Annotated in this window: 76 protein-coding genes and 1 tRNA gene; 45 read left to right on the forward strand and 32 right to left on the reverse strand. The window is 57.0% G+C overall.

Translation table 11 applies throughout. The features are described 5' to 3' along the window. Positions 1 to 310 precede the first annotated feature (310 nt). The 5 genes from HY298_20245 (at position 311) to aspS (ending at position 12,046) form a co-directional block, all read left to right on the forward strand. Positions 311 to 4,048, forward strand: coding sequence for an immunoglobulin domain-containing protein (locus tag HY298_20245; GenBank protein MBI3852594.1), 3,738 nt, complete (start codon positions 311 to 313; stop codon positions 4,046 to 4,048). A gap of 115 nt (positions 4,049 to 4,163) precedes the next feature. Continuing rightward, complete coding sequence (locus HY298_20250) at positions 4,164 to 5,360, forward strand: FG-GAP repeat protein (protein ID MBI3852595.1); 1,197 nt, start codon at positions 4,164 to 4,166, stop codon at positions 5,358 to 5,360. 29 nt (positions 5,361 to 5,389) lie between these two features. Beyond that, positions 5,390 to 8,158 carry a right-handed parallel beta-helix repeat-containing protein gene (locus HY298_20255; GenBank protein MBI3852596.1) on the forward strand — a complete coding sequence of 923 codons (2,769 nt, stop codon included), beginning with the start codon at positions 5,390 to 5,392 and terminating at the stop codon, positions 8,156 to 8,158. 110 nt (positions 8,159 to 8,268) lie between these two features. Next, complete coding sequence (locus HY298_20260) at positions 8,269 to 10,107, forward strand: aminotransferase class I/II-fold pyridoxal phosphate-dependent enzyme (GenBank protein MBI3852597.1); 1,839 nt, start codon at positions 8,269 to 8,271, stop codon at positions 10,105 to 10,107. A 139-nt stretch (positions 10,108 to 10,246) separates the two neighbouring features. Further along, the gene (gene aspS / locus HY298_20265; protein MBI3852598.1) at positions 10,247 to 12,046 is read left to right on the forward strand and encodes an aspartate--tRNA ligase; all 1,800 of its coding nucleotides are present in this window, start codon (positions 10,247 to 10,249) and stop codon (positions 12,044 to 12,046) included. A gap of 34 nt (positions 12,047 to 12,080) precedes the next feature. On the opposite strand, the gene HY298_20270 is transcribed toward aspS, so the two are convergent. After that, on the reverse strand, positions 12,081 to 12,713 hold the full coding sequence (locus HY298_20270) for a redox-sensing transcriptional repressor Rex (protein MBI3852599.1): 633 nt from the start codon (positions 12,711 to 12,713) through the stop codon (positions 12,081 to 12,083). A 270-nt stretch (positions 12,714 to 12,983) separates the two neighbouring features. Between HY298_20270 and HY298_20275 the strand changes: the two genes are divergently transcribed. From HY298_20275 to HY298_20295, 5 genes are all read left to right on the forward strand, one after another. Then, positions 12,984 to 15,440, forward strand: coding sequence for a phenylalanine--tRNA ligase subunit beta (locus HY298_20275; protein ID MBI3852600.1), 2,457 nt, complete (start codon positions 12,984 to 12,986; stop codon positions 15,438 to 15,440). A gap of 278 nt (positions 15,441 to 15,718) precedes the next feature. Next, entirely contained in the window at positions 15,719 to 15,967 is a 249-nt protein-coding gene (locus HY298_20280; protein ID MBI3852601.1) for a hypothetical protein, read from the forward strand. After that, positions 15,961 to 16,122: a DUF1328 domain-containing protein gene (locus tag HY298_20285; protein MBI3852602.1), complete on the forward strand. Its 162-nt coding sequence runs from the start codon at positions 15,961 to 15,963 to the stop codon at positions 16,120 to 16,122. The genes HY298_20280 and HY298_20285 overlap by 7 nt, the downstream gene beginning before the upstream one ends. Positions 16,123 to 16,461: 339 nt before the next feature. Further along, entirely contained in the window at positions 16,462 to 17,805 is a 1,344-nt protein-coding gene (locus HY298_20290) for a sigma-54-dependent Fis family transcriptional regulator (protein ID MBI3852603.1), read from the forward strand. Between the two features lie 112 nt (positions 17,806 to 17,917). Further along, positions 17,918 to 19,735 (forward strand): HAMP domain-containing protein, encoded by a 1,818-nt coding sequence (locus tag HY298_20295; protein MBI3852604.1) that lies wholly within the window; start codon positions 17,918 to 17,920, stop codon positions 19,733 to 19,735. Between the two features lie 85 nt (positions 19,736 to 19,820). Here HY298_20295 and HY298_20300 read toward each other — a convergent pair whose 3' ends face one another. Together HY298_20300 and HY298_20305 are read right to left on the reverse strand one after the other, a co-directional pair. Beyond that, on the reverse strand, positions 19,821 to 20,957 hold the full coding sequence (locus tag HY298_20300) for a mannose-1-phosphate guanylyltransferase (GenBank protein MBI3852605.1): 1,137 nt from the start codon (positions 20,955 to 20,957) through the stop codon (positions 19,821 to 19,823). A gap of 99 nt (positions 20,958 to 21,056) precedes the next feature. Then, positions 21,057 to 21,857: a tryptophan synthase subunit alpha gene (locus HY298_20305; GenBank protein ID MBI3852606.1), complete on the reverse strand. Its 801-nt coding sequence runs from the start codon at positions 21,855 to 21,857 to the stop codon at positions 21,057 to 21,059. Positions 21,858 to 22,297: 440 nt separating this feature from the next. Here HY298_20305 and HY298_20310 point away from each other — a divergent pair, with 440 nt between their 5' ends. After that, complete coding sequence (locus HY298_20310) at positions 22,298 to 22,705, forward strand: hypothetical protein (protein ID MBI3852607.1); 408 nt, start codon at positions 22,298 to 22,300, stop codon at positions 22,703 to 22,705. A gap of 31 nt (positions 22,706 to 22,736) precedes the next feature. Here HY298_20310 and HY298_20315 read toward each other — a convergent pair whose 3' ends face one another. The 3 genes from HY298_20315 to nadC form a co-directional block, all read right to left on the reverse strand. Further along, positions 22,737 to 23,573, reverse strand: a complete 837-nt coding sequence (locus HY298_20315; protein MBI3852608.1) for a type III pantothenate kinase — start codon at positions 23,571 to 23,573, stop codon at positions 22,737 to 22,739. Positions 23,574 to 23,658: 85 nt separating this feature from the next. Beyond that, on the reverse strand, positions 23,659 to 24,639 hold the full coding sequence (locus tag HY298_20320) for a biotin--[acetyl-CoA-carboxylase] ligase (GenBank protein ID MBI3852609.1): 981 nt from the start codon (positions 24,637 to 24,639) through the stop codon (positions 23,659 to 23,661). A gap of 81 nt (positions 24,640 to 24,720) precedes the next feature. Beyond that, a complete protein-coding gene (nadC, locus tag HY298_20325; GenBank protein ID MBI3852610.1) occupies positions 24,721 to 25,575 on the reverse strand; it encodes a carboxylating nicotinate-nucleotide diphosphorylase in 855 nt (284 codons plus the stop codon). A gap of 105 nt (positions 25,576 to 25,680) precedes the next feature. On the opposite strand from nadC, the gene HY298_20330 reads away from it, so the two are divergent. Then, complete coding sequence (locus HY298_20330) at positions 25,681 to 26,433, forward strand: hypothetical protein (protein ID MBI3852611.1); 753 nt, start codon at positions 25,681 to 25,683, stop codon at positions 26,431 to 26,433. Between the two features lie 12 nt (positions 26,434 to 26,445). Next, the gene (locus tag HY298_20335; GenBank protein ID MBI3852612.1) at positions 26,446 to 26,949 is read left to right on the forward strand and encodes a hypothetical protein; all 504 of its coding nucleotides are present in this window, start codon (positions 26,446 to 26,448) and stop codon (positions 26,947 to 26,949) included. A gap of 13 nt (positions 26,950 to 26,962) precedes the next feature. On the opposite strand, the gene mutM is transcribed toward HY298_20335, so the two are convergent. The 5 genes from mutM to HY298_20360 all read right to left on the reverse strand — a co-directional run bounded on the left by mutM (position 26,963) and on the right by HY298_20360 (position 32,475). After that, complete coding sequence (gene mutM / locus HY298_20340) at positions 26,963 to 27,817, reverse strand: bifunctional DNA-formamidopyrimidine glycosylase/DNA-(apurinic or apyrimidinic site) lyase (protein MBI3852613.1); 855 nt, start codon at positions 27,815 to 27,817, stop codon at positions 26,963 to 26,965. A gap of 6 nt (positions 27,818 to 27,823) precedes the next feature. Beyond that, on the reverse strand, positions 27,824 to 28,453 hold the full coding sequence (locus HY298_20345; GenBank protein MBI3852614.1) for a phosphoribosyltransferase: 630 nt from the start codon (positions 28,451 to 28,453) through the stop codon (positions 27,824 to 27,826). A 171-nt stretch (positions 28,454 to 28,624) separates the two neighbouring features. Then, positions 28,625 to 29,350, reverse strand: a complete 726-nt coding sequence (locus HY298_20350; protein ID MBI3852615.1) for a UMP kinase — start codon at positions 29,348 to 29,350, stop codon at positions 28,625 to 28,627. Positions 29,351 to 29,635: 285 nt separating this feature from the next. Further along, positions 29,636 to 31,117 carry a hypothetical protein gene (locus HY298_20355; GenBank protein MBI3852616.1) on the reverse strand — a complete coding sequence of 494 codons (1,482 nt, stop codon included), beginning with the start codon at positions 31,115 to 31,117 and terminating at the stop codon, positions 29,636 to 29,638. Beyond that, positions 31,114 to 32,475 carry a trypsin-like peptidase domain-containing protein gene (locus HY298_20360; protein MBI3852617.1) on the reverse strand — a complete coding sequence of 454 codons (1,362 nt, stop codon included), beginning with the start codon at positions 32,473 to 32,475 and terminating at the stop codon, positions 31,114 to 31,116. Before HY298_20360 ends, HY298_20355 begins: the two co-directional genes overlap by 4 nt. Before the next feature lie 351 nt (positions 32,476 to 32,826). Here HY298_20360 and HY298_20365 point away from each other — a divergent pair, with 351 nt between their 5' ends. After that, a complete protein-coding gene (locus HY298_20365) occupies positions 32,827 to 34,629 on the forward strand; it encodes a DUF262 domain-containing protein (GenBank protein ID MBI3852618.1) in 1,803 nt (600 codons plus the stop codon). A gap of 70 nt (positions 34,630 to 34,699) precedes the next feature. Further along, positions 34,700 to 34,969 (forward strand): DUF3892 domain-containing protein, encoded by a 270-nt coding sequence (locus HY298_20370; protein ID MBI3852619.1) that lies wholly within the window; start codon positions 34,700 to 34,702, stop codon positions 34,967 to 34,969. Between the two features lie 81 nt (positions 34,970 to 35,050). Here HY298_20370 and HY298_20375 read toward each other — a convergent pair whose 3' ends face one another. The 3 genes from HY298_20375 to HY298_20385 are packed head-to-tail and all read right to left on the reverse strand — an operon-like array spanning position 35,051 to position 37,055. Then, positions 35,051 to 36,100, reverse strand: coding sequence for a hypothetical protein (locus HY298_20375; protein MBI3852620.1), 1,050 nt, complete (start codon positions 36,098 to 36,100; stop codon positions 35,051 to 35,053). Positions 36,101 to 36,126: 26 nt separating this feature from the next. Beyond that, a complete protein-coding gene (locus HY298_20380; GenBank protein MBI3852621.1) occupies positions 36,127 to 36,393 on the reverse strand; it encodes a DUF1883 domain-containing protein in 267 nt (88 codons plus the stop codon). 26 nt (positions 36,394 to 36,419) lie between these two features. Then, a complete protein-coding gene (locus HY298_20385; protein ID MBI3852622.1) occupies positions 36,420 to 37,055 on the reverse strand; it encodes a hypothetical protein in 636 nt (211 codons plus the stop codon). Positions 37,056 to 37,341: 286 nt separating this feature from the next. Between HY298_20385 and HY298_20390 the strand changes: the two genes are divergently transcribed. Genes HY298_20390 through HY298_20405 form a run of 4 tightly spaced genes read left to right on the forward strand, consistent with a single transcriptional unit; the run spans position 37,342 to position 39,840 of the window. Further along, positions 37,342 to 37,494, forward strand: a complete 153-nt coding sequence (locus HY298_20390) for a hypothetical protein (protein ID MBI3852623.1) — start codon at positions 37,342 to 37,344, stop codon at positions 37,492 to 37,494. After that, positions 37,494 to 38,570 carry a site-specific DNA-methyltransferase gene (locus HY298_20395; protein ID MBI3852624.1) on the forward strand — a complete coding sequence of 359 codons (1,077 nt, stop codon included), beginning with the start codon at positions 37,494 to 37,496 and terminating at the stop codon, positions 38,568 to 38,570. The genes HY298_20390 and HY298_20395 overlap by 1 nt, the downstream gene beginning before the upstream one ends. A 2-nt stretch (positions 38,571 to 38,572) precedes the next feature. Next, positions 38,573 to 39,289 carry a hypothetical protein gene (locus tag HY298_20400; GenBank protein MBI3852625.1) on the forward strand — a complete coding sequence of 239 codons (717 nt, stop codon included), beginning with the start codon at positions 38,573 to 38,575 and terminating at the stop codon, positions 39,287 to 39,289. Positions 39,290 to 39,324: 35 nt separating this feature from the next. After that, the gene (locus HY298_20405) at positions 39,325 to 39,840 is read left to right on the forward strand and encodes a restriction endonuclease (protein MBI3852626.1); all 516 of its coding nucleotides are present in this window, start codon (positions 39,325 to 39,327) and stop codon (positions 39,838 to 39,840) included. On the opposite strand, the gene HY298_20410 is transcribed toward HY298_20405, so the two are convergent. Further along, entirely contained in the window at positions 39,756 to 40,106 is a 351-nt protein-coding gene (locus HY298_20410) for a DUF1501 domain-containing protein (protein MBI3852627.1), read from the reverse strand. The genes HY298_20405 and HY298_20410 overlap by 85 nt on opposite strands. Next, positions 40,087 to 40,458, reverse strand: a complete 372-nt coding sequence (locus HY298_20415; protein ID MBI3852628.1) for a hypothetical protein — start codon at positions 40,456 to 40,458, stop codon at positions 40,087 to 40,089. The genes HY298_20410 and HY298_20415 overlap by 20 nt, the downstream gene beginning before the upstream one ends. 55 nt (positions 40,459 to 40,513) lie before the next feature. Here HY298_20415 and HY298_20420 point away from each other — a divergent pair, with 55 nt between their 5' ends. Continuing rightward, entirely contained in the window at positions 40,514 to 42,262 is a 1,749-nt protein-coding gene (locus HY298_20420; protein MBI3852629.1) for a hypothetical protein, read from the forward strand. A 279-nt stretch (positions 42,263 to 42,541) separates the two neighbouring features. Here HY298_20420 and HY298_20425 read toward each other — a convergent pair whose 3' ends face one another. After that, entirely contained in the window at positions 42,542 to 43,795 is a 1,254-nt protein-coding gene (locus HY298_20425) for a PQQ-like beta-propeller repeat protein (protein ID MBI3852630.1), read from the reverse strand. Between the two features lie 337 nt (positions 43,796 to 44,132). Here HY298_20425 and HY298_20430 point away from each other — a divergent pair, with 337 nt between their 5' ends. The 3 genes from HY298_20430 to HY298_20440 all read left to right on the forward strand — a co-directional run bounded on the left by HY298_20430 (position 44,133) and on the right by HY298_20440 (position 46,257). Beyond that, on the forward strand, positions 44,133 to 44,984 hold the full coding sequence (locus tag HY298_20430; GenBank protein ID MBI3852631.1) for a hypothetical protein: 852 nt from the start codon (positions 44,133 to 44,135) through the stop codon (positions 44,982 to 44,984). Positions 44,985 to 45,138: 154 nt separating this feature from the next. Beyond that, positions 45,139 to 45,903 carry a hypothetical protein gene (locus HY298_20435; GenBank protein MBI3852632.1) on the forward strand — a complete coding sequence of 255 codons (765 nt, stop codon included), beginning with the start codon at positions 45,139 to 45,141 and terminating at the stop codon, positions 45,901 to 45,903. A gap of 12 nt (positions 45,904 to 45,915) precedes the next feature. After that, positions 45,916 to 46,257 (forward strand): cupin domain-containing protein, encoded by a 342-nt coding sequence (locus tag HY298_20440; GenBank protein MBI3852633.1) that lies wholly within the window; start codon positions 45,916 to 45,918, stop codon positions 46,255 to 46,257. A gap of 132 nt (positions 46,258 to 46,389) precedes the next feature. Here HY298_20440 and queD read toward each other — a convergent pair whose 3' ends face one another. The 4 genes from queD to HY298_20460 form a co-directional block, all read right to left on the reverse strand. Further along, positions 46,390 to 46,749, reverse strand: a complete 360-nt coding sequence (queD, locus tag HY298_20445) for a 6-carboxytetrahydropterin synthase QueD (protein MBI3852634.1) — start codon at positions 46,747 to 46,749, stop codon at positions 46,390 to 46,392. A gap of 105 nt (positions 46,750 to 46,854) precedes the next feature. Then, positions 46,855 to 48,216 (reverse strand): hypothetical protein, encoded by a 1,362-nt coding sequence (locus HY298_20450; GenBank protein MBI3852635.1) that lies wholly within the window; start codon positions 48,214 to 48,216, stop codon positions 46,855 to 46,857. Next, positions 48,213 to 49,478, reverse strand: coding sequence for an MFS transporter (locus HY298_20455; GenBank protein MBI3852636.1), 1,266 nt, complete (start codon positions 49,476 to 49,478; stop codon positions 48,213 to 48,215). Before HY298_20455 ends, HY298_20450 begins: the two co-directional genes overlap by 4 nt. Before the next feature lies 1 nt (position 49,479). Continuing rightward, positions 49,480 to 50,592 (reverse strand): hypothetical protein, encoded by a 1,113-nt coding sequence (locus HY298_20460; GenBank protein ID MBI3852637.1) that lies wholly within the window; start codon positions 50,590 to 50,592, stop codon positions 49,480 to 49,482. Positions 50,593 to 50,950: 358 nt separating this feature from the next. Here HY298_20460 and HY298_20465 point away from each other — a divergent pair, with 358 nt between their 5' ends. The 8 genes from HY298_20465 (at position 50,951) to gap (ending at position 58,919) form a co-directional block, all read left to right on the forward strand. Beyond that, the gene (locus tag HY298_20465) at positions 50,951 to 51,463 is read left to right on the forward strand and encodes a DUF456 domain-containing protein (GenBank protein MBI3852638.1); all 513 of its coding nucleotides are present in this window, start codon (positions 50,951 to 50,953) and stop codon (positions 51,461 to 51,463) included. A 107-nt stretch (positions 51,464 to 51,570) separates the two neighbouring features. After that, a complete protein-coding gene (locus tag HY298_20470) occupies positions 51,571 to 52,827 on the forward strand; it encodes a phosphoglycerate kinase (protein MBI3852639.1) in 1,257 nt (418 codons plus the stop codon). Positions 52,828 to 52,906: 79 nt separating this feature from the next. Next, positions 52,907 to 53,671, forward strand: coding sequence for a triose-phosphate isomerase (locus HY298_20475; protein ID MBI3852640.1), 765 nt, complete (start codon positions 52,907 to 52,909; stop codon positions 53,669 to 53,671). An 8-nt stretch (positions 53,672 to 53,679) separates the two neighbouring features. Continuing rightward, positions 53,680 to 54,126, forward strand: coding sequence for a preprotein translocase subunit SecG (gene secG, locus HY298_20480; GenBank protein ID MBI3852641.1), 447 nt, complete (start codon positions 53,680 to 53,682; stop codon positions 54,124 to 54,126). A 79-nt stretch (positions 54,127 to 54,205) separates the two neighbouring features. After that, the gene (locus HY298_20485) at positions 54,206 to 55,906 is read left to right on the forward strand and encodes a peptide ABC transporter substrate-binding protein (GenBank protein MBI3852642.1); all 1,701 of its coding nucleotides are present in this window, start codon (positions 54,206 to 54,208) and stop codon (positions 55,904 to 55,906) included. 2 nt (positions 55,907 to 55,908) lie between these two features. After that, on the forward strand, positions 55,909 to 56,823 hold the full coding sequence (locus tag HY298_20490) for an ABC transporter permease (GenBank protein ID MBI3852643.1): 915 nt from the start codon (positions 55,909 to 55,911) through the stop codon (positions 56,821 to 56,823). Then, entirely contained in the window at positions 56,816 to 57,751 is a 936-nt protein-coding gene (locus HY298_20495; GenBank protein MBI3852644.1) for an ABC transporter permease, read from the forward strand. Before HY298_20490 ends, HY298_20495 begins: the two co-directional genes overlap by 8 nt. A 118-nt stretch (positions 57,752 to 57,869) precedes the next feature. Further along, positions 57,870 to 58,919: a type I glyceraldehyde-3-phosphate dehydrogenase gene (gene gap, locus HY298_20500; protein MBI3852645.1), complete on the forward strand. Its 1,050-nt coding sequence runs from the start codon at positions 57,870 to 57,872 to the stop codon at positions 58,917 to 58,919. A gap of 48 nt (positions 58,920 to 58,967) precedes the next feature. Here gap and HY298_20505 read toward each other — a convergent pair whose 3' ends face one another. The 6 genes from HY298_20505 to HY298_20530 all read right to left on the reverse strand — a co-directional run bounded on the left by HY298_20505 (position 58,968) and on the right by HY298_20530 (position 69,451). Next, entirely contained in the window at positions 58,968 to 61,349 is a 2,382-nt protein-coding gene (locus HY298_20505) for a carboxy terminal-processing peptidase (protein ID MBI3852646.1), read from the reverse strand. Positions 61,350 to 61,568: 219 nt separating this feature from the next. Beyond that, positions 61,569 to 64,208: a glycoside hydrolase family 9 protein gene (locus HY298_20510; protein ID MBI3852647.1), complete on the reverse strand. Its 2,640-nt coding sequence runs from the start codon at positions 64,206 to 64,208 to the stop codon at positions 61,569 to 61,571. 40 nt (positions 64,209 to 64,248) lie between these two features. Continuing rightward, positions 64,249 to 65,304, reverse strand: a complete 1,056-nt coding sequence (locus tag HY298_20515) for an Ldh family oxidoreductase (protein MBI3852648.1) — start codon at positions 65,302 to 65,304, stop codon at positions 64,249 to 64,251. Beyond that, positions 65,301 to 66,266, reverse strand: coding sequence for a C-terminal binding protein (locus HY298_20520; GenBank protein ID MBI3852649.1), 966 nt, complete (start codon positions 66,264 to 66,266; stop codon positions 65,301 to 65,303). Before HY298_20520 ends, HY298_20515 begins: the two co-directional genes overlap by 4 nt. A 57-nt stretch (positions 66,267 to 66,323) precedes the next feature. Further along, complete coding sequence (locus HY298_20525; protein MBI3852650.1) at positions 66,324 to 67,871, reverse strand: insulinase family protein; 1,548 nt, start codon at positions 67,869 to 67,871, stop codon at positions 66,324 to 66,326. After that, positions 67,868 to 69,451: an insulinase family protein gene (locus HY298_20530; GenBank protein ID MBI3852651.1), complete on the reverse strand. Its 1,584-nt coding sequence runs from the start codon at positions 69,449 to 69,451 to the stop codon at positions 67,868 to 67,870. The genes HY298_20525 and HY298_20530 overlap by 4 nt, the downstream gene beginning before the upstream one ends. Positions 69,452 to 69,713: 262 nt before the next feature. Between HY298_20530 and HY298_20535 the strand changes: the two genes are divergently transcribed. The 7 genes from HY298_20535 to HY298_20565 all read left to right on the forward strand — a co-directional run bounded on the left by HY298_20535 (position 69,714) and on the right by HY298_20565 (position 76,592). Next, positions 69,714 to 72,305, forward strand: a complete 2,592-nt coding sequence (locus HY298_20535) for a PAS domain S-box protein (protein MBI3852652.1) — start codon at positions 69,714 to 69,716, stop codon at positions 72,303 to 72,305. Next, the gene (locus HY298_20540; GenBank protein ID MBI3852653.1) at positions 72,302 to 72,760 is read left to right on the forward strand and encodes a response regulator; all 459 of its coding nucleotides are present in this window, start codon (positions 72,302 to 72,304) and stop codon (positions 72,758 to 72,760) included. The genes HY298_20535 and HY298_20540 overlap by 4 nt, the downstream gene beginning before the upstream one ends. A 10-nt stretch (positions 72,761 to 72,770) precedes the next feature. Next, complete coding sequence (locus HY298_20545) at positions 72,771 to 73,196, forward strand: response regulator (protein ID MBI3852654.1); 426 nt, start codon at positions 72,771 to 72,773, stop codon at positions 73,194 to 73,196. 90 nt (positions 73,197 to 73,286) lie between these two features. Beyond that, positions 73,287 to 74,057, forward strand: coding sequence for a DUF4412 domain-containing protein (locus HY298_20550; GenBank protein MBI3852655.1), 771 nt, complete (start codon positions 73,287 to 73,289; stop codon positions 74,055 to 74,057). Positions 74,058 to 74,256: 199 nt separating this feature from the next. After that, a complete protein-coding gene (locus HY298_20555; GenBank protein MBI3852656.1) occupies positions 74,257 to 75,633 on the forward strand; it encodes an MBL fold metallo-hydrolase in 1,377 nt (458 codons plus the stop codon). A gap of 117 nt (positions 75,634 to 75,750) precedes the next feature. Next, entirely contained in the window at positions 75,751 to 76,179 is a 429-nt protein-coding gene (locus HY298_20560; GenBank protein MBI3852657.1) for a hypothetical protein, read from the forward strand. Continuing rightward, positions 76,176 to 76,592, forward strand: a complete 417-nt coding sequence (locus HY298_20565; protein ID MBI3852658.1) for a type II toxin-antitoxin system VapC family toxin — start codon at positions 76,176 to 76,178, stop codon at positions 76,590 to 76,592. Before HY298_20560 ends, HY298_20565 begins: the two co-directional genes overlap by 4 nt. A gap of 225 nt (positions 76,593 to 76,817) precedes the next feature. Here HY298_20565 and HY298_20570 read toward each other — a convergent pair whose 3' ends face one another. After that, positions 76,818 to 77,537: a DUF4410 domain-containing protein gene (locus HY298_20570; protein MBI3852659.1), complete on the reverse strand. Its 720-nt coding sequence runs from the start codon at positions 77,535 to 77,537 to the stop codon at positions 76,818 to 76,820. A gap of 101 nt (positions 77,538 to 77,638) precedes the next feature. Beyond that, positions 77,639 to 79,114 carry a hypothetical protein gene (locus tag HY298_20575; protein ID MBI3852660.1) on the reverse strand — a complete coding sequence of 492 codons (1,476 nt, stop codon included), beginning with the start codon at positions 79,112 to 79,114 and terminating at the stop codon, positions 77,639 to 77,641. A 204-nt stretch (positions 79,115 to 79,318) separates the two neighbouring features. Here HY298_20575 and HY298_20580 point away from each other — a divergent pair, with 204 nt between their 5' ends. Further along, positions 79,319 to 82,726: a DUF5060 domain-containing protein gene (locus HY298_20580; protein MBI3852661.1), complete on the forward strand. Its 3,408-nt coding sequence runs from the start codon at positions 79,319 to 79,321 to the stop codon at positions 82,724 to 82,726. Between the two features lie 90 nt (positions 82,727 to 82,816). Then, positions 82,817 to 83,659, forward strand: coding sequence for a prepilin-type N-terminal cleavage/methylation domain-containing protein (locus HY298_20585; GenBank protein MBI3852662.1), 843 nt, complete (start codon positions 82,817 to 82,819; stop codon positions 83,657 to 83,659). A gap of 22 nt (positions 83,660 to 83,681) precedes the next feature. Here HY298_20585 and HY298_20590 read toward each other — a convergent pair whose 3' ends face one another. Further along, a complete protein-coding gene (locus tag HY298_20590) occupies positions 83,682 to 85,190 on the reverse strand; it encodes a hypothetical protein (GenBank protein MBI3852663.1) in 1,509 nt (502 codons plus the stop codon). A 128-nt stretch (positions 85,191 to 85,318) separates the two neighbouring features. Next, positions 85,319 to 86,002: a PEP-CTERM sorting domain-containing protein gene (locus HY298_20595; protein ID MBI3852664.1), complete on the reverse strand. Its 684-nt coding sequence runs from the start codon at positions 86,000 to 86,002 to the stop codon at positions 85,319 to 85,321. 319 nt (positions 86,003 to 86,321) lie between these two features. Here HY298_20595 and HY298_20600 point away from each other — a divergent pair, with 319 nt between their 5' ends. The 5 genes from HY298_20600 (at position 86,322) to HY298_20620 (ending at position 92,991) form a co-directional block, all read left to right on the forward strand. Beyond that, a complete protein-coding gene (locus tag HY298_20600; GenBank protein ID MBI3852665.1) occupies positions 86,322 to 88,892 on the forward strand; it encodes a spermidine synthase in 2,571 nt (856 codons plus the stop codon). Positions 88,893 to 89,170: 278 nt separating this feature from the next. After that, positions 89,171 to 90,337: a hypothetical protein gene (locus tag HY298_20605; protein MBI3852666.1), complete on the forward strand. Its 1,167-nt coding sequence runs from the start codon at positions 89,171 to 89,173 to the stop codon at positions 90,335 to 90,337. A 14-nt stretch (positions 90,338 to 90,351) separates the two neighbouring features. Continuing rightward, entirely contained in the window at positions 90,352 to 91,449 is a 1,098-nt protein-coding gene (locus HY298_20610) for a sugar kinase (protein ID MBI3852667.1), read from the forward strand. A gap of 469 nt (positions 91,450 to 91,918) precedes the next feature. Next, positions 91,919 to 92,005: transfer RNA gene (locus HY298_20615), tRNA-Leu, on the forward strand. 200 nt (positions 92,006 to 92,205) lie between these two features. Further along, entirely contained in the window at positions 92,206 to 92,991 is a 786-nt protein-coding gene (locus tag HY298_20620) for a prepilin-type N-terminal cleavage/methylation domain-containing protein (GenBank protein ID MBI3852668.1), read from the forward strand. 135 nt (positions 92,992 to 93,126) lie between these two features. Here HY298_20620 and HY298_20625 read toward each other — a convergent pair. Beyond that, on the reverse strand, positions 93,127 to 95,247 hold a 2,121-nt coding region (locus tag HY298_20625; protein MBI3852669.1), incomplete at its 5' end, for a hypothetical protein.

The following is a 95,247-nucleotide window of genomic DNA, read 5'->3' on the forward strand; positions in this document are numbered from 1 at the left end:
AGTTACTGGATCGCGTGATCGCGGGAGTGAAGTTCGTCGATGGTGTCGAACTCAACCCCAAGGCAATAGCAGCGTAAACACATTTACCCTTGGGATGCCCTCCACCCCCCGCCATCCACAACTTTTGGAAATTTCTCGTCATCGAAATGCAACGCCTTCAGTTAAAGTCCGCATAATCTGCTGGGTAGAATGGGGCATTGTCAATCGCTGTTTCCGGCGGTGCGACTGCCTTGCCTTCAATTGCATTGACTAGCAAAACCATCTGTGATTAATGAACTAGTTAAGACTTAAAACAGCCACGAAGGACTATATGTCTATCCGACCAAACACATCTTCATTGACCGAAATCAAACTTAGAATCGCTCGTTGTTTTCTTGTGTGCTTTTTGTTTTTGCCGTTTTGCGCCCAAGGCCAACTGTGCAATCCCGCGCCATCGGGCCTGGTCGGTTGGTGGCGGGCAGAAAGTAATGCGAATGACAGTGCGGATGGCAATCAAGGAACGCTGCAGGGTGGAGTGAACTTTGTGTTAGGTGAGGTGGGCCAGGCCTTCAACTTCAATGGAACCAATGCGTATGTTGAAATTCCCAGCAGTGCCAGCCTCAAGATGACCGGCCCGTTTAGCGTGGAGGCGTGGGTGAACTACGAGAAGGTGACTGCACCGTACGGCGACATGATTGTCACCAAAGGTCAAGACGTCGAGGCGCCGGTCGATTGGGCCCTCAGTGTCAGCGACCTGCAGAAGCTCAGACCGCACGTGAAAGTGGGGACGAGTTGGGTTGTCTTTGATTGTGCTACCACTCTGAGCACCGGCGTTTGGTATCACGTGGCGATGGTGTATGACGGCTCGACCTTACGGGGCTTTGTGAATGGTGTCTCTGACGGGGCAGTGCCGGTTTCGGGCCAGTTACAGGCGACGGACTTTCCTTTGAAGATTGGCGCCTACGCGCCCGTCAACGGAACAGCAAGCAAGAACTGGTTTGCAGGGCGCATCGATGAGGTTTCGATTTACAACCGCGCGCTTGCGACCAATGAAATTCAAGGCATCTACAACGCCGGCAGTGCAGGGAAGTGTCCGCCGCCAACCTGTGTTGCCCCTCCGTCGGGTTTGGTCAGTTGGTGGCAGGCGGAGAGCAACGCGTTGGACAATGCCGACGGTAATGACGGCATGCTGCAAAACGGGGCCACGTTTGCTGCCGGTAAAGTGGGCCAGGCGTTCAGTTTTGATGGAGTGGATGATGTAGTCATTGTGCCCGACGCGCCCAACTTGAGATTTGGTCCTACCTCCCCAATGACAGTGGACATGTGGGCTTTTCGCACTTCAACCAATGCGGCCCAGCACCTGATCGGCAAACGCTCGGGCTGCACGAGCAGTTCGACCGAAGGAACTTTCCAGTTGGTTTTTGACGGCGCGGGTGCAGGGCTGGCCTTCGGCCCGCCGGGCGGCTCGTGCGCCTGTTCGGGCCAGAGCTTGCCCCTCAACACTTGGACGCATCTGGCCGGCACGTTTGACGGCACCACCTTGCGCCTGTTTATCAACGGACAGTTGGCGGCGACGACTCCCGGCTCGCTGGGACCGGCGAACACGGCGCCTTTGAAGATCGCCGACTCGGGCACTTGTGGTGCGGACTACGGTGCGGCCTTTGGCGGGCTGATTGACGAGGTTTCTATTTACAACCGGGCACTTTCGACCAATGAGGTTCAAGCGATCTACAATGCCGGCGTGGCGGGCAAGTGCAGCGTCCCTCCTTCCATCAACTCGCAACCCGCAAGCCAAACGGCGCCCGTTGGTGCCAACGTTACGTTTGCCGTTGTCGCGGCGGGCTCGAGTCCGTTGAGCTACGTATGGCGCTTTAACCAGACAAACATACTTGTTACTGCAACCAACAGTTCCTTCACACTGACCAATGTACAGCTTGCTGATGCTGGCAATTACAGCGTCGTCGTCAGCAATGCGCTGGATACGGTGACCAGCAGCAATGCTATCCTGACCGTGATTCTGCCGATTTGTATTAACGCACAATCGAACTTGGTCAGTTGGTGGCAGGGTGATGGCAACGCGCTCGATTCAAGTAGTACTAATCACGGAACCTTGGTTGGAAACGCAGGCTACGCGACGGGGAGAGTTGGGCAGGGATTTGTCTTTGACGGAAGTACAGACGGGGTGAATATCGGTAATCCCACCAACCTGAGGTTGCAGAACTTCACCATTGAGGCTTGGATAAAGCGGGCAAATGCGAGCCGCGCAACGATAGATCCTGCCAATATCAATGGCTGCATCCTCTCTTACGGCCAGAATGGCTACGGGTTTACCCTGCTTGATGATGGCAGATTGGACATCACGCAGGTCGGCGTGGGGGGAGTTTTCTCGTCGGCGCTCAGAATCACCGACACAAATTTTCACCACGTGGCTTTGACCAAGTCGAACAGTGCAATCATGTTTTACGTTGACGGTGTAGGGGAGACAGCAAGTCCGTACAATCCTAACTTCACTTTCACTTCCTCGCTTGCGATTGGAGCGCGCGGGGATAATCTGACGGCTGGTTTCTTTGGCTTGATAGACGATTTGGCAATTTACAACCGCGCTCTTTCGACTAATGAAATCCAGTCGATCTATTACGCGGGAAGTGCGGGCAAGTGCGGGTTGCCACCCACGATCCTGACCCCGCCGCAAAGCCGCACGGTTCGCGCTGGGACCAATGTTACTTTCAATGTTGTCGCGACTGGTACACCGCTCTTGAGTTATCAGTGGTGGTTTAACACGACGAATTCCATCAGCGGCGCCACCATCTCCTCGCTCGTGGTAAGCAATGTTCAGACGGCTCAAGCGGGAAACTACACCGTAGTTGTCAGCAACAACATCAACTCAGTGACGAGCGCTCCGGCCAATCTCAAGGTTCAATACATATTCGCGTTCGGCAACGGCCAAAGCCTGACCAACGCTCAATATAGCTTCGTTGGTTCCGTCACCATCCAGTTACAAACCATTTTCACCAACGGAGCGATTCTCTACACCCTGGATGGCTCGGCGCCGGACTTTGATTCGGCAGAATATTTTGGCACTTTCCTTGTTACGGATTCGTCTGTTCTTCGCGTCCTCACTTACAGCGCGGACTTTTCGCAGTCATCGGAGGCGGATCCGATCACCTTGACCATCATTCCTACCTATTCGCTGACGGCGACGACGGCGGGCGGAGGAACGGTTTCCGTAAATCCAACCAACGGCCCCTACGCGAGCAATTCGGTGGTCAATGTCACCGCCACGCCGACCAATGGCTGGACGTTCCTCGGTTGGACGGGGGACGCGAGCGGCACCAACACGACGATTGGCGTGACGATGAATCGAAATAGATTTGTGCAGGCGCTTTTCGGCACGCGGCTGAGCACCACGGTGGCCGGTAACGGCGCCATTACTTTCCTTGCCTCTGTATTTCCTCTTGGGGCGTTGTACCCCTTTGGCACCGTGGTACACCTTGACGCCGTGGCGCAATCAGGAAGCTATTTTGCCCTGTGGGGCAATGCTGCCAGTGGCAATACCAATCCTTTGAGCTTTGCCATGACCAAGGCCAACCCGACCATCTCTGCGCTGTTCACCACGTTAAACGCCGGCGAATTCGCGCTGACGGTCATCCCTAATGGTTTTGGCCAGGTCACGGTCAACCCGCGGGCCAATCGATACACCAACGGACAGAACGTCACGTTGACAGCCGTGCCGGATGCGGGACGACAGTTCATTGATTGGAGCGGTGATGCCACAGGCACGAACAATCCGTTGATCGTCGTGATGGACCAGAGCAAGACCATCATGGCGGATTTCACCGGGCGGCCCGGCTTGATCATTGAGAACGGCCCCGACGCATTAAATGAAGAGGGCTTCCACCTGACGCTGACGGGAGATGTTGGCGGCCATTACCGGATCGACGTCTCCACGAACTTGCTGAACTGGTCCGCACTACTGACACTGACGAACAATACCGGCACCGTGCCCTTCATCGACCCCTCGGCCACGAATTCGTCTCTGCACCTCTACCGCGCGGTAACGGTCCCCTAGCGCCTTGATTTGGGAGCTTGTCGATGGCTGTCTTCTGCGATTCAAGGCTGGCGGAAAAGCAGGATTTACTTTTCCTCCAATTGCCGGCTCAATCGACAACATCACTATGAAAACGATGGCCGGCTTTCTTTTCGTCATTTCACTTTTGGGGAGCAAATTAGTTTTGTTGGGAGCAGACCCACCCGTCCCCACGTTTCGTGCGGTGGATGTCGATACAAAGATCGAAATTGGTTACGGGGTCGCGGTGGCCGACGTGGATGGCGACGGCAAGCCGGACATTCTACTCGCGGACAAAAAGCAGTTCGTCTGGTACAAAAATCCAACATGGCAAAAGTTTGTGCTCGCCGAGAATTTGACCAAGGAAGACAACGTGTGCATTGCGGCGGCGGACATTGACGGCGACGGCAAATGCGAAATCGCCGTTGGCGCGGGTTGGAATCCGGGCGACACAGTGAACAGTGGCGCGGTGTTCTATCTGGTTCCCCCGAAAGACCGGACGCAAAAATGGGAGCCGGTCGATTTGGCGCACGAGCCGACAGTGCATCGGATGAGGTGGGTGAAAAACTGGCAAGGAGAATATGAATTGGTGGTCGTACCGCTTCATGGTCGCGGCAACAAAAATGGCCAGGGCGAAGGAGTCAAAATCCTGGGCTACAAGAAATCAGTTGATCCAAAGGGCACGTGGACAACCCGGCTGATGAATGATGGGCTGCACATGACTCACAATTTCGAACCGATACAGTGGGATGACGACGACGCGCAGGAGATGTTGCTCGCTTCGAAGGAGGGAGTCTTCGTGCTGAATTGGGACGCGGAAGCACGCGCCCTAAAACTCACGCAACTTTCCGGCACTGAGAGTGCAGGCGCAGGGGAAGTTCGCTTGGGCAAGCTCACTGGGGACAGACGCTTCTTCGCCACGGTAGAACCGATGCACGGAACGAATCTGGTTGTCTATACTCCGCCGGCTGAGAACAGCGGAAAGAGTCTTTGGCAACGGAACGTTCTCGATTCCTCACTGGTTGACGGGCACGCGCTGGCTTGCGGTGATCTGTTGGGGATGAGTTCGGATCAAATCGTCGTTGGCTGGCGGGCGATGAACAAACCGGGCGTCAAGGTCGGCATCAAACTTTTTACGCCGCTCGATAACGAGGGCAAGAACTGGCGGCAAACGTTGATCGACGACAACACGATGGCGTGCGAAGATCTGACACTTGCCGATCTCAACGGCGACGGGAAACTGGATATCGTGGCCGCCGGTCGCGCCACGAAGAACGTGAAGGTTTATTTCAATGAAAGCGCGAAGGGTCAGTGAGAACGCTCCCGCTTATACGCGCTACAATCATGAAACAATTTCTTAAGAAAAGCACCTTCATCGGACAATGTGGGCTGAGCCTTTCATTGGTCATTGCGGCAGGTTTGCTTTACCTGGCTCCGGCCGCATGGTCCGCGCAAGTCCGCGAGGAAATTACGTTGCACGTATCGCCCAACGGCAACGATGCCTGGTCGGGTCAGCCGAAAAATCCCGATCGCCCGCGCACCGACGGTCCGCTGGCAACATTGCGAGGAGCGCGCGATGCAGTACGCCGATTGAAGCAACACGCATCGTCGCCCACAACAATTCGCGTGTTGGTGGCGGGTGGAACTTATTCGATGACCGAACCGGTGGTGTTCGCGCCGGGAGACAGCGGTCTGCCGGAGACGCCGGTAATTTACCAGGCCGCCCCGGGCGCCAAACCAGTCTTCAGCGGCGGAAGGAGAATTCTTGGTTGGAAAGCGGGCGCGAATGGAATCTGGTCCGCGCATCTGCCCGATGTGGCTGCGGGCAAATGGTACTTCGAACAGTTGTTCGTCAATGGCCATCGCGCCGTACGCGCCCGAACACCCAATCAGTTTTATTTTTACATGCAGCACAAGGTGGAGGAGGGAATCGATCCATTAACCGGTCAAAAGGCGAATCTGGCCAGTCGCGCGTTTCGCGCGCGAGCGGAAGACATGGAACCGCTGTCCACGATTTCCACCAACCAACTCCGCGACGCAACGGTGGTAGTCTATCATGCGTGGGAAATTTCCCGGCATCGCGTGGCAGCAGTTGATTCCGCGATGGCCACGATTGTAACCACAGGCGGCGCGCCGTGGGCGTTTATGCAGTGGGCACCAAACCAGCGGTATCATCTGGAAAATTTCAAGGCCGCCCTCGACGTGCCCGGCGAATGGTTTCTCGACCGCGACGGGACGCTTTACTACAAGCCACAACCTGGCGAGAACCTGAACAAGGCTGAAGTGTTTGCGCCGGTCGCGGAACAGTTCGTCCGCTTCGAAGGCGAGCCGGAGAAGGGCCGGTTCGTGGAAAACATCACGCTCAAAGGGCTAGCGTTTCGTTACGGACAATACGTTCTGCCGCCGGAGGGTCACGCTGATGGACAGGCGGAGGCCAGCATTTCCGCTGTCATTATGGCGGACGGCGCGAAGCACATTGCCATCGACGATTGCGAGATTGGCCACGTGGGGATTTACGGCGTTTGGTTTCGGCGCGGCTGTCAGGATTGCAGTCTGGTTCATTGCTGGTTGCACGATCTCGGTGCGGGCGGCGTGCGGATTGGCGAGGGTCGCATCGCGCCAAATCTGTCCGAGCGCACCGGCAACGTCACGGTGGACAACAACATCCTTCAATCCGGCGGGCGGATTCATCTCGGCGCGATTGGAGTATGGATCGGCCAAAGCGGCGACAATCGTGTGACGCATAATGACATTGGCGATTTTTATTATACGGGCGTCTCGGTCGGCTGGACGTGGGGCTACGGCGAAAGTCTGGCGCAGCGGAATCACATTGATTTCAATCACATTCACCATCTGGGCTGGGGCGTGTTAAGCGACATGGGCGGCGTTTACACCTTGGGCATTTCGGACGGGACAACCGTCAACCACAACGTCGTGCACGATGTTTATTCTTACGATCTCTATGGTCGCGGCGGCTGGGGACTTTACAACGACGAAGGCAGCACGCACATCAACCTCGAAAGCAACTTGGTCTATAACGTCAAGACCGGTGGCTATCATCAGCACTATGGAAAGGAAAACTTGATCCGCAACAACATCTTCGCTTTCAGCATGGACGGTCAACTGCAACGCTCACGCGTCGAGGACCACCTCTCCTTCACGTTTGAGTACAACATTGTCTATTGGAACGGTGGCAGGCTGTTCGGCGGTTCGTGGAAGGATGCCAACGTAAAGCTGGAAGACAATCTTTACTGGGACGCTTCCGGCAAACCGATTGATCTTCAGGGCATGAATTTTTCCCAGTGGCAGAAGGCGGGCAAGGATGCCGGCTCGATTGTGGCGAATCCGGAATTCATCGGGCCGGAGCGGTTTGATTTCCATTTGAAGAAGAATTCGCCAGCATTGCGCCTTGGCTTCAAACCGTTTGATTTCTCACAGGCCGGCGTTTACGGCGACGCTTCGTGGTTGAAACTCGCGCGGCGACTTCAGTATCCGCCCGTGACATTCGCACCCGAACCGCCGCCACTGAGTCTGCGCGAGGATTTTGAAACGACGCCCGTAGGCAAGCCGCCGAAGGAAGCGCAGATTTCGGTTGAAGGTAAAGGCGATTCGCTGTCGGTGACGGAAGAAGCCGCAGCTTCTGGAAAGCGCAGCTTGAAGGTTACCGATGCTCCGGGTCTGAAACACCGCTTCAATCCGCATTTTTATTACGTACCGCATCATCGTGAGGGAGTGACGCGTTGCGCATTCGACATCCGCATTGAAGAAGCCACCGAGATGTTTTACGAATGGCGTGACGAGGCGAGCCCGTACCACGTCGGCCCGAGCTTCTCGATCAAGAACGGCAAATTGACCAGCGGCGGACAGGAGTGGATGACCATCCCCTTCAAAGAGTGGGTGCATGTGGAAGTCACCGCCGCTCTGGGGGCAAGTCGCCGCGGCAGTTGGAATCTCAGCGTGACCCTGCCGGGCCGTCCGGTGAAACAATTCACCGGCCTCAAAACGGGCAGTGCGGACTGGAAATCGCTCGACTGGCTGGGCTTCGTCAGCCAAGCCGACACCAAAACCATTTTTTACCTGGACAACCTGCAACTCGATAATGAAAAGCAGTGAAGTTTGGTGGTATTGAAATTCTTCTCTCCTCTGTTCGCATTGCTTTAATCAATCCCCGACAAAGTTTTATCAATTAACGCCGGCAGCGTCGGAACGCTAGTTTCGAGCGCATGAAAACCAATACGCTCGCTCCCTTCGAAAAACGTCCACAAATGTTCCCGACTCCACCCCTTGACGGCATCGCAACCGAAGTTGGTTGCGGCGAAACTGTTTTCGCCTTCGAGAGAATAGCGACGCGCAACGGCCTTGGAAGCACCGCGCGGTTGAAACTTGCACTGGCTACCGGGGAAGATCGCGAAACCATTTATCGTCTCCGGCACGACGTGTACGGAAAGGAACTAGTTCAGCATCCGACCAATGGCGACGGTCGGTTGCGGGATTCGCTCGACGAGGGAAACATTTACCTTGTTGCTTCCGTCGGCGAAGAACTGGTCGGCTTCATCAGCGTGACGCCTCCAACTTCACAGACGTATTCCATCGACAAATATCTTTCGCGGGAAGAACCACCGTTTCCCTTCGACGACGGCCTTTATGAAGTCCGCTTGTTGACGGTCATCAAACCCAGTCGTGGTCGGCAAATTGCCGCGCTGCTCATGTATGCGGCGTTTCGTTGGGTGGAGGCACACGGGGGCGCGCGCATCATGGCGATTGGCCGGGAGGAGATTCTCGACCTTTACCTTAAAGCAGGTTTGCAACCCATCGGCATCGCTGTTCGATCCGGCGCCGTCACTTACCAGGTTTTGCAGTCCCCCGTTGCCTCACTTCGACAACGAGCGGGATTGTTCGCGGGATTGTTCGACAGGATCGAGCGCGAAACGGATTGGCGACTCGCCATTCCGTTTCAAAAGCCGGCCTCCTGCTTTCACGGTGGAGCATTTTTCTCGGCGATTGGCGAGGAGTTTGAAACTCTGGAAAAGAGGCAAACCATCATCAACGCCGATGTGCTCGATGCCTGGTTTCCGCCGTCGCCCAAGGTAATCTCGGCGTTACAGGATAATCTTCCGTGGCTATTGCAGACATCGCCGCCGACCGGATGCGAGGGATTGATAAAAACCATCGCGCGCGTCCGAGGCGTGAATGCCGACTGTGTTCTGGCCGGGGCCGGGTCTTCGGATCTGATCTTTCTAGCGTTTCGTCAGTGGCTCTCGCGGGATTCCCGCGTGCTGCTGCTCGATCCGACTTACGGCGAGTACGCGCATGTGTTGGGAAAAGTCGTTCGTTGTCAGGTTGACCGGCTGACGCTGTCGCGGCGCGACGGGTATCGTTTCGATCCAAGGCGGCTGGAGGAATATTTCGAGTATGACTACGACTTGATCGTGCTGGTCAATCCCAACAGCCCCACGGGTCGCCATGTGGCGCGCGAGGAACTCGAAGGCGTTTTGCGGCGTGTGCCGGCCAACCTCCGCGTTTGGTTGGATGAAACCTACGTCGAATATGCCGGCGCGGATCAATCGCTGGAACGTTTCTCCGCCCAAAGCGAAAACGTCATCGTTTGCAAGTCGATGTCGAAGGTCTATGCCTTGAGCGGTGTCCGTGCGGCGTATCTTTGTGCCGGACCCCAGCAACTTGAACAACTGCGCGCCATCACACCGCCGTGGGCGGTCAGTTTGCCCGCGCAATTGGCGGCAGTGCGGGCCTTGGAAGATTCGCCGTATTATAGCGGGCGATATGAGGAAACTCATCGTCTGCGGTCTCAGTTGGTTGAACAACTGTGCGGGCTGAATCTGGAAATCGTGCCGGGCGTCGCGAATTTCGTCCTCTGCCATCTTCCTGCCGACGGCCCGCACGCTTCAACGGTGGTGGCGCACTGTCGCGATCAGAATCTTTTTTTGCGGGACGCATCGAACATGGGCTTGCAACTGGGCAAACACGCCCTCCGCCTCGCGGTCAAAGACGCTGAAAAAAACACGCAGATGGTCGAGATATTGAAACGAGTCTTGCGTGATTGAAATTTGTCTTTGAATTCTGCCGGATTCCCCGCCAACATCCGCGCTCGATTTTGAAGTAGTTGGAGTTCAAGCTTCAGCTTGTTCGGTAGCTTGAACACAACCCGACAAGCTAAAGCTTGAACTCCAGCAGAATAATTTCATGAAGCGCACGCATCACTGCAACGAACTTCGCCCGGCCCACATCGGGCAGACCGCGACCTTGTCCGGCTGGGTCCATTCCCGTCGCGACCTGGGCGGCCTCATCTTCATCGACATCCGCGACCGCGAGGGGCGCACCCAGACGGTGTTCGATCCGTCGGATTTGCCAAAAGAACTTTTTGAGCGCGCCGCCGCGCTGCGCAGCGAATGTGTCATCAGCGTCACCGGCAAAGTCCGCCAACGACCCGAAGGCACGAACAATCCCAAGATAGCCACGGGCGAAATTGAAGTCATGGCGAAGGAAATGGAAGTGCTGAACATGGCCGATGTGCTGCCGTTTCCGGTGGACGATCCCGAAGTGGCGAGCAAGGTGAATGAAGAGTTGCGCCTCAAATATCGCTACCTTGATTTGCGTCGCCCGGAGATGGCGCGCAATCTCCGCCTCCGCAGCAAAGTCGCCACCGCCACGCGGGTCTTCATGGACGAGCAGGGCTTTCTCGAGGTCGAAACGCCCTTGTTATTCAAGTCCACACCCGAAGGCGCGCGCGAATTTCTCGTGCCGAGCCGCGTCACTCCCGGAAGTTTTTATGCGCTGCCGCAGTCGCCTCAGCAATTCAAACAAATCCTGATGGTCGGCGGTGTGGAAAAATATTTTCAACTGGCCCGTTGCTTTCGCGACGAAGACCAGCGCGCCGACCGCCAACTGGAATTCACGCAGATTGACATCGAGATGAGCTTCATCGAGCGCGAGGACATTTACGCGCTGATTGAAGGTCTGCTGAAGCGCGTCTGGAAGGTCGCGCTCAACCTGGACGTGCCGACGCCTTTCAAACGCCTGACGTTTCAGGAAGCCATGAACCGTTACGGTATCGACAAGCCGGACACTCGTTTCGGCATGGAACTGGTGGACTTCACCGAGGAATTTCGCGCGAGCACGTTCAAAGTGTTCAGCGGCGCGGTCGCAAATGGCGGCGTGGTGAAGGCGCTCAACGCCAAGGGTCTCGCCGGCGCGACGCAAGGCCAGATTGAAACGATGACCGAATACGCCAAGAGCTTCGGCGCGAAAGGGCTGGCGTTCATCAAGGTCGAAGGTGGCGAATGGAAATCGCCCATCGTGAAATTCTTCAATGATGCCGAGAAAGCCGCGCTCACGAAAAAGCTGGCCATCGAGGAAGGCGATTTGGTTTTGTTCGCCGCCGATCAATGGCTCAACGCCTGCGAAATCCTCGGCAAGATTCGCCTCTACTGCGCCGACGTTTTGAAGGCGCAAGGCAAGCTGACCATTCCCGCCGACCGCTACGATTTCCTATGGGTGATCGAGTTCCCGCTGCTCGGTTTTGACCGCGAGCAGAACCGCTGGTATTCGAGCCATCATCCGTTCACTGCGCCGGTGGCCGAGGACATTCCTTTTCTAAAGACCGACCCGAAGAAAGTTCGCGGCCAGCACTACGACATCGTGGTGAACGGCACGGAACTCGGCGGCGGTTCGATTCGTATCCATCGCCCCGACGTGCAAAAGACCGTGTTCGAGGAAGTGCTGCAAATCCCGCCGGAGATGGTGAAGGCGCGTTTTGGTTACATGCTGGAGGCGTTTCGTTATGGTGCGCCGCCACATGGCGGCATCGCGCTCGGCTTTGATCGGCTCATCGCAATTCTCTGCGGCACACCAAGTATTCGCGATGTGATTGCGTTTCCGAAAACGGCGAAAGGCGCTGACCTGATGACCGATTCACCAGCGGCGGTTGAGCCAAAACAACTGCGCGATCTGCATATTGAATTGAAAGTGGCGAAAAAGGAGTAGGGTTGTCCGCCCACGTGTCGAAATTGCCGTCGAATCAATCCTGAATAAAATAACTCAGGTTCTCCAGTTCGCTGGCGAGATTGACGTTGTTGACCATGACTTCCTCTGGCACGTGAAGGACGATCGGGGCGAAATTCAAAATGCCCGTGATGCCGCATTGCACGAGTGTGTTGGTCACTTCCTGCGCGACGGAAGCGGGCACGGTCAGAATGGCCATGCGCACGCGACGTTTGCTCACGAGTTCCGGCAGGTCGTCCATCTCCAGCACCGGCTGGGTGATTTTTTTATCGCGCCTCGGTTTCGCATCAATGTCGAACGCCGCCACAATTTCAAATCCTTCCTGTTCGAACCCGCGATAGGAAAGCAGGGCGAGACCGAGATTGCCGACGCCGACGAGGATGACCGGCTGGAGGCTTTTGGTGCCCAGCACATCGGAAATCATTTGCGAAAGTTGCTCGACGTCGTATCCAAGCCCGCGCGTGCCGAATTGACCGAAGTAGGTGAGGTCCTTTCGGAGTTGGGTTGATTTCACACCGGCGACGGTGGCCAACGCTTCGCTGGACACCGTGCGAATGGCATTGTCCTTGAGTCGTGCGAGGCAACGCAGATAAACCGACAGCCGATAAATCGTCTTGCGCGGAATTTCAGGGCGATCGTTTCTTTTCAAAGCGGCAAAGGGATAATGGAAAAAAAGTGGGCAAGCAAGCCTGACCAGCAGACAGTGCGCGGCTGAGTTCTCTTTTCACTCGCGCGAGGTTACTGTTGGCAAGTTTGGATAAACCTGTTACCCATAAGCCTTGCATGAATCGAACAGATTTCACAACGACGCGGCAAACCATTTCGGCCTCGGCTGCAACGGCGGGCACCGTTCAGGTCGTGACGTGTTTGGGACTGAAGCCGTGATCGTGGGAATCGGCAGCCCTCTTGGATTTTAGTCATGAAAGTCACCCTGAACTGGCTCAGACAATACGTTGATTTCAACTGGTCGCCCGAGGAATTGACCGCGCGTCTCACCATGCTCGGGCTCGAAGTCGAAGGCGTGCAAAAGCTCGGCGGCGAATTTGAAGGCGTGGTCGTCGCGCAGATACTATCGAGCGACAAACATCCCAACGCCGACAAACTTTCTGTTTGCAAGGTGGCCGATGGACAGGGTGAACGCCAGATCGTCTGCGGCGCGAAGAACTACCACGTCGGCGATAAAGTGCCGCTGGCCCTGCCCGGCTGCACGCTGCCCACGCCCGCCGGATCACCCCCGTTCACCATCAAAATCGGCAAGCTGCGCGGCGTGGAATCGCAAGGAATGATGTGTTCCGCCAAGGAACTCGGTCTCGCCGAGGACGCGGAAGGTTTGTTGATTCTTCCGACCGGCGCAAAAGTCGGCCAACCCTTCGCTGAACATCTCGGTCGTTTCGCCGGCGATGTCGTTTACGACCTCGAAATCACCCCAAACCGACCCGACCTCAACAGCGTCATCGGCATCGCGCGGGAAATTGCAGCCGTAACGGGAAATCCGCTGCGGATGCCGGAATTCAAAATTCAAAATTCAAAATTCAAAATTGATGAACTGGTCGCAGTCCGCATCGACGACGCTGAGCTTTGCCCTCGTTACACGGCGCGCGTCGTTAAGGGTGTAAATATTGGCCCAAGCCCGGATTGGTTGCGTTCCACGCTGGAAAAAGTCGGCATCCGCAGTATCAGCAATGTCGTGGACGTGACGAATTATGTGATGCTTGAAAGCGGCCAGCCATTGCATGCCTTCGATTATCATCTCATCGCCAAGGGCAAGGACGACAAACCAACCATCGTCGTCCGCCGCGCGGTTGCGGGAGAAAGATTCAAGACGCTGGATGGGCAAGAGCGCACGCTTACGAATGAAATGCTTTTGATCGCCGACGAACAGCAAGGCATCGCGCTCGCCGGCATCATGGGCGGACAAAACACGGAGATCAACGACTCCACCAAGGACGTGTTGATCGAGAGCGCTTATTTTTCGCCAACCCAGATCCGCCGCACGAGCAAGGCCTTGGGCTTGCGCAGCGAATCGAGCTACCGCTTCGAGCGCGGCGCGGACGTCGGCATCTGTGATTGGGCCAGCCAACGCGCGGCCCAATTGATTCTGGAAACCGCCGGCGGCCAGTTGGCCGGGGACGTGGTCGATGCTTATCCCCATCCGGTCGAAACTAAAACCGTTTCGCTGCGTGCTGAAAAGATCGCGCAGTTGCTCGGCGTTGCGATTTCGCGAGAGCAGGCGGAAGCCATGCTGAACAGCCTCGGCTTGAAAACCGCGGTCCGCGTGCCGCAGCCGTTGGACGGTTCGACAGACGCACCGTTGCCGCCGCTGAAATTCCGCATTCCGACTTTCCGCGTCGATCTCAAGCGGGAGGTCGATTTAATCGAGGAAATCACCCGGCTTTACGGTGTGGATAAGATTCCTGCCACAGCGCCGCGCGACGTGATTGGCTCAAACGCCTATGACGCGGTGCATGATCAACTGGCGGACGCCCGTCGCATTCTCACCGGCCTTGGGCTTTGCGAAGCGCAAGGACAGACGCTGATTTCCAGCACGGAGTGCGGGGTGCGGAGTGCGGAAGCGGTCCGCCTTGCCAATCCGTTGAGTTCGGATATGGACGTGCTGCGCCCCAGCCTGCTGCCCGGATTGCTCGCTGCGCTGCGCCACAGTCTCACGCACAAGACTGAGGACGTGGCGCTCTTTGAGATTGGGCGGGTCTTTGCGCATCTGGACGGTCCGCCGCAGGAAGAGCGCCGCGTGGCGCTGGCGTTGACGGGCAGGCGACACCCCAGCTTCTGGAGCGGCGAGAATCGGGAGGCCACGTTCGACATCTTTGATTTGAAGGGGTTGCTCGAAGAATTCTGCGAGCAGTTCGGTGTGCGCGGATTGACTCATTCCCGTCGTGACGATGACCGCGCCCTTTATCTCGAATCCGCCGCGATCCTGTTGGGCAAACAAGTCATCGGTGAGTTTGTGCAACTTCAGCCGGTGCTCGCCCGGCGCTTTGACTTGCGGGCTGCCGTGTTGCTGGCGGAACTGAATTTCGATTTGCTGCTCGCCCGCCGCAACCCGTCCAAGTCGTTCAAGCCGCTCCCACTGTTCCCTTCCATCCGCCGGGATGTCGCCATGCTCGTGCCGGACGCGACCACTCACGCAGCCGTGCTTCAGACGGTGAAACAGGCGAGGCCACAAAATCTGGAATGTGTGGAGTTGTTCGATATCTTCCGCGGCAAGAATGTGCCCGCTGGACAAAAGAGCATGGCTTATGCCTTCACGTATCGCCATTCCGAACGCACCTTGACCGATGCCGAAGTGAACAGTGCCCACGAAAAGCTGGTGGAAAAGTTCGGGACGGTTTTGCAAGCGGTGATCAGGGACAAATAGCGCCCCAGCCCAAGGCTGGTAAAGCGCTCGGGAAAATTGCCAAACCGTCGCGGTTGTTCACTCCCAGAGACCCGGCGCAGGTAGTAAACAGTGTTGCAAGTTGCAAGTCTGGCGGTCGGATGTGTTGCAAATTGCATGGTAGCGCCCCCCCGCCATTCCTGTCCCTTCACAAGGGCAAAACTCTAACTTGCTGAAATTCAAGGAGCTATCGGGTGGCTGCATTTTCTGGCACACGTAACGCTCTACAAATTCCCCGAAGACTTGTGAACGAGGTCCGCATGAAACGAATGCAATTTCAGTTTGACGGAGCGAAGGCCTTGCGCGAAGTCCGACGCAACAACGTCGAATGGCGCGTGGACTTGGGCGTTTGCAGGGCAATCCAACAAGCAGAATTGACCGACCTGTTCAGAGTGGTTTGCGCACTGCCAAAGGCTGATGCGCGCGCATTTTGCAAGATGGTGGCCCGCAAACCGGTTGCTCGAAGCGGCCTGACGCTGACGAACCTTGCCAGGAAATTTCCATGTTGAGCTGGACTTTGACATTTCTGACGATCGCATTGCTGGCGGCGCTGCTGGGGTTTTTCGGCGTCGCTGGCACCGCGGCTGCCATCGCCAAGGCGTTCTTTTTTCTCTTCATGATCATATTTGTGGTTTCCGTGATCCTGGGTCGGAGAGATGCGTAAGGACAGACGTTGGGCAAAAGCGTTTTGAATTCGAAAATTCGGTCATAAATTTCACTGAAGCGCCAAGGAACTGGGTGGGTGGATCGGATGGGTGAGTCGTCAGGCAACCGCATCGTGGCGGCCTGACTGACTCACCCATGTCCTTTCTCAAATCTTCGGCCGGCTTCACGATTTCCAGACGGAACACTTGGCCGGCTCGCTTTCCCCCTCGCCGCCCCGCCCCATCGGTCCCGGTGGAAGGGCTGAAACGGCATCGCCAATTCTCAATATTCTTTCTCGCCTGCGCGTTCGCCGCCCGCTATGCTTACCGTAAGCCAATGTGGAAGATGGGCTGAACGTATGCGCCTGCTGATTATTGACGACGAAGAAAACATTCGCAAAACCACCGCTGTGGTGCTGGAAGGAATGGGCCACGAAACGGTCGGGGTCGAAACTGGCACCGCCGCCCTGAGGCAGCTTGAAAAAGCCAGTTTTGATGTCGCCTTCCTTGATTTGAAATTGAATGGGGAAAGCGGGCTTGAGCTTCTGCCCGAATTGCTCAAGAGCAGCCCGCAGTTGGATGTGGTCGTGTTCACGGCCTATGCCTCGATCGAAACCGCCGTGCAAGCCATGCGGCTGGGCGCAATCGATTATATCCCCAAGCCATTTACGCCGGAACAAATCCGGCAGGTGATCAGCCGGATCAACAAAACCCGCAAACTCGAAGGTCGCCTGGCCGATCTCGAATCCCGGCTTTCGGCAGATTCTCCCACTACAGACCTGTCCACTACCGATCCGGTCGTGCAGAAACTTCTGGATCTGGCGTTCAAAGCCGCCGCCACGCCGGCCACCATCCTGATCACCGGCGAAAGCGGCACCGGCAAAACCGTTCTGGCGCGCGGCATTCACGAACGCAGCCAGCAAAAGGACAATGCGTTCGTCATCGTGAGTTGCCCCAGCCTCTCGCGGGAATTGCTGGAGAGCGAACTCTTCGGCCATGTCAAAGGCGCGTTCACCGGGGCGGTCGGCGAAACTTGGGGGAAAGTCGCGCGCGCCGACGGCGGCACCCTGTTTCTGGATGAGATCGGCGACCTGCCACTGGAAATCCAATCCAAATTGCTCCGCCTGGTTCAGGACAAGGAATATGAGCGGGTCGGCGAAGCCAAGCCACGGCGCGCCAACGTCCGGTTGATCGCGGCCACCAACCAGAACCTCGAACAAGCCGTCCGCGAAGGCCGTTTTCGCGAGGATTTGTTTTATCGGCTGAACGTCATCTCCATCCCGTTGCCGCCGATGCGCGAGCGCATGGGTGATTTGCGCAAGATCGGTTCGGGGTATCTCCATTTCTTTGCGGCGCAATGCGGCAAGCGCATCAAGGGTTTTTCGCCCGAAGCCGAGCGGGCCATCCTGCATTATTCCTGGCCGGGCAACCTGCGCGAATTGCGCAACGTCGTGGAACGCGCCGTCATTCTCGCCGGCACAGATCACATTGAACTGGATGATTTGCCGGAAAAAATAAGCCAATCCACCACTCAATTCGAGATCAAGGGCGTCGAAGTGGGCGCAAAAATCTCACTGGAAGACCTGGAAAAAGAGCATCTGCGGCGGGTGATCAGCCGGACCGCGACGATGGAGGAAGCGGCGCAGATTTTGGGGGTTGATCCGGCCACTCTTTACCGCAAACGAAAGAAATTGGCGTTATGAGTTCGCTCTCCCGTGTGATCCTCGAAGCGTTTAGTAGCAGAAATCTGGCAAGTGACTTGCCTCCCGCTCGTCGCGCCTGGCTTGGACTCGGCTCAATCCGTCCACAACGATTATGTTGCGCACGCGCTTGTTCCTGAACCTGGTGCCGTTCGTGGTGATTCTTCTGGCGGTCGGAGTTTATGCCATCGCGCTTTTCTCGCGCCTCACCGGCAGCGTGGACCTGATCGTCAGCGAAAACTACCGGAGCGTGGTGGCGGCCCAGCAGATGAGTGTGGCGCTGGCGGGAATGGACAAAGGCATGTTGCTTTGGCGGGAGATGGATCGCGACAACGGCAAAGCCAAGTTCACCGAAAGCCAAAAGCACTTTGAAGAGAACCTCCATCAGCAACTCAAGCGCATGGCATCGCCCGCCGTCAAGGAATTGAGCGGACAGCTCGCGACCAATTACTACGCTTTCCAACGCACCGGCAACTGGATTCTGTCCCTGCGCCAGCTTAAATTCCCGGAGGAGGAGTACGACCGCGAAATGGCGCCCCGGCTTCTGGAGATGAAGCAATTGTTGGAAAGAATCACCGACTTGAACAACCAGTCGATTCTTGCCACCAGACAAAGCCTTAAAGAAAACACGCGCGACGTCACCCGCCTGATGATCATCGGGATCGTGGTCGCGCTCACTATTTCTGGAATCGCCTGTTACTATCTGGTCCGTTCCATCATGCAGCCGATTCAATCTTTGACCAAGGCCACCCGCGAAGTGGGGGAAGGCAATCTCGATCAACTTGTTGCCGTCTCCTCCAAGGATGAACTGGCGCAACTAGCCGAATCGTTCAACAAAATGGCCGTTCAACTCCAGGCCTACCGCCAGGGCACTACGGAAAAAATTGGCCGGTTGCACCGCACCATGGAATCGACGCTTGCCACCTTTCCCGACCCCATCTTCGTGCTCGATAAGGAAGGCCGTATTGAATTAAAAAATCCGGCCGCCGAGGCCCTCGAGGCCAGCCTCAAGCTCAAAGGTGAATTGCCCGCTCGTTTGCGCGTGCTCATTCAGAAGGTGCTGGGAACCGGCGAAAACTTTTTGCCCAACAGCTTCAAGGAAGTCGTTTCCTTCCGGTTCAGCGGTCATGAGATCTTTTTTCTGCCGCGCATTCTCGCCATGCGAGACAAGGAGAACGTCCTGATTGGCGTCGCCGTCGTCTTGTATGACGTCACCCGCTTCCGGCTGCTCGACGATGTCAAAACCAACCTCGTGGCCACCGTCAGCCACGAACTTAAAACGCCCCTGACCAGCGTGCGGCTGGTATTGCATATTTTGCTCGAAAAAACCGCCGGCGCCCTCACGCCGATGCAACAGGACCTCCTCACCGCTGCGCGCGACGACGCCGAACGCCTGTTGCGAATTCTCAACAGCCTGCTCGACCTGACCTGGCTGGATGAAGGCAACCCCGGTTTGCACAAGGAGGTAATTGCTTCGGCCGACCTGGTCAGCAAGGTGATGGAGGGGCTGCGCGAATCAGTGATGACAAAATTTCTGAAGATCAAAAGTGTCGTGGATCCGGATTTACCCGCCGTCATGGTGGATCGCCAGCGGATCAACCATGTGTTCACCAACTTTATCAACAATGCCATAAAACATTCCCCTCCCCATGGGGAAATCACCTTGCGCGTGGCGCAGGTCGAGAACAACGGGGTGAAATTCAGTGTGATTGACCAGGGCCCGGGTGTTCCGGAGGAATTTCAGGACCGTATCTTCGATCGATTCTTTCGCGTGCCCGGGCAGACCAAACGCGGCGTCGGGCTGGGTTTGTCCATCGCGCGGGAAATCGTCGAAGCCCATGGCGGACAGATCGGCGTGCGCAGCCAGGCCGGCCAAGGTAGTGAGTTTTACCTCGTGCTGCCGGCGGTGGAGCGTGAGGCGCTGGTGTCGTAGCCAATCCCGCGCACAGGACGGCACCCCGCCCATCGCTGTCAAGGCCCTGGATCGGGAGGTCTTCAAACCCCCGGCGGTTGATTGCTCAAACCAGTTTCTTGTATTCCTTGGACGCCGCCAGCTTGGCCACCAGTTCCTTCACTTTTTGCACCTGGCTTTTGTGCGCCAGCAACACGGCATCGTCCGTTTGCACAAGGATGGCATCGCGCAATCCCACCACCGCAATCGGCGTGCGGGTTTTCGTGCGCGCATCAAAGATGAGGTTGCGCGCGCCATCCACGTGGATGAAATCCGCCACCGCGCAGTTGCCTTCGGCGTCGGCCTTGAGATGGCGCGCGAGCGCATTCCACGCCCCGAGGTCGTCCCACGCGAAAGCGCCATCCGCCACCACCACATTTTGCGCGTGCTCCATCAGCGCATAATCGATCGAGACTTTCCTGATGTCGGGATATTCTTTCGCGAGCGTCTTGGCGAGCTTCGCCGGGTTGTTTGCGACCTTAAACCAGCGCTGGCAGGCCTCATACATTTCCGGCTGATGTTTCTGCAATCCTTCGGTGATCGTCACAAAACTCCAGATGAACATGCCCGCGTTCCAGCGGTACTGGCCGCTCTGCAGATACTCCAGGGCCTTGTCGAAATGCGGCTTCTCCGTGAATTGCTCGGCGCGGTGGAAAACCGTCTTATAGCTTTTCACTCCGGGCGGTGCCGGCAGCGCTTCACCGACGCGAATGTATCCGTAGCCCGTGTTTGGCTCGGTCGGCTTGATGCCGATCGTGATGATGGCCTGCCCGCGCGAAGCCAGATCAAACGCATCAACCAACACCTGCTGAAACTTTTTCTCTTCCGGAATGACGTGATCGGCGGGCAACACCGACATGACACCGGTTGTCGAACGCGCTCCAACGAGCGCCGCGCCCAACGTGACGGCGGCACAGGTGTCACGGCCAACGGGCTCGGCGACGAGATTTTGCTTCGGAATGTTCGGCAGTTGCTTACGAACTTCCGGCAACTGAACCTCGTTGGTGATGACGAAAATGTTCTTTGCCGGCACGAGCGGCAACACTCGATCCACGGCCTCTTGCAAAAAGGAGCGTTTGCCGAGCAATGCAAGGAGTTGCTTGGGCGTCTTCTCCCGGCTCACCGGCCAGAAACGCTCGCCCTTGCCGCCAGCCATGATAATGACGAAACGGTTTTTGATGTCGGTCTTAGGTCTTGCGCTCATAGGATTTTGACCGCAGATGAACTCAGATGGACGCAGATGGGCTTTGGCTTGCGGTGTAGCTCATAAATCTGCGTTTATCTGCGTTCATCTGCGGTAGATTCAAATGGATTTCACTGCGTCAGCCAACAACTTCACAAACCCGCTTACTTTGCTTACCAACTCCGATGATTTGGCATGCTCGGCGATCTGGTTCACCACGGCACTGCCCACCACCACTCCGTCCGCCACTGACGCGACGAGCTTCGCCTGTTCGGGATTCGAGATGCCAAAGCCCACCGCGATGGGCAACGCCGTGTGCGCGCGAATCTTCGCGACCTGTTCCGCGAGGTTCGAGGCGACCTTGCTCTGCATTCCCGTCACGCCTTCGCGCGAGATGTAGTAGATGAAACCCGCACCGCGCTTCACGATGAATTCCATGCGATCCTCCGGTGTTGTCGGCGCGATGAGGTAGATGTGGCACAGAGCCGCTTTGCGCATGAGCGTTTCGTAGTTGTCGCTCTCCTCGGGTGGCAGGTCCAGCACAAGCAAACCATCCACGCCGGCCCTGGCCGCGTCCGCGATGAACCGCTCCATGCCGACTTTATGAATCAGGTTGAAGTAGATGTAGAGCACGATGGGAATCTGGGACTGCTGGCGCACGGCCACCACAGTTTCGAGAACTTTGGGTGGAGTTGTTCCCGACTCAAGACCGCGCTGCGCCGCAAGCTGATTCACCAGACCGTCCGCCAGCGGATCGCTGAACGGAACGCCGAGTTCCAAAATATCCACGCCCGCCTTGTCGAAAGCCAGACCGAGTTGGCGCGTGGCCTCCAGATTCGGATCACCCGCGCCGATATAGACGATGAAAGCTTTTTTGCCCTCGCGCTTCAGTTTGGCGAAGCATTCCTCAATGCGATTCATGTGGCTGGATTGTTCCGTTGCCGGTTGCAGGTTGCAAGTTTGGAGTTCCGTATTTGCTCGGACACTGCTGGAGACAACAAACCACGCCCAAACTTCGGCCAGCCCCGTAGGGGCGCAATATTTATAGAAAGCTAATCCGATAAGGCCGTAAGCCCCGTAGGGGCGGCATCGGTCTCTCGGGTGCAATATTTCATTATGGTTGCGGTCTTGGTGAATGGAATTCTCGCGAGACGCCGGCCGTGATCATATGTCGCCCCTACGGGGCTTGCGTCATGTTTGGAAACGGTTTCTATAGAGATGCCGCTCCTGACGGAGCTAGGACTCATAACCGCTGAAAAACCAGCCTCGACAACCTCTTATATCCAGAATAGGGTCGCCTCATGAATAAGGATAGTCGGGACGAACCCGCTGTCCATTATCGGTTGACCGCATCAAACGCCATGAAACCAAACTTCGCATTCCTATTGATTGTGGTTCTATTTGTCGTGGGCTGTGACACAATGAACTGGCAGCAGTATCGGATTGCAGGAGTGGCTGCTGGTTCACCAGATGCCGCAAAGCTGAGATCTGCGTTGCAGACTGTAGCTGATAAGGCCGGTCTGAAGGACCGCACAGCAGAATCGCGTGTGCCGGAGACTTTGTTTTTTTATACGCAGCCAGAAGTTAGAAATTTTCGTGTTGATCTTGGCGCGCGATTCTACCGCGACGATGTTTTGATAGACCTCGTGGGTGGTTTCGGACCGACGCCGCCAGCATACAAGCAGGCCAAGCGTTTGTTGATGCCAACTCTCTCCGCGGAGTTTGGCTCACGCCTTTCTAACCCGCAGCCGTTCGTCCAGATACCATGAACATGATGCCTAACTTGAGCATAGCTGGAGGTCATTTCGCAGCAGTATTCGCCATCCAAACCAGCCGCAATCCTTCGAGCGTTAGGTTTGGCTCGACGGCGGAAATCTCCGGCAGCTTCGACGCAATCAACTTCGCGTAACCGCCCGTGGCCACAACGGGCAGTCGGCGTGTTTTCAATTCGCGCTTCAACTCCATTATCAACTCCCGGATCAACCCGCGATAACCGTGCACCGCCCCGATCAACATGGCTTGTTCGGTGTTCTTGCCAATGACCGCCTGCACTTCGCGAATTTTGATTTTCGGCAGCAAGGCGCTCTTCTCGTGCAGATAGTCGGTCATGGCCGTCAAACCCGGCGCGATGATGCCACCGACGTAATTCCCCGCGCGGTCCACCACGTCGAACGTCACCGCCGTGCCAAAATCAACGACCACTGCCGGCGCGCCGTAGTGATGTTTGATCGCGACGGCATTAGCCAAGCGGTCCGGGCCGATGGTTTCCGGCTGCGGATAATCAATGCCCACACCGCGCAACGTTTTCGGGGTCAGTTCGAGAGGGGACAAATTCCAAACCCGCTTTGCTGCCTTGTGAACAAGCGGCGTGGCGCGCGGCACGACGCTGCAAAGGGCGGCACCAGTCAGCGTAGCCGCCGACGTGAGGAGGCGGGCTTTCAACAATGCCCGTGGTTTCCGCCTCGTTATCTCGGCGGCTACGAGGCTCAATCCCGCCTCGACAAAGCGCCGCACTAATTTCGGTGCAGAACCATCGAACCACGCCGACGTGGCGATGTCCGTTTGTCTCACCACACGCTGGTGATTGGCCAACCCGACGTGCGTGTTTGTGTTCCCAATATCGAAAAGCAAAATCATTGGGCAATTCAAAATGACAAATTAAAAATGCAAAATGCCGAAGCTCCGCCGTAGGGCGGCTTTTTAATTTTTAATTTTGCATTTTTCATTTCTCCAACGACACATCGCCGCCGATGATTGTTTCCAGATGGCCGTGCTGTGTGCGCAACAGCAAAGCGCCATCCACATCCAGCGATTCGGCCCGTCCCTGGATTTGCCGGTCGCCCAACCGGATGACCACATTATGACCGAGGGTTGCGCACTGCGACTCCCACTCGTCGGCCACGGTGGTAAACTGACCGGCACAAATGCGCGCGTAATCACGATCCAACTCCCGCAATATGTCCACTGCCAACTCCGCCCGGTCCAGACCTTGGCCCGTTTCGATCTTCAACGAAGTGGCCAGCTTGCGCAGTTCGTGCGGAAATTCTCCCGCGCTCAGGTTCACATCCACACCGATTCCGAGGATGACATATTTCACCTTGTCCAACTCGGCGCTCAGTTCCGTGAGGATGCCGGCGACCTTCTTGCCCCGGATCAAGATGTCGTTCGGCCATTTGATTTCAGGTGTGACGCCGGTGTGCAGGCGAATTGCGCGGGACAACGCCGTTGCTGCGGCAATCGTCAGTTGCGTCGCTGCCGTGGGGCGCATCGCCGGGCGCAGCAGCAAAGAAAACCAAAGCCCTTTGCGAGGTGGCGACATCCACTTGCGACCAAGTCGTCCCCGGCCCTTGGTTTGCGATTCGGCAAAAACCACGACGCCTTCCTTGACACTGTCCCGCGCGAGTTTTTCGATGACGTCGTTGGTTGAAGTAGTTTCCTGAAACACGCGAATGTCGCGACCGATGACCTTGGTTTTGCCGAGGCGGGAAAGCAAATCGTCGGCATGCAACTGATCCGGCGCGTTGACGAGCCGGTAGCCACGATGGGGACTGGCCTCAATGTCGTAGCCAAAAGAGCGCAATTCCTCAATCCGCGCCCAGATGGCCGCGCGGCTGATGCCCAGCGTTTGCGCCAAGTCCCCGCCCGAGACTCCGTCGTCCCGCGCGGCCCGCCGCGCCGATAAAATTTGTGCATCAGTCGTCATGTGTTGGTTGGAGTTCAAGCTTCAGCTTGTTCCGAAAATCTCAATCCTACCCCCGAGCAAGCTAAAGCTTGAACTCCAACGCTAAGTTTCAAAATCCAGGGCGATGTCCACCGCGCGAGCCGAATGGGTGATCGCGCCGACGGAGATGTAATCCACGCCCGTCTCCGCGATGGCGCGGACATTGGCTAGGCTCACACCGCCGCTGGCTTCCGTTTTCGCGCGGCCCTTCGCCTTTTGAACGGACAAACGCAACTGGATCAGATTCATGTTGTCGAGCAGAATGATGTCGGCGCCGGCTTCCACCGCTTGTTTCACCTGGTCCACAGTGTCAGCCTCCACTTCGATTTTTAGTGCCGGATATCCGGCGCGGGCGCGCTCCACGGCTGCGGCAATTGGATTCGGTGATTCGTTCTTCAACGCGGCCAGATGGTTGTCCTTGATCAAAACCATGTCGAACAAACCGAGACGATGATTATGCCCCCCGCCACATGTCACGGCATATTTCTCCAAACGACGCCAGCCGGGCGTGGTTTTGCGCGTGTCGAGAATTTGCGCGCGCGTCCCTCTCACCGCTTCGACAAACTGCGCCGTCAATGAAGCGATACCGGAGAGCCGCTGAACGAAATTCAACGCGACCCGCTCCGCGCTGAGAATCGTGCGGGCAGGTCCTTCCACGGTCAGCAACTGCTGGCCTTCCTTCACTGACTGGCCATCCTTGGCGACGCGCGCAATTTTTATGTCGGGTGAAAGCTCGCGAAACGCCGCCTCCGCCAGATCCAGACCGGCAACGACCAACGATTCGCGCGCCACCATGAACGCTTTGGCAACCGCGCGCTCCGGCACCGTCGCCAGCGTGGTAACATCGCCGCTGCCCACATCTTCCGTCAGTGCGGACTGCACATGGCGGCGAATCTCGTCAGCGGAAAGCGGTTCCATGCCGCCAGCGTGATGAGAAACAGGAAAAAGGTAAATTCGAAAAGGCTGGCCACCATCGCAAACAAACGACTTTTACCCGTCACTGCTTCGTGCCAAAGTTCCATCATGTTCAAACGATCTGCGCGATGGAACGCATTATTGGTTTGCCTTGCGCTGGCAGGATTCGGCATTTCCCAAACCTCGTTGACGCTGCTGGCCCAGACCAAACCGGCGGAATCAAAATGGGAAGCCGACATACAGGCGTTCGAAGCGTCGGACAGAACCAATCCCCCGCCGAAAGGCGCGATTCTTTTTGTCGGCAGTTCCAGCATCCGGCTGTGGAAAACCCTGGCGCAGGATTTTACCGGGCACCGAGTAATCAACCGGGGTTTCGGTGGGTCTCAACTGGCTGATTCTGTCACCTTCGCCGAACGCATCGTGATTCCCTATCGACCGAAGGTGGTTTTGTTGTATGCCGGCGACAACGACATCGCCGCCGGCAAACCGCCGGAACACGTTCTAGCCGACTTCAAATCCTTCGTGCAAAAAGTCCAAGCGACGCTTCCCGCAACTCGAATCGCCTACATCTCGATCAAGCCCAGCCTCGCCCGCTGGCGACTGGTTGAAAAGATGAAGGCAGCGAATCAGTTGATCGAAGCGTATTCGCGGAAGAACGAGAAATTGATGTTCATCGACGTTTTCGCACCCATGCTGGGGTCAGACGGTGAACCGCGAAAGGAACTGTTCGCTTCCGATGGTCTTCACCTCAACACAGAAGGCTACAAACTTTGGACTTCAGTGATCAAACCGTATCTGAACAAGCAACCCTCACCAAGCGAGACGACCTCGCCAAAATCGGCGGCGCAATCACTCCGTTAGCAACACAGTGCGATGGAAAGTTACTGGACCATTTTTTGGAAACTCATTCAGACGCCGTTTCAGCACGTCGAGTTGATTTGGGGCATTGTGCCGCTGTATTTCGGCTGGTTGCTTAACGAGTTGACCTCAAACAAAGCCTCGTTCCGCACCGCGATTCAAACCGGTTTCAGTTTCCTCTGGGCCGGTGCGCACTGGTCATACCAATATCTTTCCAAACGCCCCACGAGCGCGCCGCCGTTCAACATTGACACGCTGTTTGCCGTGAACGTCATGGTCACGATTTTGGTTTTGGTGACCGGAATCGTGGCTCTGATTAGTGGGTTGCGCCATAAGTATCCGCGCGGTTGTTCGTTCCTCGGCCATTCCCGCTTCAGCAATTATTTCATGATTGCCATCTTTCCCATCCAGTCCGGCTATCTCAAATGGTCTTGGGACGTGGTCGCCACAATCGTGATCTTTGCCCTTCCGCTCTGGGTGTTGCTGCATTTCGGATTGATGCCGCTGCGAAGGAAATAAGCGAAGGTGAATCTCAACTGTGTTGACAGCGGGGACAGTAAAACGTGCTGCGCGCGGCTTGCACAAAACGCTTGATTGCAGCGCCACATTTTGAACACGGCTTCCCCTCGCGATCATAAACCAACAATCGCTCCTCGTAATAATCAGGCGACTCCGCCGCCCGTCCATAGTAAAAAAGTCCATCGCGCTGGCCGGTCCCCGCCCAATCCAACGGCACCGTGCTTCCCAACTCGATGGCCTCCGACAACACACCGCGAATGGCCTGCCACAAACGCTCGACTTGTTTTCGCGTCAGTCGGCGCGCCGCCAATCTCGGAGAAATGCCCGCGCGGAACAATGCTTCGCTGGCGTAAATGTTCCCCACGCCGACGACGAGCGATTGGTCAAGCAATTTCACCTTGATCGCCTGCGCAGACCGTTTCAGTGCCGACGCAAAATCCGCCACACGAAAATCAGTCGTAAGCGGTTCCGGTCCGAGCACCGCGAGCGGGCTGGTGTCGAGTGTCAATCGTCCGAAATAGCGGGTGTCCTCATAAATCAAATTCATTTTGCCCAAGTTGATGATCACGGCAGTGTGGCGTGGCAATGCGCCGTTTCGTTCCTGCAAATAAATTCGCCCGGTCATTCCGAGATGACCCAGTAACACCAAGGGTTCGCGTTGACCGGCGCGGCGCAAATCGAACAGCAGATATTTGCCGCGTCGTGACACGCCGATAAATCGTGCGCCAAGCAAAGCCCGCGAAAGTTGGCGAGGCGTGGTGGGCGAAAGCACTTTGGTCCGGCACACCTCGACCCGGCGCACGCGCTTGCCTTTCAGCAGCGGCGAGAGGTGGCAAACCAGGACTTCAACTTCGGGCAGTTCAGGCATGGAGAATCACGCTTGACCGCGCAGCAGCGCGAGCACTTCCTCGTCGGTGGTCTGTGAAAAAAACTCGTAATAGCGGCCAACCGCGTCGAACCACGGATCGGTCAGTAGCGCGACCACCTTGTCGGCGACGCCGGACAATCGCTCAACCCCATTGGTCGAAGCCACCGGAACGGCGACGATGACGCTCGCTGCGTTCTGTTTCTTGGCGGACAACACGGCGGCCTCGGTTGTCGCGCCGGTCGCCAGGCCATCATCCACAATCAGGACGTTCTTATCACGAAGATTGGGAGCCCCGGTTTGATGAAACTCGGATTGGTAATGCCGCAACCGTTCGGTTTCCTCGGCAATGACTTCGTCCAGTTCGGCGCGGTCAACGCCGCTGCTTCTCATCGCGTCCGTGTCCAGCACCACTACGCCGTTATCGGCGATCGCGCCCACAGCAAATTCGCGATGACGTGGATGCCCGATCTTGCGGACTACTAGCACGGCCAACGGTAGGTGGAGAGTTCGTGCCACTTCCGCCGCCACAACGACGCCGCCGCGCGGCAATCCCAAGACCAGATCGATCTCAACTCCGGCGTCGGCGAGATGTCGCCCCAGTTTTTGCCCCGCTTCTTCGCGCGATGCAAAGGTCATGGCGGATAGATAATCACAGTTTCAATTGAAGCCGAGGGGCACAACACTCTTTGGTTTAATTACCCAAAAGGTCGAATTGCCGTTTACACAAACACCCAGGTACCAAATTACCCAACCACCCAAACCCGTGTTGGGTATTTGAATCTTGGGTGATTGGGTATTTCAATCCCTTCACCCCGTCACCAGTGTGCCGACTTTTTCTCCCAACACGACGCGCTTGAGATTGTGCGGGCGGAACAAATCAAACACGATGATCGGCATCTTGTTGTCCATGCAAAGCGAGAACGCGGTGGAATCCATAACCTTGAGTTGTTTCTGGAGGGCCTCGAGATAACTGATTTGCGCAAAGCGTTTGGCCTTGGGATTTTTCTTTGGGTCGCTGTCGTAGATGCCGTCCACCTTGGTGGCCTTGAGAATGACTTCCGCGCCGATTTCGTTGGCGCGCAACGCCGCTGCCGTGTCAGTCGAGAAATAGGGATTCCCCGTGCCGCCGCCAAAAATCACCACGCGCCCTTTTTCCAGATGCCGCACCGCACGCCGGCGGATGAACGCTTCGGCCACCTGAGACATGGTGATGGCGCTCTGCACACGCGTGGCCACGCCGAGTTTCTCCAGCGCGTCCTGCAGCGCGAGCGAGTTGATCACGGTGGCCAGCATGCCCATGTAATCGCCCGTGGCGCGTTCGATGCCGCGCTCGCTGCCGGCCAGGCCACGAAAAATATTCCCGCCGCCGATGACTACAACCACCTGGACGCCCAACTCTCGCACTTCGCTGATTTGTTGCGCCATGCTGTGAACCGCTTCGGGACAAATGCCCACGCCCGATTCGCCGCCGAGGGCTTCACCACTGAGCTTGAGCAGAATACGACGATAGCGGGGTTGTCCGGATTTTTTCATCGGGCAAGAGTTGTGGGTCGCAACATGGTGATGCCTTTGTAACAATCGCCAAGGAGAACGTCAAATCAAAGCCCCAGCCTTGTCAATGCAGCCAACCGCACGCGGCGGATCACGAAAGAAAGTCTGGGTGGTCTGTCTTGCTGTGCTCGCCAGTTGATTCCACTTCATTCCGCCAGCGCCAACCTAAAGGTTGAACTCCAACGGAACCGACCTCGCGCAACGTTGGAGTTCACGCTTTAGCGTGTCCGATGCGTGAAAGGGAATCCGGTGGATAGCATTATTTCTCTATTTGGCGGCCGCAGAAAAGACATGGTCCTTCTCGATGCCATACCGTTGCAGGACACGCCGGGTGGCTGTCTCCAGTTCTTGCGCATCAAGCACGAGTCGTTGCCACGTTTCACCTTTTTGGAATTCGAAGATGTGAAAGCCGTCGGCGGAATTTCGCAGCGCCTTTTCCAGATCAGGCAAACGGCTGATGCGTTGTCCGTTGACTCGCTCAACAACCAGGCTGCGCACGTCCTGGTAGCCCAGATTGTAAGCGTCGGGCAGCACCTGGGACAACACCACGACCGCGGGTCGTTCCGGCGTTTGGTTTTCGTAGCGGAAGTACGCGAGGCGAAACGGGGCGCGTCGTTTCCAGTCTTGCCCCCAACTGCGCAGATAATTCCTGGACAACGGTTGAAAAACCAACCCACCGGCGATCAAGTATTCCGGCTCCTGGTCGAACTGCGCTTCCGGAACCAGCCGGGCGGCATCTTCGGCCTTGGGCAGCCGATACAACACTTCCTGGTTGTGGCCATCGCGCCAGATTTTCAACTTCACCTGATCGCCCGCCCATTTGTTTCGAGTCGAGATATTTTCCAGCATGAGATGCCCGTAATGGGGATCCACATAATCGCCCTGGATGTCGATATCAAAGCCATCGATCCGCAACAAGACGTCGCGCCGTTTCAACGCCGGCTCGCTTCCCGGAGTGGTTGGTGAATCGATGGTCAGCACGCCGCGACGGTCACCTCCGAGCTTCAGAAAGTCGAGGGTTTGAGGGTTTTCCGCAGGTTGCCAGGTAAAGTCAAAGTAACCCAATCCGTGATAGGCGCCGTTGCGCCGGGCTTCCAGGACAGAGCGAATAAACGGGGAAGGCAGTGCTTTGGGAGAATTTTCCGCGTGCGCGATGACCAGGCCGATGACCTTCGCACCCATGACGACCGGCTCGGACCAGCCGACGCGATCAATCTCGGAACTCAACTCGAGTTGGACCCGCGCGGCGTCGCTCCGCTCGCCGCTGCCAACGGTAAAGCGGTTAAACTCCGCCTTGCGGGATTCAAGATTGCCCGCGCGCCAGCGAAAAATCCGGATGTCGCCGTCTTTGGTGATCGAGTCAGCCAGTTTGACCGGCTTTAATCCGTTCCAAAAAATTTCGTCTGAAGTGGTAATAATCGCCAGATTCGCGGGGTAATCGATCCATTTAACTTCAGCGTTCCACCATTGACCGCGCCCGCCTTTTTGCAACCGGATGAGCGTGTGATTTTCCAGTTCGTCCGCCGTGGTCAAAATCTCGCGCGGACCGATCACGATGCCGGCTTTGACGACAGTCTGCACCTGCTTCGACCAAGGCAGGAAGAAATCATATTGTTTGCGCGTCGCGTCGAGACTGACAATGGATCGCTCCCAATCGCGCGTGTCCGAACGTGCAGCAGCGCGGCCAGAATCGCAAACCGGCGCCGACAGAATGATTGGCAATGCCAAAAGCAGGGTTCTTATTTTCATAAACGCCGGTCCTTGGGAACGCCATAGTTCTTCAAGATGTCCGCGTTGGCCGCATTGGCTTCCGCCCGGTCGAGCGTCTCGAAGGCGTGATTGGGCAGAAACTCGATCACATGGTGTGTGTTTGTCGCCGACTCGAAGGCGCGCACCACGTCTTCTAGTTTTTCGACCCGGATGCCGTTGATCGTATCGACCAACGCGCGCGCAGCAGTTTTCACGTTGGCATTGACCGGGTGGGCCAATGTCGAAACCAGGACGATGGGTTCTGGACGTGCCGTTTCCGGCGATTCATAACGTCGGTAAAGTAATTCGTAAACCATCTCTGCATTGGCGGAGTCACGCCAGTTCCGACCGAACGTTTTCAAGTAATCCAAGCTCGCCGGGGTGAACACCAAACCGGCATAAACAAAATAGCGCGGCAACACGTCATATTGATTGCCCAGCAGCCGGTCGGCGCCATAAACCGACGCCGCAACGGGAAGCTCGACTTCTTTTCCTTGCCGCCAGATTTTTACCGGCAGACTTTCACCCTGCTGGACAGTTTGAAACGCCGCCGCCACGGCGACCCGATTGCCATCATACATCACCGTCCCATCGCTGCCGACGGAGTAGGGGCCGACCTGTAGCAGTACATCGTCCCGCCGGAATAATTTTTCGCCGGTGGAATTCGGCAAAGTACTGTCGATGCACGCGCCAACGTTGTCGTCCGGCAATTTCAAGTAACGCCGGTAGGCAGGATTTTGCAGCGGCATGAGCCGGATGCCCACCGTGGCGAATCCGTGATAGCTCCCATCTTCAATGTCTTTCAAAAAATGTTTGATCACGGGAGGCGGAATGAAAAAGCCTGTGTTTTCGAGACCGGGCATGCCCTGAAACGCCACACCCACCACCAGATCGTCCTGCAAGACCGGCCCGCCGCTGTTGCCGGGATTGATCGCGGCATCCGTCTGCACCGCCAGGAACGACCGGTTGCCGGGATGCGCGTAAGCCTGCACCTCGATGCGCGACACCACCCCGCGAGTGTAAGAAATCTGTTCGCCACCTGCAGGATAGCCGCAAGTCACAACCGCGGACCTGACCTTGGGCAGTTCACCGAAACTGAGCGCCTCCAGACCATCGAAGAAGTGTTCGTCCTCAACTTCGAGCAGCGCGAGGTCGCAATCGTGCGCCACAAAAAGAACTTTGGCCACATAAGGACGCGGGTCCTGAAAGCGGCGCACCAAAATCTGGCGCGCCCAACTCACGACATGGGCGTTGGTCATGATCCGTTTGCCCTGGATGACAAAGCCCGTTCCACTGCTGCGCCGGACTGCATCAAACCGCCACGGGGCGTCCCAAATCGGCTGCTGACTGAACGTCATGATCTGGACGACCGAGCGTTGCGGTTCCGCGCCGAACGCGGCAACCACGAAAGTGGTCAACAGAAAGAGAAAGCAGAATTTTCTCGGCACGCGGCGAAAATGCTGAGTGCGGCTCAAACGGTCAAGCCTTAAGGTGATGACCTGCCCGTGGCCAACACCTCTGAGACGCGCGAATACCGATTGTAGCTTTGGACAAAGGCTCGCCCAAAGCCAATGGGAGTCCAGTTCAAAAAGTCACCGTCGGCGCATAATGCGACGGATCAAGCAAATTCACAGGCGGCCATCGGAAGCGGAGGCCGCCGTTTTTTCTTGCTGGCCAACCTAGACAATCCGGCGGCAAGATCATGGCCTATGACGAGCCCGTCCCAGAAATATTCCGTCAACCAGTACCACATCGAAGTGATCCTCGCGTGGATTCAGTCGCGTGAGATCGCCATTCCCGAAATTCAACGCCCGTTTGTGTGGGACGCCAGCGCCGTTCGCGACTTGATGGATTCGCTCTACCAAGGCTTTCCTATCGGCTACCTGATTGCGTGGAAGAACCCGAATATCCGTTTGAAGGATGGCACTGTGTCTGAAGGGAAGAAGGTGCTGATTGACGGACAACAGCGCGTGACGGCCCTCACCGCCGCGATACTCGGCCAACGCGTCGTGGATAAGGAGTACCGCCGCGTGCGAATCAACATTGCTTTCAATCCCTTAAAGAAACAGTTCGAAGTGCAAAACCCGGCCATCCTGAAGGATTCCAGTTGGATACCAGACATCGCAGAACTGTTCCGCACGGAGTTGGACATCTTCAAACTCGTCGGCGACTACTGCGCCAAGAATGCTGGCATTTCGCAGCAGGAAGTTTTTAACCGTGTTCAGCGCCTCCAGCAGGTTAAGGGCAAGCAGATTGGTTTGATCGAACTGGACGCCGACCTCGACATCGAAACCGTCACGGAGATTTTCGTCCGAATCAATTCCAAGGGCGTGATGTTGAGCCAGGCCGATTTCGCCATGTCGAAGATCGCGGCCAACGAGGAATATCAGGGCTCGCATCTGCGAAAGTGCATTGATTACTTTTGCCACCTTGCAATAGCCCCGGAGTTCTACGACCAGATTCGTGACTGCGATCCAGAGTTTGCCGCCACGCCCGATTTTCAGCGCATGGCCTGGCTGCGGCACGAGAACGATGACCTTTACGATCCAGGGTACTCGGACGTTTTGCGCGTGGCCTTCACGTCAGAATTCCAGCGCGGCAAGCTTTCTGACTTGGTCAGTCTGCTCTCAGGCCGTAACTTTGAGACGAAGACCTTTGAAGAACCGATTGCCGAGCAATCATTCGCGCGGTTGCGGCAAGGAGTTGAAAACTTCAGCAATGAAACAAACTTCAAGCGGTTCATCATGATCCTGCGCGCGGCGGGATTCGTGGACTCGAGTTTGATCCGCTCGCAAAACGCCGTGAACTTCGCTTACATTCTGTTCCTTAAGCTCCGGGCAGCCGACGTGCCTCCACAAATGATCGAAAGCGCTGTGCCCCGGTGGTTCGTCATGAGCATCCTCACTGGGCGATACAGTGGCTCACCGGAATCTTCATTCGATTTCGATATCAAGCAGGTCGCCACGCGAAACATTGATGACGTGCTGCGCGATCACGAGGCAGCAGAGCTTTCGGAAGCCTTTTGGTCGGCGTCGCTTGTCCAGGCGTTGCAAACTTCGGTCGCCAGCAATCCCAATTTTCTCGTTTTCCTGGCCGCGCAGATTCGATCAGGCGACAAGGGCTTCTTGTCCAAGGAAATCTCCGTTCACGATCTCGTGACGCACAAAGGCGACATCCACCACATTTTCCCCAAGGACTACCTCAAGAAAAATGGTCTTGGCAAAGCCGACTACAACCAGATCGCCAACTACGCCTACATGCAATCAGAGATCAACATCCGCCTCGGCAACCGCGCGCCGAAGGAATACTTCGAGGGGCTGCGTGAACAATGCGCGGGTGGCGATTTGAAATTCGGAAGCATCAACTCAACGGAAGTTTTGACCTCCAATCTCCGCATGAACGCCGTTCCTGAATCTATCGTTAATTACGAACTCAACGAATACGAAACTTTCCTGAGCGAACGGCGCCGCCTGATGGCGGCGAAGATGCGGGAATACTATTTCAGCCTTTGAAAGACGCATCAAGGACTCTACGGTCACAATACGAGACGAAGTGGAACTCGCCTCAAACGAAAGGTGAAGTATGGCAGAAAAAGTTACATGTATTGTCAAAGGAGAGGCACATCTCCATTCGGATTGTCGCTGTATCACTGAAATCCAGACAGATGGATGGAGGAAATACACGAGATTGGAAGCATACAACAAAGTGACGGCATCACCCGGTTCAATAATCGTGGAAGGTGCGGGTGAAACAGCGACACTTATCCCAGCCGAACGACTGGGAACAAAATATGTGAAGACTCGTGCGGATGATACGAAAGATGACAATCTGTTGAATGTTAAAGAATGCTGAGATGATTGTCCTAGTCGAGAAAGCCGCCTTCGGAAACGGAGGCCACTTTTTATTCCGGCAAATCCAGTCGCGCGCCAAATTTCAGATGCTCCCAGCCGGGAAAAGTTTGCTGTGGAATTCTGAAAGAACTGAGTAAGTGATTCGGGCAGTCTCCAGAATTTCATTCTTCTCGACGCGCACCTCTTTTCCTTCAGCCTCGCCCGAACGAACTCTTTCGATATACTTTCGATCCACGACACCAAGATTGTGCGTGATTGGATGACGCTTCTGAAATACGCGGTCTAGCTTCCCCTCGTCCGCAGAACCAGCAGCGAACAACGAAATACCGCCACAGAATTCAGGGATAATCGAAGCAGCATTTGAAACCGATTGCAAGCGGCTGCCAATTTTCTTCATTGCCGCATCAATTTCATCACTGCTGTCCCCGTTGGCCTTCCGGTGGCGGCGGATTTCAATTTTGAGAGTCGCCTCAAAAATGGAGACCAAATCTTCGAGCGCATTTTCCAGATCACGGGCCGCCACCCGCGCGCCGAGTTCCTGCTTTCTTCTATCTACGTCACCAATGATCGCCTCGATGACGCGAATCTCACCTCGAATATGGGTCGTGAAAATATCCTTACCGCAGTCGGGACACCAAACTGCAAATCCATACACCGAGTGATCCAGTGTGCAGTGGGGGCACACAAGGTCTCGTTGCAGAATATCTTCATTCGGTCTTCGGACAGTTTGCGGAGGATTGGATTTTATTTCCATATCCACAGAAATAAGTCCGTCCACGAGCCGCTTCTTTCCCGAATGACCGAGGCCAAGCGACTCACGCAACATCCGCTCAACTCCGATTTTTGCTTCGCGCGCTACCAAGTCTTTGGCGTAACGAATCTGCTCCTTCGTGTGAAAATCAGACGGCTCAGCCGCTTTCTGGCAATAAGGGCAGTATGCAACAGTTTGGCCGCCGATTATCCCCGTGCCGAGTGTGACTTTGAAATAGCCGGGAGAACATTCTTGATTCGGGCACTCACGAGCGACTCGCCCGTCTTCATCCTTGGGAATCGAGACGCTCATGGAATACTGGTCTCGGCCAGTTTTCTTGGCCTTCAGAGGCGCTCCTTCTTGAAACATCTCAAACGACATGCACTACCTGATTTTTGAGTTAACCGTCACGGCTGAATAACTCGCATGGAATGGCGTATGGTGGCTTTGCCGCCGCCTAAATCCAGAACGACGTTCCAATAGCCCGAATGAGGAGGAGTCAGACGCGCTGGGAAATGAGTAAAGAAGCCACCGTAGTAATGATGAGAACGTCCTGCTTTGTAGTTTGAGTAATCGGAATCGTCCATGAGAGTGACATTGGCTTGGGTGTCGCAATCAACCTCAACAACTTCGCCGTCTTTTAGGAAGAGTCTTTTTTGTAAGTGGTCAGACATAATTGTGATATTTGTTTGGTGTTTCGTCAGAGGACTAGATGACGCGCCGCAGCGTCGAGCAACGAAATGGTGTCACGCAGCACAGGTTGGCCATTCCAATTGTGTGCGACCAAGAAGCTGCCGGGTGTGATGTTCGTCATTGCGGGTGCCGGTATTGAAAAAGGTTTGCCCTGGCATAAACGGAGAAAGCTGTCCCACGCTGCATCGCTTCGGTGTGCAACGGCGTTGCGAACGCGTTTGAGTAAATCAAGATCGCCTCGGCGCGGGAGCGGTGTCGCGGAGAAGCGGTTGCCTGCGCCAAGAAATTCGTTTGCCCGCGATACGATAACCGCGTAATCCGACCACTCGATGAATCTTTGTGGATGATCTGGATGGTTGAGGAGTTGGTTCGCGAGACGCCAAGGCGCATCCGCTGTGCGAAACTGTTGAATCTCGCAGTGAAGTTTAGATGTAACACTGGTAGCAAGGTCTTCAACGAGCACGTAATGCGTGAATTGTTCCCAGTGAGTCCAGGCGGACAGGAACAGACCCTCGGCAAGCAAGTGCAGATCAGTTTCAGCAAGAAATCCAGCCGGACCTGTGTTTTGAGTGACCGTAGTTAAAACGTTGCCAACATGTGTCAGCGTGTCGAGAAACTCATTACGCAGGTTTTGCTGACTCATAGACGGAATTACCTTTCATTTCTTTCTCTGCACCTTCGCCGCGACTTTCAGGCGCAGCGCGTTGAGCCGGATGAAGCCCGTGGCGTCGTCCTGGCTGTAGGCTTTGGTCGGGGTCGGCTTTCTTCGCCATGCACGGAGTTTAACGTCCCGGCCTGTCGAAAGCAATTGCGCGCAACTAACCCGAAGAGGCAGACGGATTAGCAGACTGACAGATCAATATCGCAGGGATTGGGAAAACGGAAATCTTCCTCGCCGGAGTTAACTGCGTCTGGTAAACATCTTGCACATGAACCGGCTTTTCTTTGGCGACAATCTGGGTTGGCTGCGCGACCCCAAGGAATTTCCCGACGAGAGCGTTGACCTCGTTTATCTCGACCCTCAAAATGCTCAAATACTTTCTTGTTCTTACCACAAGGCGGCGGAAGGATGTCCCTCATGATGGCCAACAATCCATTACCACGGTTAGACGAGCGACCCGACGTTCGGGCCATGCTGCTACCTTTTTGCCGGCTCAAGCCGGGGGCAGTCTGGATAGACCCCATATCGGGTCACACGGTGGGATGTCTGGACGCTTCGAACCCTGACGATATTGCAGCGTTGATGGATGGGCAGAAGGCGGAGTTGGCCATTCAGGACCCGCCCTACAACCTTGTCGCATTCAAGGAAAGGACTGTCGGCGAGTTCATTGCATGGTGCAAGCGGTGGGTGCAGCGTACGCTGGAATCACTGGCTCCGAACGCCTCCCTGTATGTCTGGCTGGGTGCAGACCAAAGGGAGGGCTTCCAACCGTTGCCCGACTTCATGATTATGATGAGGTCCCTACCAGTAGCAACCCGCAGCTTCATCACAATGCGAAACCAGCGCGGCTACGGGACGCAGAAGAATTGGATGGCCGTCCGTCAGGAACTGCTCTACTATACAAAGGGCACCCCGATTTTCAACGTCGAGGCCGAATACACCGACATCCCTAAAATTCTTCGCGGCTACTACAAAGAGGTCAACGGGCAAGTCACTGAGAACATGCAGCGTAGCAAATCGGAGAACATCCGGGCAGGCAACGTGTGGGTCGACATTCAGCAAGTGTTCTACCGGATGGACGAAAACGTCAACGGGTGCTACGCACAAAAGCCCTTGAAGTGCATTGACCGCATCGTTCGAGCATCTTCGGACCCTGGCGGCCTCGTGGTGGACTTCTTCGCCCACTCGGGCACCACACTTCTGTCCTGTGAGATTTTGAAGCGACGCTGCTTCACCATCGACACGGATCCAGTCTTTTGCGAAATCACCATCAGGCGGCTTGAGCATTACCGCAAGACCGGTCGGCTGGGCTGGCAGAACACTCACGCATTCGAGCACGATCTTCCTGTCCAATTTGAGCCGGTTGAACAAGAACCTGTCGGAAAGGAACCAGTGGTGATCGCGCCGACAAAACCAACCACGCTGGAACCTACCCGGCAACGCGGGAGGCGGCCCAAGCCCAAGGCGGAACCAGCAATGCAAGCCAGCTTTTTTTGATTGTGGAAAAGCTCAAACAAGAATTGGACCGGCTTATTGCCACATTGCCAAACGAAAAGAATTTCCGGTCCAAGTTGGAGAGTCTCGTTTCAGTATATCCGTTTAATGAGTATGAGTATGTCATCTCGGCACTACTGGGCGCCGACAAACTGACTTTTAACGACTACGTCGAACTGCGGGACGCCTACATTGCCAGGAACAAGTTTCTTTACATTTTCGAGATCGGTGCGCCACGGGGCTTCGGGGAGTCTTGGGCACAAGGGCATCTGTCTGAACTTGTCCCTGACATGGTGTCGCCCAGCAAGAAGTTGGACCCCAGCTATTCTGGAGAATACGATTTCTTTCTGGACAGCAATATCAAGATTGAGGTTAAGGCTTCCCGCGCGGTGGATTTCGACACCACGGAGCCACTTTACGTCAAAGCCCTGTCCAACGATTCGACAAAGGACTTTGACATGAATTTCCAGCAGGTGAAACCAGGTTGCTGTGACGTGTTCATCTGGCTGGGGGTCTGGCGGGATAGAATTCGCTATTGGGTCTTGGCATCGAAAGAAGTCTCAGGCAACAAATATTACTCGACTGGCCAGCATCGGGGCAATACAGGAGAGGGACAACTGCACATCAGACGAGACAACATGAAAGAATTCGAGAAGTATGAAGCGCGCTCGAATGCTTTACTGCAAGCCATTAGAGACGCGTACAAGCGGCAGCACAGTTGACCGACAAGCGGAGTCTTTGTCACAAATACCGGTCATTGAACCAAGTCACCGGACTCCTGTTGGTTGACCCGTTCTGCGGTTGCGGCACGACAGTTCACGCAGCGCAAAAGACGGGTCGCCAGTGGATCAGCATTGATGTCACGTTTCTCGCCATCAACTTCATCAAACGCCGCCTGTGCGATGCGTTCGGCGAGGAATTGCAATTTGAGGAAAAGGGTCAGCCCACGGATTTCGCCAGCGCGCAACGGCTGGCGGAACTGGACAAGTTCCAATTCCAGCATTGGGCGCTCTCGCTCATTGACGCGCGTCCACTCAAGGAAGGCGACGGCAAGGGCGCGGATCGCGGCGTGGACGGCTTGCTGTATTTCTACGAGTCCAAGGATGAGCGGCGCAAAATCATCGTGCAGGTCAAAGGCGGCGGCGTGAAGCGGAATGACGTGGCGACGTCGCTCGGCGACGTGAACAATCAGAAAGCGGCGGGCGGAATCCTCCTCACGCTGGAAAAGCCCACCAATCCGAGAATGGTTTCAACCTGCTCTACCCTTGAATAAAGATGCCAGTTCCCTACAGCCACAATCAAATTCAGTATCAATGACACCGCCAACATTGCAAACCCCACCACCAGCAATATCTCCTTCACGATTCGAGCTTCGTTCACGCCGGTTAATTTTTCTTTCAACCCGTGCTCCTCGACGAACAATTCGTCGTGCTTCAAGCCCAGCAAGTGGAGCAGGATGGCGTGCCAGTCCGGAACACTGACACGATTCTCGACCGTAGCCAGGCCGAGTCCGTATAGTTCAAACCGCCAAACTTTCACCCACCTGAAATCGGACAAAGCGACGAATGGCGATTTCGTCGTCCAGTTTTTTGGCCACGGACGCGGCATGTTCCTTGACCGTGACTTCGGAATTTCGTTTTACGAAACCCTGATCCAGCAAACAATAACCTTGGTAAAATTTTTCCAGTTTGCCTTCGACAATCTTGGCGATGGCTTGGGGAGGCTTGTTCTTCACCTGTTCCGCCGCGATTTCTTTTTCCTTGGCCAGCAACCCCGGGTCAACCTGGTCGCGTGACACGACAAACGGATGGCCCGCGGCGATTTGCAACGTGATGTCGCGCACCAGTTGTTTGAAATCATCATGCGCCACCGTCGCCTCCTTGCCCCACATTCTCCGCCGCTCAAAAAAGGGTGGAAAGATGCGTGGTCATCGGGGAAAGTCAGGCATGACAGAGACAGTGAGTTCGAAATCACCCGTAACCTCGGTCGAGGAAATACAGCAAGGTTGGCACGAGTTGAAGCTGCGGGTCGGTCAACTGGAAGCCGAGCGCAGTGCGCTCGAACAAGAGAACAAGGCGCTGCGCTTCCTGTTGGAAAGAGTCATCGAGCACCGGCAAAAATCCCACAGCGAACTGGTGCTCCTGCTGTCCGGCATGGTCAGCAAACTGCCCATCAATGACGTCGGGGTGATCGTTTCCAAACTGGTGGAACACAACAAAAACGTCAGCGAAATCTGCGCCACGCTGGCCAAGGGCAAAGCCGACGCCGATTTGCCCCAGCCAGAGATTCTGAAGGCGCTGGACCAGACGAAGCGTGACCTTGTGGCGGCCTTGAAACCGGCGGTTGATGAATTGATCCAGTTGGATACGCCGTTGGAAACCGCCATGTTGCGGTCGCTGGTCGAGAAACCGGAGTTGTTTTTTTCGCCGGCCGTGGTGCGGGCCAATCGTTGTTTCGTCAAAGGGCAGGTGGCGCGGGAGCGGATCGTCAGGGAATTTGGCGAGGAAGCGTTGAGCTTCTTCAATGACATGACCACCGATCCAAAACTGAATCCGCGTCCAAAATCAGAAGAGATAGTTCTGACGTTTAAAAATGATTTCGAAGCGTTGTTTCAACAAAACACCGCCCTGCTGCCGGACAAACGAGCGGGCCTGCTGGCGCTTTACCAGCGCATTCAGCGCAGTAAAGGTGAGCCGGCTCGCGCGCAGAAGAACGCTTTCTACAAACTGTCGTTCCTCCTTGAGTTGCTTCATTATTATGAAAACCAGAATACCGAAACGCCGGAGGGCGTCTTTGCCCAGCGATTACCTGTGCTGATTGAACATCTGGTTGTCCCGGGCGCGCAAGATGACCTGGATGAACAACTGATTCTTCAGGCGGAGGGCTTGCTGGCCTTCGTCACCAGGCCGGAGCATCGTCTGATGATCGCGAACAACGTCGGCAAAACCGGGCGTGCGGGAAAAACGCTGCGGTATGTGCTCAAGCTCCGGCTGGCCAAAAGCCCCGCCACCCAAAATGAAATCATCCCGGAGTTCGTCAAACATCTCCTGCCGTCGCCCCAAAAACCGCCGCCACCACCAACCCTGGCGGCTGTTTTGCGCCTGCTTCACCCCGACACGCAACGGCGCGTGGTGCATGCCCTCATGGATTTTGACAAGCTTCGGCGGGAGGAAGCGGAGGCCTTGGGTCGGGCGCTCGCGAAGGAGTTGGGTCTCACGGGGCTGGAGCAGGAGGCCAAGGCACCGCTCCACGTCACGGCGGAGATGGAGCGGGAGATGGCCTGGGGCCGGATCAAAGCCATGATTACGGGCCGGGATGAACCCGCGGCCATCGCCGCCGCCATTCGCGACCGGTTGCGGAAAAAATACGAATCAGACGAAATCAGGCAGAGTTGGATGACCCTGATCGAAGCGGACGCGATTTCGCTGATCAGAATCTTTTGTCAACTGCCCTATCTTCCCGATGGCAGCACCGATCCGATTGCCCAGGCGATGATGGGAACCTACGTCATGCGGCTCACGCATGAGAAGTATGCGGCCACCTATATCAAAGTCGTGAACAGCCTGAAAAACATGTTCAAGGCCAAATCCGACAGTCCCACCTTGCTCAATTTTATCCGACTGGTGAAATGGGTGGATGCCGAGGCGGCAAAAAAACTGAGCACGGATATCGGGATGGCGGCCCCTGTGAAGTAGCGCAGCTTCACAACGGTCGTGATGTAGTGGGCGCGGACCTCAGCGGACGATCGCGTAGGGACACGCGACGCCAGAGCGATTCCCAGACTAGATTTTGGAATAGGCGGCACCAAGCGACCAATGAAAAGCGCCGATAAATCGGACGCACACCAGACGTGTCGCGAGGTTTAACCGCCATCAGCATTCGCGAAGCGTCTGGAGTGCGTGCGCTTGAGCGCCGCTCACTTATTTTCTCGGAGATGACTTCTGGCAATTGCTGTTACGAGGTTAAGGCCACTGCTACTTCGCCGCCTTCACGTCGTAACACCAAAGGGAGCCGAAGTCGCGGATGTAAAGCCGGCCGTTGGCCACGACCGGATAAGCCCAGGCCTTGGACTGTCCGCGCTCCGGCAGGTTGGGCGGCGTGAAATGTCCCTTCTCGCGATACGCCTCCGGCGACGGTTCAACCAGCATCACGTCTCCGGTCTCGTTGTGGAGATAAAGGCGACCGTCCGCCACCAACCACGAGGCCGGAGTGGCGCGTTCCTCCCATTTGATCTGGCCGGTTTTGAATTCAACGCACAACAACGCCTGAGCCGTCGAGCCGTAAAAGTAGTCGCCGACTTTCACCACGCCCCCGATGCCAATGGGCAGCTTGGGTGAGAAGTACTTTTCTTCGGTTTCGAACACGCCGTCTTTCTTCGCGATTCTGGTCAACGCACCGCCCGCGCGATACGCGCCGCTGTAGATGTCAGCGCCGTCGGCCAGCGGCGTGAGAATGACCGCCGGGCTTTTCCCCGCGGATTTGTCGTAACGCCAGAGGAACTTTCCGGACTTCGCGTTCACAGCGACCAGACCCTTGGCAAGGAACTGGACGATTTGCCGAACGCCACCATCCTCCACGATAATCGCCGAGGCGTATGCGGCTTCATCACCGCCCGGCACGGGACACTTCCAGATCCGCTCGCCCGTTTTCTTCCGCAAAGCCACCAACGTGGCATTGCTGCCGCCCGGCGTGCATACGAGCGCATCGCCGACGATCAACGGCGATTCCGCGTAAGCCCACTCGCCGGGTTTGCCCCCGAAGTCCGTGCGGAGATTTTTTTGCCAGCGCACTTTGCCCGTGCCCGACTCCAGACACGCCAGATCACCATCCGAACCGAGCGCATAGAGAACCTTTCCTGCCACGGTCGGCGTGGAGCGGGCCGCGGGATAATTCGGGTCCTGTTTTGGATTGCCCACCTTGCCGAGGCGTGTCTGCCAGATTCGTTTGCCGTCCTTGACCGCGCGCGCCTGCACGAACTCATTGTCGAGTCCCGCGTTCCCCAACAGATAGAGCCGATCTCCAACCACGGCGGGCGTCGAGTAGCCGCTGCCGGCGTCGGTGATCTGCCACCGCAGCTTCGGGCCGTCCTTTGGCCATTCTTGCAGCAGGCCGGTTTCCTGGGCAATCCCGTTACGCTGTGGCCCGCGCCATTGCGGCCAGTCGCCCGCCCCGACCGACACAACGGTTGCCAACACGAGAACAGCCGGAATTCCAAACGATCGTTTCATAATGACTGGATGTTTGCCGGCGAATTATTGTCCCCCGGCACCGCGCGGCGTCAAAACTTTTCTAAGAGCGCGTACGGAAATACGACGGCGAGGGGGATTCTACCGTTTATGTCCACGCTTTGGCGTGCGTCGGTCGTGCTTGCCGGCTAAAGCCGGGACGCCAAACGGCTTTTCCGTGCATGCTCTGACGCGCTGAGCAACCTCAAAGCGTGTGTTCATTGCAGCGCCGATGGCTTTTCTTATAGGTTGGAATGTAGGTAACGGAAAAGATACGCTGCGCAGCACCGTAGCACTTGCATTTCTCAATCACAGTTTGATGCGCAAGCCCTGAAATCCAATGCAAACCCGCAAATGGTGGCTAACGCTGCTGGTCGTCGCCGGAGTTTTGATAGCGATGGGCTTGCTCATCTTCAAATCACGCCAGCTTCCGCCAAGTCCACCGTTGCCGTCGCCAAATGGCTACGATGATTTTCTGAAGGCCACGCAAGTACTCACCCGCGATAATCAGGAAGCGCTTAAGTTGGTGCGGGTCGGTTTGAGTCGCTATTGTCGCGTGCCAACGATTTACACTGAGTCATACATGACAGTGCACTTGCCCGAACTCTCATCCTTCAAGGTGCTGGCACAAACCCTTGTTGCGGAGGGACAATTGGCCGAGAACGAACACCGGACGAACGACGCCTCGGTAATTTATCTGGATACGATGCGTTTTGGTCAGAAACTTAGCCACGGCGGGTTGATGCTGGATGGGTTGGTGGGCATCGCTTGCGAAAACGTCGGCTTTGTACCTCTGAAACGCTTATCGGCCAGTCTGGACGCCAAACAATGTCGCGAGGTGATTCAAGCTCTGGAAGCTTTGGAGAAAAACCGCGAACCGGCTGACGAAATCATGCAGCAGGAGAAACATTGGGGGAGTCGAACCTTGGGTGTGAAGTATCTTTTTTATTATGTGCAGAACTTGGTGCTGACTCGGACCTTGAACCCTTACAAAGCATCCATGCAAAGATTTGAGCAGAAGATCCAAATCGTGCAAATGCAGAATCGATTATTGATGATTCAGCTTGCCGCTCGCGCCTACGAACTGGAAAAGGGCCACGGCCCCAAGAGTATCGCGGAGTTGGTGTCCGACTATCTCAAAGCCATTCCGAAAGACCCGTTTACCGGAACAAACATGGTTTATCGACCGTGAATCAACTTCCTCAGACTCGCTCATGAAAATTCAGAAACGGATCATTATTCTGGCGGTAATGGCGTTTGTGGCGATCTTGGGTTCGTTGGTAATAGCGGTCAAGCGTTCGCCAAGTCGCGCGCCGTTGCCGTCGCCGAACGGCTACGATGATTTTGTGAAGGCGGGGCTGGCATTGACCGGTGGTGCATCCGGCTACGGCTACATGACTCGTGAGGAACTTCGCGTGGTGGTGACCAAAGATGCTGCTCCGCTTGAACTCGTGCGAATTGGATTAACCAAGGAATGTCGCGTTCCGATTGAGTATTCAGTAAATTATCTCTGGAGCCACGCGCCAGAGCGGGCTGCGATAAGACATCTGGCTTTTACCCTTCTCGCGGATGGCGAACTCGCTGAAATGGAAGGACGAAACAGTGAAGCAGCGCGAGCTTACCTGCAGTGCGTGCAACTCGGTCAGGAAACTAGCCGCGGTGGAGTTTGGACAGACAAACTTGTCGGGATCGCTTGTGAAGCCTTCGGTTCGACTCCGTTACAAAACCTCCTGACGAATCTTACTGCCAGGGAATGTCGTGACGTTATTCAGAGTTTGGAGACCATTGAGAAGCATCGAGAATCATTTGGCGATATAATGGAGCACGAGAGAGACTTTTCTCGGCGCGTATTCCCATTTTATCAACGAGTTGTTGGAAGCATTCTGCGCTTTTTCAACTTTGTTGGGATAAAGCAGGCTGAACAAAAAGCTTTCCAGAAGTTTCAAACTCAAGACCGACGACGACGAGAATTGCTGATTGACGTCGCCTCCCGCGCTTACGAATTGGAAAAAGGCCGACGGCCCAAAAGCATTGCGGAGTTAGTGCCTGACTACCTCAGAGCGATTCCGAAAGACCCGCTCACCGGAACGAACATGATTTACACACCGTGAAGGAGAAATGTTATGGCCAACTACATGATTGCTCAACTGGACGAGATTGAACCGGTGCGGTGTCCTTGCGGCTTCGCCAGCCGCGCCTTTGCAGCGCCGGACAATACCGTGGCCACGATGCACCTCGTGGAGATCCAGCAAGATTCCCGCACCCATTATCACAAGCGGATGACGGAGCTGTATCTGGTGTTGGAAGGTGAAGGGCAGATTGAACTGGACGGCCAGTTGTTTCCGCTCAAACCGATGACCGCCATTTTCATCAAGCCCGGCTGTCGCCATCGCGCCATCGGAAAACTGAAACTCATCAACGTGCCAATCCCCGCCTTCGACGAAGCAGACGAGTGGTTTGATTGAGGCCGGAAACGCCAACCCCTCCCCCGTCCTGACGGACACCCTCTCCCCCATCCGATGGGGAGAGGGGAAGGGGGGAGGGGCCGATGGACTGGTTGTACCGACAATCACTGGCAATTGATATCAGTTCATTCCTCAACCGCGATAAACGCACCGCGCAGTACAAGTCTCAGCGACGATCACTTCCGTCAATAACGGCAGCTTCGGTTTCAATCGCTCCCAAATCCAGACCGCGACATTTTCGCTCGTCGGGTTTTCCAGACCGGGAATTTCGTTCAGGTAGCGATGATCGAGCTGCTCCCAAAGCGGTTTGAACGCCTCGCCGATGTCCGCATAATCCATCAACCAGCCGAGCTTCGGATTGCATTCGCCGGCGACCACAATTTCTGCCTGAAAACTGTGTCCGTGCAACCGCCGGCATTTATGTTTCTTCGGCAGATGCGGCAGCAGGTGGGCCGCTTCAAACTGAAATGTTTTTCGTAATTCCATTTTCATACAAATCAAACGGAGCGTTGGAGTGTTGGAGTATTGGATCGATGGGATAAGCTGTCCTTCATCCATCACTCCATCACTCCATTTCTCCATTACTCCGTTCCGTCTTCACTGTTCCCAATCCGTCCATGTCACCAGGTCGCCGAGTGCGGGACGACCGTCATGGCGCCAGGTCAGCGGCGGATTTTGCATTTGGCCGAGCGGGCAAACCCGTGTCACGCCCCAACGCGCCAGTTGCGTGGCCAGTTCCGGCGCTTTGTCTTCCGGGGCGGCGAGTCCGACCGTGGAAACTTTTCCGTGAACACTGTCGGCGCATTGCAACGCCTCGGTCAAGTTGGCAACACCCTTCACATAAATAAACCGGTTCAAGCAGGACAACTGAAAGCGGGGATCGGCCTCGTAAACCACCGTCCAGGCGGTCGAATCTTTGCTGCACCAATGGCGCGTTTCCGGCGAATGTGCCGCCCGCACTTCGTAGAAGCCACGACGGGACGCAATCATGGCGGCGGTCTCGGTGGCAACGGGGCCGCGTGGTTCGGATTCCTCGCGCCGCGCCAGTTCTCCGGCGAGCAATTCTGCAAAATGTTCGGCGGACACGCTGCCGCCGTGCCCGACGTAAATCACGTGCGGCGAAAGACAGCCCAGTTGATTCCACGCCACGATGTCGCTCGCCGCTTGCGCCACAAGGTTCTTCGTATTGAACCCGGACAAAGCTCCGCTCGCAATGTAACCAAAGCTGACGCGGTGGCCGTAACCCAGCAAACGGACTCTTGGGGGAACGTGACACTGGATCTCGGCCAAAGTTTCGTCACTGCCGGTAACCGTCACGCAGTCCGCTTCATTGAACAGCGCTGCTTCCAATGCGGCGTTTCCGCCACGCCATTCCGCAATTTCCAGGCACGTGCCGAGTTTCGGTTCGGCCTCGTACAATGAATGCGCCAACAAACGCGGCAACAGCGACGTGCCGCTGGCGCACTTCACGAATTGTGCCGAGCGGAGCAACAAACCGAGCACGATGCTCATCAGCGTCGGGCTTGGAATGTTGCCGGCGGCGATATGCACGAGCAGTTCAGGCCCATTCGCCAGCGCAGCGCGTTTGGATTTCTGTTCCTCGGTGTTCGCGCTCAAGTTGTCGAGCCGTTGGGCGTGACCGAGTTCCTGGATCAATAACGCCTGCAGATTCTCGCTTGTCAGTTGCCGGAAAAACGCATCCAGACCGGCGGCCAACACGGGAGCCGAAAATCCCGTGGCGTTTGGCCCTTGCTCCAACGCCATTTTGCGGAATGGATAATCCCCACGCAGCCAGTTTGCTCCCGTCTCGCTCAAGAGTTTGATCAAAGTTTGCGTGGAACGGTGTTGAAGGTAACGCTCACGATTGCGTTTAAGCGTTTGACACGCCTCGGTGATCAGCATCGCGCTCAACGTTGCCTCCGCTGGCAAATCGGCCATGAAATAATTCGGCAGGTTCATGGGGGATCAGGCGCGCGGAGAACGGAGGCGGGCGTCGCTCCGACATCAGGATTGATCTGCTCTTCGCGTTTGCGAATGGCGTGCAGACAGGGCAGTCCCGCCAGCGACAAAACGACGAACAATGCCAGCAGGCCGTAGATGGGAAAGTAGGCGGTCGGTTCAACGGCTCGCGCACCCAATCCCTTCACCCATTTGCCGACCAGCCAGTGCGACAGGTTGCCAATCAACCCTCCCACCGTGATGAAAAAACCGAACACACGCCCGCGCACGGCGTCGGGCACCGATTCCATCAGCGCCGCCTCGATCATGGGATAGCCGGCGAGGAAGAAAAATCCATAAACCAGCAACGCAGGAATGATCCAGTTCCCCGGCACATGGGGAAAGACCGCCATCACGATCGCGGCGATGACCAGCACCAGAAATGTCCAGCGCACGCGTCCGCGATCGCTCAGATGCCCGAACAACGGATTGCTGACCACCGACGCGATGAAGATGCAACTCAGCGCCAGGCCGGTCTCTTTGAGCGTGAAGCCGCGAGCGTTTTGGAGGAACAGCGACCCCAGACTACCCATGCCGGTACCGGCAAAGTCGCGCATGCTGAAGGCGAAACTCATCCCAATGAAGAAGAGCCACAGTGCCGGCGTCGCAAACATTTTCTCCTCCGGCATTTTGGTTTTCTCGACGGCTCTGGGCGCGGGTTGTTCCTCGGCAAACCAGGCAAAGAGTCCGGCGGCGACGATTCCCAACAATCCCAGTTCCAGGATTGGAGCGCGCCAACCGGCGGTGGCCGCGCGCCAGCCGGTGTAGATCGGGCCGATGAAAAAACCGATGCTGGCGCCGACACCGACCAGCCCCAGGGCCTTGCCCGTGCCCGTGGGAAACAAGCGCGCCACCATCGCCGTCGCCGCCGGATGATAAAAACTGCCGCCAAAGCCGGAGAGAATCATGCACGCAACCGCGCACGGATAATTTGGTGAGAACGCGAGTCCGACGAAACCCAGTCCATTGATCGCGAGTCCGTAACCCAGCAGTTTTTTGCGGCTAATGCGATCAGCCAGGATGCCCATCGGATAACTCGGAATGAAATAGCCGGCCATCATCACCGTCACCAGCAGCGTGGCTTGCCCCACGCTTGCCAGTTTGAAGTCCGCCTGGATCAGCAAATACAACGGCAGCAACGCCACGTGGTAAATGTGCGTGAACGCGTGCAGCACCCCCGACAACCAAAGCGTGCGCGTTTTGTGGTTTCGCTCAGGATTCATTTTAACTTGCCATCAACGAACAGCCGCGTGGCTCGGCGGCCTTTGCCCGACCAATGAGTTCAAAACCATCGCCGCGGCGAACTCCCAAATCTTCCGTTTGAACCGCCATGACCGACCAGACATTCGCCAAATCGAAAACCCGAATCAACCCCGTTTCGCCCTCACCGACCTCGTGTCCGGTTTCCGGAGAAATGATCTGCGCGCGCGCCCACGGCGGGAAGCGGAAGCAAGGTTGAGGGTTGAGAGTTGAGGGTTTAGAGTTTGCGTCGCCACCAGCAATTCGATCGTATGCTTGTGAACTCAATTCGCTCATGCCGTATTCACAGACGATGTGGGTTGGCGGAATGCCGAGTCGTTCGGTGATGAGCGCGTGCAGTTCCGCTTTGAGCAATTCACGCGAACGTCCCTTGTATCCGCCCGTTTCCAAAACGCGCGACCCACGCGGCAGAGGAATTTGTTTTTCGCCAAGATGATCCAGCAGATGAACAAAGCCAAAGGCTGTGCCCAAAAAAACCAACGGTTGCTTCGGCGATTCGCGCAAAGCCGCCATTGTTTTCTCTGAGTTTACCGACCATGCGCCATCGCCAGCCACTTGACCTGTGAAAATCGAATCGCGCGTTCCAAATTCGCGCCGAACCGTTTCAAACATGTGCACCAACGATGAATCCGGCGCTTCCGTCGGCGATGGCGTCAACGACAGGATCCGGAATTTGTTCTTGAATTGCTCGTGCGCGGATGACCCTGCTCCCTCTCCTGGGGGAGAGGGCCGGGGTGAGGGCGGTCGTTCACCACCAACTTTCACCCGTCCCACTGACCGCTCGGTCAGCAGGTGTACGGCAAACCACGACAGCAGTGACGCTTCGTAAACCGCCAGTGATTCAGCGTCGTGGAAATGTCGGCTGGGCCGCTGCTCCGTCGTGCCGCTGGAATGAAAAATGGTTGTGCATTCGGCCGGCGGCAGGCTGGTCAATTCCAATTCTTTGAACGCCGAGGTTGGAATCGCGGGAATGTTCGCCCAGTCGGTGATTGTTTCCGGCGACACGCCGCGCGCCTGGCAAAACCGGCGATAGGGAGCGTTGTGTGTGAATTGCAGTGCAAAAAGCGTAAGCGCCATTTGATTGAATTCGTAGTCGCTGCGGAGCGCGGACAGCCTTGTCCGCACGTCAACTCGTGGGCGACATCTGGCGGACAAGGCTGTCCGCGCTCCGGCGTTGTGGATTGGCTCTGACTTGATTCCGCGTTCGGGGGAATGAATGAACTCGCGCCAGCGCGCGGCGAAATCCGACAATGTAGTACAAGTTGTCATGCGGTTTTGATCCATGTGCCGGCTGGTTTTCCGCTACAGCCGTGGAAAGTGTCGAATGTCGAATGCCGAATGTCGAGCGGGAAAAATGAAAGCGAAAACCCACTCTTCTTGACCCAAGCGCAAAACTTTTTTAGTCGAAACGCCGCAAGGCTGGTAAAGTTGCTTTATGACGGCCGAACAAATCATCGGTTTATCGCTCGCGTTGCTGGTGATGTGCGTGGGTATGGCTGGCAGCATTTTGCCTGGCATTCCCAGCACACCGCTCGTTTTGATCACGGCCATCGGTCATCGCCTTTACTTCGGCGCGACTGGACCTGGAAACTGGGTGCTGATGATTCTGGCAGCGATCACCGCGTTTTCGTTGCTGGTCGATTATCTGGCCAGCATGTATGGCGCGAAGAAACTGGGCGCCACCTGGCGCGGCGTCCTCGGCGCGGTGGTAGGCGGGTTGGTTGGGATCTTCTTCAATCTGCCGGGAATTCTGCTCGGTCCGTTCATTGGTGCGGTTGTGTTTGAAATGGCGGCCGGACGAAAATTCAAGGAGGCCGGCCGAGCCGGGTTGGGGGCGACGCTCGGCTTGCTCGGCGGCGCCGTGGTCAAGCTCGGCGGTTGCGTGGCGATGATGGGATTGTTTACCTGGGATGTGATTCAGCGTTGTTTGAATCAAGTTCCGGCCTGAAGGTGACGGGCGACGACTTCCTTCCTGGCAATCTTCGTGAATCGATTCGCTTCAATTCGCCTTTGACTCATTGGCCCGCTTCGCTATCCTCTCGCCCCTGTTTATCTATGGCAAAGCTGACGGTCAATGATCTCAATGTTCGCGGCAAACGTGTCCTGGTGCGCGTCGATTACAACGTGCCGATGGAAGAAAAGGATGGTCAAATGATCATCAATGACGACACGCGCATCCGGGAGACGTTACCCACGTTGGAACTGCTGATCAAGCAAGGCGCCAAAACCATTCTCGTGGCGCATCTCGGTCGTCCCAAAGGACAACGCGAGCCGTCGATGTCGCTCCGTCCAGTTGCCGCTAAACTTGCCGACATGCTGGGCCGACCGGTGGCGTTTGTTGATGATTGCATCGGCGAGAAGGTGGAAAAGACGGTTGGCGTGTTGCAACCCGGTGATGTGTTGCTGCTCGAAAACGTCCGCTTCTACAAAGAGGAAGAGACAAACGATCCTGTTTTCGCCGGGCAACTCGCCAAGGTCGCCGAGGTTTACGTGAATGACGCGTTCGGCGCCGCTCATCGCGCTCATGCTTCCACTGTGGGAGTGGCGCAGGTGGTTGCGCGTCAAGGCGGTCAATGCGCTGCCGGCTTGCTGATGGAGCGTGAACTGAATTTTTTGGGCGAGGAACTGGAAAATCCAGCGCGCCCGTTTGTTGTCATCCTTGGCGGCGCGAAGGTGTCCGACAAAATCAACGTAATTGATCGGCTGTTGGAAAAGGCGGACACGATTCTTATCGGCGGCGCGATGGCTTACACGTTCAAGCTGGCGCAAGGATTCAAAGTCGGGCAGTCGCTTGTCGAACCCGACAAGATTGAAGTGGCCAGGGCCGCTCTGGAAAAAGCGAAAGCCAAAAAGGTGGAGTTCCTGCTCCCCTCCGATAACATCGTGGTCACGCCGATCAAGACAGACAAGTTGAACAAGAAAGGCAAGCCGGTCATCGAATTACAAGACCCACGCACCAACACAGAGCCGAACATTGCCGATGCCGAAGAGGGTGTCGATATTGGCCCTGCCACAATCCAGACCTACGGTAAAATCATCGCTGGAGCCAAAACAATCCTGTGGAACGGCCCGATGGGAATCTTCGAAGACCCGCGTTTTGCGGCGGGAACGTTCGCGGTCGCAAAGGCGGTTGTCGAAGCAACGCAGAAGAACGGGGCCAAGAGCATTATTGGTGGCGGCGACAGCGTGAAAGCCTTGAATCAGGCGGGACTGTCGCATCAGGTCACTTTCACGAGCACGGGCGGCGGCGCCAGTCTGGAGTTTTTGGAAGGCAAAGTGTTGCCCGGCGTGGCGGCGTTGACGGACAAATGAAATTGAAACTATTACCCAAGTACCAAAGTACCCAATTGGGTATTTGGGTGGTTGGGTAATTCTTCCCGTGGACTGAAACATGGACAAAGACCGCAAACTGATTTTCGCCGGCAACTGGAAGATGAACAAGACCGTGGCCGAGGCGCTCGACCTGGTCCATGATTTGTCGCTCGAACTGGCCAACATTCGGGAAGTGGACATCGTGGTTTGTCCGCCGTTCACGGCGCTGTCGGAGGTTTCCAAGGCCATCCTGGATTCCAATTTCCGCCTCGGCGCGCAAAACATGAGCGAGCACAGCTATGGCGCCTACACCGGCGAAATCGCCGCCGGTATGTTGAAAGAGTTTTCCACCCGCTACGTCATCCTCGGCCACTCGGAGCGCCGACAATATCAGAAGGAATCCGATGCTTTGATCGCGCAAAAAGTTCTGGCAGCTCATGCCGCGTCACTCAAGCCCATCGTGTGCGTGGGCGAAACGCTCGCGGAGCGGGAAGGTGGACGGACGAATTCAGTTTTGGAGACGCAGGTAAACGGTTGTCTTTCCGGCCTGAGCAAGGAGCAGATGGAGGAAACCATTATTGCTTACGAACCGGTGTGGGCCATCGGCACGGGCAAAACCGCCACCGCCGGGCAGGCGCAGGAAGCACACGCGTTCATCCGCGGGTTGATTGGGAAACTGTTTGACGAAACAGTTGCCCGCCGCGTTCGCATCCAATATGGTGGCAGTGTGAAACCGTCCAACGCCCGCGAGTTGATGAGCCAGCCCGATGTGGATGGCGCGCTGGTGGGCGGCGCGTCGTTGGAAGCCCGCAGTTTCACGGACATTATTAAAAATTCGATCTAGGCAAAAATATGAGTCTCTTTATAGGTTTTTTGACGGTCGTGTTGGTGCTCGACAGTTTGTTGCTGATCTTGCTGGTGCTGATTCAACTGCCGAAAAAGGAGGCGGGCGCTGGCGTGGCTTTTGGCGGCGGCGCAACCGATGCGCTGTTCGGCGCCGGTTCGGGCAATGCGCTGACGAAAATCACCAAGTATGCCGCCACCATCTTCTTTTCTCTGTCACTGATCATCTCGATTTTATACGCGCGGAATAACCCAAAGGATGATACCGAGCTTCGTAAGAAAATCGCCGCGGCCGCGGCCGCCACGGCGCCCGGTCCAGGCGCAACTTTGCCGCCTCCAGCATCCGCCCCGAGCAACATCTCGTTGACCATTCCAGCCGTCAGCGCCTCAAATCCGCCCGCCGCGACGACGACCAATCCTCCGGCGACGACTCCGCCGGCTACAACGCCGAAATAAACATTTCGGCGACATGAAGCCGATGCCCAGCGTCCGACTTGAAACACAGAGGCCAGAAGGCAGAGGGCAGACGACAGGGATGGGCAGACAAAGGGCTTGCGGAATTTTTTCTGCATTCTGCATTCTCTATTTAGCGTTCCTGCTGACCGGTTGCCTGAAACCCGAACCGTCCGCAGATCTGGTCATCGTCAACGGCAACGAGCCGGAGTCGCTTGACCCCGCGATCATTACGGGACTCTCCGAGATGCGGCTCACGCAGGGTTTGTGGGCGGGACTTACGCGACTCCATCCGAAAACCGTCGCGCCGATTGCCGATCTGGCGGATCGCTGGGAGATTTCCCCAGACAAAAAGGTTTACACTTTTCACATCCGTACAAATGCGCTCTGGTCCACCGGCGAACCGATTACGGCGGAGGACTTCGTTTATTCCTGGATCCGAGCGATCAATCCGGAAACCGCCAGTGATTACGCCGGACAACTTTTCCCCATCAAGAACGCGGAGGAATTCAACGCCGGCAAAATCAAAGACTCGTCGCTCGTCGGCGTGCACGCGCTCGACCCGCGGACGTTGCGGGTGGAATTGAACCAGCCGACGGCGTTCTTTCTCGATCTGTGCGCGTTTCCGACGTTGAACATCGTCCCGCGAAAGACCATCGAGCAATACGGTGATCGTTGGCTGATGGTGCGGCCATTGCCCGCCAGCGGCCCTTACGAATTGGTGACGTGGCGTCTCAATGACAAAATCCGGATGCGCAAAAATCCGCGCTACTGGGACGCGGCCAATGTACGCACCGAGGTTTTTGATTTCCTGCCGATCGGCTCGCCCAACACGGCGCTGAACCTGTACGAGACCGGTGCAGCCGACGTGGTTTGGGACAAGGATTTGATTCCAGTTGAATTGTTGGATGACCTGAAAAACCGGCCGGATTATCACACGTTCACGTACCTCGGCACTTACTTTTTCCGCTTCAACGTGACCCACAAACCGTTTGATGATCCGCGCGTCCGCAAAGTGTTCGCGTTGGTGATCAATAAAAAAAGGCTGGTTGAAAAAATCACCAAGGCCGGTGAGCAGGCCGCCTCTCACTTCGTGCCGCCGGGCGTCGCCAATTATCAGCCGGTGCCGGGACTTGGATTCGATCCTGAAAACGCGCGGCGACTTTTGGCGTCGGCGGGCTTTCCGGGCGGCAAGGGCTTTCCCCGATTGCAATACAAATTCTTTGCCGCGGCGGGCGGCGCCGCCAAACTCCACGCCAAGATTGCCGTGGAATTACAGCAGATGTGGCGCGACGAGTTGGGTGTCGAGATCGAGCTTCAGCAGATCGAGCGCAAGGTATTTTACGCGGTCCAGTCCAAGCTCGATTACGACCTCTCGCAGTCCAGTTGGATCGGCGATTACAACGACGCGAATACATTCCTCGACATGTTCATGACCAACAACGGCAACAACCGCACCGGTTGGGGCAACGCGCGTTACGACGAACTCCTCCGCGCGGCCAATAAGGAAACCGACTTGAAGCTCCGTGAAAAATTATTCCAGGAGGCGGAGTCGTTGTTGATTCGCGACGAACTGCCCATCGTGCCGCTTTATTTTTATGTCGGGTTCAATTACTATGATCCAAACAAGGTGGCGGGGATTTATCCGAACATTCTCGATCAGCATCCCTTGCAGGACATTCGCAAAATCTCCGGCAGCAGCCGACGCAAGGAGGCCCTTGCTGCTTCTGCGGATCGCCAGGAAAGGCATAGCCTCCTCATGCCGGCTGCGACGAGAAACTGACCATGTATTTTCTCAAGCGCCTTGTCGTCCTCGCGCCGTTGTTGCTGGTCATCAGCTTTCTGGCGTTCGTGCTGGTTCGATTGTCGCCGGGCGGGCCGTTTGACCGCGAACGCAAGCCGGCGACGCCCGAAATCGAACGCAACCTCAAAGCGAAATATCATCTTGATGAGCCGGTCTGGAAGCAATACGGCCGCTTCCTCAGCGACCTGCTGCATGGCGACTTCGGTATGTCGCTCAAGTATCGCAATCACACCGTCAACGATATTATCGCGCAAGGTCTGCCCGTCTCGGTCGTCCTGGGAATGTTGGCGTTCGGCTTCGCGATGGGGGTCGGCCTGCCGGTCGGCTTCATCACGGCGGCGAAGCGCGGGCGCTGGGAAGATTACACCGGAAGTGTCCTGGCCGTGCTGATGGTGTGCATTCCGGGTTTTGTGGTGGCGCCACTGCTGATCATGTTCTTCGCGATCAAATGGCGGCTGTTGCCAGTCGCGTTGTGGGGCTCACCGTGGCAGGTCATCCTGCCGACGATTGCGCTCGGCCTGTATTTCTCCGGCAAAATTGCCCGGCTGCTCCGCGAAGGGATGTTGAACACCATGCAGGCGGAATTCATCACCACCGCGCGCGCCAAGGGCCTGAGCGAAAATTCCGTCCTGATCAAACACGTGTTTCGACTCGCGGTGTTGCCCGTGGTTTCTTACGCCGGCCCGTTGCTGGCGGATCTGTTGACCGGCTCGTTCGTGATTGAAAACATTTTTCAACTGCCGGGCATCGGCGTGTTCATCGTCAACGGTTCGTTGAACCGCGATTACACGATGGTGGTCGGCCTGGTGGTGCTTTACGCCGCGCTGCTGGTGGTGCTGAACCTCGCGGTGGACCTGGTCTATACGTTGCTCGATCCGAGGGTGAAGTATGAGTGAAGAACTCAAGAGTCGGGAGCCACGAGTCGAGCGTCCGGGCGCGCGGGCCTGGAGCCGATTCAAGCGCAACCGGCCGGCCGTTCTCAGTGCGTGGATTCTGATCGCCGTAATCGCGTTTGTCTTACTCTGGCCGTTGTTTTCGGTTTACCGACCCGACACGTTGTCCGACGCGCAATTCCAACCGCCGAGCGCTCAACATTGGTTCGGAACGGACGTGCATGGGCGCGACTTGCTGGTGCGAGTCTGTTACGGCGCACATATTTCGTTGCTGGTCGGCATCGTGGGCGCGGGTGTGAGCCTGATCATCGGCGTGTTCTGGGGCGCCATCGCGGGCTACATGGGCGGACGGGTCGATGGGGTGATGATGCGGCTGGTGGATGTGCTTTACTCGCTGCCGTCGATCATCTTTGTGATCGTGTTGATCACGACGCTCGAAGGGCTGTTCAGAGACTGGCTCGCAACGGTCGCGTCACCCGGGTTGGCGAAAGCGACGCGGCTGCTGTTCTTGTTCATCGGGCTGGGTGCGGTATCGTGGCTGACGATGGCGCGAATTGTTCGCGGGCAGGTGTTGTCGCTGCGCGCGCGCGCCTTTGTGGATGCCAGTCGCGTCCTGGGCGCGAGCCATGCGCGGATTTTATTGAAACACATTCTGCCGAATGTCTGGGGCGTGGTGATTGTCTATCTGACGCTGACGGTGCCGGCTATCATATTGTATGAATCGTTTCTGAGTTATCTCGGTCTGGGCATCCAACCGCCGATGGCCAGTTGGGGCTCGCTCATCGCGGAAGGTGCCGATCAAATGAACCCCATTCGGATTTACTGGTGGCTGATTACGTTTCCGGGTGGACTGCTGGTTTTGACTTTGCTGGCGTTGAATTTTTTGGGCGATGGATTGCGCGATGCTTGGGATGTGCGCGGCGGAAGCTGATTTTGATTTCCGCCACCGGCGGGAGAAGTCCCTTTTCGCAGTTCTTCGTTGACGCTCCGGGCTTCACCGTTAACATGCCGACCCTGACTTTTTAGTCGGGAAAAGAAAGAAAATACTTATGGCAATCAAAGTTGGTATCAATGGATTCGGGCGGATTGGCCGGTTGGTGTTTCGCGCGATCGCCGAACAGGGTTTGTTGGGCAAGGAAGTCCAGGTCGTCGCGGTCGGCGATATTGTGCCGGCGGACAACCTCGCTTATTTGCTGAAATACGATTCAACGCAGGGACGGTTCAACGGCACAGTCAGCTCGAAGAAATCATCTCCGGACAAAGCCGAGGACGATGTGCTCGTGGTAAACGGCGCGGACATTCATGTCGTCAGCGCCAAGGACCCATCCGGTTTGCCATGGAAGCAACTGGGTGTCGAAATCGTCATCGAATCAACCGGTCTTTTCACCGACGCCGAGAAAGCCAAGGGCCACCTGACGGCGGGCGCAAAGAAAGTGGTCATCTCCGCTCCGGGCAAGAACGAAGACATCACCATCGTGATGGGGGTGAACCACGAGAAGTATGACCCGGCGAAGCATCACATCATTTCCAACGCGTCCTGCACGACGAACTGTCTCGCGCCGCTGGTGCACGTGTTGTTGAAGGAAGGGTTCGGCATCGAAGAAGGTTTGATGACAACCATTCATTCTTACACGGCCACGCAGAAAACCGTGGACGGGCCGAGCAAGAAAGATTGGAAGGGCGGACGCACAGCCGCGATCAACATCATTCCTTCGACCACTGGCGCGGCGAGGGCGGTGGGACTGGTTTGTCCCGAAGTCAAAGGCAAACTGACTGGCATGGCTTTCCGCGTGCCGACGCCGACGGTGTCATGCGTGGACCTCACCGTCCGGACCGCGAAGGACACGAGTTATGCTGAGATTTCCGCCGCCATGAAGAAGGCCAGCGAAACCTATCTGAAGGGGATTCTGGAATACACTGACGAAGAAGTCGTCAGCACCGATTTCATTCACAGCAAATCCTCCTCGATTTTCGATCAGGGCTCGGGCATCGAGTTGAACAAGCGTTTCTTCAAACTCGTGAGTTGGTACGACAACGAGTGGGGTTACAGCAACCGCGTGGCCGACCTGCTGAAATACATGATCGCGAAAGGGCTTTGAGCCAGCAAGGAATTCGCCAGACAGCGACCCGGAAACAGCTGCCGTTTCTTAATTTGCCCCGGCAGGGTCATTAACGGAAAGGATGGTTCCTTTGGGCAACACGGAAAGATAATCGACGAGGATGTGTTTGGTTTCTTCCAAGGCAACGTCCACCTGCGGCGGTTTGTCCTCGTCGTCTTCGTCCAGATCACTTTCCGAATGCACGAACGTCTGACGCGGTATCAGGGTTCCCGAATTGGTTCTTGCGTTGGGCAGAATAGAGTAGTTATTAGGATTCAAATTATTCTTCCTAGCGATGGCGACGCTGTTGGTCTTGGCGACCGGCGCCGGGAGGCCGGGCAAATCAACCTGCTTCAACGTCAGTTCATAAAGTTTTTCTTTGCTCTCCTTGCGGGCCAGGCGCTCCTTGTCACGCGCCTTCTGGCGGGCTTCGGCTTCCTCCTGTTCCTTGAGCCGTTGTTTTTCATTCAGCGAAACGGTTTTATCGGCCAGCGCTTTCTTGACCTGCTCGATGTCTTCGCGCACATAGGCAAAATCTTTTTCCGCAGCCACGCGTTTGGCGGAGCGTTTTTCCAATTCAGCCAGATACGGCTGAACCCGGTTGACTGGCTCAAATTCAGTGCTGGGGACGGTGTCCCACGGCAACGGGTTTTCCAATGACGTTTCGCCGACTTCCAAGGAATCGTTGACCGAAGGCAGCACGATGTCCGGGATCACGCCTTTCAATTGAGTCGAGGAACCTTTCGGGCGGTAAAATTTCCGGATGGTGACTTTGAGCGCGCCCGGCAGCGAAGCGGAATCGCCAGCGGAGGCGATGAGAGGCGACCGCATGAAAGGGGCGAGTTGTTGCAGCGCCTGCACTGTTCCCTTGCCGTGAGTCGAGGCGTCGCCCACGAGCAGCGCGCGCCCATAATCCTGCAAAGCGCCCGCGACGATCTCGGAAGCGGAAGCGCTGAAGTGGCTGGTGAGCACGATGAGCGGCCCGTCATACAGCACGGAAGGGTCCTTGTCATCGTCCACGATCCGCTCGCCATTGGAGTCGCGCACCTGGACGACCGGGCCTTCCTTGATGAACAGCCCGGTGAGTTTGACGGCTTCTTCGAGCGAGCCGCCGCCATTGCGGCGCAAATCCAGAATGATGCCGCTGACTTTTTCGGTCTCCAACTTTTTGATCAGCCGCGCCACGTCCTCGGTGGTGCTTCGGGGTTCGGTTTTGTCCTGCTTTCCCGCCATGTCGAAGCTGGCGTAGAAAGAAGGCAGATCAATGATTCCCAGGCGCACGCTCGCGCCCTTGCCACTGGGATACTCGATGATTTTCGCTTTGGCCTCCTGATCCTCCAATTTGATTTCATCTCGGAACAAGCTCACCTGCACGCGCTTTGCGGGATCCGTCGCGTCGGCGGGAATGACGGTCAATCGCACCTCGGTGCCTTTCGTCCCGCGAATCATGCCCACCACTTTGGAAAGCGGCATGTCCACCACATCCACTGGAGTTTGATCGCCTTGTCCCACAGCGACGATGCGGTCCTTTTCCTTGAGTTTTTTGCTCTTGGCGGCCGGACCGGGCAGCAACCGCCGGATCGTACAATATCCGTCTTCAGACACCAGTTCAGCGCCAATGCCTACGAGCGCGAGGTTCATGCCGATGGAAAAATTCTCCAACGTCGATTTGCCAAGGTAATCGGAATGGGGATCGTAAACGTGCGCCAGCGAGGTCAGATAGACCTCCAGCACATTGTCGCGGTCCCAATCCTTGAACGTCTTCAAAATGCGCGCGTAACGGCGCGTGAGAATCTCGACGATTTCCTTGGCCATGTCGGTGGCTGGCTTTTCCTTGGCGGATTCGCCCTTCGTTGATTTCGGTTTTTCCTTGTTCAGTTTTTCCTGAAGCATTTCGTAACGCAGCCGGTCGTGCCAGAGTTGGCGGGCTTCGGTGATGTCTTTGGGATAGGGCAACTCATGACGATTGAGGGTGACGCGTTCGTTGCCGTTGAATTCCAGCTTCTCCGTTTTGAGCAGGGCATCCGCATAAGCGACGCGCTGTTCCAGGCGCTGAATGAAGCGGGCGGCGATATGGTAGGCAGGTGAAGTCTCGCCGCGCTTGGTCATATCATCCAGTTTGGTGCGGTACAGTTCAAATTCGGCCAGGTCGGACTGGAGGAAATGAATGTGCTGGGGGTCGAGTGAATTGAGGTAGCGGTCCAGGAACTTGCTGGAAACCGCATCATCAAACTTCTGCTGCAAATAGTGGTTGCGCTCCAGAATCTTCGCCGTCAACCGCGCCACCTCGCCCTGGCTCGGTCCCGGTATCAATTGGGTCGCGTCGGTGGTGGTCGCGGTCTTGTTGGTGGCAGTGGCGCGGGCAGCGGGATCAGCCGCGCAGAGCGGCAACGCCAGTTTGAAACAAATTAAAAAAATTAAAATTTTCACAGCAAATATTTTGTCGATACGATTTGACCGCTCAATTTAGCACACCTTCGACCCATTGCCGCCACCGTTGTTCAACCGTGAGGCCAATACCGTCTCTCTATGTCCCTGAGTCCTCATTCTCCATTTTTCAAGACGATTGGCAAAGTGAAAGTGCTGAACGGTTTCCAGCTTGCACCTTGAAGTCTTGAAGAAACTTTCCGAACCGGAAAGGCTTGCCGGCTAGAACCGGCTGTTATTCCTGCCGGCACCGTCGAGTGCGCTGAGCGCCAGCAGATACCACATGTTATGCACCAGCCAGGGTTCGCTGGTGCGGTACGAAGGAGCGCGATTGCCGCCACGGCTCAGGTCGAAGCCGGGACGGTCGGCCATGCCCAGTTCGCGCACGAAACCGTTGGGAATGGTGCCCGGCACGGCGCCGCGCTCGCGACCGGGAATCATGTTGTAACGATGATGATAGCGTGGCGGATTGACGGACCCCAGTCCTTCAAACATGCAAAGGTTGTAAGGATTCTTGCCCAGGATCCAATCGACCTGGTCGGTCGCGAACTGCCACGCGCGTTTGTCGTAAGTGAGTTGATAAATCAAAGCCGCCGCCCACGCGCGCTGCAGCAGTTGGAAGTTGTTGCCGAGGTCGGAGGGAAAGAAGTTGTCCGTCTTACCGACGGTTTGTTTGCTCAATCCAAACGCATTGTCCGCCGTGCTCACGCAGAACGTAACGTAATCCTTGAGCGCGCGTTTGATCCTGGGGACGAGCGGTTCGTTGGGATAATCCAGCGCGTACTGCGCCAGCGCACCGGCAGTCAACTCACCGAATCCTCCGAAGGCGCCCCGCGAAATTCCGTTCGTCGTTTGCGAGGCGAGCAGGCTATCGGCGCTGCGGCGGGCGTAATTCAGAAAAACTTCGTGTTGCGTCACCTGGTGCAGTTGCAAAGCGCTCAACAGCAGATGTGGGCTGCCAACCTGCGTGCCGGCCTTCGTCGCATGGTTCCAAAGCCGCACCGCATGGTCGAGATAGTCGCTCTTGACGCTGCGCTGCTTCAGCAGTTCAGCCAGCCGCGCCCAGCCGCCGATCGCGAGCGGTGAGTTGCCTTCGCCTGGCTGCACCACTGGATCGTCCGCCGTGCCGATGATGTTGTCCGTGTGCGCCTCTGGAATTGACCACTTGGTCCAGTTGCGGCCGGGACCCTGACTCACCGTGTTGCGCAAGGCGCCGCTTTCCGGGATTTGCATTTTGGCCACAAATTGCGCACCCCATTGCGCTTCTTCGAGCGCGTCGGGCATACCGTCGCCATTGCGGTCGAATTTCTTGAAATAATCCGGCGCGTCATCGTAAGCGGAGAGCAGCGCGTACAGCACACCGCCGTCGCCATTCTCATACATCAGTTTGTTGTAATCACCCGCGCTGTGCCAGCCGCCGGTCGCGTCGATGTGCTGGCCGTCCGGCAGCAAGGCGTCATCCAGATGACAGGCTTTGTGCCAGCCGGGCACGGCGAAGCCGCACCGTTGAACGAAGAAGAAATCAACGGCGCTCTTCGCCGTTTTCTCCAACAGTTCGTGGCGACCGACCGGAAACGAGAAGGATTGCCCGTCCGTGTTCCCGATCCGCGCCCGCACACGGTAACTGCCAGTCTGCTGCAACGGAGAAAAATCCGCCCGCCAGAAGTACCAGCCCCAGTCATCCGGCTGCCCACCGTAGATGCGACCGGCGGACGAAATGTCCTGCCGCCAGACGACCGTGCGATCGGGCGTCAATACCTGGACGGCAATGGTCGTCGCGCCCGTGGGAAAAAAGTTGGCCGCCACGACGGCGCTCTTCGGCCCGTCCTGTTCGTAACCCGCCTGGTTGACGAAGACGCGCACCAGCGGCCAGCGGGGGCGCAACCGCACGAGATCGAAATCATCAAACCACACCTTGCCACCGCGCGCCACGGCTACGAGTCGCACCGTCGCTGCGCGCGATGGCGGCAACAGCGGAATGAGCGAAATGCGTTGCCAGTCCTGGCCGTGGATCGGCGCGCTGGCATCCACGCGCACCACTTTCTGCAGGTCATCCAACCAGCAGGCGAGAATTTGTGCGCTGGCCGATGCTTCGCCGCGCGCCCAGCCGGACAACTCCAGCTTTTCGGTCCACGCCGCCAGACCGTAGTTGATGGAGGAAATGGCGTACCAGTCGCCGCTGGGGTTGAGTTGCACGCTGGTGGCATTGGTTTCGCCCCCAGCGAGCCTGCCTTCGTGTTTGATCTCCGCATCGAGGCGATGCGTGCCGGCGCGGCGGCCGGTCAGGAGCTTGTCGTCCTTTTCCTCGTTCCAAAATGAGATGCGACCCCGCGCGTCGCCTTCGGCCAGTTTGTTGCCGATGAAACTGGCCGCCACTGGCGCAAGGGCCGCGTCGTCGAGGTCGGCGCGACCCTGCACCCAAAAACCGACGCGCGCCGAGGTGGCGTTGCCCGCATTCCACTCCACAGCAGCGTAGCGCCAGTCAGCCGCGTGATGGACCGCCGGCGTTGCTTCGACACGGATGACTTTTCCGGCAGCGTCCAGCAACTCGACGTTCAGGCGAGCCTGGCCATCACGGCAGCGCAGCCAGCCGTCCAGGCGGTAATCCGTTTGCGATTGCAGGGGGATGTTTTGGCTCGCCCAGACGACATCGCCTTTGGTTGATCGCGCGGACAGGCAATGCTCCCCACTGTGTGCCTCGCCGGTAGTCCATTCGCCCGTGGCGTGAAGTTGCCAGCTTTCGGGCGCGACAGATCCGGATTCGAACGAGCCATTGGGCAGCAACGGTTCCGCCGTGAGCGATGCGATTTGAACAACCAACGCCAGGGGCAACATCGTGGACAAGGTTTTGAAGCGCATCATAAGATCAATTCTCCAGTTTGAGGTGAATGTAGTTTTTACTTCACCTCAAAATCCGGTTCACGTCCAGCCCTAGTTCTTGACTGAGCGCCCGCAAGCTCATGACGACGTCTTCGGGCAATTCGATGCCCTCGACCAGGGCTTTATCGCGGCGTTCCCATTCCATTTCGCCCGGCAGAAAGATGCGTTCCGCGCCCTGGGCCTTGGGCAAGTCGTGGATTTCGCGGATCATTTGATCCACGCGCTGCCGGAATTGGTCGCCCGGCATCAGAGTCTCGACGTGAATGGCGATGAACGCGGCGCCGTGATCGGTGTGAAGCGATGGATCGTCGAAAGACCAGCTCAAAACGTGACGCGTGAACGCTGCGCCCGTCAGCAGGCCGGAGAGGGTTTCGATGAACAACGCGAGGCCGTAACCTTTGTGGCCCGCCATTGGCGTCAGGGTGCTCGTTTTCGGATAACCGGCGGGATCGCTGGTGGGCAGCCCCTCGGCTTCCACGAGCCAGTGATCGGGAATCTTTTTTCCGAGAGCGGCGGCGGCAAAAACTTTTCCACCAGCAACGGTACTGGTGGCCATGTCGAGCAAGATGGGTTTCTCCTTGCCGGCAGGAACGGCAAAAGCGAACGGATTGCTGCCCATCACCGCGCCGCGCGCGCCCGGTGCTGTCACGCTGGGAACATCGTTGCACATCGCCACGCCGACCATTCCTTCCCTGGCCGCCATGCTCGCGTAATAACCGGCCGCGCCGAAATGGCAACTGTTCCTCACCCCGGCGTAGCCGATGCCGGTAGCTTTCGCTTTGGCCATCGCCGCGCGCATGGCCAGTGTGGAGGTAACCATGCCCAAGGCAGAATCGCCATTGACCAAGGCCCAGGCCGGGCCTTCCGCGACAACTTTTGGCACCGCGTTACTTCGGATGCCGCCGCCTTTGATCCGGCGAACGTAACCGCGCAGATTCTTGACGCCGTGCGTGAACGTGCCCCACGTGTCCGTGGTGACCAACACTTCCGCCGAGGTCCGCGCATCGGCTTCGCTGATGCCAACCTTCGTCAGCACTTCAACGACAAAACCCTCAAGCTCCGGCGCGAAGACTTTCATTGTGTCACGCCATTGACAATGTTGGGCAAGGGTTCAGCACGAATCGCGCAGAGCACGGTTTTGGCCACCGACTCGCGCATCGTCCGCACCGCCTTGGCGCTGACCGAAGCGGCGTGTGGCGTGATGATGACGTTGTTCATTTTCAAAAGCGGATTGTCGGGGTTGATCGGTTCGGGATCGATGACGTCCAGCGCCGCCGCGCGAACGTGGCCGCTCTGGAGTGCTCCGATGAGCGCACTGGTATCCACCAGCGTGCCGCGACTGACATTGACGAGCACCACGCCGGCTTTCATTTTTTTGAAGGTCTCGCCATTGATCATCTGGCGCGTTCCCGCCGTGCTCGGAACGTGGAGCGTGATCAGATCAGACGCACGCAACAAATCATCAAAGCGCGCGGGAACGAAACCCGCGCGCCCGATTTCACTGTCGGAAATGAACGGGTCATGAACGAGCAATTTGCAGTTGAAGGCGGCGAGCCGCCGGGCGACCGCGCGACCAATCCGGCCAAATCCCACGACGCCGACGGTTGAATCTTTCAAGGCCCACATCGCGTCGAAGGGCACGGGCAGCGACCATTGGCCGGTTTTGACGTGCGCCCAACTCGTCACCAGCGCGCGACTGGTCGCCAGAATCAGCGCCAGCGTGTGGTCGGCGACTTCGTCGATGCAATAATCCGGCACGTTGCAGACGGGGATACCGCGTTTGCGCGCTGCGTCCAGGTCGATGTTGTCCACGCCGATGCCATATCGCGCAATGACCCGCGCCGGTTTCATGGCTGCAATGACGGCGGCGTTGAGCGGCGCGAATTGCGTGATGATGTAATCGGCGTCGGCCAGCAGCGGAATGAGTTCGGCGGGCGTCTTGCATTGCGCCGCGATAAACTCACAGCCCGTTGGTTCGAGAATTGCTTTTTCCACGTCCAGCGACGGGAACGAATAATCAGTGACAACGACCTTGGGCATGTCAATTAGAAATTAAAAATGCAAAATTCTGACAGCCTACAGCTCGGAGAGTCTTTTTCATTTTGCATTGTCAGACGGCTTCATAGTCAACGGATCGCGCAGCGGCAGTTCGGTGAAGTGATCGCCGCCGAGGGATTTCAAACTGACGGGATGATCGGGATGGCCTTTGAGAATCTCCTCCTTCTGGCCGACGACGAGGATGACGGCATTCTCCGGCGTGAGGTATTTTTGGGCGACGCGTTGGACGTCGGCTTTGGTGATGGCTTCAAACCGCGCTCGGTATTTTTTCCAGAAGTCCGGGTCGCGCGCGTAGCGGCCGGTGAATTCCTCCTGTGCAAGAGTGTTGGCCACCTGCGACTTGGTGGCGAATGTGCGTGGGAAACGGTCGATGAACCCGCGTTTGGAGGTGTTCAACTCCGTGTCGGTGACTTCCTCGGCCGTCATCCGCTTGATTTCTTCCAAAACAATCGACGTGGCGTAGGCGACGGTGCGGGACTTGGATTGGAATCCGGCGGTGAAGGCCGATGGATAATAAATGCCACCGGGAAAACTCGAATAAGCGGAATAGGCCAGTCCCTCATCGGAGCGCACGCGGTTCATGATGCGGGAGGTGAAACCGCCGCCGCCAAGGATGTCGTTCATCAAGAGCACGGCGAAATAATCCGAATTGTCGCGGGTGATCCCCGGCAACATCACCCCAACGCGGCCCTGATTCACGTCCTTGTCCACGAGATAAACGCCGTGCGCAGCGAACGCGGTGTTGGTGGGGATCGACGGTGGGTTTTCTCCGGGGAATGGCCAGTTGCCGAACAACGTTTCCAGTTTGTTGATCATCGTGGCTCGATCAAAATCTCCGTTGACCGCGACGATGAAGTTGCCGGCCCGGCCCGTGGAGTCGCCGCCATTACTCCACCGGGGGACAAACCATTTTTTGTGAAAAGCTTCGAGATCGGCGCGCGTCAGTGATTCAACGGATGCGGCAGTGGAATACCGATTGGCCCAAAAGTTTTCGCCATAAGCAAGGAATTCACGTTCACGCCCTTCAATGGCCGACGAATCATCATTGCGCTCCTTCATCGACTGGAGCATCTGCTGTTTGCGCAGGGCGATCTTGTCGTCTTGAAACCGCGGCGCAGTCAAAACTTCGCGCAGAATGGCCATGCCTTCCTCGAGGTCCTTGGCGAGCAGGTTCAGGCTGACACTTCCCTGGGTTTCGCCAATGCCGGAACTCAGTTGCGCGGCGAGAAAAGCGAGGCGCTCTTCCAGTTCCTCGGCGGTCTTTGACTTGATGCCGCCGCGGGCAAGTAGATAACCGGTCAGGTCGGCCAGGCCTTCCTTGCCCGACGGCTCAAGATATTCACCGGCGCGGACGTAAACCACGATGTTGATCAGGGGCAATTCGCGGTCCGGCACGACGTAGGCGATCGGGCCGGCCTTGAGCGCCACTCGATATTCCGCCGGGTTGGGCGGTTCATAGACGAGCGGCGGGAACGAAAGTTTCTCCGGGCGGTCAGGAATGGCGGTTTGACCACGCGCGTCCGGCAACGCCAACGCGATGATGGCTGCGGCGATCAACAGCGGCTTAACAACAAGTGTGGCTTTCATTTCTTTTCCTGCGCCTTGGCTTTGCGCGTGTAGATGCCGACAGTCCGGTTCTCGGCCGTGAAATATTCGTTGGCCACGCGTTTGATGTCGGCGGCGGTGACGGCCTGGATTTTTGCGCCGGCCTCGTTGATTTCGCGCCAGTCTCCGTGCCCGTCGGTTTGAATGAGCTGCATCAGGATGGGGAAATTGGAGGAGAGACGGCGGTATTCGCCCGCAGCAAAATTATTTTTCACCTTTTGCAATTCATCCGCCGGAACTTCCTCGCGCTTGAGTTTATCCAATTCGGCGTAAATCCCTTGCTCGACTTCCTGCGGCGTGTGGCCGTCCTTGGCCTCGCCGCCGGCGTTGAAGAGGCCGGCCCATTTGCGGGATTCCTGATAGGCGTAGGTGTCCGTCGCCACCTGCGAACCGAGAACCAATCCCTTGTAAAGCCGGCCCGTGCGCGTGGAGAGAATCTGCCCCACAACCTGGAGCGCGTAGGAATCGCGATGGCCGAACGGCACCGTGTGCCAGTTGATGTCTGCCTGCGGATTGGTTTCGGCCTCGGCATTCATCCGCTTCTCGGCCACTTGTTTGACTTCGAGGGTGACGACATCCGGCGCTTCAATCTTGCCGCGCGGAATGCGGCCAAAATATTTCTCGGCCAGCAGTTCGGTTTTGGCAGGGTCAAAATCGCCGACCAGAATGACCGCGACATTCTGGGGCGCGTAATAAATGCCGTAAAAGTTGTCGGCCTGCGCTTTGGAAATCGCCGGAATGTCCGACGGCCAGCCGACCACCGGCCAGTGGTAGGGACTGGATTCCCAGAACATCGATTCAAATTCCTCCGCGAATTTTCCCAGCGGTGTGGATTCCGTTCTCATGCGGCGCTCCTCAAAAACTACATCGCGCTCGGCGTAGAACTCCCGGAACACGGGATGGAACAATCGCTCGGACTCCATCCACATCCAGAGTTCGAGCTTGTTGGCCGGCACAGTGATGAAATAGCCGGTCATGTCTTGCGAGGTGAACGCGTTCATGTGGTCGCCGCCGTTGCGCGTGTAGATTTTGTCGAACTCATTCTTCACCATGATTTCGCGCTGCTGGGCGATCAGCGCGTTGAACTGTTTTTCCAGTTCCTGCCAGCGTGGCGTCTTGTTCTCCGGCTTGAGCAGGTCGTCGATTTTCCCCTGCCGATACTCCGCACGCATCTTCGCCTCTTCGGCGCGCATCAAATCACGAATCCGCTCCTGTTCGGCGATGATCTCCAGGTCTTTCTGATAATTCTTCGTGCCGATGGTCGGTGTGCCTTTGAACATCATGTGCTCGAAGAGGTGGGCGATGCCGGTGATGCCAGGCCGCTCGCTGGAACTGCCGACGTGCGCCACCCAGCCGCCGGCAACGGACGGCTCATCGTGCCGCTCGACCATCAGAATGCGCATCCCATTGGAGAGCGTTTTTTCCACAACCGGAACTTTCTGGCCCATTGCGGTGACGACCGATAAACCGAGGAGCAACCCCGGCGCGGCGAGGCGTGCCAGTTCGCGGCGAAATCTCGACTGAGAAGTCCTCCCGACAAAGCGAACAGCGGATTGTTTCATCACGCGCCATAGGACACCATCAGAAGCAGCGTCCGTCAATGGTCAATCGGCGGCTAGACTGAGTTCTTCAGCCCCGCCCTTTACAGCGGGATGAATTTAGCTTGGCGGACGGCCCGGTCTCGCCTAATGTCGTTCAGTGAAGCTACCGGCGTGATAAGTTGCAACCCGACGCCCGCTCCCGGTCATTCGTCCGCACTGCCGAAGTTGAAAAGTGAAAGTTCATCCTGAGTTGGTTGCGATCTGAAAAACAAGTGGTCTAGGTATGGGACTTCGAACTCGGTTGATATTGCTCGTCTTGTTGCCAGTGCTACCTGCTTTGGTCCTGGCCTTTTATACCAATCGGGAACAACGGCGCTTTGGCGCCTATCGCGTCGAGCGCGACGCGATGCGGGTGGTGCAATCGGTCGCGTCGGGGGAACTGAGCCTGATTCAAGCCACCCGCCAACACCTGGCGGCGCTGGCCCGATTACCCCAGGCGCGCGGCACCAACCTCAGTTCGTTCGATCCCTTTTTCGCCTATTTCAAATCCGTCTATACCGATTACGACGACTTCGGTCTGATCGAAACGAATGGCGTTCTGGTCGGAAGTTCCTTCGGTCATCAGGGTCAGACCAATCTCGCCGACCGGGCGCATTTCCAGCGCGTCATGGAGACGCGCGACTTCGTCATCGGAAATTATCAGGCCGGGGACGATATTCGGAAACCGAGTCTTTTGTTTGGGCATCCGGTCTTTGATGAGAAAGGGCACGTCGTGCGGGTGCTTTTTGCGGCGCTGAAACTTTCTGTGTTAAACAATGCGCCCGCCAAGGCACAACTGCCCGCCGGCGGCGTCATCGCGATTCTTGACCGGAGCGGTCACATCCTGGCGCGTAATCCGGAGCCGGAGAAATGGATTGGCAAATCATTTCCTGAATCCAACATCATGGCGATGTTGACCACCAAGTTGGAGGGAACGGTGGAAATCATGGGTCGGGACAAGGTGTCCAAGTTGCACGCCTTCACGTCCCTCCGGGACGGGCAAAATGCCAATCTATTTGTCAGCGTGGGAATTCCCACCACGGTCGCGTACGCGGAGATCAACCAGATTCTGATCCGCAACCTGATCATTCTGGGGTTGCTGGCGGTGTTCGTGTTGAGCAGCGCCTGGGGCTACGCCAACTCATACATACTGCATCCTGTCAGAGCGCTGGCCAACACCGCCCGGAAAGTGGCCGCCGGCGACTTGAACGCCCGCACCGGTGTCATTCGTGGATCCGGCGAGTTGAACCAGTTGGCCCAGACCTTTGATGAAATGACCGGGAGTTTGCAGCAACAACGGATCACGACCGAGAGTTCGGCCAAGGCACTGCTCGAAAGCGAGCAGCGCGTGCGCCTGGTTCTCGACACCGCGATGGACGCCGTGATTACAATTGATGACCAGGGCATGGTCACGAGTTGGAATCAGGAGGCGGAGAAGATCTTTGGTTGGGACCGTCAGGAAATCATCGGGCAACGACTGGCCACCACCATCATTCCGCCGCGGTACCGCGAAGCGCATGAGCGCGGTCTCAAACATTACCTGCTGACACAGGAAGGTCCCGTGTTGAACACGCGGATTGAAATCACGGCCCTGCGGCGGAACGGACGCGAATTCCCTGTGGAACTAGCCATCACCCCCATCCGGCTGGGAGACAAGGTCATGTTCAGCGCATTTTTGCGGGACATCACCGATCGCAAACGGGTGGAGGAGACGCGCGCGCAACTGGCCGCCATCATTGAATCCTCAGACGACGCGATCCTTAGCGAAAGCCTTGATGGCATCATCACCAGTTGGAACAGGGGAGCGGAAAAAACGTTTGGCTACCCGGCACAGGCGGTGCTCGGCCAGTCGGCGCAGAGGCTTCTGCCACCCGGACGCGTGAACGAAGAAGCAAGAATTTTGGCCCGCATTGCCCAGGGAGAAAGCATCGAACATTTTGAAACCGAACGGGTGAGGCAAGATGGGAAACAAATCCATGTCTCGGTGTCGATTTCTCCGATCAAGAACGACCGCGGCCAGATCGTTGGCGTTTCCAAGATTGCGCGTGACATCACCGAGCGCAAACAGGCCGAAGACGAAATCCGCAGATTGAACGCGACCCTGGAGCAGCGGGTGGCGGAGCGCACCGCGCTGCTCGAAGCGGCCAACAAGGAGCTGGAGGCGTTTTCTTATTCCGTGTCACACGATTTGCGCGCGCCGCTGCGGCACGTCATCGCTTTTGGGGAGTTGCTGCGGCGGGATGCCGCCTCCACATTGAGTGAAGCGGGCCGGCAACATCTCCAGTTCGTCTCTGATGCGGCCAAGCAAATGGGCAGGTTGATCGACGATTTGCTGGTCTTTTCCCGGATGGGACGCGCCGAGTTGGAGCGGACCACTGTCAAAATGGATGAATTGGTCGCCGAAGTGGTGACCGAAATGTCCCACGATACGCAGGGCAGGAACATCCAGTGGGAGATCGCCAAGCTGCCCGAAGTGTGCGTTGACCGCGCGATGCTCAAACAGGTCTGGGTCAACCTGCTGGCCAATGCGGTGAAATACACGCGTCCGCGCAAACGCGCCGAAATCCAGATTCAATGCCGCCGCAACAGCCAGCAGGAGCTGGAATTCTCGGTGCACGATAATGGCGTGGGTTTCGACATGAAGTTTGTCGGCAGGCTGTTCGGCGTATTCCAACGTTTGCACACCCAGGACGAGTTTGAGGGGACGGGCATCGGCCTGGCCAACGTGCAGCGCATCATCCGCCGTCATGGTGGAAGAACCTGGGCGGAAGGCGAGGTTGACAAGCGGGCGAGCTTCTATTTTACTCTGCCCGGCGCTAAAAAGGATAGCGTATGAATCAACTGAGACCCATTCTGCTGGTGGAGGACGATCTTAACGACATCGAACTCACGCTGGCGGCCTTGAAACAGCATAACCTGGCCAATGAAGTTGTCGTGACGCGGCACGGCGGGGAAGCGTTGGATTACCTCTACCGGCGCGCCAGCTTCAAGGACCGTTCCGCCGACCAGCCCATCGTGGTGTTCTTGGATCTGAAAATGCCGAAGGTCAACGGCTTGGAGGTGCTGGGCCAGATGAAAAGCGACCCGTTGCTCAAAGTCATCCCCGTCGTGATGCTGACGTCCTCACGGGAGGAAGCGGATCTGGTCAAAAGCTATCGGCTGGGCGTCAACGCCTTTGTCGTCAAACCCGTCGGTTTCCAGCAGTTCAGCGATGCCATCAAACAGTTGGGCATGTTTTGGGCTGTGCTCAACGAGCCGCCGCCGTCCGGTGCCTCCGCCAACAACAGTTAGATCAATCAGTATGGCGCACGAACCTACTTCCCAACGCGAAGCATCGCCCGGCCGGCGACGCTTGCGGATTCTTCACCTTGAAGATGATGCGGAAGACGCCGAGTTGGTTGAAGCCCAACTTCAGCGACATGGTATCGCTTGCCGCGTTACACGCGTGGCCACGCGCGCCGCTTTCCAGGCCGCGTTGGACCAGGCGGCGGTGGATTTGATTCTGTCCGACTCCAACCTGCCGTCCTTCGATGGCGCTTCCGCCTTGAAAATGGCCGCCGCAAAGTGTCCCGGCACGCCTTTCATATTCGTCTCCGGTGATACATCGGATGCCGCCGCCCGAGAGGCGCTGGCCTGGGGTGCGGATGATTATGTGCCGAAGGGCGATCTTTCCCGGCTGATTGCAATCGTGCAACGGGCGTTCGGTGAACCCGATTCGGAAAAGTAGTCAAGGCGTCGATCCATTTGTGCTCATTTGATGCTCGCGCCCGCCAGTCGCGTTGTTATGCTGCAGAAAATCTCAACCCATTCAACCACTATGCGCTTGCCCAATCATTCATTCGTTCCGCTGGCCGTTTGCGTTGGCGGATTGCTGGCGGGTCTGACCCTCAACGCCCAGACACCATTGACGGGCGGTTCGTCCGCCGGTATGAACGCCGCGCTGACCAAATTCTTCGGCAGCAACACCAACTTCACCGCCAGATCCGACGTGCGCATTCTGGATGACGAGAAAAAGGAAACCATGAGCTTGACGATGAACGTCGCCATGCTCGATGGCAAAATGCGCTCCGATGTGGACATGACCAAATTGAAAAGTGCGGAGCTGCCGCCGGAGGCCATCGCCAACCTGAAGCAAATGGGCATGGACCACGTTGTCAGCATCATGCGGCCCGACAAAAAAGCGATGTATCTCATTTATCCCGGCCTCCAAGCCTACGTCAACCTGCCCCTGCCCAAAGCGGAAGCGGAAGCGCTGGACAAGGAACCCAAAATGGAAAAGACCGAACTGGGCAAGGAAACCATCGACGGCCATCCCTGCACAAAATCCAAAGTAGTCGTGACGGATGACAAGGGCGAAAAACATGAAGCCACGGTCTGGAATGCCGCGGACTTGAAGGATTTCCCGGTTCAAATTCAAGTTCAGGAAAAGGATACGTTCATCATGATGCGTTATCAGCAGCTTCAATTCATCAAACCCGACGCCCAACAATTCGACCCGCCCACCGGCTACACTCAATATTCCGACAACCTGAAATTGATGCAGAAAGCGATGGAAAAATCATCGGGCAATCCCGGCGGCAATAAATAGAGCGGTCACCAAAATAATCTTCCGAATGGAAATGTGCAAACCCCTCACCCGGCCTTCGGCCACCCTCTCTCCATCGGATGGGGAGCGCGAGGGGGTGAGGTGCCATCGGGAATTTATCTCTAGGCAAATTGCATGGTTCACGCCGCATCAAGATGATTTTAGTCTGTTTCCGCCGGTCGTTTGGTGATTTACTCAGTTCATGCGGATTCTAAACCTCAACCCGGCCACTGACATCGGCGCCAGCGCGTGGTTCGTCGAAATCGAAGGCCATCGGCTTTTGATGGACGCCGGCACGCACCCCAAACGCGAAGGCCGCGAGAGTCTGCCGCTCTACAACCTGATCAAGAAGGAAGACCTCGACGCCATTGCGCTCTCGCATTGCCACCACGATCACGTCGGCTCGTTGCCGGTCGCCTTGCGTTATTTTCCCAAGGCCCACGTGCTGATGACGGAGTTGAGCTACTTCATCATCGAACGGGTCCTGCACAACTCCGTCAACGTCATGACCCGCCAACGCGACGAATTGGGCATCAAGGAATACCCGCTCTACACGCACGATGAGGTGGACGACATCGCCGCGCGCTTTCAAGGGTTCAAATACAACCGTGAAGTCGATTGGGCGGCCTTTCACAAGACCCGCGCCGGCTTTTCCTCGCCCACGCTGGAATTTTTCGACGCCGGCCACGCGCTCGGCTCCGCCGGCATCATGGTGCGCGGCCAGAAACAAACGCTCTTCTACACCGGCGACGTTTCGTTCCGCGACCAGACCATCCTGAAAGGCGCGCGTTTCGAAGACGTGAAAGCCGACGTGCTCATCATGGAAACCACCCGTGGCAATCGCCCGGTGCCGGCGAACTTCACCCGCGAATCCGAAATCGACCGGCTCACCGCCGCGCTCGACCGCGTGCTCAAAAGAAAAGGTTGCGTCCTCATTCCCACCTTTGCGCTGGGACGCACCCAGGAGATTCTCGCCCTGCTCGCGGTGCTGACGCGCGCCGGCAAGTTGAGGCATCAACCTATCTACATCGGCGGGCTGGGCCGCGTGTTCACAGAAATCTACGACCTCGAAGCCCATCGCACGCATCGCAGCCACAGCAATCTGCAGTTGCACGAGGCGTTGAACCTGATGGTGCTGGAACAAGGCCAGGCGCTGAAAATGAAACTCACCGGCGGCCGGCTCTTTGTCATCACCGCCGGCATGATGAGCGAACACACCGCCGCCCACGATCTGGCCACGCGCATGATCGGCGACGAACGACAAGCCATCTTCTTTGTCGGTTATGCCGACCCCGACACGCCCGGTGGCCGGCTCAAAAGAGCTAGACCGGGAGAGACCTTTATCTTCAGCGGCAGCGCCGGTGAAGTGACCCGACGCTGCGAGGTGCAGGATTTCGATCTGACGGCACACGCCAATCGTGACGAATTGCTCGATTTCGTCGGCGAGGTTTCGCCGCACACGGTTCTACTCGGCCACGGCGGAGACGACTCGCGTCAATGGTTTGAAGCACAAATCCACGCCCGCTATCCCAAAATCAAAGTCGTCCAGCCGGCGCCGGGGAAGAGCGTGGAAGTGTGAAAAACCGATGTTCCATAAACTGCGCGCAAGGATGCCCGCGGAACGGCAGGCTGGAAACCCTCCCCACACGGCCTTGCTACGACGGGCGTTTGCGGATAGTCTCTGAGGCGAGATCTTATGACAAAGAAACGACACAACGGCTCGCCTGCGCTGGTGAGTTTGACCGGAGAAATCCGCGCGGCGGATTTGGATCATGCCACTTTTATTCTGCGCCTCTCTGACGGGACGCGCGTGCGCGGAACATTTTCGCCCGTCCAAGAGGCGGTGATCACCGGGGCGTTGCGCGAGCACGCCAGCCGCCGATTGCATCTACGCGGGCGCGGCGAGTTTCAGCGCGGCGGCAAGCTCAAGCGAATCGTCTCTGTGAAACATCTGGACGTGAGGCCGGCTCGGGCAAAGCGCCCGACGAAGGAGTCGAAACCTTTTTGGAAATGGATTGTTGAATTGGGCGAGTCCATTCCAAAGGAAGATTGGGACAAAGTGCCGACCGACCTGGGTAAGAATCTCGATCACTATCTTTACGGTGCGCCGAAGGTCAAAGAATGAAACGTATCTTCGCGGATGCTGGATATTGGATCGCACTGGTTCATCCGCGTGATCCGCTTCATACGAAAGCGCAGGAAGAATCGGCTTCCGTCGGCGACGCGCAAGTGGTCACGAGCCAGATGGTGCTCGTGGAAGTCTTGAGCGCTTTCGCAGGACAGGGCGCTCAGGTTCGTCAGACAGCCGGCAAACTTGCTCAGGAGTTGCACTCCAGTCCTTCCGTCGCCGTTGTCCAACAATCCAGTGCGCAATTCCATCAAGCCCTTGCTTTGTACCGGCGTCGTGACGATAAGGGCTGGAGTCTGACGGATTGCGCATCATTTCTCATCATGCAGAAGCAGAAGATTACGGATGCTTTGACGGAAGACCGACACTTCGAACAAGCGGGGTTCAAAGCGCTCTTACGGGCCAGGTGATGAGCGAGGCAAATAACAAACACCACGCGACGCAGCAATCGGCCAACAGCAAGGAAGGCAAGGACGCGCAAGTGGTTTGGAGCACAGATTCACGCCCGCTATCCCAAAATCAAAGTCGTCCAGCCTGCGCCAGGGAAAAGTGTGGAGGTATGAGGGCTTGGCTGAACCCCACACGACTTTTTGCGGGTTGGCAGTAACCCGAGTTGATCCACTAACGCAGATTTGCTAGTTGCGTGGAAATTTCCCCGCCACCACCGACACGAAATCTGCCAGATCCAGCGCCAGGCTGCGAATGTCTTGAACCTGGATGTCTTCGTCCTTCATGAACGCTCCGGTCATCCGCGCGCCGGCGGAAACGCCGCTGCGACGGGCTTCAAATGTGAAGTGGGGTTTAGTTCCGTCGGTCATCCTGCCCTGGACGCGGAGGACCGGTTGGCCGCCGCCATAAAGCCCAACAAAGTAACGCGCGGCACCACCACCCTTGGTGAACTCCGTTATGGTATTCTCCATTTTGAGCGTCTTCGCCCCTGGCTTGAGCGCGGATTCATCGGTCACCACGTCGGCAAAGATTTTTCGTGACCTGATGAGAGTGGCCAGTTCCTCCACCAGCTTCGCTTTGGCCAGCTCATGCACTTTCACCTCCTCTTCGTTCTTCGCGTCGAATTTCGCTGTCGAAAGCGTCGGTGCAATGTAGAGCGTATCGTAGCCATTGAAGTCGAAACCTTCGGCGACCCAGCATTTTTCCATGTGCGGATTCCGGTAACTCGTGCCGCCATCCGGTGCTGGCGAAGCGCGACCGATCTCCACGATCCTGCCGTCGTCCGCCCTGGCTTTGGTGGACGTGGCACCGCCTGTTGAGCTGTCGCCGGTGGAAGCGCAACCGGCTGCAAGCAGAGCCAGACAGGCAGTTGCTACTGAGGCGAGAATGATGGAGTAGGGTTTCATAATTGGGTTGGTGGAATTGATTGTTTGTGTGAACGCAGTCTGCTTCACACACCGCCATGCGGCCAGCGAAAAATGAGGCTTGGTTCCCTACCGGCCAATGATCACCACTCGCGCAAGCGATAAAACAATTGAGGCTGATTCGCAGCCGTATCGTGGAAATTGGAATCAGGAATGATCGGGCTGCATGGAAGATACGCACCATTCACATTCGCCGCCCGTTCGAGTTGGAACACGCGGCCTTTGCCTTCCCATTGCACCGTGAGGTTGCCTGTTTGAGGATCCTGATCGATGCCCAGCAAACGCGGCGCCGGAGCGGGCGGCGTGACATCGGTCACGACAAAAAGCGCGTCGAGACCAAAATCAGCGGCGTCCTCCAGCGGCCCAAACGCAGAGATCAGCTCCAGGTTGCCGAAGACGCGATAGCCCTGGTCGCTAAGCAAATCGCCGGGCAAAATCGGGCCAAGGTAAGCGTCCTGAAAACCATCCTCGGTCGAGAACCAAATCTCGCCGCTTGGCCACACATAAAGCGCGTCCAGTCCGCAATCCTGATTCGTCTGAGCCGGATGAAAACGGGAAAGCAGTTGTTGATGCGTCCGGTAAATTTCACCTTGATCGCTGAGGATGTCGCCGCGATACAGCTTTGTCCCATTCGTGCCGGAAACAACGCTGGTGGTGATGGAGAAAAGGATTTTGCCGTCGTCCATCATTTGCACGGCATCCAGTCCAACATCGGCATTGCTGGGGGACAGACCAAACGAAGACATCAACTGCTGGTTGCGTTTCACAATTCGTCCGCGATTGGAAAGCAGATCGCCGTGGTGCAACGGGCCAAGCGTTTCGCTGAACACATCCTGGTTGATCGAGAAAAGAATTTCTCCGCCGGCGGCGAGATCCACCGCATCGAGAACCACATCGGGCGCGACGGGCATGATGCCGAGGTATTGCGTCAGATCGTAGTTGCGTTTCACTATTCTTCCGGCGGACGAAATCAAATCACCGCCGCTGATGTGGTTGGTTGGACTCGACCATTTCCCCGCCGTGAAACCGCTGGCAGTCGAGAACCAGATTTCGCGCAACGGTGCCGCCACCAAATTCATTTCAAAGACCTGAGTGAACGTACCGTTGGTTTGCGTGAGGGTGACGTTCATCATCGGCCACGGACGGTCGATGGCCTGGAAACCGTTGGTGAAGTAGCACAGTTTGTTGGTGTAATCGTTGTCGATCTGGACTTGCAGTGTCATCTCTTGTTGGACCGCCACCTCACCGCCGATTTTATAGAAGCCGCAACCCGTCACGGTGTATTGCCAGCCGGAGTTCCCAGCCTTGAACGAAATGTCCCGCACTTCGTAGGTGCTGAACAAGGGATTTTGATCCACCAAAGCGAGGCTGAAAGTTCCGCGCATCGGCAGGAGAATTGTGGGCCGGCCGCACACCGGACAATCATCCACCAGATAACTTCCTTCCACCAATGTGTAAGCCCAGACCGCACTGTTCGTTGGCGTCGCCGCATGACCCCGCAAACTCGCGGCGCCCAGGACCAAGAGCAGAGCGAAAAACAGATTCTTCCGAAAGTTCATGGTGCAACCCCAAGGCAATTTGAAACACGTCGCCTCAAAACTCAAACGTGGATTTTTGATTTTTTGGGACGGGCAAATTCGCCGAAACCGATTAAAACACGGCCTGCAAGTTACTTTATCCTCGATTTGCACAGGTTCTGCAGCTATGATGATTACAATTAAATCGCAGATGCGGATGCCACTGGTAATTTCGGTAATCAGCAGATGACCCCTACGCTTCAAATGAATTCCACCACCGGCAATTCTTTTGCAACCGCCAGTCGGCGGGTCGCCGTCATGCTGGTTGTCTGGTGTGCATTCCCGGCGATGATGGTTTCTGCTTGGGCCGATGCATACGCTAAAATCGAAGCGTCATTCAACATCACGAATCTGCTGACTGATCCGTTCGATTACACGGTGACCGACGTGCGGGTGCAGATTGTCCAACCAGATTCGAGCACGCTCTCGCTGCCGGCGTTCTTCGACGGCGGGACGACCTGGCGCGTGCGGCATACGCCAATGCGGCCGGGCCTGTATCAAGTCACCAGCGTCACGCTCAACGGGATGCCGCTGGCTGTCAACAATTTGCAGCCCGCTGCTTGGACCGTCGCGGATCGCGCCACCGGGCCGGGTTTCGTGCGAGTTGATTCCGGCGACACGAATCGGTTCATTACCAGCAATGGGCGTCGCTTTTTCCCGGTTGGACACAACGTGGCGTGGTGGACGAATAACACCCAGCTTGGCGGCATTATTTCGAAACTCGGCGCGTCGCGGGAGAATTGGTCGCGCATCTGGATGACGCATTTCTACGACAGCCTGAATCTGGAGTGGCCCAAGGTCGGCAGCCTCGGCCAATACAGTCTGCCCGTGGCACAGAAGTGGGACGCCATTGTCGCTGCCGCCGAACAGGGCGGCGTCCATTTCCAGATGACGTTGCAACATCACGGCCAGTATTCCACCACGGTCGATCCGAACTGGAATGACAATCCGTACAACACAATCAACGGCGGTTTTCTCTCGGACCCAAAACTTTTTTTCACCGACGCAACCGCCAGGTCGCTGACGAAAAGAAAACTGCGCTACATCGTGGCGCGCTGGGGATATTCGCCTGCCATCATGGCGTGGGAATTGTTCAATGAAGTTCAGTTCACCTCCGCCGGTCAAGCCGCGCAGTGGAGCAACATCGCCGTCTGGCATGATGAGATGGCTGCGTTTCTGCGCGTGCAGGACGCCTATCAGCATCTTGTCACGACGAGTTCGGATTTGTCTCAACTCATCTGGAACTCGATGGATTACTACCAATATCACAACTATGCATCCGATATCGTCACGTCGTCACGCGACGCGCAGGCACCGCCGGGCGGTTCGCCGATCAAGCCCAATTTTGCCGGCGAGTGCGGGCCGTACTTTGCGGTCACCAATTCTCCGCGGCTCTGGGTTCAAGCGGCGTTGTGGCCTAGTCTCATGGCCGCCCCGGCTGGCGCCGCCTGTCCGTGGTGGTGGGACTACATTGACGCGCAGAATGATTATTCAATCTTTCGGTCTGCAAACGACTTCGTTCGGCTGTCCGGGTTGGCCGATCAGAACAACCTGACCAAGTCCACGCCGACAGTTACGGGCGGGCCAATCACACCATTGGCATTCGCTCCCGGCGGCGGCTGGGGGACGAACAACGGGCCGGACATTTTCACCGTCGGCAATGGCGCGCCGGATGGCATCGGCGCCGCGCCCAGTTATCTCCAAGGTAATTTCCATCGCGTGGCCTTCAAGATGACCAACGGGTACACGTTTCTGGTGAACTACCCAACCAACGGGACTTTCTCCGTCCAAATCACGCAGATCGCCGCGGCGGGCGCGGGTCTGCAAGTTTTCCTCGACGGTATCATCCAGACGAACATCTCCTTTCCGGCGACGGCCAGCGACGTTTCGACAAATTTCGTCGCGAGCATTTCGATTTCCGCCGGGGCGCACTCGGTCAAAATTTACAATCCCGGACAGGATTGGGTTCTGTTGGGCAACCTCACGCTCAACCCGTACGTTCCCACCCTCGGCGCTTATGCAGTGGGCAACTCCGGTTTCAACGCGACATGGTTGTGGCATCGCACAAATCTTTTCAACCTCAGTGCGAGCAGCAGTATCACAGGCACCGTGGCCGTCGCGGGCTTGGCCCCCGGCAATTACGACGCGACTTGGTGGGACACCTTTTCCGGCGTGGCGATTTCCAATTTCAACTTCACCGTGGTGGGCACCAATGTCGTGACGCTGGCCACGCCGCCGGTTCTTCGCTCCGTCGCGCTCTTTGCAGGAACGCCGCCTCAAGCGGGCATCAACACGCCGGTACTGGCGCAAACGCTCGGCACCAATTCGCCGCCGCTCACCCTGCCGCTGATGATCACCAACACCGGCGGCTTGCCCCTCTCCTACTCACTCTCGGTGACCGGCTTCAACGCCATCGCCTATTCCTCGATCAACTCGACCGAGTCGGGTGGTCCGGTGTTCGCGTGGAAGGACATTTCGGCGATCGGTCGTGATCTGACGACCGACTTCACCGCGCTTACCGGCAAGAACGCCAAAGACGAAGGCATCGCCGGGCCAATCGATATCGGATTCGGCTTCCCGTTTTTCAGTGGTGCGCAATCGCCCGATGTTTTCACGCAGCTTTACGTCTCGCCCAATGGCTTCATCACCTTCAATACGTTCAGCGGCGACACGTCCACGAACAAACCGCTGCCGAGCGTTCAGTCGCCGGCAAACCTCATCGCGTTCTTCTGGGATGATCTCGATTTCACTTCGGGGGGTCGCGTCTATGTCGCCAGCAATGTCGTGGAGGGCGCGTTCACACTGCAGTTTCAGGACGCGCGATTCAAAGGCAGCAGCGCGAGCGTCACCTGCCAGCTTATCCTCAAAAGCACTGGCGAAATCTTGATGCAGTACAAGTCACTGGGAGTTTCCAACGCCTGCACGGTCGGAGTGCAATACGCCGCCGGCGATCAAGGTCTCCAAGTCGCTTACAACCAGAATTTCTTGCAAAACAATTTCGCTGTCCGGCTCCGGCCAACGCCGTGGTTGGATCTCGATGCGAACGCTGGACTTGTGCCCAGGGCAAGCGCGGACACTGTGAATCTATCCCTCGATGCTGCCGGCCTCACGTATGGGACTTACTCGGCCACGCTCCTCATCCAGACAGGAGATGCGACTCAACCGCTCCTGTCGCAGCCCGTGACGCTGAACGTCACGCCCATCGCCACGTGGCGGCAGTCGCATTTCGGCGCCGCGGACAATACCGGCAACGCGGCGGACACGGCCGACCCGGAGGGCGACGGCTTGATCAATATCGTGGAATACGCCTTCAACTCCGACCCGCTGACGGCCTCCGCAACTCCGCTTTCCTTCGCGCTCATCAACGGGCATCTCACGGTAAGCTTCAGACGCACGCGGCCTGCGCCGGCGGACCTCAACTACATCTTTGAAGTCAGCGACGATCTGTCGTCTGGCATTTGGAACTCCGGCCCTGGCTACACGTCGCAGTCAGGCTTGGATAATCTGGATGGCACCGAAACCGTGACTGTCAGCGACAACGCCACTGCGCCATCGCCGGCGGCCCACTTCCTGCGCATCCGGTTGAGCCATTGAAGGAGATCTTCAAGCGGAACCCGCCGAAAAACTTGCCATCAATCCAATGCGGGTGATAATTATGGTAGTGACCGCAATGCGCAGACTTGTATGAAACCCGCCGGAAGCCACATCTCACCCAAACCTCGGGGTCGGGTCTGGATTTCTCGGATGTCGGCCCGCGGATTTACGCTTATTGAATTGCTGGTGGTCATCGCCATCATCGCGATTCTGGCGGCTTTGCTGCTGCCCGCCTTGTCCGTAGCCAAGCAGCGGGCCAAAGCCATCCAGTGTATCAGCAATCTCAAGCAGTTGACTCTGGCCGGCGTCATCTATGCCAACGATTTCGGAAAGGCGTTGCCCTACGAAAGCGCCTCGAAAGATATCTGGCTGGCGCTGCTGATTGAAAATTACTCGCAGGTTCATGCGGTGCGCCTGTGTGCGGTCGCCACTGAAGTACGCGCCGGAACGTCGTGGTATGCGCGAGACATGAACGCGGCCTGGATCTGGCCTTCACAACTCCATCCCGGGACGAACTACACCGGGAGTTATGGGTTGAACGGCTGGCTTTATTCCGATGTCGGCGCCTACAATGGCCCGCCGTACTTCGCAAATTTTTCGACCATACCCAAACCGGTGCAGACACCGTTCTTTTTCGATGCGATCTGGGCGGATGCCTGGCCGGACTTTAACCAGGGCCCGGCGATCAACCTCACGCGCGGCGCGTTGGACCCCAACATGGGGCGGTTGACGATTGCGCGTCACGGCGTGCCCAAATCGGGTGTGCCCACCAAACTGACTGGCCGTGAAAAATTGCCGGGATCCATCAACATGTCGTTTGTGGAAGGCCACGTGCAACCGGTGAAGCTGGAAACGCTGTGGAACCTCAACTGGAATTCCACTTATTCCCCGCCACTGACCCGACCGCCGGCTACAGGTCAACCACCGCCTTGAATCCTGCGCTGTTGCCCGAGTCTCACGGGTTTTCCAGCCGGAAAAATGTGGCGCTGTTTGTGGGTGTAGTAATCAGCACCACCTTGTTGGTGCCCACCGTATTGATCGTCAAGCCCGCCGCCGGCCAGCTTGTCGCCGCGGCTAGCCGGTTGGTCGCATGCAGCGTGTAGGGGACGTTCGGAGGTTGTGACCAGACGATTTTGGCCAGCGTATTCGTCGGGATGAGCAAAACGCCGGTGGGATCCTGGGCCACGCCCTTGTACCACTTGTTCAAGAGATTAAAATGTTCATCCAACAATGTCGTGGCACCGGACACTGAAGCGGCGGAGAAGGTTGCCGATTGTCCGACATTCACATCGTTGTTGGGGACGATGCCGAGGTAAACGTAAGTGTAGCTGTTGAAATTGGCCAGCACGTCATCGCCAAACACCGCGTTCGTCGTTCCTGACGGGCCGAACATGGTGATGTTGGTGCCCGCTACGGTGATGCCCCAGGTGCCGAGTGGTGAGGGTCCGCTGAGGCGCGCCAACAAGGGGCCGGAAAAAATGCTCACGTGGTCGGCATTGACCTTGTAATACAATTCCTCGTCATAATGGCCGCCCACATCGTAAAGCCGCAGATAGACGACGTTGGTTTCATTGTAATCCGCGAACGGGCCAGGAGCCAGATGATTGCCCACCAGCATGAGGCGCGCTTCAAAGCCATTGGTTGGCGCGGCAGGGAAGTTGGTGATCGTAAAGGAGTAAGTGACCGCGCCGTTGCTCGGATTGATCCACGAGTAATTGCCCGTACCCGTGCGGATGTCCTGGCGCTGGTAGGTTTCCCCGACGACCGACGCAGTGATGTTGAGGCCGTGTATCGTGCGCGTCATGGTCATCGTCGGGGGTGGAGAGGTGCTCGTGGAGAAGGTCGTGTAGTACAAGTTGTCAATCCAGAGGGTTACCGGTCCGTCGATGTTTTGGCTGGGGCCGCCGTAAAGTTGAAAGTCGATATGGTGTGCGTTTGTGTCGTCCTGATTGAAAGTGATCGGCGCATCAAAATGGCGCCAGCCGTTTTCGTCCACCTGATAATTCGCCCCGATGTTGTCACCTATTGTGGGTCGCCAGTCCCAGCCTCCGTTGGCACGAAAGGCCACAGCAAAATAGCCATTGAGTCCAAATGCGTCGGTGGCCGATCCAGAATCCACCTTGACGTCCAGATGCATTGAATCCAAGTCGAGTAAGTTGGTGATCGGTGCGCTCAGGGCGATGATGTAGGCCCCCTTGTTGTCCCCTAAATAATTCGTACTGAAGCCGAACGTAACCTTCATCGCGCCGGATAACGCATTCGTGTTGCCGTCCATCGTCGGATCAAACGAATTGGTGTGAGTCACACTACCAAAATCGAATGTCCACGAGTCAACTTCGCTGGCGCTGTCGAATTTGCTGATGAAATTCGTGTCGGCATAAGCGGGATTGGAGGCGAGGCACCAAATCAAGCCGGATAAAACGGCGGCCAAGGTTGGAAAGCGATTTACGATAAAGGTTTTCATAAGTGTGATAATTTAGGCGTCCTCCAAGCGGTTCGCAACTGCTTGCATTGCGATGCAATCCTTCCCCTGCGCGGCAGTTTGGTTCTGCCGCACAAGGCACGTCGCGGAAGACAAGCTACTGAGTTTGCTTATTGCCTGCGGTTGCGCCAGATGAGGAGAGCAAGCCCGCCCAACGCCGCCAAGGCCAAGGTGGAAGGCTCGGGCACGGGCGTGAAGATCACGTTGTCGAACCAGAGGGTCACCGTCCCGTCGATGTTTTGCGATGGGCCGCCGTAAAGCTGCCACGTCAGGGCGCGGATGGCATCGTAGGGCGCGGTCAGCGGAGCGTTGATATGCACCCAGCCGTTGGCGCTGCTCAGATTTTGGTCGGTGTTCGCCTGATCCACATAATTGTAACTGTCCGTGTTCCGGAGGGCGATGGCGAAGAAGCCGTTGTTGCCAAAGGCATCGAGCGCAGAAGAAGGATCCACCTTTACGTCGAACTGCAGGGTGGCGAAATTGGCGCCATTCACTCCGGGAAAGAATGCGTCGCGCGTATAAGCCGCCTTGTTGTTGCCGCTCAAGGCCGAACTAAATCCCAGAACGACTTTCATCGACCCGGACGCCGGATTACTGTTGCCATCCACAGTTGCATCAAACGATTCGCTGTGGGTTACGCCGCCGAAGTCAAACCGCCATTGGCTGATTTCGCTGGAGTTGTCGAATTGGTTAATGATCGTGCTTTGGGCCCTGACAAGAACTGCCGGCAGGGCGAGCAATGACATAGCCAGAACCACCGGGTTGAAGAGTAGGTTTGCTTTGTGGATTTTCATGAGGATGCCTTTCTGGGTTGGGTTTGTGTTTAGGGATTTACGCCAACCACCCGGATACAAAACGAATGCGCCGCTCCTGGTAGTTGCCGCGGATGAGAAATACTTCCAAGAAGTGAACAGTAATAGCTCGGACGAGCAGTTTTCATAAACGAACTTTGACTGGACTAGTGGCGAAATCGTATATCTTAAAAAACTTGTTTGGCAAGAACAATTCTTGCCCCTCAAAAAAACGCCAAAACCGGGGTGTGAATCACCCCGCCTTGCTCAATCACGGTGGTAAAGCTACGCTCCAGCCCACTGAATGGCACCATCTCCTGGCATGAATAGGCCGCTCTTAACAATCCCCCTTTTGTACGGCATCTTTTTCTTATCCGGCGCCTGCGGCCTGGCCTTTCAGATGGTGTGGTCGCGCATGTTTGCGTTCGGATTGGGCCACGAATTGCCCGGTGTGCTGGCCGTGATGGCCGCGTTCTTCGGTGGACTCGCGCTGGGGGCGTGGACGCTGGATCGGCGACTCAGCCGCAGTCTTCATCCGGGGCGATGGTACGCCGGAATGGAACTTCTCATTGGCGTTTGGGGATTGTTGACGGTAGTCCTGATTCCGCACAGCAATGATGTGGCGCTGCGATTTATCGGACTGGAGGTTCCGGAGTTTCGTCACTGGACAGTGGCATTTGCCGTTCCGTTTCTCGTCCTGTCGCCGGCCACCATCGCGATGGGCGCAACGTTGCCCGCGATGGAGCGGTTCATGTCGCCGTGGATGAAGGACGGAAGATGCGTCGGCGCTCTCTACGCCACCAACACGCTCGGCGCAGTGGTGGGAACATTGTTGAGCACATTCGTGATCGCGCCCGCGCTCGGATTCAGCGCAACACTGTTGGTGTGTGCGACACTCAACTTATTTTGCGGTGCCGCTGTGCTGCTCATCGAACGGCGCGTTCAAAATCCGCCTCCCGTCGCCGGTCGAAAGCAAATCAAAGCCGAAACGATGCGACGTCTTTATGCGACGGTGTTCGTCACGGGATTGCTCGGCATCGGCTACGAAGTTTTGGGGGTGCGCGTGTTGGCGCAAGTTTTGGAGAATACGATTTACAGTTTCGCCGCGGCGCTCTCCGTCTATTTGCTAGGCACGGCTTTCGGCGCGGGTCTGTATCAACGATTCAGTCGGCACGCTCAGTTTCGAGCGGTTCCCAGTTCGCTGCTCTGCGGACTTTGCACGAGTTGTTTGGTGGGAGTCCTGGCACTCTCGAGAGCGCAGACGATTTACCAAGCTGTTCGTGCGGCGCTCGGCGACAGTCCGATCGCCGTGTTGCTCGCGGAGATGATGATGACGTCCGTGGTATTCGGACTGCCGACGGTTTTCATGGGAGCGTTGTTCAGTCTGTTGGTCCAAACAGCGCGCCGGGAGGACGGTGGCGTGGGTGAGGCGCTGGCGCTCAATACGCTGGGCGGCGCGTTGGCGCCGGCACTGTTCGGCGTGATGCTCCTTCCGGCTCTCGGCGCCAAATGGGCGTTGGTTTTGACTTCGTTTGGGTATCTTTTCTTGTTGCCACAAATCAAAGGCTGGCAATGGTTAGGCGTGGCGTTGCCCGCTGGATTGGTCTTCTGGTTGCCTGCCCAACTCCAGCTCGTCCAAAAACCGCCTGGTGGAGAGATCATCGAATTTCGCGAAGGGGTCATGGACTCGGTCGCGGTGGTCAAACATTTCGATGGCAATCGCAGCCTCCTGGTCAACAATCGCTTTACAATGGGCGGCACGGGTGCGGCCAACGCCGAGCGGCGTCACGCACACTTTCCCCTGTTGTTGCATCCCGATCCAAAGCGCGCGTTGTTTCTCGGACTGGGCACGGGGATCACCTTTGGCGCTGCCAGGACGCACCCGGACCTGCAGGCCGACGGCGTCGAACTGGTGCCGGAAATCATCGATGTGCTCCACCATTTCGAACCTGCCAACGCTTTGTCCAACCATCTGGCCGGTTCGAAAATTTATGTCGCGGATGCGCGGCGCTTTGTTCGCGCCATCGACGCGCGTTACGATGTGATCGTGGCGGATTTGTTTCATCCGGCACGGGATGGCGCCGGCTCGCTCTACACGGTTGAACATTTTCGAGCCATTCGCCATCGGCTCGAGACGGGCGGCCTTTTCTGCCAATGGCTGCCGTTGTTTCAACTCGACGAGCCGATGCTGCGCGTCATCATCCGGACGTTTCTGGAGGTTTTTCCAAATGGTCGCGCCTATCTCTTGCGGTTCAATGTGGACACGCCGGTGCTCGGCCTGGTTGGCACGCTCGAACCGACCGACTATTCCGCCGGCTGGCTGGAACGGCGCGTGCGCGATGCCGGATTGCGCGAATCGTTGCAGCCGTTGCCGCTGGTGAATGACTTCCAACTTTTCGGATGCCTCATCGCCGGTCCGCGCGGCCTGCGCGCTTTTTCAAAGGCGGCGCCAGTCAATACCGACGATCAGCCCATCATAACCTTCAGTGCGCCGCGATTCACTTACCAACGCACCGCGACTTCGTACGGACGACTGCTGGCGTTGCTCGATCTTCACGCGGCCGATCCGGCGGAGTTGATCCGCTCCTCGAAGAGTTCCGACGACGTCAAGTTCATCCGCGCTTTGAAGGAATACATTTCTGCGCGCGATGTTTATTTGCGCGGTCTGGTTGCCGAGGCCGAAGGGCGGCCGTCGCAAGCCATCGACGCCTATGTTGAAAGCGCGAGGATCAGCGCCGAATTTTCCACCGGCTACGCGCACTGCCTGACCCTCGCCATGCAGCAATCCAAATCCAATCCCACCGCCGCCCGCGCCCTTCTCCAGCGTCTGGTGGAGGCGCGACCTGAACGGCCCGTGGCGCGGGAGTTGTTAAAGGAGTTGTCGGGAAAGTAGATCTTTGCGAACCGGTACAAGGTTTTGGAGCAAATCCGCATTGGAATGGAGACAATGTATTGCCGCTTGGTTCACTGCCGAATCACAAAAAGAATTGGGTTGAGTCGTCGCCGTTAAATTTCTTAAATTCCACGCGAAAGCTGGCAATGGTGAAATCTAACGCGTTGAGGGCACACAGCTACAACTCAAACCGAGCGACGGGCGCATTGACGCGAATCACGTTGCTTAATCTGATGAAATCTATTGGTATCCTTGCCTCGGCGGCCGGCTGCGCTTGCCTGCCCGAAGGTCGCGCCGATACATTTAGCGATGACCTTGCCTTCCTTCAAAAGCATACTCAACTCATTGTGTTGTCAGACAAGGCGGGCGATGCCCGCGTTGCCGTCGCTCCCGCCTGGCAGGGACGTGTGCTGACGAGCACTTCCAGCGGCGACAACGGCCTGAGTTATGGCTGGATCAACCGTGAACTAATCGCGCAGCGTAAAGTGCAGCCGCATATCAACGTCTTCGGCGGTGAAGACCGTTTCTGGTTGGGGCCGGAAGGTGGACAATTTTCGGTTTTCTTTAACAAAGGTGCGCCATTCGATCTCGAACATTGGTACACGCCCGCGCCGGTTGACACCGAACCCTTCAACGTCGTCCGCAAGAGCTCCACTTCCGCCGTGTTGAGCCACGAATTTACACTCACGAATTATTCGGGCACTCGGTTCCAGGTGAAAGCCCGTCGCGAGGTGCGCCTGCTTTCCGCGAAGGCCGCTTGGGACAAGTTGCAGCTCAAACCTGCGAGCGGCGTAAGAATCGTTGCCTACGAAACCGCCAACAAAATCTCCAACGCCGGCAAACAGCCGTGGACGAAGGAGACCGGCCTGCTCTCCATCTGGATTCTTGGCATGTTCACACCCAGTCCCGGCACAACCATCGTCGTGCCGATTCGTGGTGGCCCGGAATCCAGATATGGCCGCGCCGTGACTTCGGATTATTTTGGGCAGGTACCGCCGGAGCGACTCGTGATCAAGGATGATGTCATTTATTTCAAAGGCGACGGCAAGTTCCGCAGCAAGATCGGGATCAATCCACAGCGCAGCAAGGCCATCCTCGGCAGTTACGACGCCGATAACAAGGTGCTGACGATTGTGCAATTCTCCCAACCCGCGGGAGTGACGACCTATGTCAACTCGCTGTGGAAACTTCAGGACAATCCCTACGGCGGCGACGCAGCCAATAGTTATAACGACGGCCCGGCCGCGCCCGGCGGCAAACCGCTGGGGCCATTCTACGAATTGGAATCCTCCTCGCCCGCTGCCGCGCTTGCGCCCGGTCAAAGCGCCGAGCACATTCACCGCACGATTCATCTCAGCGGATCGGAACGGGACTTGGACTCCATTGCGCGCGCCGCACTCGGTGTTTCCTTGAGCCAGATAATCAACGCACTTCCGGCGCAATAACCCTCAACCCCAACATGCCTATTCAACTCCGCGACCCGTCCGCCTGCGCCTACGACCTGCTGGCGCTCGGCGAAATCATGCTCCGCCTCGATCCCGGTGAGGGCCGCATCCGCACCGCGCGCGAATTCAAGGTCTGGGAAGGCGGCGGCGAATACAACGTCGCCCGCGGCCTGCGCCGTTGCTTCGGCATGAAGACCGCCGTGGCCACCGCGTTCGCCGACAACGACGTGGGCCGGTTGCTGGAGGATTTCATTTTGCAAGGCGGCGTGGACACGCAATTCATCAAGTGGGTGAAGTTTGACGGCATCGGGCGCGACGTGCGCAACGGGCTGAACTTCACCGAGCGTGGCTTCGGCGTGCGTGGCGCGGTAGGCATTCCCGACCGCGGGCACACGGCGGCGAGCCAGCTCAAGCCCGGCGATTTCGATTGGGACCATATTTTCGGCAAGCTCGGTGTGCGTTGGTTGCACACGGGCGGAATTTTCGCCGCCTTGAGCGACACCACACCGCAACTCGTCATCGAATGCGTCAAGGCCGCAAAAAAACACGGCACCATGGTCAGCTATGATTTGAATTATCGCCCCAGCCTCTGGAAATCCATCGGCGGCCAGAAGCGCGCTCAGAAAGTGAACAAAGAAATCGCCAATTACGTGGACGTGATGATCGGCAACGAAGAAGACTTCACCGCCTGCCTCGGTTTCAAAGTCGAAGGCGCGGACGAACACCTCCTGCACATCGACGCGCCCTCGTTCAAGAAGATGATTCAGACTGCGGTGAAGACATTCTCGAATTTCAAGGCCACCGCTACGACCTTGCGCGCCGCCAAGACCGCGACGATCAACGACTGGGCCGCCATCGCGTGGATGGACGGCAAATTTTACGAGAGCCGCAAGTATCCCGATCTCGAAATTCTCGACCGCATTGGCGGCGGCGACAGTTTTGCGTCGGGCTTCATCTATGGCCTGATGACCACTGGCGATCCGCAACGCGCTGTGGACTGCGGCGCCGCCCACGGCGCCCTGGCCATGACCACGCCGGGCGACACTTCAATGGCGGACAAAGGCGAAGTGGAGAAGTTGATGAAGGGCGGCGGGGCGCGAGTGCAGCGCTGAGAACCATACCGCTGAGGGACACGAGTGGACACGAATCGGAGAATGATTCGTTCCCTTCCAACTTTGGATTCTTGAATTAGGGCTATGCACCGGATTCCATTTGGCGCATCGGACACGCTCAAGCGTGAACTCCAACGCCGCGCAAGGCCGGTTGCGTTGGAGTTCAACCTTCAAGTTGATCCTGTCTGCTTCAAGGGAAGCCAGCGCATGGCCCAATTTTGAAATTCAAAATCACGCCAAGCCTGGCGTGGCGCGTGCCCGGTTCTGCTTCTTCTTCTTGACCAGCGCTTGAGAGTGCGCGCAAACAGGTGGCTGACGGCAGCAGGGATTTGGCGGGCCGGGTGGGCGACTTGACACGCGCATGGCTAACCTGCTTTCCCGCATCGCTGTCAAAAGATTTACGTTTGGCATCGCGCGGCCAACAAACTAGTTTACTTCATCGGTGGCTTTTATATTCTCCGACGCGGTGGCCGATGTGGCGGAATTGGCAGACGCGCCAGACTCAAAATCTGGTGTCTTTACAGACGTGTGGGTTCGACCCCCTCCATCGGCACCATTAACGTTCCTTCAAACCTCGTCACGTCTGGGGTTCTTACTCCGTCCTGTTGGTTTCGTTCATCATCCGCTCCGGGTCTGGTTCTGAGTTGGCTTCTGTCGGTGGCCGAAGCGTGGCGCGAAGGTTCCGGTTGCGAAGCGGCGATTGGCGGCTGAATCGCCGCTTGACGCTGTAAAAGCTCAGACGCAGGCTCGTCACACATGACCACCGAGACAAAAGCGATTCTCTGTCACCTGGGGCGCGTCCAACCACAAATCCCAATCAATTCCTCGAGAAAACAATTTCCAATCGGTGGCTTCACGTTGATCGAGTTGCTGGTGGTCATCGCGATCATTGCGATTCTCGCCGGGCTGCTGCTGCCGGCGCTCGCCGCCGCCAAGCGAAACGCGTTGACCACCCGTTGCATGAGCAACCAGAGCCAGATCGGCAAGGCCTTCTTCATGTACACCGAGGATAACAACGATTACTATCCCGACATCAACGATTGGGCTTCCACGGGCGGCAAAGATGGCACTTACGATACTTTTACCGCTGCGACCAATCGGCCGCTGAACGTTTATGTGGCCAAGGGTTACGATGTCTTCCGTTGCCCCTCTGATAAAGGCGACTTCTGGTCGCTCGCCGCCCGCGGGGTCAACTGCACCAACTGCTATCTTCAGTATGGCAACAGTTACCTGACCGAGTTCGCCTTCGATTATTACAAAGTCAAAATGGTCTGCGGTCCAAAGGGTGATAAGAACAATCGCTCGATCAAACACTCCGAAGTCAGCCTCAAGCCCGCCACCAAAATCATCCAGGGAGACTGGATCTGGCACGCCAATCGTGACGTCACCCAGCCGCGCCACCAATGGCACAATTACAAAGGCAAGAACCGCATGATGATGCTGTTCGGTGACACGCACACCGAATACTTCAAGTTTCTTCCCACCGCTCAGATGGAGGCCCTCGCCGGTTCCGCTCCAGACCGAAACTTCAGTTGGTGGTAGCGGGTTTCTGGATCGACGATCGCAAGCCTCGACTTGAAATCGAGCGAAACCCTCTACCCATCTCCGTAGAAACCACCTCCGCCGGGAAGCGCGCGGTCGCTGCGTGGAGGCGGTGAAGCAAAACCCGGTCGCGCCCTAATTCGTAGTGCGATAGAAACGATAGCGGAACTGAAACGCGTTCGAGTCGGTGAAGTTAAGGTTTCCGCTCACGTCGCTGGTGGCGGTGCCAATATTCGTCCACTGGATGAAGTTGGTGGTGGCCTGAATCGTGAATGCAGTGGCACTGGCGCCGGCCGCGGTCAGGCGGAACGTGCCGTTGGTGTAACTGCCGGTTCCCAGTTGCGGTGCGGCACTACCGCTGTCGCGCACGAGCGTCACGTCATTGCCATCCCCACCGGCGTAGTGAATGCGGAAAGGCTGACCGCTCACATTCACAACGGCATTTTCCGCCAGCCCGTTGAACGTGCCTTGCACGGCATCCACGCCATCGTTGGTGATGATGATGAACGTTGTCCCTGGCGATACCGATGGCAGCGACAAAACTTGCAGCGTCGCATTGCTCAACGCGACCGTGCCCACAACGGACAACTGGTCATACGTGCCGGGTGACGTGTTCGTTCCAGACAAAGTCAGCGTCGCGCCCGAACGCAAATTCAGGCTGGAAGGAAACAGGAGCAAACCAGGCCCGCTTGTTCCGGGAGCGATGTTTCCACCGGCCAGCAAGTTGACGCCGACGGACCCGGTGCCTTCGAGTGTTCCGCCTGCCATCGTGAGCGTGCCGTTCGCTTCCAGTTGGCCGCCGTTGACGCGGAGAATGCCCGCCGTGTTCGTGGTGCCAGACGGTAAACGCAGAAAGCCCGTGTCCGCTTGAATGACTCCGGATGGCTGGGTATTGAAAATGAAGTTGTTGAGCTGGGAAAAGCCCGCCCCGGCGCTCTTGCGCACCAGGCCGGTGTTGATCCACACCGGCGAATTGGTCTGTGCCGAGTAGGCGTTGAAGGAATTGTCACCGGTCATCAACCACTGGCCGCCGTTGCTCACCACCGTGGCGGGCTGCCCGCCGTTGAGCAACTGTCCGTCGTTCCAAGTGACCGTGCCCTGATTGATCAGGTTCAGGGTGTCCAGGAACTTGTTGCCCGGCGTGTTGAACACCAACTGCCCGCCCGCAAGAACGGTCAACTGGTTCACGAGGGAACCCGAGTTGACCACGAACGTGCCGCTCACGCGATTGGACCCGACCAGCGTCGCGCCGTCCAGGGTCAGGTTCGTGATGGCGCCGGCGTTCTGGAAGTTCGGGCCCAGCACCACGGTGCCGCCACTGTGCAGCAGTCCGGGGATGATGTTGGTCCGCAGGTTGAGCGTCGTGCCGTTGAACCGGTTGAAGCCCGCTCCGGACGCCACGCCTCCGGCGTCGTAGTAGATGCCGCTGTTCAAATCCAGGGTGGCCCCCACCGAGGCGGTGAAGCTGCCGCCCAGCGTGTTGTTGGTGCCGCCGCCGAAGCGCAACGTGCCGCTCTGCACGTCCACGACGCCTCCGGGGTTGAAGGCCACATTGAAGTTGTTGATCTGGGAAAAGCCCACCCCGGCACTCTTGCGCACCAGGCCCGTGTTGATCCAGACCGGCGTGTTGGTCTGCGCCGAGTAGGCGTTGAAGGAATAGTCCCCCGTCATCAACCACTGACCCCCGTTGCTCACCACCGTCGCCGGCTGGCCGCCGTTGAGCAACTGCCCGGCGTTCCACGTCACCGTCCCCTGATTGATCAGGGTCAGCGTGTCCAGAAACTTGTTGCCCGGCGTGTTGAGCTGCAGCTCCCCGCCCGCAAGAACGGTCAACTGGTTCACGAGGTAACCCGAGTTGACCACGAAGCTTCCGCTCACGCGATTGGACCCGACCAGTGTCGAACCGTCCAGCGTCAGGTTCGTGATGACGCCGGCGTTCTGGAAGTTCGGACCCAGCACCACGGTGCCGCCACTGTGCAGCAGTCCGGGAATGATGTTGGTCCGCAGGTTGAGCGTCGTGCCGTTGAACCGGTTGAAGCCCGCTCCGGAGGCCACACCGCCGGCGTCGTAGTAGATGCCGCTGTTCAAATCCAGGGTGGCCCCCACCGAGGCGGTGAAGCTGCCGGCCAGGGTGTTGCTGGCGCCGCCCCCGAAGCGCAATGTGCCGCTCTGCACGTCCACGACTCCGCCCGCGTTGAAGGCCACATTGAAGTTGTTGAGCTGGGAGAAGCCCGCGCCGGCGCTCTTGCGCACCAG

It is taken from the genome of Verrucomicrobiota bacterium, from assembly GCA_016200005.1.
In the GTDB taxonomy this organism is placed as follows: domain Bacteria; phylum Verrucomicrobiota; class Verrucomicrobiia; order Limisphaerales; family PALSA-1396; genus PALSA-1396.

What these genes read in the sequence shown, in the direction of transcription:
- HY298_20245 (MBI3852594.1), top strand. Translation starts at nt 311, where the DNA reads ATGTCTATCCGACCAAACACATCTTCATTGACCGAAATCAAACTTAGA.
- HY298_20250 (MBI3852595.1), top strand. Translation starts at nt 4,164, where the DNA reads ATGGCCGGCTTTCTTTTCGTCATTTCACTTTTGGGGAGCAAATTAGTT.
- HY298_20255 (MBI3852596.1), top strand. Translation starts at nt 5,390, where the DNA reads ATGAAACAATTTCTTAAGAAAAGCACCTTCATCGGACAATGTGGGCTG.
- HY298_20260 (MBI3852597.1), top strand. Translation starts at nt 8,269, where the DNA reads ATGAAAACCAATACGCTCGCTCCCTTCGAAAAACGTCCACAAATGTTC.
- aspS (MBI3852598.1), top strand. Translation starts at nt 10,247, where the DNA reads ATGAAGCGCACGCATCACTGCAACGAACTTCGCCCGGCCCACATCGGG.
- HY298_20275 (MBI3852600.1), top strand. Translation starts at nt 12,984, where the DNA reads ATGAAAGTCACCCTGAACTGGCTCAGACAATACGTTGATTTCAACTGG.
- HY298_20280 (MBI3852601.1), top strand. Translation starts at nt 15,719, where the DNA reads ATGAAACGAATGCAATTTCAGTTTGACGGAGCGAAGGCCTTGCGCGAA.
- HY298_20285 (MBI3852602.1), top strand. Translation starts at nt 15,961, where the DNA reads ATGTTGAGCTGGACTTTGACATTTCTGACGATCGCATTGCTGGCGGCG.
- HY298_20290 (MBI3852603.1), top strand. Translation starts at nt 16,462, where the DNA reads ATGCGCCTGCTGATTATTGACGACGAAGAAAACATTCGCAAAACCACC.
- HY298_20295 (MBI3852604.1), top strand. Translation starts at nt 17,918, where the DNA reads ATGTTGCGCACGCGCTTGTTCCTGAACCTGGTGCCGTTCGTGGTGATT.
- HY298_20300 (MBI3852605.1), bottom strand. Translation starts at nt 20,957, where the DNA reads ATGAGCGCAAGACCTAAGACCGACATCAAAAACCGTTTCGTCATTATC.
- HY298_20305 (MBI3852606.1), bottom strand. Translation starts at nt 21,857, where the DNA reads ATGAATCGCATTGAGGAATGCTTCGCCAAACTGAAGCGCGAGGGCAAA.
- HY298_20310 (MBI3852607.1), top strand. Translation starts at nt 22,298, where the DNA reads ATGAAACCAAACTTCGCATTCCTATTGATTGTGGTTCTATTTGTCGTG.
- HY298_20315 (MBI3852608.1), bottom strand. Translation starts at nt 23,573, where the DNA reads ATGATTTTGCTTTTCGATATTGGGAACACAAACACGCACGTCGGGTTG.
- HY298_20320 (MBI3852609.1), bottom strand. Translation starts at nt 24,639, where the DNA reads ATGACGACTGATGCACAAATTTTATCGGCGCGGCGGGCCGCGCGGGAC.
- nadC (MBI3852610.1), bottom strand. Translation starts at nt 25,575, where the DNA reads ATGGAACCGCTTTCCGCTGACGAGATTCGCCGCCATGTGCAGTCCGCA.
- HY298_20330 (MBI3852611.1), top strand. Translation starts at nt 25,681, where the DNA reads ATGTTCAAACGATCTGCGCGATGGAACGCATTATTGGTTTGCCTTGCG.
- HY298_20335 (MBI3852612.1), top strand. Translation starts at nt 26,446, where the DNA reads ATGGAAAGTTACTGGACCATTTTTTGGAAACTCATTCAGACGCCGTTT.
- mutM (MBI3852613.1), bottom strand. Translation starts at nt 27,817, where the DNA reads ATGCCTGAACTGCCCGAAGTTGAAGTCCTGGTTTGCCACCTCTCGCCG.
- HY298_20345 (MBI3852614.1), bottom strand. Translation starts at nt 28,453, where the DNA reads ATGACCTTTGCATCGCGCGAAGAAGCGGGGCAAAAACTGGGGCGACAT.
- HY298_20350 (MBI3852615.1), bottom strand. Translation starts at nt 29,350, where the DNA reads ATGAAAAAATCCGGACAACCCCGCTATCGTCGTATTCTGCTCAAGCTC.
- HY298_20355 (MBI3852616.1), bottom strand. Translation starts at nt 31,117, where the DNA reads ATGAAAATAAGAACCCTGCTTTTGGCATTGCCAATCATTCTGTCGGCG.
- HY298_20360 (MBI3852617.1), bottom strand. Translation starts at nt 32,475, where the DNA reads ATGACGTTCAGTCAGCAGCCGATTTGGGACGCCCCGTGGCGGTTTGAT.
- HY298_20365 (MBI3852618.1), top strand. Translation starts at nt 32,827, where the DNA reads ATGACGAGCCCGTCCCAGAAATATTCCGTCAACCAGTACCACATCGAA.
- HY298_20370 (MBI3852619.1), top strand. Translation starts at nt 34,700, where the DNA reads ATGGCAGAAAAAGTTACATGTATTGTCAAAGGAGAGGCACATCTCCAT.
- HY298_20375 (MBI3852620.1), bottom strand. Translation starts at nt 36,100, where the DNA reads ATGTCGTTTGAGATGTTTCAAGAAGGAGCGCCTCTGAAGGCCAAGAAA.
- HY298_20380 (MBI3852621.1), bottom strand. Translation starts at nt 36,393, where the DNA reads ATGTCTGACCACTTACAAAAAAGACTCTTCCTAAAAGACGGCGAAGTT.
- HY298_20385 (MBI3852622.1), bottom strand. Translation starts at nt 37,055, where the DNA reads ATGAGTCAGCAAAACCTGCGTAATGAGTTTCTCGACACGCTGACACAT.
- HY298_20390 (MBI3852623.1), top strand. Translation starts at nt 37,342, where the DNA reads ATGAACCGGCTTTTCTTTGGCGACAATCTGGGTTGGCTGCGCGACCCC.
- HY298_20395 (MBI3852624.1), top strand. Translation starts at nt 37,494, where the DNA reads ATGGCCAACAATCCATTACCACGGTTAGACGAGCGACCCGACGTTCGG.
- HY298_20415 (MBI3852628.1), bottom strand. Translation starts at nt 40,458, where the DNA reads ATGTGGGGCAAGGAGGCGACGGTGGCGCATGATGATTTCAAACAACTG.
- HY298_20420 (MBI3852629.1), top strand. Translation starts at nt 40,514, where the DNA reads ATGACAGAGACAGTGAGTTCGAAATCACCCGTAACCTCGGTCGAGGAA.
- HY298_20425 (MBI3852630.1), bottom strand. Translation starts at nt 43,795, where the DNA reads ATGAAACGATCGTTTGGAATTCCGGCTGTTCTCGTGTTGGCAACCGTT.
- HY298_20430 (MBI3852631.1), top strand. Translation starts at nt 44,133, where the DNA reads ATGCAAACCCGCAAATGGTGGCTAACGCTGCTGGTCGTCGCCGGAGTT.
- HY298_20440 (MBI3852633.1), top strand. Translation starts at nt 45,916, where the DNA reads ATGGCCAACTACATGATTGCTCAACTGGACGAGATTGAACCGGTGCGG.
- queD (MBI3852634.1), bottom strand. Translation starts at nt 46,749, where the DNA reads ATGAAAATGGAATTACGAAAAACATTTCAGTTTGAAGCGGCCCACCTG.
- HY298_20450 (MBI3852635.1), bottom strand. Translation starts at nt 48,216, where the DNA reads ATGAACCTGCCGAATTATTTCATGGCCGATTTGCCAGCGGAGGCAACG.
- HY298_20455 (MBI3852636.1), bottom strand. Translation starts at nt 49,478, where the DNA reads ATGAATCCTGAGCGAAACCACAAAACGCGCACGCTTTGGTTGTCGGGG.
- HY298_20460 (MBI3852637.1), bottom strand. Translation starts at nt 50,592, where the DNA reads ATGGCGCTTACGCTTTTTGCACTGCAATTCACACACAACGCTCCCTAT.
- HY298_20465 (MBI3852638.1), top strand. Translation starts at nt 50,951, where the DNA reads ATGACGGCCGAACAAATCATCGGTTTATCGCTCGCGTTGCTGGTGATG.
- HY298_20470 (MBI3852639.1), top strand. Translation starts at nt 51,571, where the DNA reads ATGGCAAAGCTGACGGTCAATGATCTCAATGTTCGCGGCAAACGTGTC.
- HY298_20475 (MBI3852640.1), top strand. Translation starts at nt 52,907, where the DNA reads ATGGACAAAGACCGCAAACTGATTTTCGCCGGCAACTGGAAGATGAAC.
- secG (MBI3852641.1), top strand. Translation starts at nt 53,680, where the DNA reads ATGAGTCTCTTTATAGGTTTTTTGACGGTCGTGTTGGTGCTCGACAGT.
- HY298_20485 (MBI3852642.1), top strand. Translation starts at nt 54,206, where the DNA reads ATGGGCAGACAAAGGGCTTGCGGAATTTTTTCTGCATTCTGCATTCTC.
- HY298_20490 (MBI3852643.1), top strand. Translation starts at nt 55,909, where the DNA reads ATGTATTTTCTCAAGCGCCTTGTCGTCCTCGCGCCGTTGTTGCTGGTC.
- HY298_20495 (MBI3852644.1), top strand. Translation starts at nt 56,816, where the DNA reads ATGAGTGAAGAACTCAAGAGTCGGGAGCCACGAGTCGAGCGTCCGGGC.
- gap (MBI3852645.1), top strand. Translation starts at nt 57,870, where the DNA reads ATGGCAATCAAAGTTGGTATCAATGGATTCGGGCGGATTGGCCGGTTG.
- HY298_20510 (MBI3852647.1), bottom strand. Translation starts at nt 64,208, where the DNA reads ATGATGCGCTTCAAAACCTTGTCCACGATGTTGCCCCTGGCGTTGGTT.
- HY298_20515 (MBI3852648.1), bottom strand. Translation starts at nt 65,304, where the DNA reads ATGAAAGTCTTCGCGCCGGAGCTTGAGGGTTTTGTCGTTGAAGTGCTG.
- HY298_20520 (MBI3852649.1), bottom strand. Translation starts at nt 66,266, where the DNA reads ATGCCCAAGGTCGTTGTCACTGATTATTCGTTCCCGTCGCTGGACGTG.
- HY298_20525 (MBI3852650.1), bottom strand. Translation starts at nt 67,871, where the DNA reads ATGAAAGCCACACTTGTTGTTAAGCCGCTGTTGATCGCCGCAGCCATC.
- HY298_20530 (MBI3852651.1), bottom strand. Translation starts at nt 69,451, where the DNA reads ATGAAACAATCCGCTGTTCGCTTTGTCGGGAGGACTTCTCAGTCGAGA.
- HY298_20535 (MBI3852652.1), top strand. Translation starts at nt 69,714, where the DNA reads ATGGGACTTCGAACTCGGTTGATATTGCTCGTCTTGTTGCCAGTGCTA.
- HY298_20540 (MBI3852653.1), top strand. Translation starts at nt 72,302, where the DNA reads ATGAATCAACTGAGACCCATTCTGCTGGTGGAGGACGATCTTAACGAC.
- HY298_20545 (MBI3852654.1), top strand. Translation starts at nt 72,771, where the DNA reads ATGGCGCACGAACCTACTTCCCAACGCGAAGCATCGCCCGGCCGGCGA.
- HY298_20550 (MBI3852655.1), top strand. Translation starts at nt 73,287, where the DNA reads ATGCGCTTGCCCAATCATTCATTCGTTCCGCTGGCCGTTTGCGTTGGC.
- HY298_20555 (MBI3852656.1), top strand. Translation starts at nt 74,257, where the DNA reads ATGCGGATTCTAAACCTCAACCCGGCCACTGACATCGGCGCCAGCGCG.
- HY298_20560 (MBI3852657.1), top strand. Translation starts at nt 75,751, where the DNA reads ATGACAAAGAAACGACACAACGGCTCGCCTGCGCTGGTGAGTTTGACC.
- HY298_20565 (MBI3852658.1), top strand. Translation starts at nt 76,176, where the DNA reads ATGAAACGTATCTTCGCGGATGCTGGATATTGGATCGCACTGGTTCAT.
- HY298_20570 (MBI3852659.1), bottom strand. Translation starts at nt 77,537, where the DNA reads ATGAAACCCTACTCCATCATTCTCGCCTCAGTAGCAACTGCCTGTCTG.
- HY298_20575 (MBI3852660.1), bottom strand. Translation starts at nt 79,114, where the DNA reads ATGAACTTTCGGAAGAATCTGTTTTTCGCTCTGCTCTTGGTCCTGGGC.
- HY298_20580 (MBI3852661.1), top strand. Translation starts at nt 79,319, where the DNA reads ATGACCCCTACGCTTCAAATGAATTCCACCACCGGCAATTCTTTTGCA.
- HY298_20585 (MBI3852662.1), top strand. Translation starts at nt 82,817, where the DNA reads ATGAAACCCGCCGGAAGCCACATCTCACCCAAACCTCGGGGTCGGGTC.
- HY298_20590 (MBI3852663.1), bottom strand. Translation starts at nt 85,190, where the DNA reads ATGAAAACCTTTATCGTAAATCGCTTTCCAACCTTGGCCGCCGTTTTA.
- HY298_20595 (MBI3852664.1), bottom strand. Translation starts at nt 86,002, where the DNA reads ATGAAAATCCACAAAGCAAACCTACTCTTCAACCCGGTGGTTCTGGCT.
- HY298_20600 (MBI3852665.1), top strand. Translation starts at nt 86,322, where the DNA reads ATGAATAGGCCGCTCTTAACAATCCCCCTTTTGTACGGCATCTTTTTC.
- HY298_20610 (MBI3852667.1), top strand. Translation starts at nt 90,352, where the DNA reads ATGCCTATTCAACTCCGCGACCCGTCCGCCTGCGCCTACGACCTGCTG.
- HY298_20620 (MBI3852668.1), top strand. Translation starts at nt 92,206, where the DNA reads ATGACCACCGAGACAAAAGCGATTCTCTGTCACCTGGGGCGCGTCCAA.